At 35.8% G+C, this 115,343-nt stretch carries 97 protein-coding genes, 3 pseudogenes and 1 riboswitch (2 of these 101 only partly in view); of the genes and pseudogenes, 70 read left to right on the forward strand and 30 right to left on the reverse strand.

From position 1 onward, the window contains the following. The 5 genes from ZPR_RS09060 to ZPR_RS09080 all read left to right on the forward strand — a co-directional run. Positions 1 to 51, forward strand: partial view of a ribonuclease Z gene (locus tag ZPR_RS09060; protein ID WP_013071336.1) — the end only. It extends 855 nt beyond the left edge of the window; the window shows 51 of its 906 coding nt (coding positions 856–906); its start codon lies off the left edge, out of view; its stop codon occupies positions 49 to 51. Positions 52 to 321: 270 nt separating this feature from the next. Next, complete coding sequence (gene pdxH / locus ZPR_RS09065) at positions 322 to 966, forward strand: pyridoxamine 5'-phosphate oxidase (protein WP_013071337.1); 645 nt, start codon at positions 322 to 324, stop codon at positions 964 to 966. A 2-nt stretch (positions 967 to 968) separates the two neighbouring features. Further along, entirely contained in the window at positions 969 to 1,469 is a 501-nt protein-coding gene (locus ZPR_RS09070; RefSeq protein ID WP_013071338.1) for a SixA phosphatase family protein, read from the forward strand. Between the two features lie 3 nt (positions 1,470 to 1,472). Beyond that, a complete protein-coding gene (ppk1, locus tag ZPR_RS09075; protein ID WP_013071339.1) occupies positions 1,473 to 3,581 on the forward strand; it encodes a polyphosphate kinase 1 in 2,109 nt (702 codons plus the stop codon). Then, complete coding sequence (locus ZPR_RS09080; RefSeq protein WP_013071340.1) at positions 3,578 to 4,465, forward strand: Ppx/GppA phosphatase family protein; 888 nt, start codon at positions 3,578 to 3,580, stop codon at positions 4,463 to 4,465. The genes ppk1 and ZPR_RS09080 overlap by 4 nt, the downstream gene beginning before the upstream one ends. A 62-nt stretch (positions 4,466 to 4,527) precedes the next feature. On the opposite strand, the gene miaE is transcribed toward ZPR_RS09080, so the two are convergent. The 4 genes from miaE to ZPR_RS09100 form a co-directional block, all read right to left on the reverse strand. Further along, on the reverse strand, positions 4,528 to 5,109 hold the full coding sequence (gene miaE, locus ZPR_RS09085) for a MiaE family protein (protein WP_013071341.1): 582 nt from the start codon (positions 5,107 to 5,109) through the stop codon (positions 4,528 to 4,530). A 2-nt stretch (positions 5,110 to 5,111) separates the two neighbouring features. Beyond that, positions 5,112 to 6,983, reverse strand: coding sequence for a DNA polymerase III subunit gamma/tau (locus ZPR_RS09090; protein WP_013071342.1), 1,872 nt, complete (start codon positions 6,981 to 6,983; stop codon positions 5,112 to 5,114). A 383-nt stretch (positions 6,984 to 7,366) separates the two neighbouring features. After that, entirely contained in the window at positions 7,367 to 8,725 is a 1,359-nt protein-coding gene (hemN, locus tag ZPR_RS09095) for an oxygen-independent coproporphyrinogen III oxidase (RefSeq protein ID WP_013071343.1), read from the reverse strand. Between the two features lie 3 nt (positions 8,726 to 8,728). Then, complete coding sequence (locus ZPR_RS09100; protein WP_013071344.1) at positions 8,729 to 9,010, reverse strand: hypothetical protein; 282 nt, start codon at positions 9,008 to 9,010, stop codon at positions 8,729 to 8,731. Positions 9,011 to 9,331: 321 nt separating this feature from the next. On the opposite strand from ZPR_RS09100, the gene ZPR_RS09105 reads away from it, so the two are divergent. The 8 genes from ZPR_RS09105 to ZPR_RS09140 all read left to right on the forward strand — a co-directional run bounded on the left by ZPR_RS09105 (position 9,332) and on the right by ZPR_RS09140 (position 15,518). Further along, positions 9,332 to 10,000 (forward strand): response regulator transcription factor, encoded by a 669-nt coding sequence (locus ZPR_RS09105; RefSeq protein WP_013071345.1) that lies wholly within the window; start codon positions 9,332 to 9,334, stop codon positions 9,998 to 10,000. Continuing rightward, a complete protein-coding gene (locus ZPR_RS09110; RefSeq protein ID WP_013071346.1) occupies positions 9,997 to 11,376 on the forward strand; it encodes a sensor histidine kinase in 1,380 nt (459 codons plus the stop codon). Before ZPR_RS09105 ends, ZPR_RS09110 begins: the two co-directional genes overlap by 4 nt. A 142-nt stretch (positions 11,377 to 11,518) precedes the next feature. Beyond that, complete coding sequence (locus tag ZPR_RS09115; RefSeq protein ID WP_013071347.1) at positions 11,519 to 12,145, forward strand: HD domain-containing protein; 627 nt, start codon at positions 11,519 to 11,521, stop codon at positions 12,143 to 12,145. Between the two features lie 14 nt (positions 12,146 to 12,159). After that, positions 12,160 to 12,597: a thioredoxin family protein gene (locus ZPR_RS09120; RefSeq protein ID WP_013071348.1), complete on the forward strand. Its 438-nt coding sequence runs from the start codon at positions 12,160 to 12,162 to the stop codon at positions 12,595 to 12,597. Next, positions 12,594 to 13,583, forward strand: a complete 990-nt coding sequence (locus tag ZPR_RS09125; RefSeq protein WP_013071349.1) for an FAD:protein FMN transferase — start codon at positions 12,594 to 12,596, stop codon at positions 13,581 to 13,583. Before ZPR_RS09120 ends, ZPR_RS09125 begins: the two co-directional genes overlap by 4 nt. Further along, positions 13,580 to 13,792, forward strand: a complete 213-nt coding sequence (locus ZPR_RS09130; RefSeq protein WP_013071350.1) for a DUF4266 domain-containing protein — start codon at positions 13,580 to 13,582, stop codon at positions 13,790 to 13,792. The genes ZPR_RS09125 and ZPR_RS09130 overlap by 4 nt, the downstream gene beginning before the upstream one ends. Continuing rightward, positions 13,783 to 15,123, forward strand: coding sequence for a DUF3570 domain-containing protein (locus tag ZPR_RS09135; protein ID WP_013071351.1), 1,341 nt, complete (start codon positions 13,783 to 13,785; stop codon positions 15,121 to 15,123). The genes ZPR_RS09130 and ZPR_RS09135 overlap by 10 nt, the downstream gene beginning before the upstream one ends. 59 nt (positions 15,124 to 15,182) lie before the next feature. Then, a complete protein-coding gene (locus ZPR_RS09140; protein WP_083759753.1) occupies positions 15,183 to 15,518 on the forward strand; it encodes a heme-binding domain-containing protein in 336 nt (111 codons plus the stop codon). A gap of 9 nt (positions 15,519 to 15,527) precedes the next feature. Here ZPR_RS09140 and ZPR_RS09145 read toward each other — a convergent pair whose 3' ends face one another. Further along, positions 15,528 to 16,592, reverse strand: a complete 1,065-nt coding sequence (locus ZPR_RS09145; protein WP_233421384.1) for a TonB-dependent receptor — start codon at positions 16,590 to 16,592, stop codon at positions 15,528 to 15,530. 48 nt (positions 16,593 to 16,640) lie between these two features. Between ZPR_RS09145 and ZPR_RS09150 the strand changes: the two are divergent. Both ZPR_RS09150 and ZPR_RS23185 read left to right on the forward strand, forming a co-directional pair. After that, positions 16,641 to 17,022, forward strand: a pseudogene (locus tag ZPR_RS09150) (IS66 family transposase); the annotation flags it as partial. 74 nt (positions 17,023 to 17,096) lie between these two features. Continuing rightward, positions 17,097 to 17,264: pseudogene (locus ZPR_RS23185) on the forward strand (heme-binding domain-containing protein); the annotation flags it as partial. Between the two features lie 6 nt (positions 17,265 to 17,270). On the opposite strand, the pseudogene ZPR_RS09160 reads toward ZPR_RS23185, so the two are convergent. Continuing rightward, a pseudogene (locus tag ZPR_RS09160) lies at positions 17,271 to 18,780 on the reverse strand (efflux RND transporter permease subunit); the annotation flags it as partial. A gap of 223 nt (positions 18,781 to 19,003) precedes the next feature. Between ZPR_RS09160 and ZPR_RS09165 the strand changes: the two are divergent. Beyond that, on the forward strand, positions 19,004 to 20,152 hold the full coding sequence (locus ZPR_RS09165; protein WP_013071358.1) for an MFS transporter: 1,149 nt from the start codon (positions 19,004 to 19,006) through the stop codon (positions 20,150 to 20,152). Between the two features lie 172 nt (positions 20,153 to 20,324). Here the strand turns inward: ZPR_RS09165 and ZPR_RS23380 are convergent, their stop codons facing one another. Continuing rightward, positions 20,325 to 20,483, reverse strand: a complete 159-nt coding sequence (locus ZPR_RS23380; protein ID WP_013071360.1) for a hypothetical protein — start codon at positions 20,481 to 20,483, stop codon at positions 20,325 to 20,327. 104 nt (positions 20,484 to 20,587) lie between these two features. Further along, the gene (locus ZPR_RS09170; protein WP_041578805.1) at positions 20,588 to 22,864 is read right to left on the reverse strand and encodes a serine hydrolase domain-containing protein; all 2,277 of its coding nucleotides are present in this window, start codon (positions 22,862 to 22,864) and stop codon (positions 20,588 to 20,590) included. 217 nt (positions 22,865 to 23,081) lie between these two features. Here ZPR_RS09170 and ZPR_RS09175 point away from each other — a divergent pair, with 217 nt between their 5' ends. Then, positions 23,082 to 24,194, forward strand: a complete 1,113-nt coding sequence (locus ZPR_RS09175; protein ID WP_013071362.1) for a hypothetical protein — start codon at positions 23,082 to 23,084, stop codon at positions 24,192 to 24,194. A 2-nt stretch (positions 24,195 to 24,196) separates the two neighbouring features. On the opposite strand, the gene ZPR_RS09180 is transcribed toward ZPR_RS09175, so the two are convergent. Beyond that, entirely contained in the window at positions 24,197 to 26,743 is a 2,547-nt protein-coding gene (locus ZPR_RS09180; RefSeq protein WP_013071363.1) for an ABC transporter permease, read from the reverse strand. Beyond that, entirely contained in the window at positions 26,744 to 27,430 is a 687-nt protein-coding gene (locus ZPR_RS09185) for an ABC transporter ATP-binding protein (protein ID WP_013071364.1), read from the reverse strand. Positions 27,431 to 27,612: 182 nt separating this feature from the next. On the opposite strand from ZPR_RS09185, the gene ZPR_RS09190 reads away from it, so the two are divergent. Both ZPR_RS09190 and ZPR_RS09195 read left to right on the forward strand, forming a co-directional pair. Continuing rightward, positions 27,613 to 28,080 carry a GNAT family N-acetyltransferase gene (locus tag ZPR_RS09190; protein WP_013071365.1) on the forward strand — a complete coding sequence of 156 codons (468 nt, stop codon included), beginning with the start codon at positions 27,613 to 27,615 and terminating at the stop codon, positions 28,078 to 28,080. Then, positions 28,061 to 28,756 carry an arylesterase gene (locus tag ZPR_RS09195; RefSeq protein WP_013071366.1) on the forward strand — a complete coding sequence of 232 codons (696 nt, stop codon included), beginning with the start codon at positions 28,061 to 28,063 and terminating at the stop codon, positions 28,754 to 28,756. The genes ZPR_RS09190 and ZPR_RS09195 overlap by 20 nt, the downstream gene beginning before the upstream one ends. 491 nt (positions 28,757 to 29,247) lie before the next feature. Here the strand turns inward: ZPR_RS09195 and ZPR_RS09200 are convergent, their stop codons facing one another. Beyond that, positions 29,248 to 30,033, reverse strand: a complete 786-nt coding sequence (locus tag ZPR_RS09200) for a 3-keto-disaccharide hydrolase (protein WP_013071367.1) — start codon at positions 30,031 to 30,033, stop codon at positions 29,248 to 29,250. A gap of 290 nt (positions 30,034 to 30,323) precedes the next feature. On the opposite strand from ZPR_RS09200, the gene ZPR_RS09205 reads away from it, so the two are divergent. From ZPR_RS09205 to ZPR_RS09260, 12 genes are all read left to right on the forward strand, one after another. Continuing rightward, complete coding sequence (locus tag ZPR_RS09205; protein ID WP_013071368.1) at positions 30,324 to 30,788, forward strand: (2Fe-2S)-binding protein; 465 nt, start codon at positions 30,324 to 30,326, stop codon at positions 30,786 to 30,788. Between the two features lie 15 nt (positions 30,789 to 30,803). Then, positions 30,804 to 33,077 (forward strand): xanthine dehydrogenase family protein molybdopterin-binding subunit, encoded by a 2,274-nt coding sequence (locus tag ZPR_RS09210; protein WP_013071369.1) that lies wholly within the window; start codon positions 30,804 to 30,806, stop codon positions 33,075 to 33,077. Between the two features lie 218 nt (positions 33,078 to 33,295). Further along, a complete protein-coding gene (locus ZPR_RS09215; protein WP_013071370.1) occupies positions 33,296 to 33,898 on the forward strand; it encodes a YkgJ family cysteine cluster protein in 603 nt (200 codons plus the stop codon). A gap of 125 nt (positions 33,899 to 34,023) precedes the next feature. Then, positions 34,024 to 34,551 (forward strand): DUF4494 domain-containing protein, encoded by a 528-nt coding sequence (locus ZPR_RS09220; protein ID WP_041578806.1) that lies wholly within the window; start codon positions 34,024 to 34,026, stop codon positions 34,549 to 34,551. Between the two features lie 373 nt (positions 34,552 to 34,924). Next, positions 34,925 to 36,565, forward strand: a complete 1,641-nt coding sequence (locus ZPR_RS09225; RefSeq protein WP_013071372.1) for a TldD/PmbA family protein — start codon at positions 34,925 to 34,927, stop codon at positions 36,563 to 36,565. Positions 36,566 to 36,591: 26 nt separating this feature from the next. Next, positions 36,592 to 37,908 (forward strand): TldD/PmbA family protein, encoded by a 1,317-nt coding sequence (locus tag ZPR_RS09230; RefSeq protein ID WP_013071373.1) that lies wholly within the window; start codon positions 36,592 to 36,594, stop codon positions 37,906 to 37,908. Between the two features lie 98 nt (positions 37,909 to 38,006). After that, positions 38,007 to 38,627 carry a DUF4159 domain-containing protein gene (locus ZPR_RS09235; protein ID WP_013071374.1) on the forward strand — a complete coding sequence of 207 codons (621 nt, stop codon included), beginning with the start codon at positions 38,007 to 38,009 and terminating at the stop codon, positions 38,625 to 38,627. Positions 38,628 to 38,639: 12 nt separating this feature from the next. Then, complete coding sequence (locus ZPR_RS09240) at positions 38,640 to 39,635, forward strand: AAA family ATPase (protein WP_013071375.1); 996 nt, start codon at positions 38,640 to 38,642, stop codon at positions 39,633 to 39,635. After that, a complete protein-coding gene (locus ZPR_RS09245; protein WP_013071376.1) occupies positions 39,636 to 40,529 on the forward strand; it encodes a DUF58 domain-containing protein in 894 nt (297 codons plus the stop codon). It abuts the gene before it with no gap. Further along, positions 40,530 to 41,792 (forward strand): BatA domain-containing protein, encoded by a 1,263-nt coding sequence (locus ZPR_RS09250; protein WP_013071377.1) that lies wholly within the window; start codon positions 40,530 to 40,532, stop codon positions 41,790 to 41,792. Next, the gene (locus tag ZPR_RS09255) at positions 41,789 to 43,993 is read left to right on the forward strand and encodes a hypothetical protein (RefSeq protein ID WP_013071378.1); all 2,205 of its coding nucleotides are present in this window, start codon (positions 41,789 to 41,791) and stop codon (positions 43,991 to 43,993) included. The genes ZPR_RS09250 and ZPR_RS09255 overlap by 4 nt, the downstream gene beginning before the upstream one ends. Beyond that, complete coding sequence (locus tag ZPR_RS09260) at positions 43,983 to 45,722, forward strand: DUF4369 domain-containing protein (RefSeq protein ID WP_013071379.1); 1,740 nt, start codon at positions 43,983 to 43,985, stop codon at positions 45,720 to 45,722. The genes ZPR_RS09255 and ZPR_RS09260 overlap by 11 nt, the downstream gene beginning before the upstream one ends. 721 nt (positions 45,723 to 46,443) lie before the next feature. On the opposite strand, the gene ZPR_RS09265 is transcribed toward ZPR_RS09260, so the two are convergent. Next, on the reverse strand, positions 46,444 to 46,734 hold the full coding sequence (locus ZPR_RS09265) for a hypothetical protein (protein ID WP_013071381.1): 291 nt from the start codon (positions 46,732 to 46,734) through the stop codon (positions 46,444 to 46,446). A gap of 99 nt (positions 46,735 to 46,833) precedes the next feature. After that, on the reverse strand, positions 46,834 to 47,517 hold the full coding sequence (locus ZPR_RS09270; RefSeq protein ID WP_013071382.1) for a LytR/AlgR family response regulator transcription factor: 684 nt from the start codon (positions 47,515 to 47,517) through the stop codon (positions 46,834 to 46,836). Positions 47,518 to 47,780: 263 nt separating this feature from the next. On the opposite strand from ZPR_RS09270, the gene ZPR_RS09275 reads away from it, so the two are divergent. The 5 genes from ZPR_RS09275 (at position 47,781) to ZPR_RS09295 (ending at position 55,582) form a co-directional block, all read left to right on the forward strand. Next, positions 47,781 to 48,473: a hypothetical protein gene (locus ZPR_RS09275; RefSeq protein ID WP_013071383.1), complete on the forward strand. Its 693-nt coding sequence runs from the start codon at positions 47,781 to 47,783 to the stop codon at positions 48,471 to 48,473. A 585-nt stretch (positions 48,474 to 49,058) separates the two neighbouring features. Then, positions 49,059 to 49,496 (forward strand): hypothetical protein, encoded by a 438-nt coding sequence (locus tag ZPR_RS09280; RefSeq protein WP_013071385.1) that lies wholly within the window; start codon positions 49,059 to 49,061, stop codon positions 49,494 to 49,496. A gap of 156 nt (positions 49,497 to 49,652) precedes the next feature. Further along, positions 49,653 to 50,735, forward strand: coding sequence for an efflux RND transporter periplasmic adaptor subunit (locus tag ZPR_RS09285; protein WP_041578808.1), 1,083 nt, complete (start codon positions 49,653 to 49,655; stop codon positions 50,733 to 50,735). 208 nt (positions 50,736 to 50,943) lie between these two features. Continuing rightward, positions 50,944 to 54,108 carry an efflux RND transporter permease subunit gene (locus ZPR_RS09290; protein WP_041578809.1) on the forward strand — a complete coding sequence of 1,055 codons (3,165 nt, stop codon included), beginning with the start codon at positions 50,944 to 50,946 and terminating at the stop codon, positions 54,106 to 54,108. Further along, on the forward strand, positions 54,098 to 55,582 hold the full coding sequence (locus ZPR_RS09295) for a TolC family protein (protein WP_013071388.1): 1,485 nt from the start codon (positions 54,098 to 54,100) through the stop codon (positions 55,580 to 55,582). The genes ZPR_RS09290 and ZPR_RS09295 overlap by 11 nt, the downstream gene beginning before the upstream one ends. Positions 55,583 to 55,664: 82 nt before the next feature. On the opposite strand, the gene ZPR_RS09300 is transcribed toward ZPR_RS09295, so the two are convergent. Next, positions 55,665 to 56,201: a hypothetical protein gene (locus tag ZPR_RS09300; protein ID WP_148211696.1), complete on the reverse strand. Its 537-nt coding sequence runs from the start codon at positions 56,199 to 56,201 to the stop codon at positions 55,665 to 55,667. A gap of 733 nt (positions 56,202 to 56,934) precedes the next feature. Between ZPR_RS09300 and ZPR_RS09305 the strand changes: the two genes are divergently transcribed. The 4 genes from ZPR_RS09305 to ZPR_RS09320 all read left to right on the forward strand — a co-directional run bounded on the left by ZPR_RS09305 (position 56,935) and on the right by ZPR_RS09320 (position 64,733). After that, on the forward strand, positions 56,935 to 59,961 hold the full coding sequence (locus ZPR_RS09305; RefSeq protein WP_013071391.1) for a SusC/RagA family TonB-linked outer membrane protein: 3,027 nt from the start codon (positions 56,935 to 56,937) through the stop codon (positions 59,959 to 59,961). 18 nt (positions 59,962 to 59,979) lie between these two features. Continuing rightward, the gene (locus ZPR_RS09310) at positions 59,980 to 61,788 is read left to right on the forward strand and encodes a RagB/SusD family nutrient uptake outer membrane protein (protein WP_013071392.1); all 1,809 of its coding nucleotides are present in this window, start codon (positions 59,980 to 59,982) and stop codon (positions 61,786 to 61,788) included. Between the two features lie 70 nt (positions 61,789 to 61,858). Further along, the gene (locus tag ZPR_RS09315; RefSeq protein WP_013071393.1) at positions 61,859 to 62,974 is read left to right on the forward strand and encodes an alkaline phosphatase; all 1,116 of its coding nucleotides are present in this window, start codon (positions 61,859 to 61,861) and stop codon (positions 62,972 to 62,974) included. Further along, on the forward strand, positions 62,964 to 64,733 hold the full coding sequence (locus tag ZPR_RS09320) for an alkaline phosphatase (protein WP_083759755.1): 1,770 nt from the start codon (positions 62,964 to 62,966) through the stop codon (positions 64,731 to 64,733). Before ZPR_RS09315 ends, ZPR_RS09320 begins: the two co-directional genes overlap by 11 nt. Positions 64,734 to 65,137: 404 nt before the next feature. On the opposite strand, the gene ZPR_RS09325 is transcribed toward ZPR_RS09320, so the two are convergent. After that, positions 65,138 to 66,907 (reverse strand): metallophosphoesterase family protein, encoded by a 1,770-nt coding sequence (locus tag ZPR_RS09325; RefSeq protein ID WP_041578811.1) that lies wholly within the window; start codon positions 66,905 to 66,907, stop codon positions 65,138 to 65,140. Positions 66,908 to 66,981: 74 nt separating this feature from the next. Continuing rightward, entirely contained in the window at positions 66,982 to 68,058 is a 1,077-nt protein-coding gene (locus ZPR_RS09330; RefSeq protein ID WP_013071396.1) for a glycosyltransferase, read from the reverse strand. A 411-nt stretch (positions 68,059 to 68,469) separates the two neighbouring features. Between ZPR_RS09330 and ZPR_RS09335 the strand changes: the two genes are divergently transcribed. Together ZPR_RS09335 and ZPR_RS09340 are read left to right on the forward strand one after the other, a co-directional pair. After that, positions 68,470 to 69,492 (forward strand): helix-turn-helix transcriptional regulator, encoded by a 1,023-nt coding sequence (locus tag ZPR_RS09335; RefSeq protein WP_013071399.1) that lies wholly within the window; start codon positions 68,470 to 68,472, stop codon positions 69,490 to 69,492. A gap of 77 nt (positions 69,493 to 69,569) precedes the next feature. Next, a complete protein-coding gene (locus ZPR_RS09340) occupies positions 69,570 to 70,421 on the forward strand; it encodes a universal stress protein (RefSeq protein ID WP_013071400.1) in 852 nt (283 codons plus the stop codon). Here ZPR_RS09340 and tenA read toward each other — a convergent pair whose 3' ends face one another. From tenA to thiM, 4 genes are read right to left on the reverse strand one after another with little or no spacing between them, the layout of a single operon-like run. Further along, positions 70,422 to 71,069: a thiaminase II gene (tenA, locus tag ZPR_RS09345; RefSeq protein WP_013071401.1), complete on the reverse strand. Its 648-nt coding sequence runs from the start codon at positions 71,067 to 71,069 to the stop codon at positions 70,422 to 70,424. It abuts the gene before it with no gap. Beyond that, positions 71,056 to 71,889 (reverse strand): bifunctional hydroxymethylpyrimidine kinase/phosphomethylpyrimidine kinase, encoded by an 834-nt coding sequence (gene thiD, locus ZPR_RS09350; protein ID WP_013071402.1) that lies wholly within the window; start codon positions 71,887 to 71,889, stop codon positions 71,056 to 71,058. Before thiD ends, tenA begins: the two co-directional genes overlap by 14 nt. Further along, a complete protein-coding gene (gene thiE, locus ZPR_RS09355; protein ID WP_013071403.1) occupies positions 71,876 to 72,523 on the reverse strand; it encodes a thiamine phosphate synthase in 648 nt (215 codons plus the stop codon). Before thiE ends, thiD begins: the two co-directional genes overlap by 14 nt. Further along, positions 72,523 to 73,317, reverse strand: coding sequence for a hydroxyethylthiazole kinase (gene thiM / locus ZPR_RS09360; protein WP_013071404.1), 795 nt, complete (start codon positions 73,315 to 73,317; stop codon positions 72,523 to 72,525). The genes thiE and thiM overlap by 1 nt, the downstream gene beginning before the upstream one ends. Before the next feature lie 54 nt (positions 73,318 to 73,371). Next, positions 73,372 to 73,464: riboswitch (TPP riboswitch) on the reverse strand. A 206-nt stretch (positions 73,465 to 73,670) separates the two neighbouring features. Between thiM and ZPR_RS09370 the strand changes: the two genes are divergently transcribed. Further along, positions 73,671 to 74,555, forward strand: coding sequence for a sugar phosphate isomerase/epimerase family protein (locus ZPR_RS09370; RefSeq protein WP_013071405.1), 885 nt, complete (start codon positions 73,671 to 73,673; stop codon positions 74,553 to 74,555). A 112-nt stretch (positions 74,556 to 74,667) separates the two neighbouring features. Here the strand turns inward: ZPR_RS09370 and ZPR_RS09375 are convergent, their stop codons facing one another. Further along, positions 74,668 to 75,315 (reverse strand): DUF2652 domain-containing protein, encoded by a 648-nt coding sequence (locus ZPR_RS09375; protein ID WP_013071406.1) that lies wholly within the window; start codon positions 75,313 to 75,315, stop codon positions 74,668 to 74,670. A 130-nt stretch (positions 75,316 to 75,445) separates the two neighbouring features. Here ZPR_RS09375 and ZPR_RS09380 point away from each other — a divergent pair, with 130 nt between their 5' ends. The 9 genes from ZPR_RS09380 to ZPR_RS09420 all read left to right on the forward strand — a co-directional run bounded on the left by ZPR_RS09380 (position 75,446) and on the right by ZPR_RS09420 (position 86,510). Next, entirely contained in the window at positions 75,446 to 75,868 is a 423-nt protein-coding gene (locus ZPR_RS09380; protein ID WP_233421385.1) for a winged helix-turn-helix transcriptional regulator, read from the forward strand. A 625-nt stretch (positions 75,869 to 76,493) separates the two neighbouring features. Beyond that, a complete protein-coding gene (locus ZPR_RS09385) occupies positions 76,494 to 78,170 on the forward strand; it encodes an arylsulfatase (protein WP_013071408.1) in 1,677 nt (558 codons plus the stop codon). 107 nt (positions 78,171 to 78,277) lie between these two features. Continuing rightward, the gene (locus tag ZPR_RS09390) at positions 78,278 to 80,356 is read left to right on the forward strand and encodes a glycoside hydrolase domain-containing protein (RefSeq protein ID WP_041578814.1); all 2,079 of its coding nucleotides are present in this window, start codon (positions 78,278 to 78,280) and stop codon (positions 80,354 to 80,356) included. Between the two features lie 225 nt (positions 80,357 to 80,581). Continuing rightward, positions 80,582 to 81,211, forward strand: a complete 630-nt coding sequence (locus ZPR_RS09395) for an HD domain-containing protein (RefSeq protein WP_187288271.1) — start codon at positions 80,582 to 80,584, stop codon at positions 81,209 to 81,211. Positions 81,212 to 81,281: 70 nt separating this feature from the next. Further along, on the forward strand, positions 81,282 to 81,914 hold the full coding sequence (locus ZPR_RS09400) for a Crp/Fnr family transcriptional regulator (protein ID WP_013071411.1): 633 nt from the start codon (positions 81,282 to 81,284) through the stop codon (positions 81,912 to 81,914). Positions 81,915 to 82,004: 90 nt separating this feature from the next. Continuing rightward, positions 82,005 to 82,820, forward strand: a complete 816-nt coding sequence (locus ZPR_RS09405; protein ID WP_013071412.1) for a sulfite exporter TauE/SafE family protein — start codon at positions 82,005 to 82,007, stop codon at positions 82,818 to 82,820. Between the two features lie 209 nt (positions 82,821 to 83,029). Next, the gene (locus ZPR_RS09410) at positions 83,030 to 84,331 is read left to right on the forward strand and encodes a cytochrome ubiquinol oxidase subunit I (protein WP_013071413.1); all 1,302 of its coding nucleotides are present in this window, start codon (positions 83,030 to 83,032) and stop codon (positions 84,329 to 84,331) included. A 2-nt stretch (positions 84,332 to 84,333) separates the two neighbouring features. Next, on the forward strand, positions 84,334 to 85,374 hold the full coding sequence (locus ZPR_RS09415) for a cytochrome d ubiquinol oxidase subunit II (RefSeq protein ID WP_041578815.1): 1,041 nt from the start codon (positions 84,334 to 84,336) through the stop codon (positions 85,372 to 85,374). Positions 85,375 to 85,454: 80 nt separating this feature from the next. Continuing rightward, positions 85,455 to 86,510 (forward strand): glycoside hydrolase family 43 protein, encoded by a 1,056-nt coding sequence (locus ZPR_RS09420; protein WP_013071415.1) that lies wholly within the window; start codon positions 85,455 to 85,457, stop codon positions 86,508 to 86,510. A gap of 47 nt (positions 86,511 to 86,557) precedes the next feature. On the opposite strand, the gene ZPR_RS09425 is transcribed toward ZPR_RS09420, so the two are convergent. Then, a complete protein-coding gene (locus ZPR_RS09425) occupies positions 86,558 to 86,752 on the reverse strand; it encodes a helix-turn-helix transcriptional regulator (protein WP_013071416.1) in 195 nt (64 codons plus the stop codon). Further along, a complete protein-coding gene (locus ZPR_RS09430) occupies positions 86,749 to 87,162 on the reverse strand; it encodes a hypothetical protein (protein WP_013071417.1) in 414 nt (137 codons plus the stop codon). Before ZPR_RS09430 ends, ZPR_RS09425 begins: the two co-directional genes overlap by 4 nt. 174 nt (positions 87,163 to 87,336) lie before the next feature. Here ZPR_RS09430 and ZPR_RS09435 point away from each other — a divergent pair, with 174 nt between their 5' ends. Together ZPR_RS09435 and ZPR_RS09440 are read left to right on the forward strand one after the other, a co-directional pair. Beyond that, positions 87,337 to 88,368, forward strand: a complete 1,032-nt coding sequence (locus ZPR_RS09435) for an MBL fold metallo-hydrolase (protein WP_013071418.1) — start codon at positions 87,337 to 87,339, stop codon at positions 88,366 to 88,368. Positions 88,369 to 88,599: 231 nt separating this feature from the next. Further along, positions 88,600 to 89,145: a hypothetical protein gene (locus ZPR_RS09440; protein ID WP_013071419.1), complete on the forward strand. Its 546-nt coding sequence runs from the start codon at positions 88,600 to 88,602 to the stop codon at positions 89,143 to 89,145. A 178-nt stretch (positions 89,146 to 89,323) separates the two neighbouring features. Here ZPR_RS09440 and ZPR_RS09445 read toward each other — a convergent pair whose 3' ends face one another. After that, positions 89,324 to 90,886 carry a M1 family metallopeptidase gene (locus ZPR_RS09445; RefSeq protein ID WP_013071420.1) on the reverse strand — a complete coding sequence of 521 codons (1,563 nt, stop codon included), beginning with the start codon at positions 90,884 to 90,886 and terminating at the stop codon, positions 89,324 to 89,326. A gap of 443 nt (positions 90,887 to 91,329) precedes the next feature. Here ZPR_RS09445 and ZPR_RS09455 point away from each other — a divergent pair, with 443 nt between their 5' ends. Beyond that, positions 91,330 to 91,602 carry a hypothetical protein gene (locus tag ZPR_RS09455; RefSeq protein WP_013071421.1) on the forward strand — a complete coding sequence of 91 codons (273 nt, stop codon included), beginning with the start codon at positions 91,330 to 91,332 and terminating at the stop codon, positions 91,600 to 91,602. Positions 91,603 to 91,653: 51 nt separating this feature from the next. Here the strand turns inward: ZPR_RS09455 and ZPR_RS09460 are convergent, their stop codons facing one another. Continuing rightward, the gene (locus ZPR_RS09460; RefSeq protein WP_013071422.1) at positions 91,654 to 92,646 is read right to left on the reverse strand and encodes an aldo/keto reductase; all 993 of its coding nucleotides are present in this window, start codon (positions 92,644 to 92,646) and stop codon (positions 91,654 to 91,656) included. Positions 92,647 to 92,856: 210 nt separating this feature from the next. Between ZPR_RS09460 and ZPR_RS09465 the strand changes: the two genes are divergently transcribed. From ZPR_RS09465 to ZPR_RS09500, 8 genes are all read left to right on the forward strand, one after another. Further along, positions 92,857 to 93,726 (forward strand): sterol desaturase family protein, encoded by an 870-nt coding sequence (locus ZPR_RS09465; RefSeq protein WP_013071423.1) that lies wholly within the window; start codon positions 92,857 to 92,859, stop codon positions 93,724 to 93,726. Between the two features lie 30 nt (positions 93,727 to 93,756). Then, complete coding sequence (locus tag ZPR_RS09470) at positions 93,757 to 95,094, forward strand: MBL fold metallo-hydrolase (RefSeq protein WP_013071424.1); 1,338 nt, start codon at positions 93,757 to 93,759, stop codon at positions 95,092 to 95,094. Positions 95,095 to 95,296: 202 nt separating this feature from the next. Further along, positions 95,297 to 95,782 (forward strand): acyl-CoA carboxylase biotin carboxyl carrier protein subunit, encoded by a 486-nt coding sequence (locus ZPR_RS09475; protein ID WP_013071425.1) that lies wholly within the window; start codon positions 95,297 to 95,299, stop codon positions 95,780 to 95,782. A 27-nt stretch (positions 95,783 to 95,809) separates the two neighbouring features. Then, positions 95,810 to 97,264, forward strand: a complete 1,455-nt coding sequence (gene accC, locus ZPR_RS09480) for an acetyl-CoA carboxylase biotin carboxylase subunit (RefSeq protein ID WP_013071426.1) — start codon at positions 95,810 to 95,812, stop codon at positions 97,262 to 97,264. A 171-nt stretch (positions 97,265 to 97,435) separates the two neighbouring features. Next, positions 97,436 to 98,980, forward strand: coding sequence for an acyl-CoA carboxylase subunit beta (locus ZPR_RS09485; RefSeq protein WP_013071427.1), 1,545 nt, complete (start codon positions 97,436 to 97,438; stop codon positions 98,978 to 98,980). Between the two features lie 1,212 nt (positions 98,981 to 100,192). Further along, on the forward strand, positions 100,193 to 100,948 hold the full coding sequence (hisF, locus tag ZPR_RS09490; RefSeq protein ID WP_013071428.1) for an imidazole glycerol phosphate synthase subunit HisF: 756 nt from the start codon (positions 100,193 to 100,195) through the stop codon (positions 100,946 to 100,948). 10 nt (positions 100,949 to 100,958) lie between these two features. Continuing rightward, positions 100,959 to 101,576, forward strand: coding sequence for a bifunctional phosphoribosyl-AMP cyclohydrolase/phosphoribosyl-ATP diphosphatase HisIE (gene hisIE, locus ZPR_RS09495; RefSeq protein ID WP_013071429.1), 618 nt, complete (start codon positions 100,959 to 100,961; stop codon positions 101,574 to 101,576). Further along, positions 101,577 to 102,221 carry a thiamine diphosphokinase gene (locus ZPR_RS09500; RefSeq protein ID WP_013071430.1) on the forward strand — a complete coding sequence of 215 codons (645 nt, stop codon included), beginning with the start codon at positions 101,577 to 101,579 and terminating at the stop codon, positions 102,219 to 102,221. Between the two features lie 85 nt (positions 102,222 to 102,306). Here ZPR_RS09500 and ZPR_RS09505 read toward each other — a convergent pair whose 3' ends face one another. After that, positions 102,307 to 103,161, reverse strand: coding sequence for a pirin family protein (locus tag ZPR_RS09505; RefSeq protein ID WP_013071431.1), 855 nt, complete (start codon positions 103,159 to 103,161; stop codon positions 102,307 to 102,309). 81 nt (positions 103,162 to 103,242) lie between these two features. After that, positions 103,243 to 103,983, reverse strand: coding sequence for an NYN domain-containing protein (locus ZPR_RS09510; protein ID WP_013071432.1), 741 nt, complete (start codon positions 103,981 to 103,983; stop codon positions 103,243 to 103,245). Positions 103,984 to 104,353: 370 nt separating this feature from the next. On the opposite strand from ZPR_RS09510, the gene ZPR_RS09515 reads away from it, so the two are divergent. Continuing rightward, positions 104,354 to 104,761 carry a tautomerase family protein gene (locus ZPR_RS09515; RefSeq protein WP_041578817.1) on the forward strand — a complete coding sequence of 136 codons (408 nt, stop codon included), beginning with the start codon at positions 104,354 to 104,356 and terminating at the stop codon, positions 104,759 to 104,761. Positions 104,762 to 104,859: 98 nt separating this feature from the next. Here the strand turns inward: ZPR_RS09515 and ZPR_RS09520 are convergent, their stop codons facing one another. Beyond that, the gene (locus tag ZPR_RS09520; protein ID WP_041578818.1) at positions 104,860 to 105,747 is read right to left on the reverse strand and encodes a cation diffusion facilitator family transporter; all 888 of its coding nucleotides are present in this window, start codon (positions 105,745 to 105,747) and stop codon (positions 104,860 to 104,862) included. Positions 105,748 to 106,129: 382 nt separating this feature from the next. Then, positions 106,130 to 107,002 carry a DUF1853 family protein gene (locus tag ZPR_RS09525; protein ID WP_013071435.1) on the reverse strand — a complete coding sequence of 291 codons (873 nt, stop codon included), beginning with the start codon at positions 107,000 to 107,002 and terminating at the stop codon, positions 106,130 to 106,132. A 172-nt stretch (positions 107,003 to 107,174) separates the two neighbouring features. On the opposite strand from ZPR_RS09525, the gene truA reads away from it, so the two are divergent. Beyond that, positions 107,175 to 107,963: a tRNA pseudouridine(38-40) synthase TruA gene (truA, locus tag ZPR_RS09530; protein ID WP_013071436.1), complete on the forward strand. Its 789-nt coding sequence runs from the start codon at positions 107,175 to 107,177 to the stop codon at positions 107,961 to 107,963. A 2-nt stretch (positions 107,964 to 107,965) separates the two neighbouring features. On the opposite strand, the gene recQ is transcribed toward truA, so the two are convergent. Further along, complete coding sequence (gene recQ, locus ZPR_RS09535; RefSeq protein WP_013071437.1) at positions 107,966 to 110,074, reverse strand: DNA helicase RecQ; 2,109 nt, start codon at positions 110,072 to 110,074, stop codon at positions 107,966 to 107,968. A gap of 99 nt (positions 110,075 to 110,173) precedes the next feature. Here recQ and corA point away from each other — a divergent pair, with 99 nt between their 5' ends. The 5 genes from corA to ZPR_RS09560 all read left to right on the forward strand — a co-directional run. Further along, entirely contained in the window at positions 110,174 to 111,262 is a 1,089-nt protein-coding gene (gene corA / locus ZPR_RS09540) for a magnesium/cobalt transporter CorA (RefSeq protein WP_013071438.1), read from the forward strand. Positions 111,263 to 111,293: 31 nt separating this feature from the next. Next, on the forward strand, positions 111,294 to 112,469 hold the full coding sequence (locus ZPR_RS09545; protein WP_013071439.1) for a lactonase family protein: 1,176 nt from the start codon (positions 111,294 to 111,296) through the stop codon (positions 112,467 to 112,469). 9 nt (positions 112,470 to 112,478) lie between these two features. Continuing rightward, complete coding sequence (locus tag ZPR_RS23385) at positions 112,479 to 112,643, forward strand: hypothetical protein (RefSeq protein ID WP_013071440.1); 165 nt, start codon at positions 112,479 to 112,481, stop codon at positions 112,641 to 112,643. A 937-nt stretch (positions 112,644 to 113,580) separates the two neighbouring features. Continuing rightward, positions 113,581 to 114,018 (forward strand): cold-shock protein, encoded by a 438-nt coding sequence (locus ZPR_RS09555; protein WP_013071441.1) that lies wholly within the window; start codon positions 113,581 to 113,583, stop codon positions 114,016 to 114,018. Between the two features lie 162 nt (positions 114,019 to 114,180). Continuing rightward, positions 114,181 to 115,343, forward strand: the 5' portion of a protein-coding gene (locus ZPR_RS09560) for a PAS domain-containing sensor histidine kinase (RefSeq protein ID WP_041578819.1). 61 nt of this gene lie beyond the right edge of the window; 1,163 of the gene's 1,224 nt are visible here — the first part of the coding sequence; its start codon is at positions 114,181 to 114,183; the stop codon falls past the right edge of the window.

Genomic DNA, 115,343 nt, shown 5'->3' on the forward strand with positions numbered 1-115,343 from the left:
GTCTTTCCTAATGTTTTACTGGCTGAAGATGGTAAGACGCTGGAATTTTAATACGTAATTCAGAGAATTCAATTTTATTTAAAATTATAAGTGATTTACTGAATTTCTATCTGCTTATAGGTAATTAATAGTTTGTTCCAATCTTCCTTAAAAATTGATATAAACATGGTCAATTTTTTTCGGCTTTATTTTTAAAACTTGTAAATTGCAGTAGACAAGAAAAGCTTGTAAATTCTATAGAATATTACGTAAAAGCGCTCTGAACGAAATTTCGATTAAAGTTTAAAAAAACTTTTTTAGAAGAGTTAAAAATATATAACCATGAGTAGGAATCTGCAGGATTATAGACAATCTTATGAAAAAAGTGAATTGTTAGAAAACAATATTTCTGATAATCCATTCGAATTATTTGAACGATGGTTTAATGAGACCGAAGTGGAAGGCGGTGCAGGAGAAGTAAATGCAATGACGATTGCTACGATAGGCTTAAACGGTTTTCCGAAATCGAGGGTTGTTCTTTTAAAATCGTATGATTCTGAAGGCTTTATTTTCTACACTAATTTTAATTCAGAAAAAGGAAAAGCCATAGCTATTAATCCAAATGTTTGTTTATCATTTTTCTGGCCTTCTACAGAGCGACAGGTAATTATACAGGGAGTAGTGGAAAAGGTTGATGATGAAACGGCGACCGAATATTATCATTCCCGCCCAAGGGGGAGTCAGCTAGGCGCATGGGCATCTCCGCAAAGCTCTGAAATTGCTTCGCGAGAAGTGTTAGAAAATAACTTGGCGCAAGTTGAACTTAAGTATAAAGATCATGAAGTACCTAAACCAGAGAACTGGGGTGGATATATTGTAAAACCTGTAAATATAGAGTTTTGGCAGGGGCGCCAAAATAGATTACACGATCGTATTATTTTTAATAAAGAAGAAGCTCAATGGAACTCTAAACGTTTAGCTCCTTAATTATGAAACGATTAATTGTAGTAAGACATGGTAAATCTTCCTGGAAGCATCAAGTACCGGATGATGAAAGACCTTTGAAAAAGAGAGCACTAAAAGATGCCAAGGCAGTTTTAGGAATTTTTGATACTTTCTTTAAACAGAATATAGATTCCGATTCTGCTATGTTTTGGAGTAGTCCTGCTACAAGAGCCCACGAGACTGCGAAGATCTTCAAAAAAAAATTAGGAATTAAAGATGAAAATTTTCAGGTAAAAAAAGCATTATATACTTTTAATAGCAGGGAACTGAAAAACATTATTTGTTCAGCTCCAAATTCAATAGAAACGCTTGTCGTTTTTTCGCATAATCCCGGGATAACCAATTTGGTAAATGCTATGGGAGATCGCAAATTTGATAATATTCCAACGACCGGCTTGTGTGTTATAGATTTTGAAGATTCTAATTGGGATACTATAACTTCAGGCAAGACCTTACTAACCCTTTTTCCAAAGAATTTACGCTAAAGCATGCAGGAAAATAAATACATCAATCGAGAATTAAGCTGGCTTCAGTTTAACACCCGAGTTTTACAAGAGGCTGAAGATGAAACCGTACCCTTAATAGAAAGACTGCGATTTTTAGGGATTTTTAGTAATAATTTAGATGAGTTTTTTAAAGTTCGTTATGCTACGGTAAAGCGTATCGATCTTGCCGGGAAAGCAGGGAAAAGCGCGCTAGGTGGTATGAAGGCCAGCAAACTTTTGGAAGATATCACTAAGGTTGTTATTAAACAGCAGTCTGAAAGTTTAAAGATTTTAGATAAGATACAACAACGACTACGTGAGGAACATGGCATTTGTGTGATCAATGAAAAAGAAGTGTCTGAATCCCAGCAGAAATTTGTTAAAGATTATTTTCTTTCTCAGGTAAGTCCGGCATTGGTAACCATCGTACTTAACGATTTAGAAGAACTACCTAGTTTAAAAGATAGTGCTGCTTATCTGGCTGTAACGATGGAAATGAAAGCTTCTAAACCGGCAGGTAAAATTTCCAAACTGGTAAAAAGTACTACAAATGAGCGTAAATATGTGCTTATTGAAATTCCACGAAGTATAGAGCGATTTGTGGTTTTACCATCAGAAGATGAAAAAAAATATATTATCATTCTAGACGATTTAATTCGGTATAACTTAAATAGTATCTTCAATATTTTTGAATACGAGACTATTTCTGCCCATATGATTAAAATAACAAGAGATGCCGAATTAGATATTGATAGCGACCTTAGTAAAAGTTTTATCGAAAAGATTTCTGAAAGTGTAAAAGATCGAATTAAGGGGGATCCTGTTCGTTTTGTTTACGATAAAAATATCGATAAGGCAACGCTTAATTATCTTATGAATAAAATGGGCATAGATCATGCAGATAGTATTATTCCCGGCGGGCGTTACCATAATCGCCGTGATTATATGGGGTTTCCAAGATTGGGGAGCAAAGAATTACTTTATGATACTAAAGAAGCACTACCTATTCCCGGTCTGGCATTGCAAACAAGTTTGATACAGGGTACCGGTAAAAAAGATCATATGCTTTATGCACCTTACCAAAGTTTCTCTTATGTGGTTAAATTTTTACGTGAGGCTGCGCTAGATCCAAAAGTAAAAACCATAAAAATTACCATATATCGTTTAGCAAAAATTTCTCACATCGCAAGTTCATTGATTAATGCCGTAAAAAACGGTAAAAAGGTTTTGGTTCAAATAGAGCTTAGAGCACGTTTTGATGAAGCCGCAAACATTAAGTATGCTGAACAAATGCAACGGGAAGGGGTGAAGCTTATTTTTGGGGTACCTGGATTAAAAGTTCACTGTAAGACCTGTGTGATTGAACGTGAAGAAAACAACGGGAAATTAAAAAAATATGGGTTTATAAGTACCGGTAATTTCAATGAGTCCACCTCAAAAATTTATACCGATTATACACTTTTTACAGCAAATCAGGAGATTTTAAAAGAAGTAAATAAGGTTTTCGACTTTTTTGAAACCAATTATAAAGTGAGTAAATACAGGCATCTAATCGTTTCACCACATTATACTCGTGCAGTTTTAACAAAACTCATTCAAAATGAAATCGATAATCAGCTTGAAGGTAAACCTTCAGGGATTAAACTGAAGTTAAACAGTCTTTCAGATTATCCCATGATCGATAAATTATACCAGGCCAGTAGGGCAGGAGTAAAAATTAAATTGATTGTTAGAGGAATTAATTGTTTAATTCCCGGTGTACCAGGAATGAGCGAGAATATAGAAGCGATTAGCGTTGTAGATAAATTTTTGGAACATCCAAGAGTGTATATTTTTGAGAATGCAACGAATCCAAGGGTTTATATTTCTTCGGCCGATTTAATGTCCAGAAACCTGGATAACCGAGTAGAAATTGCTTGTCCTATATACGATAAAGATATAAAACAGGAAGTAATCGATGGCTTTGAAATTAGTTGGAGTGATAATGTAAAAGCGCGCGTTTTTTCAGAAAAACAAAATAATGCTTATCGCAAAAAAACAAAGCCAAGAGTGCGATCTCAGGAAGCGCTTTACGATTATTACTTAAATAAAAACGAAAATTACAGGAAGTGATAGTACAAAAGAATTTTGCAGCGATAGATATAGGATCTAATGCCATTAGATTATTGGTTTCTACCATTACCGAAAAGGAGGGCATGGAAACCAGTTTTAGGAAGACCTCTTTAGTACGCGTGCCCATAAGATTGGGAGCAGACGTTTTTTTAAAACAAAGTATTTCTGAAAATAACCGTGATCGTATGGTAGATGCCATGCATGCTTTTAGCCTGTTAATGAAAGCTCATGGTGTTGAAAAATATAAAGCTTGTGCTACTTCTGCAATGCGAGAGGCAAAAAATGCTGATGAGGTTACTGAAGTTATAAAAAAGAGAACGGGAATAGAAATTGAAATTATCGATGGCTCACATGAAGCTGCCATTATTGCCGCTACAGATTTACATGCATTAATTCAGGATGATCATAATTATCTATATGTAGATGTTGGTGGGGGAAGTACAGAGTATACACTTTATAGCAATGGAAAATCTATAGCTTCAAGATCTTTTAAAGTAGGTACTGTGCGATTATTAAACGATCTGGTAGAGAACAAAACCTGGCGCGAAATGGAGGCCTGGGTTCGTGAAACTACAAAAGGTTATCCAGATATTAGTCTTATAGGATCTGGAGGGAATATTAATAATATTTTTAAGACCAGCGGTAAAAAAGAAGGAAAGCCATTAAGTCTTGCTTATCTTAAGAAGTATGACGAATTGCTTAATAGTTATACTTATGAGGAAAGGATTATCGAGTTAGATTTAAAGAACGATCGTGCAGATGTAATTATACCTGCCTCAAGAATTTATCTGAATTCTATGAAATGGGCCAGGGCAAATCAAATATATGTGCCTAAAATTGGTTTGGCAGATGGAATAATTAAGTCCATGTACCAGTCTAACTAATATGAAATCAATGCTATAAAAAGAAAAAGCTGGTGAATTTACCAGCTTTTTTTGATAATTTTTTAACCGTGGATGGTTTCTTTATTTCCTAATCCCTGGATCATTTTACCTTCAAATTCTAAAAGATCGTTCCACTTTTTGTCAACTACTTCACGGTCTCCATATTTTCTGGCAAATTTTAAAAACATTGTATAATGATTTGCTTCGCTAATCATCAAGTTTTTATAAAATTCGGCCAGTTCTTTATCTTCTAGTTTTTCGCTTAATAATCTAAAACGTTCGCAGCTTCTTGCTTCGATTAGTCCGGCAATCAATAATCGGTGGATAAGCTGTGTCTTTCGGCTACCTCCTTTTGGGAAAAACTTTAAAAGCTGAACTACGTATTCGTCCTTACGGTCCCATCCCATCTCGATATTACGCGCTAAAATTTTATCATGAACCATTTTAAAATGTCCCATTTCTTCACGGGATAAGGCAATCATGGCGGTAACAAGTTCGGGGTATTCAGGGTAATTAACAATTAAAGAGATCGCGGTAGATGCTGCTTTTTGCTCACACCAGGCATGATCAATTAAAATTTCTTCAATATTTTTATTGGCAATATCTGCCCATCTGGGATCGGTAGGAAGTTTTAAACCAAGCATAATTATACGTCTAAATCAAAAGTTGTTCGTAATTTATCCAAAAGCGGATTTTTCTCTTTTAGCTTATTGTATTTTTCTATTGGTGTAAATACAAATTTTTTCGCCGTAGTTTCGTTAACATCAATAACCAGCGAGATGGTCGTATTTTTTAATCGGGTTTTTAGAAATCCCATTAATTTATGCTGACCTTTTTCCAGGTCGATTTTCATAGATTCTGCTGGTAATTCTAAATGAATTTCATTGTCATTTTTTAAAGTAGGAAGGTCGGTTTCTAAAATTGAAGCCAGGATTTTCTCTCCACGCTTCTTCAATCTATGAACATAATCGTCCCAGGCGGCCTGTAACTGTGTTTCAGTAAATTTTCCGGTCATTACCGTCTCACGCTCCGGGGCCTTATCCTTTACCTGAGCTTCGAGTTCTTTTTTCTTTCGAATACTAGCCAAAGACAGTCCGGATACCCGTTCTCTTTTTTCTGTTGTATTAGTAGCAGGATTTACTGATTTTGGTGTTTCGTCGCTCGATAATTCAGATTTATTTTGTTCCGGTATTTCTTTTTCTGCTTCTTCAATTTTTGGATCAGAAGTGTTGGGAACTTCATTACTAAAATATTGCTGATTGGCGGGTGTAGCTTCTGGAGCACAAGTATCGTTTTCTGTACGATTTTCGACAGAAGGTTGTTGCGCTTCTTTAGGGGGTGTTCCACTTTGCCCGTATTCATTATTTCTGATAATCGATTTTTCCTCTTTGGAGATCGATTTTGCAGGTTGTTCGAAATGAGAAGGGGGAACTATTTTAGGACTGCTGTTTTTTTTTTCTCCGTCGAAAGTGACAGAGGCTATTTGCATTAAGCAGAGTTCTACTAAGAGTCGTTGATTTCGACTGCTTTTATATTTTAAATCACATTCATTCGCCAGATCAATAGCCTGAAGCAAAAATTGCTGAGACGTTTTTTGGGACTGCTCAAAATATTTTGCTTTTGTTTGTTCACCTACTTCCAAAAGCTGGATGGTACGCTGATCTTTACACACCAATAAATCCCTAAAATGCGACGCTAAACCTGCAATAAAGTGATGTCCATCAAAGCCATTAGATAAAATGTCATTAAATAAAATCAGTAATTGCGGGATATTATTATCCAGTAACAAATCGGTTACCTGCATGTAAGTATCATAGTCCAGTACATTCAGGTTTTCAGTAACAGCTTGTCGGGTAAGGTTATTTCCGCTAAAACTTACTACCCGATCATAAATAGAAAGTGCATCACGCATTGCACCATCTGCTTTTTGAGCGATGATTTGCAAAGCATCTTCTTCGGCATTAACACCTTCCTGTTCGGCAATATATTTTAAATAATCTTTGGCATCGGTAACCGTAATTCTTTTGAAATCAAAAATTTGGCAACGCGATAGAATAGTGGGGATAATCTTATGCTTCTCGGTCGTAGCAAGGATAAAAATAGCATGTTTTGGCGGCTCTTCTAAGGTCTTAAGAAAAGCATTAAATGCCGAGGTAGATAACATATGAACCTCATCTATAATATATACTTTATAAGTGCCTACCTGTGGTGGTATTCTTACCTGATCGATAAGATTACGAATATCATCAACCGAGTTGTTAGAGGCGGCATCGAGTTCAAAAATATTAAAAGCAAAATCTTCATCTGGACTTTGAGTACCGTCCTGATTAATCATTTTGGCTAAAATACGGGCACAAGTTGTTTTTCCCACTCCACGTGGACCGGTAAATAAAAGTGCCTGCGCAAGATGATTGTGAGCAATAGCATTAGCCAAAGTATTGGTAATTGCCTGCTGCCCAACTACATCTTTAAAGGTTTGTGGCCTGTATTTACGCGCCGAAACTACAAAATGCTCCATCTAACAAGTTTGAACGACAAATATAAAAATAGCCTGCTTAACCACGAAGATGTTGACGAGTATTTATAAACAAATAGTGAACTTTATGAACGGCTTTATGAAACAAAATTTAGAAATAAGAAGATAGACTATAGAAATATGGGAATGAAGCTTATGTGGAATGCAAAGGGTTTTCTTGAAAATGAATAATCAATAAACAGACTTTAAACATTTGGCTTTCAAACTTTCCAACCTATAATTTACAACTTTCAGCTCTGAATCCACAACATAAAAAAAGAGGCTTCCCAAAACGATATCCCACCTTCCAATCAGAAAATCCCCGAAATCTTATGGTTAGGTTAGGAGCGTTAAAAGAAAGCCTCTGGTTTAAAGAAGACAGAATTTTAAATAGTCATGGAAAATAGTTTAGTATCTGGTTTTTTTCGTTGAAGCCTAAGATCGAATGCCATACAAACATTGCGAACAAAAGCTCTTCCTTTTTCTGTAATTTCAATTTTATTATGGAGGATTTTTAATAATCCGTCATCTTGCATCTCAGATAACTTTATAATTATATCCGGTAATTCTGGAAATTGCATGTTGTTGTCTTCCCAACTTGTCTCCAGTTTGCACATTAGGTTTAGAATATGCTTTCTGATAATTAAATCTTCCGGACTAAGAATATGTCCGCGATAAATAGGAAATATTCCACCCTCAATTAAATTATTGTATTCTTCTATGTTTTTAACATTTTGTCCAAAAGCATACCAGGAATCACCAATTGCTGAAACGCCCAAGCCAACCATCAACTGTGTAGTCGTTGTAGTATATCCCATAAAATTACGATGAATTGTTTTTTGCTTAAGACTTTGTGCTAATTCGTCTTGGGGAAGGGCAAAATGATCCATACCAATCTCTATATACCCCGATTCTAATAAGCGCTTTTTACCAAGTTCAAACTGGGCTCTTTTTTCTTCAGCAGTAGGGAGATCTTCATCCTTAAAACCACGTTGACCGTTACCTTTTATCCATGGCACGTGAGCATAACTATAAAAAGCAATACGCTCTGGCCTTAATTTTTTAGTAAGGTTTATAGTATTTTCTATATCAGCTGTAGTTTGAAAAGGTAATCCGAAAATGATATCGTGGCCTATAGAAGTATAACCCGCTTGTCTGGCAAGAGTGGTTACTTTTTGGACGTTTTCAAAAGGTTGTACGCGATTTATCGCTTTCTGAACTTTGAGATTATAATCCTGCACCCCATAACTAACCCTTGTAAAGCCAAGATTGGCTAATACATCAAGGTGTTTATGACTGGTATTGTTAGGATGGCCTTCAAAACTTAGCTTGGCATTAGCGCGATCCTTAGGATCTTTAAATAATCCTGCAATGAGCAGTTGTAAATTTTCCGAAGAAAAGAACGTAGGAGTACCGCCACCTATATGCAATTCTGAAATCTTTGGTGTTTCTTCAAATAAGGAAACATACAAATCCCATTCTATTAAAAGTGATTTGATATAAGGAATTTCAACAAGGTGATTTTTGGTAATCCTTTTATTGCAGCCGCAAAAGGTACACATACTTTCGCAATATGGGAGATGAATGTAGAGGCTTATACCGTTGTGCTTACTTTCTACATAACTTCTTTTTAAACATTCTTTCCACTCTTTTAATGAAAAAGAAGCATCATCCCAATATGGTACGGTTGGATAGCTTGTGTACCTTGGACCGGCTACATTATATTTATTTACCAGTATTTGCATGATTTATATGCTGTTTCCTATAATTAGTAAGGTGTTAATTAAAACACTTGCGGTAAATAAGTGAAAAACCACACTTGGTTTTTGTACAGTTAAAATCGATGCATTATGAGCGCTACAAATAGCAACACTAATAAAAACCATAAACATTTGTAATGCTGCATGGCCATGCATTAAAGTGGTCATTATTGCGATCCCTCCTAAACTTGTAGAAACGATCATGGCTAAAGCTGAATAGCCTAAGAAATTGTGACTAAATTCTTCGTTTAATTTTGCATAAAGTGTCATAATTCGAGGATTTTTAATTATACAACAAAATTATCCTAGAAGCTCGTCGTAAAATATGATAATTGTCAGTTTCGATTTTTTTTCTAAAATTTTTTAAAAGTCTTTTATTACTGAAGCTCTCTTTGAAATTCTAAGTCCTCTTATCTGCTGGTAAAAAGCATTAGGCTTTAGCTTTAAGCCACCTCACAATATAAAATGACTAAATCTTGAATATTGATTACCTTGTAACAGGTGAGTATTGAAATTTAAAAAACCTAAATTTTAAGCTAATCTTAAGGTAAGACTAAAGTCATTTTAAAGGATTAATAGCAAATTTGTACTATGAGAATTCTAATAGTAGAGGACGAAACAGGTATTTCTGGATTTCTAAAGCAGGGCTTAGAAGAAGAATCTTTTGCCGTAGATATTGCTGATAATGGCAAAAAAGGGCTAGAATTGGCGCTTACCGGAAAGTACGATCTCTTGCTGTTAGATTGGATGCTTCCTGGCTTAAGCGGTATAGAAATATGCCGGCAATTTAGAAAAGAAGATAAAGAAACCCCTGTACTTTTTTTGACGGCTAAGGACACCGTAGACGAAACCATATTTGGTTTACAAAGTGGAGCGAACGATTATATAAAAAAACCTTTCCATTTTGAAGAATTACTAGAAAGAATTAAGGTGCAACTGCGCCCTAAATCAGGAGAGCACGCTATCTTTTCTTTAGGACCGATAGAATTGAATACAGGTACTCATCAGGCATTTAAAAACGGAAAAGAAGTTAATCTTACCCTTAAGGAATTTGCATTGCTGGAATACTTAATTCGTAATAAAGAAAGGGTATGTACACGTACCAAGATTATAGAAAAAGTTTGGGATATCAATTTTAGCTATAACACTGGTGTAATAGATGTGTACATTAATGCATTACGTCGTAAACTAGATTTGGATCAAGATGAAAATTATATTCAAACAGTTAGGGGAGTTGGCTACATTGCTAAAGAATCATGAAGCTAAGTTTTAAAGATCGTATTGCTATTTATTATATGCTGGCTACTGCGCTTATTGTGGCTTTTGCTTTTTTAGTGGTTTTTATCCTGGTAAAGCAAACTGTTTACCAACAATTAGATAGTGATCTCCATTACGAAGCGACCATACACTTACAGGAAACCACTTTAGAAAATGGAAGGCCTGTTTTTTGGGATAAAGAAGAATGGGAAGAACGAGAGCATAGGGAGGTGCAAATAAATCCTGTTTTTGTTCAGGTGATGGATAGCACTGGCACAGTCGTAACCGATAAGTCACCAAATCTTAAAAAAGATCAATTATCATTTTTTCAAAATAAAGAAGATAATGAGCATTTTAATGCTTATTTAAAAAACGAACTTATTCGTCAAATCCAGGTGCCGGTAAAGATGAATGGTAAAGTTTATGGATATATCATTACAGCTATGTCTTTTGAAGCTTCTCAAGATGTAATTGTGCGGCTGGCCTGGATACTGATCTTATGTTACCCGCTTATTTTGATAGTTCTATTTTTTATATCAAGGTTCCTGGCAGGACGAAGTATTAAACCTATTCAGGAAATTACGCAAACAACCAATCGTATAAGTAGAGATCACCTTAATGAGCGTGTGAAATTTCCCGATAATAAGGATGAACTTTACGATTTATCCCTTTCGATAAATAGCCTATTAGATCGTGTAGAGCAGGCTATCGAAAGAGAACGCCAGTTTACCAGTGATGCTTCTCACGAATTAAGGACGCCCATTTCTTCAATTAGGGGAACTCTGGAAGTTTTGATAAGAAAAGAGCGCACTCGTGAAGACTATGAAGATAAGATTACTTATAGTCTTGGTGAAATTGATAGGATGAGCGTTATAATTGAGCAATTATTATTTTTAGCTAGAAATGACGATGGCCATCGCCTTCTTGATAATAGCAGGCAAACAGAAATCATATCTCTTATCGATGAGGTGATTAATGAATATACTGTAAAACTAAGGAGAAAGAATATTCAGCTTGTTTTTAATGCTGAAGGAATTAAAAATTTCCAGATACATGCCTATTATGGATACGCTATCTTAAATAATGTTTTAGAAAACGCTATTAAGTATGCCTATGCAGATTCTACCATAACCATCGATTTAAAGATGAAAAATTCCAGACCGGTTGTAAAGATAATTGATGAAGGAATTGGAATTAAAGAAGATGACATCAGTAAGATTTTTAATCCATTTTTTAGATCTGAAGGTTTAGAGCATAAACATATAAAAGGTACCGGTTTAGGACTTTCTATTGTACAAAAAGCAGCGCAGGCTATTGGCGCTAGAATAGAGGTAGATAGCATCAAATATAAAGGAACTACTTTCACTATCTATTTTTAAGCGAATCTTAAGAAAAGACTTAGTTTATCTTTAGGTATACCATTTACTTTTATACTAATTAAAAACCTTAGGCGGAAACGCTCCATAAAGGATTAGAATAAGAATTATGATATAGAATTACTTCAACTAATTTTTTTGATATATGTTGATTGATGAAGTAAAATCATATTGTGAAGAATTACTTTCTTCACAATCTTGTAAAGAAATGTCTTTTCATAATCTGGAACATACGCGAGACGTTGTGGCCAACATTAAAACCATTGGTAAATCAATGGGGCTTTCTGCATCGTTTATGGAGCCAGTAATCATTGCAGGATGGTTTCACGATACAGGATTTTTAAAATCATATAAAGAGCATGAAAAATATAGTGCGGTATTCGCTTACCAATTTCTGTCTGCTAAAGACTGGCCTATAGAAAAGATTAAAATAGTAACAAATTGTATTCAGTCTACTCATATGCCACAGGAACCATGCTGTTTGGAAGCCGAGGTGCTTTGTGATGCTGATATTTTTCATTTGGGAACTTCAAAATTTATTGGTCGTAATCAATTACTAAGAAAAGAGTGGGAGGAAAAGCTTCGGCAGCAATATGGTGAAGAAAGTTGGCTTCGGCTTAATATTCAATTTTTAAGTCAACAGCATTTTTTTACCCACTACGGTAGAACAATATTAGCACAGGGGAAATGCCAAAACATCAATTTCTTAAAAAACAAATTAATAAAAATCACAAAATCGGCATCAGCTAAAATGAAGTCCAATTGTGCATAACAACAAAATTAAAAATGAAAAAAATACTGCTTATCCTTATTTGCGTTTTTTCAACTCAATTTTTATTAGCTCAGGATTGGAAAACCGATTTTGCCGCAGCAAAAAAAGAAGCGGCTAAAGAAGATAAACCTATTATTCTTGTTTTTCAGGGATCGGATTGGTGTGCGCCTTGTATAAAGTTAGATAAAGAAATTTGGAGCACAGAAGAATTTAAAGACTATGCCCAGAAACACTACGTAATGTTAAAAGCCGATTTTCCGCGGAAAAATAAAAATGCGCTTTCACCAGAACAACAAGAAAAGAACAATAAACTAGCTGAAGTTTACAATTCTAATGGCTATTTCCCATTTGTAGTGGTTTTGGATAAATCTGGTAAAGTTTTGGGACAGGCAGGCTATCAAAAAATTGAAGTAAAACAATATATAGCCATGCTTGATAAGTTTGCGAAATGATGAAAAAAGCAGGATCTTTTTTAATGCTTTTAATATTGTTCGCTGTAGAGGTAAATGCGCAGCAAACCCTGAAGCGAACCCTAAAACTTATGGGCAGTCGCTTTGATATTACCGTGGTCGCTAAAGATAGCACAGCGGCGAACAGCGATATCAATATGGCCGTTGCTGAAATTACGCGTATAGAAAAGCGAATTTCATCCTGGGATCCAAATTCAGAGACTTCTTTAGTCAATACCAATGCAGGCATAAAACCCGTAAAAGTTAGTCAGGAGCTTTTTGATCTTATAAAAAGAGCGATAGGGATATCAAAACTTACCGATGGAGCTTTTGATATTACTTACGCATCCATGGATAAAATTTGGAAGTTTGATGGCAGTATGACTAGGATGCCTGCTGAAGAAGATATTAAAAGTTCAGTTTCAAAAGTAGGTTATCAAAATATTATTTTAAATGAAGCTGAACATACCGTATTTCTGAAATTACCCGGAATGAAAATTGGCTTTGGAGCAATTGGGAAAGGCTATGCAGCAGATAGAGCCAAAGATTTACTGCAAAGTAAAGGTGTAATTGCGGGTATTATTAATGCTTCGGGAGATATGAATACCTGGGGTAAACAGGTAAATGGTGAAGATTGGAAGGTTGCCATTACCAATCCTATGGATAAAAACAAAGCTTTTGCTTTGCTGCCTATTAAAAATGAAGCGGTAGTAACTTCTGGAGATTATGAGAAGTTTGTAGAGTTTAACGGAACTCGATATGCACATATTATCAATCCAAGAACCGGCTATCCGGCTACCGGAATTATTAGTGTGACGGTTTTTGCTCCTAAAGCCGAATTGGCCGATGCTCTGGCCACCTCGGTATTTGTAATGGGAAAAGAAGTAGGGTTAAATAGAATTAACCAGTTACCTAAAGTAGAATGTATAATTATTGATGTTGAAGGAAATATTCATACTTCAGATCATATTGAAATAGCGACTAAATGATTAAAAAAGTAGTAATACTGGCGTTAATAGCTTGCAGTACTGTTTCATGTTCGGCAATTAAGGAATATGAAAAAGTGTATATAAATGATCCCGATATGGTTTTGGGAGCAAAGAAAGTAGATCGGTTTCAAACAAATTTTCATTCGTACAGGGAAGCAGCTTCTGGTGCAAATGGAGGCAAAACTGGTGGAGGATGCGGATGCAATTAAAATATCAATATAGTATTGTAGCGATTTTGGGCATTTTAAATGTCAATTTTTTAATAGCTCAGCAAGAGCAATCTTCTTCTGGTGAGGTTGATGGCTACAAAAAAAGGGTTTTAGAAAATACCGAAATCGACTTTCTAAGCAGTTATTATTCTCAGGATGGAAATAATGCAGCCGTATCTGGTGGTACGGGAACAGAAGAGCTTACCGATTTTACGCCAACCATCGTGGTATCTATTCCGTTAAATGTAGATGATGTTTTGACGATAGATGCAGGTGTTTCAGCATATACTTCGGCGTCTTCCAGTAATATCAATCCTTTTGATGGTGCTGGGCAGGCAGATCCTTTCACAGCATCCTCTGGAGCGTCTCGTGGTGATACCTGGGCAAATATTAACGGTACCTATAGCCATAGTTCAGACGATCGTAATACGATCTGGACGGCAGATGCATCTTTGGCCAGTGAATATGATTATTTTTCAATAGGTTTTGGTGGAAGTTTTACAAAGTTATTTAATGAAAAAAATACGGAACTTACCCTACACACCAAAATCTATCTAGATACCTGGAAGCCTATTTATCCTATAGAATTAAGGCCTTTTGGAGAAAGCGGAGCTGGTTTAAATGATGGCTTATTTCAGCAAAATTCGATTACCGGCAATCCTAACTACAATCCTAAATTTACTGAATTTACTGATAAAGGGCGAAATTCGTATACTTTGGGATTAAATTTTTCCCAGATTCTTAGTGAGCGATTGCAAGGATCACTGGCGTTGGATGTGGTGAGCCAAAACGGACTTTTATCGACGCCTTTTCAGCGGGTATATTTTGCAGATGTTGCGGATTCATTTATTCAGAATTTTCAGTTGGCGGATGCTATAGAGCAATTACCCGATACAAGACTTAAAATTGCAGTTGGCGGTCGCTTAAATTATTATCTAAACGAAACTTTTGTACTGCGTGGTTATTATCGTTATTATAGTGATGATTGGGGAATACAATCGCATACGGCAAGTATAGAAATGCCCATAAAACTGGGTAGTAAATTTACACTTTACCCATCGTATAGATATTATACTCAAACTGCTGCAGATTATTTTGCCGGTTACGAGATGCATCGTTCTAACCAGCAATACTATACATCTGATTATGACCTTTCAAAATTCCATGCAAATCAGTTTGGGTTTGGTGTAAATTACACCGATATATTTACCAATTTCAATATCTGGAGTTTGCATTTAAAGAGTATCGATCTTAGATATCTTTATTACAAAAGGAATTCGGGGTTAAACTCAGGATTGGTATCTTTTGGAGTTAACTTTATAATTCCGTAGTATTTTTTAGAAAACTATCTCAAATTCAACTGTAATATGCTCACTAAAACCAATTAAAAATGTCTCGTAAAAAGAAATTTTCAAGTATACTTTTAATAACTATGGTACTGGTTGTCGTAGTACTTCAGTTTTTTAGACCGTCAAAAAATATTTCCGAAGAAATATCGAATAATGATATTTTAAAAGCTGAAGATTTACCAAGAGAGGTCTCCAGAATTTTGGTGACTTCCTGTTATGATTGCCATTCTAATAATACTAATTATCCCTGGTATAGTGAAATTACGCCTGTAAATTTCTTTTTAGATAATCATGTGAAGGATGGGAAAAGGCATCTCAATTTTTCGGAATGGGCCAAATTATGGATACGACGGATTTTATATGATATCTTTTCATAATGCTATTTTTTAAAGGTTAATTTCTATTCCGCCGGTGATGGTTCTTAAATTACCAAGTCCCAAGCCCGGGCGTTCTGGGTCTAATCCATCATAATCGGTGATGGTGATGAGGTTCTGGCCGTGTAGAAAAAGTTGCATTTGTTTGAGGCCTAGTTTTGTCACCAAGTTTTTAGGGAATTTAAAGGCAAGCGATAAGGTCTTTAAACGGAAGTACGAAGCATCCCTAATAGGAAAGCTGGTATTTAAAACGCGATTATAAGCAGTACTCGCCGCAACGGTTTGGGAGATTTGTTGATAGGGGCTATCATTACCTTCCAGACGTGATAATATCATCCGGTTAGCATTTCTAATAGCCCCTGCACTAAAAGAAGTGATGCGTCCTTCCTGCTTTACAAATTCCCATAAAAATTGCAGGGAAAAACCTTTATATGTGAGTTGATTACTTAATCCCCCGTAAAACGACCGGTTGTTATCTTGAATGCTATTTCGGTCTTGATAATCATAAGAACCGTCCCCATTGCTATCTTCCACGGTATAGAATCCGGTTTCCGGGTCTATACCGGTATAGTTATACAATAGGGAAATATTGAGGGGATGGCCTACCCGATATGTATTGGCGTAGGGAGATTGCTCGATGTCCGGATAGCTAAGCAGTTCATTCTTGGGAAGGCTGATATTAAATGACGTCTGCCAACGGAAATCCCTACCATTAAAATTTTGGCTGGTCCATTCTATTTCCCAACCTCGGTTTTCTACGGTAGCCGGTAAATTGGCCTGAACCGAGGTAAAACCTGTTAGATAAGGTAGAGGATAGCCCACCAACTGATTAGAAGAGCGGTTACGGTAGTAACTTATTCCTAACCGCAGGCGGTCTTTTAAAAAACCTAGCTCCATCCCGCCTTCCAGTTTTTTGTTAATCTCCCAAGAGTAGTTAGGGTTAGCTAGTCCGGTGGGATATAATCCACCGGCAGCAATGGTAGCTTCATAAGCATCCAGATACCCATAATCGCCAATTAGCTTTATTAAGTTCGAAAGCCAGGGCCCAGGGAAAACCACCCTTGATTCCCGAGCCACGAAAAAGCGCTTCGCCTGGATGAATCCCCTTAAAATTCCTCGAGGGGTTTTGGTAAATGGATTGGTAGATGAATTACAGAGGACCCACATCCTACCGAAAAGTCCGATAGCAAAAGCCATACATACCACCTTGGGTAAGTGGGACAAGCTACACACCTATTTATATGATGGAATCCTGGAGATTGATACGAACCTTACTGAGAATGCCCTTAGACCCCTTACAATCGGAAGAAAAAACTACTTGTTCGCCGGGTCTCATAATGCAGCACAGCGATCGGCGTGTATTTATTCCTTTATGGCTATCTGCAAAAAGCACGACGTGAATCCGCAGGAGTGGTTAAAGCATACCCTGGAGAATATTCTCACTATCAATCATAAAAACCTCCGGGATCTGTATCCACAGAATTATAAAAAACTAAAGAATACCTAATAGATCTTCACCGCTAAGTTCTGTTATAAGTATATTCAGATTAACTTCCTAGATGTACTTGGTGGGGTGCATACAAATTATCTGCTGAAAAAAAAGCGCATAAAGTTGAAGAAATAGGGGAAGAGATTGAAAATAATAAAATGCCATTAGATTCTTATGTTTGGTTGCATAAGGAGGCCAAGCTTACTGAAGCACAAAAACAACTTCTATTAGATTGGGTAAAAAATTACCAGCCTAAATAGCTAATAGAATAAAGATGCTGCAACAGGGACATAGGTTAAACATAAAATGATTGCCCCGATAATTGCGAAACTAAAGGCCAGGGCCATTGGTCTAAACATTTTACCTTCGACATTGGTAAGGGAAAGAATAGGCAGGAATACAATCAGAATAATTACTTGTCCAAAAATGGCAGACCCCATCATTTTAGAAGCGCTTACAAAAGTAGCCTGATCGTTTAGATTACGAATTTCTTCTTTATTTAGCTGGTTGTATTTTCTAAAGCGCTGTGTAATTTCGAAAGCACAATATTCTACGATAATTACGGCACCATCTATGATAATTCCAAAATCAATTGCGCCTAAACTCATGAGGTTAGCATCAATTTTAAAAATATACATCATAGTAAGTGTAAATAAAAGACAAAGTGGAATTACGGAGGCAACGATAATTCCAGAGCGAATATCTCCCAGAATTAGTACCACTACAAAAATCACGATGATAAATCCTAAAACCAGATTTTCGGTAATTTTAAACGTAGTTTTACTTATAAGTTCACTTCGATCTAAAAAAGGATTAATTTTAACCCCTTCGGGTAAATTAGATTGGATTTCTGCCACCCGTTCTTTAACCGAATTGATCACCTTTTGTGAGTTAGCGCCTTTTAACATCATTATTTGGCCCAATACTTTTTCGCCTTCATCATTCCCGGTAATTGCACCGTATCTGGGTGCATGCCCAAAGTCTACCTGTGCAATGTCCTTTATATAAATTGGCTTATCACCTTTAATGCTAACTACGGTATTTCTAATCTTATCTAAGGAATCGATTTTACCATCTCCACGAATAAATAAGACCTGATCGTTTTTCTCGATATATCCACCTCCAGAAATACTATTATCAGCCTGTAGGGCCGTTAGAATATCTGAAATTTTGATATTTAAAGCGCTAAGTTTGGCCGAATTTATAGCAACTTCATACTGCTTTAAATAACCACCCCAGGTATTAATTTCAACAACTCCGTCGATACCCGAAAGTTCTCTTTTTACAATCCAATCCTGAATGCTCCTTAATTGGGTAGCATCATATTGATCTTCATACCCGGGTTCGGTTTCTAACATATACTGATAAATTTTCACCAAGACCAGTCATTATAGGAGAGCCAATGTCTTTAGGAATACTTTCTTTAGCCGCATTAATTTTTTCTGAAATAAGTTGGCGTGGTAAGTAGGTGCCTAAAGATTCGTTGAAGACGATCGTAACAACTGAAAGTCCGAATTTAGAAACCGATCGAATTTCTTTCACTCCCGGCAAATTGGCTATTTCTAGCTCTATGGGATACGTGATATATCGCTCCATATCCTGTGTAGATAGATTTTGAGAAGTGGTGATAACCTGAACCTGATTATTGGTAATATCTGGCACTGCCCCAATAGGAATATTATTCAGTGAGTACATTCCCACCCCTATGAGAATTGCGGTAAATATTCCAACAAGAATCTTATTTTTTAAACTGAACCTAATAATCTTCTGAAGCATTTTCTAAATAAATTTAAGAGCAATTTGCATTTTTGCTCTTAGTAATCACTAAGGCAATACTTAATATTCGCTTAAAAAAATGTTCATTTTTAGGGAACTAGCTGTTTCAAAGCGACTTTATTAATCGATAATTCAAATAAGCTTCTTTTGTAAGCATTAAAGCCATTTTATGTGAAGTCTATGTTATAGTAATTCCTGATATTTGTTTTTTTTAGTTTTAATAATGGAAGCAAGACATCGACATCGTATCGCCTTAAGTATCTGTTTTTTTGTTAGTGGAATTTCATTTTCTACCTGGGCCTCCAGGATTCCATCTGTTAAAGAATTATACAATCTTAGTGAAGCCGAATTGGGAAGCTTGCTTTTAGTGATGCCTTTTGGTAATATCGTAGGTTTACCAATTTCGGGATGGCTGGTATCAAAATTCGATAGTCGTAGTCCGCTTTTTGCCGGGATCGTTCTTATTTCTATGTCTTTAGCCGGGATTGGCTGGTCTACCAATATTTATACTTTAATGCTGAGTATGTTCTTTTTTGCTTTTGCAATGCGAATAATGAATATCTCGATGAACACCCAATCGATAAGTTTACAAAAATCTTTTCTTCGGAAGATTATAGGTTCATTCCATGCAGCATGGAGTTGTGGTGGGATCATTGGTGTAGCGCTATCTACTTTTATGGTGAAATTTAATGTAGCAATGCCAATTCATCTTAGTATAGTCGCTGCCGTGAGTTTAGTTTGTATAGGTAGTAGTTTTAGTTTTTTACTTAGTGGAGATAAAACAACTGGTGGTAGTAAACTAAAATTAGGAAAACCAGATGGCTATATTTTTATTTTAGGATTAATGGTATTTTTTGCCTCTTTGTGTGAAGGCGGAATGTTTGATTGGAGCGGTGTTTATTTTAAAGAAGTGGTTGGTGAAGAGATCTTTACATTAGGCTATCTAACTTTTATGGTTTTTATGGCGATTTCTCGTTTCTGCTCAGATCTGGTGATAGAAAAAATAGGGATGCCAAAAACATATATTATCAGTTCTTTAATGGTTGTTTTTGGCGTTTTAACGGTGGTTTTATTTCCTTATTTCTGGCCGGCTTTAATTGGTTTTAGCGTAGTTGGTTTAGGGATTGCAGCAGTAATGCCAATGACGATGGGCCTTGCAGGAGAATCACCAAAATATAGCCCTGGGATGGCAATTTCTATCGTAACAACATATAGTGTAACGGGAATGCTACTTGGGCCGCCATTAGTTGGTTATTTAGCCGAATTACTCGGTTTGAAGATCGCTTTTTTGCTGTTTCTTATCGCCGGATTAATGCTTTATCCTATTTCAAGAAGATTTTTTAAAAGACAGGAAAAACTTCAAAATGGTTAATCATGGTTAACAATTTTAGCTTTGATAACGGCCGGAGTAATAGAAGTTTTTTCATGTAAAAAGCTTTTACGCTTTTCATCTTTAAAATTAAAAAACATAAGAAGCAGGTAGAGCAAAAGCAGAAAGCAAAGACTTAAAATTGAGATATTTTTTTTTAAGAAAGCCCTCATGCCTAGTCATTTGTTTCTATAAAATAAGCTTTACCGTCATTGTAACCTTCTATAAAAGCTTCTGAATTTTCATTCCAGTCTAATACGACGTTTAGCATGAAATAGCAGAAAAATCCGAACAATAGCAATTTAAGGTCTCTTTTGGTGATCTTTTGCATCATTGGTTGGTTATAGGTTGTTTAAATCAATAGGATTATAAATTTAAAGTATTTTTAACAACTTAAAAAAGGGGATTATTCCCCTTTTTTAGTTGTTAATCACTAATCTAGTATTCTTGTTTTTGCATTAGAAACTCTTCATTCATTTTATCGAATCGTACTCCGCTGGTTCTGCCATTATCCACTTCAAATCCTATAATTTTATCTTTACTGTTTCGTATAAATTTTATGGCCTGAACAGGAAAACCTGTGGCAAAGCTATCTTCGGTGGTATATTGTAATTTCAAATTTTCGGGAAATAGAAAGCTGGAAATTTCTAATTGATCGTTTTTTAAATTGATGTGGTAAATGGTTTCAATTTCGCTACTATAAAAACTTCCTGCGAAATTTTTTAGGTCTACATTTTCCGAAGTTTTTATTTTTTTCGCTTTATGCAATCCGTTTTGGATTAAGGTTAAAGAATCTGCCGTTCCATTATCATTTAGATGAAATTTAACCCGAGCATTAACTCCTTTTATTTTGAATAACGAGTCCGATTCGGCAATAAGATCTAATTCCGGTTGTCCCGTAGCCTGAGTATAAATTCGGTCTTCATCTTTCATAAAAGTCATTACGAAGGTTTTCATTTCTTCTAAAGCATATTTGCCCAAAAGTTTATCAAATTTTGAGGTTTCGTAGACAAAATCTTCTGAGTTTTTATCTGAAGAGATCTTGGTTGCGGTATGAATACCATTTTGCATCAACGTTAAACTATTAGCAGTACCATCTTCATTCAGGTTAAATTTTACACGTGCTTCTATACCTTTAATTTTAAAAACCGAATCAGATTCGGCAATAAGATCTATTTCAGGCTGTCCGGTAGCCTGGGTATAAATTCGGTCACCTTCCTTCATAAAACTCAGGATAAAATCGGGAGATTCATCTAGGGCATACTCACCTAATAGTTTTTCAAACTTTGCAATGTTATATTCACCTTCTTTTAAAGTCTTAGCATCATTAAACTCATTTTCAAAATAAATATCGGCTATTTTATTAGCTATTCCTGCACTGTTGAAAGATGCATTATTACTTTCAGTAATTACAGCAGCATCAAATTCTGGGAAATACATAAGCATAGACCGGTGCGCAGCATCAGCGCCACCGTGATGAATTCTGGTTTTGTTATGGTATTTATCGATGGAAAGTCCAAATCCATAATCCAATGTATCCCCATCTTTTAATACAAATGCTGTGGTCATGGTCTTATAAATTTCTTCACCCCCCAATTGATGAGACTTGAAATTTTGGATCCAATTTTTTAAGTCTGGTAGTGTGGTATAAATTCCGCCCGCACCACGAGAATATTGTAAATCTTCAACTTCTACATATTTACCAGAGTCTCCAATTTTATAACCAGCGGCTCGATTTGGAATAATTTCGTCATTAGAAGCTCTAACACGAGTATCCTTCATATTTAAAGGTTCAAAAATATTTTCTTTCATCCATTGTGGAAAAGGGGTATCGGTAACTCGCTCTACTACCAGGCTAAGTAAAATAAACCCGGTATTGTTATAATTGAATTTTGTTCCCGGTTCGTTTTGTAATTTTGGTTGATTTTGGATGCTTCTAATAATTTGTTCTTCACTAATAGGGAGGGTAAGATCACTCCCGGTAAGGCTAAAAAGATTTAAAAATTCACGATATCCGTTGGTATGGGTTAAGAAGTTACGCAGCGTCACTTTCTGTTCAAATTCGGGTAATTCAGGGATATATTTTCGAATATCATCATCAATATTTAATTTTCCCTGCTGCTGCAACAACATAATAGCCATGGCGGTAAATTGCTTAGAAGTAGATCCTATGTTTGTTGGCGTTGAGGTTTTAAACGGAATCTCATAGCTAAGATTCGACATCCCGTAGGCTTTTTCTAAAAGTGTTTTACCATCTTTCAATACCAAAACTTCGGCTCCCGGAATATCACCGGAATAGCCTATAAGTAATTGATCTACTTTTCCCTCTGGTGTTTTGGCCAGAGGCTCGGCTGTTAAGATCTCTATGCTAAAGGCACCAGAATCTTTTTTAAAAGGAGCTACTTCCAAACGATAATCGCCTTTTTTATTGGTGGTAAAACTGAAGAAGTCCGGGCCTTTTCCGGTTTCGTCAAATTCTTCTAACAATTTATTTTCTTCAGAATATAGTTTAATAATACCGTCAACACTGTTTTGGTCGATTTTACCGTAAACAAAGTAAGCAGAATCCAACGCTATCGTAAAGTATTTAGAATCTTCTGAAGTTTCTAATTGTGCTGAGATAGGTTGATTTAGCTTTAAATTTTGACTTTGGGCAGGTAGGAGTGTAGCTTTTAGTAAAATAAATGCAAAGCATAATAACTGTCGTTTTTTCATGATTGATGGTTTAAGTAAGACCGCATTGGCCATTTATTAATCCCTCGTTGATTGGGTAACTTATCGAGGTTTTTAAAGAGATGTATACCTATACGACGACCAATATTATAATTGGTTACAAAATAATTTTTTTCAATTATAACCGTTATATATTACGTTTTGCGATTTAAAGATTCTTAGACTCACCTTAAAGTAGATATAATCTAATTAAAATATAATGAAAAATAATTATTTCCTATTTGCAATTTTAGCGGTTTTCTTCTTTTCCTGTAGCGATGATGATCATGAGACGAGATTTTCTGAAGTTTCTGATAATTACTTTGTTAACGATCCAACCACTTCAGAGTATAACCTTGAAGAATGGCAGGATCTTATAGGTATTCCTTTTTATGTAAAAGCCGTGGCTTCTAATACCTATTTATCTACAAAAGGATCAGATAATAAGTTGACATTAACCGATTTTGATGAAGAAAATGAACAACTATTATTTGGCATTTCAGAAAAGGATGAGGTTTCAAGGTCACTTTCATTAATTTCGGTAATAGAAATGGAAAATATCGGAGTACAATCAATGAACTCTAAAGAAGAGTTATTAGTTCCTGTAATTTTCGATGCTGCTGAAAATAATACACTTCAGGATACTCAATATTGGCGTTTAATAGCTAGTGAAAACAATCATTATTCATTAATTGAAAATGCTACATTAGGTGAAAATGAGAAAAATTTTGTTTTAGAAACGGCAGAAAATTCGATTTATCTTTCTTCAAAAAAAGATACGCAAAATCAACAATTTGAAATTATTCCCAAAGGTGATTTTGAAATTGAAAATATACAATTTGATACTGAAGCCGGAAAAGTTATGAATAGTGAGTGGATAACATTTTCTAAGGATACGGTAACTAACCCTACCAATGAATTTAAGGAAGTAACTGTTTATGATGAATATCCTGATACGCTACATGCTTCTTTTATCGAAAATAACCAACAAGTTTTAATGCCTTTAAAAAATAATCAAATAGAAATACGATTGCCTGCTATTGAAGTCATTCACGATGAAATCAACGTTAGTCATGGCTGGGATAAAATGATAACATATGCTGAAAATAGTGAGTGGAAAAGAAATGTTGGGATCTCAGGTCAATCTGACCTCAAAATTCCACCACAAACAGAGTATGAGATCACTTGTAATATCAACATGTATACTATTGAAGTACCTTATGAAATTACCTATAAAGATCAATCATCTGGTGCAAGTTTCAGAAAAAAGGGTATTTGGACAACCGAATTTTATTATGAATCAGAAACTAAATTAAATGAAATTAATAAATAAGTTTATATACTTTCCCGCCGCAGTACCTGTAGCGGCGGGTTTTTTATTACACTACGGCTATTTGCCAATCCAATAATTAAAACCAGTAAAGTAATCCCCGGGAATAAAATTCCAAACGGAATCCAGGATGGAATAAAGGTGGTTTCAAAAGCCAACCAGGCTAATAATAAACTACTTATTAGTGATAATAAAATTCCACTTAAACTTCCCAAAACCCCCAAATAAATATATTCTAGGGCTGCAATCTTAAGAATCTGGTTACTTTTAGCACCTATTGTTCTAAGCAGGACACTCTCTTTAATGCGTTGATATTTACTGGTTCTAACCGCACCTAATAGAACAATAATTCCCGTAAGAATACTAAAAAAGGCCATAAAATTGATGATCCAACTTATTTTGTCCAGTAATCCTTCGATTATGCTCAATACCTGGCGTAAATCTAAAATCGAAATGTTTGGATAATTTTTGACTAATAATTGCTGAATTTCAGCCGACTTTTGTGCATCGGGGACCTTTGTCGTTATGACATGAAATTGTGGTGCCTGCTCCAAAACACCTTTTGGAAAAACAATAGAAAAGTTAGTCTGCATCCGTCCCCAATCGACCAGTCGGGTACTGGCAATTTTCGTTTTCATTAAAACACCCTGTACATTAAAAGTGACCTGATCGCCAACTTCAACCTGAGCATCTTCAGCAAAATTTGTACTTACCGATATCGGGATCATTTCAGGATTTTCAACTTCAGCAATCCACTCTCCATTTTCAATACTTTCCGAAGCAATTAAAGAGTCCCGGTAGGTCACACGAAACTCATGGCTTAAAATCCACCCGTTAATAGTAGAAATGCTGTCTTCTCGAATCTCATTTACCGATCTTCCCTTAATATTTTGCACGCGCATCGTAACGATTGGGATATCTTCGATTACAGGTAAATCCTGCGAAGCTATAGTTTTAGACACGTTTTTCGTCTGGCCTGTTTGTACATCCAGCAAAATCATATTGGCACTGGTGTCGTTATTATCTAAGGTAGCCTGTGCGAGTAATAAATCTTTACTAAAATAAAGTGTACTGATTAAAAAAGTACCAATGCCAATTGCCAAAATCAGGATCAAGGTCTGGTTTTGTGGTCTGAATAAATTCCGAAGGGATTGTCGTGAAACAAAACTCCAGGATTCAGGGAAAAATTTTCGGATAAGATTCATAAATACCTTAGCAATACCGGCTAAAATCGCAAAAGTGACTAATACACCAGTAATGAATGACAATGCATATTGCCAGTTTCTAAGGAGCCAAAATGAGAAGAGGAATAAAAATAAAATAATCAATATTGAAATTCCTAAAAGTGCTTTTCGTGATTTTGAACTCGTATTTTCCTGAACACGTAAAACCTGAAGCGGTGATACGTAAAGTGTACCTACAAGAGGGTACAATGCAAATAAAACAGACATTAAAATACCCAATACGATTCCGGCTAAAATTACTCTTGGTGAAATCGATAAAGCTATTTGTAGCGGGAGTAAACCTTCTAAAATTATCGGAAAAGCATATTGTAAAATTACGCCTAGAATACTTCCTAAAATTCCGCTTAAAAATCCTATAAAAGCAACCTGAATCAAGAAGATTAAAAAACTTTGTTTTCTAGAAGCCCCCAGGCATTTTAGCACCGCAACCGATTTTAATTTTTCCTTGATGTAAATATTAATTGCGCTGGCAATTCCCACACAGCCCAATAATAAAGCAATAAAAGCAACAAGATTTAGGAACTTTCCGAAGTTTTCATAACGTTTACCTAATCGCTCACTGGTTGATAGATGGGTGTCAAGATCGGCATCTTCTTGCTTTAATTGGGGGACAATTTTTTCATCTAAAAGTTTAAGATTGGTATTTTTATCGGCTAGAAAATAATAGTCGTAATTAATACGGCTTCCGGTTTGTATGAGTCCGGTTTGCTCTATAAATTTATACGGAATAATCACCGGTGGCGCTATCGCTCCAAAAAGTGAAGAACTACCGGGAGCCTGCTTTAATTCTCCTAAAATAGGGAATATGATGTCGCCAATTTTAATACTATCACCTACTGCAATGTCGAGCTGAAGCATCACAGTAGCATCTACTAAAGCGCCATTTTGATTTTGGTAGTCTGAAGCTGCAGATTTAGGTGTGGTTTCCAGTTCTCCATAAAAAGGAAACCCCTTATCAATACCACGAACGCTTACAAATTTTGTTCCTGTCTTGTTAGGAAAAGCAGCCATGGAGGCAAAACTAATTTCGCGTGAATCGATACCCAGAGAATCCATGATTTCAGTTACCCGCTCGCTTGGCGGATGATTCATATCTATGGTATAATCGGCACCCATCAGGGATTTAGATTGTAACGCAATATTATCCTGTAAATTTTCTCCAAAAGATTGAATAGAAACCACGGCGGCAATTCCCAAAACAATAGAAGCCATAAAAAGCAAAAGCTTGCGTTTACTGGCCTTTCCATCTCTCCAGGCCATTTTTAGCAGCCAGGAAAATCCTGGTTGTTGAGTCTTAATTTGCTGCATTTAAATCCCTGTTTTCTGGTCAGATACTATTTTCCCACCCTTAATTTCTAAAATATGCTGGGTCATTTTGGCCAATTCCATATCATGAGTTACAATCACCAAGGTGGTGCCTAGCTCGGCATTTAAATCAAATAATAACTGAATTACTTTTTTCCCGGTTTCAGCATCCAGATTTCCGGTAGGTTCATCAGCAAAAAGAATTTCAGGATCGTTAGAAAAAGCTCTGGCTAAAGCTACCCGTTGTTGCTCTCCGCCAGAAAGTTGTGAAGGATAATGATTCATTCTATGGTCTAAACCTACTTTCTTCAGTAATGCTTTAGCTTTTTCTGTAGCCTGTCTGTTTCCTTGTAATTCTAACGGAACCGCCACATTTTCTAATGCGGTAAGTGTGGGTAATAATTGAAAATTTTGAAAAACAAACCCCACTTTTTGATTCCGTAGCGAGGCCAGGTCATCTTCAGAAAGACTGCTTAATTTTATGCCACATAATTCGATTTCACCCTTGTCAATCTGGTCTAAACCTGCGCAAAGTCCCAATAAAGTCGTTTTTCCGCTACCCGATGGGCCAACGATCGCAAAGGTTTCTTTGGCTTCAACTTCGAAATTAATATCATGCAAAATCTGGAGTTTTTTACTTCCGCTGTCGTAGCTCTTCTCCAGGTTGGTAAGGTTTAATATCTTTGTCATTGTATGCTGTGGGGCTCTAAAAATTAGATGTTATGTTTTTATTGGCATCGCCAAAAGGATATAATAACCCAAGGTTCTTGATTCAGTATTTTTAAAAACAGAATATTCAAGAACGTACAAAATAAGAAATGATTTTAAGACCATTAAAGTTTATCGAATAAACTTACTAACCTGGCAACAGAATGATAGAGATATTTAAGGTTTCAAAAAGTGATTATCTGGAACTTTTAAAAATTTGGGAAGAATCAGTTAGGGCTACGCATCACTTTTTAAAAGAGGACGATATTGCGTATTTTAAACCCTTAATTTTGAATACGTATTTTGCTGCCGTACACTTGCGTTATACGAAAGCTGAAAATGGAAAAATCACCGGTTTTATAGGTTGTGCAGATAAAGGGATTGAAATGTTGTTTTTGGCTCCTGAATATCGTGGGCAGGGGATTGGTAAGGTTTTAGTTGAATTCTCCATAGCCGAATTTGATATCGAAAAGGTAGACGTAAACGAAGATAATGAGCAGGCACTGGGATTTTATACCAAAATGGGTTTTAAAGTCGTTGAACGCTCTGAAAAGGATGGATTGGGAAAACCTTATCCTATCTTGCATATGAAACTAAAAAATAAAATTGACCATGAAATTAGCCAATCTTAATAGCCTGATATTAGCGATTTTTTGCCTTATTTTTTTTAATTCCTGCAAAAACGAAGAAAAGCAGTCTGGGTCTTCTTCTGAAAAAGTTTCTACTCAAACGGCTTCTGAAGAAGATAAAGCTGAAGAAGCGCCAGTCGTGTTATTTTTTGGAACCAGTTTAACCGCAGGTTTAGGCTTGGATACTACAGAAGCATATCCGGCGCTGATTCAGAAAAAAATGGATTCACTGGGGATGGATTATAGCGTGGTGAATGCAGGATTAAGTGGTGAAACCACCGCAAGTGGATTAAACCGACTTGATTGGGTTTTTAAGCAAAATGTGGATGTTCTGGTGATTGAACTTGGGGCCAATGATGGTTTACGTGGTGTGTCGTTAAAGGAAACCAAGAGTAATTTAGAACAGATTATTAATACGGCAAGGGAGAAAAACCCTGAAGTAAAAATTATTCTGGCCGGAATGCAAATTCCCCCAAATATGGGAGAGGAATATACCTCTGAATTTAGATCACTTTTCCCTGATTTAGCAGAGCAATATAATTTAGAGCTTATTCCTTTTTTATTGGAAGGTGTTGCCGGAGATCCAAAATTAAATCAGGAAGATGGTATTCATCCCACAGCCGAAGGGCAACAAATTCTGGCGAATAATGTCTGGAAATTATTGAAAGAAGATCTATAATGAGCACTGAACAATAAGCAATAAACGATAAACAATGAGTAGAGTTGAGCGTTAGTTAGACCGCAATAAAACTTAGCCAATACATCTATTTTTATGTTGAGATCGATCTCTCTGCTTCTGGCACGATGGGATTGTGAGCTTATGGTCGATGTAGACAATTTACAATTAGCAAAAATCTGTCAACCGGGAATTGTATGTTATAAATCCTTAATTTGAAAATGTATTGATTTGATAATTGAGAATCAAGACACAGGATCCAGTAATCCGGATAAGGTATTGAATTATGAATTTTCGTTATTTTGACCAGATCGTAGCAGAATGGAGAAATCTTTTTTATGAATAAAACTGTGGCAATACGGTAATTTGAAAATCGATCTTTCTTTAAACCTTCAACTTTTCAACTTTCCACTTTAAAAACATCAACCTCAAGATCAAAAAAAATCCGACTATAAATTAGCCGGATCTCATTGTTCAAAAAATTAAACGTCAACTTATAATTTTCTCACCCAAATATTTCTAAATTGAACTTTGGTACCGTGATCTTGTAAAGCAATAACATCTTCTTCGTGCGCCTCAGGGTAATTATGTAAACCAATATAAAGGGTTAAGCCTTGTATAGTTGTGTTGTTTTGTACGACCACGCCATTATGGAGCACGGTAATTTTTGCCTTTTGGTCTATTTTGCCATCTTTAAAACGTGGAGCAGTGTAAATCACATCGTATACATTCCATTGATCTGGAGAACGCATGGCATTAACTAGTGGTGGCGCATCTTTATAAATACTTCCTGCCTGGCCATTGCTATAAGAGCGGTTATTGTAGGAATCTAAAATTTGTAACTCGTATCGGTTTTGAAGAAACAATCCGCTGTTTCCTCGTCCTTGTCCTGAATTTTCTACCTTATCGGGAGCACTCCATTCAATATGAATTTGTGCATCGCCAAACTTCATTTTCGTCTGGATGCCGCCGGAGCCTGGAACAACTTCAAAATAACCATCTTTTATAGCCCAGGGAGCTGCTTTTTCGGTATCAGCCTGACTTACCCATTGATCTAAATTTTCACCATCAAAAAGTATGATAGCATCTGAAGGTGCATCACCCGGTTTTTCACCCGGAGTAATTTTACTAACCTGGGGTTCCCAAATTTCAGTCATTTCTGGTTTCATGGGCATAGGAGATACTTCTGGCGGTGTATTAGGCGCATCAACCTGGGCAAAACCAATACCGTAACATCCTATACCAAATAATAATAGTGTGGTTATTTTAAGTTTTTTCATATTCTTAAAAAAAGAGTTTGATTAAATTTCTTCTGAAATATAAAGAATAAGTAATAAAAAGCCTTTAAAAATTATAGAATTATAAAAACAGAAATGAAAATAGTCTAATAAACAGAAATATAATCAACCCAATCTCATGAATATTTGAATGGAAAATATTAGAAGTTGGATTATAATAAAGCTCCTTAAAAATATATGAGAATGTCCTGTTTAATTTAAATCAATTCCAAATAGCTAATATTTAATAGCGTTTAAGAAAAATTTTAGTAATTTTTATAAAAAATTATGTCATGGCGAAATTCAATCTTAATATCAACGGTGAAGAGAAAACCGTAGATGTAGACCCTAATACCCCGCTATTATGGGTTTTGAGAGATCATTTACATTTAGTAGGAACTAAATATGGCTGCGGAATTGCCCAATGTGGCGCCTGTACGGTTCATTTTAATGGTGCTGCAGTACGTTCTTGCCAGCTACCGATTTCTTCTTTAGAAGGAAGTAAGATAAAAACTATCGAGGGTTTGTCTGAAAATGGAGATCATCCAGTACAACAGGCCTGGTTAGACATAGACGTTCCGCAATGCGGTTATTGCCAGGCCGGGCAAATTATGTCGGCTTCTGCATTGTTGGAAAGCAATCCAAATCCAACAGATGAAGAAATAGAAAATACCATGAATGGTAATATTTGTCGATGCGGCACTTATAGCCGAATTAAAGCGGCGATCAAAGCTGCTTCAAAATCTCAAATAGCCTAATTTAACCTCAGAGAAATGACAAAGAAAAGTACAACAGTTAATAGAAGGTCTTTTATAAAGAGTGTTGGTATTGCCGGTGGTGGTTTGCTTATTGGTTTTAACTGGCTGGCCTGTAAGCGCAGTGAAGAAGTTGCTGTGGGAGAAACGGCCTTAGAGATGCCCGATGAGTGGTTTGAACTTAACGGCTACTTAAAAATAGGCGATAATGGAGTGGTGACAATTTATTCTCCAAATCCTGAAATTGGTCAGAATGTAAAAACCTCGATGCCAATGATGGTGGCTGAAGAACTTGATGTAGACTGGAATAATGTGATCGTAGAACAAGCGCCTTTAAATACTGAATTATACTCAAGACAGCTTGCCGGTGGTAGTCAATCAATTCGCCAGGGTTGGGAACCGCTAAGAAGAGCAGGAGCAACAGCAAGATATATGCTATTGGAAGCTGCTGCGAAGCAACTGGAAGTTCCGGTGGAAGAACTAAGCGTGGAAGACGGAATTATTTCGCATTCGGGTAGCGATAAGAAAATTTCGTACGGAGAGATTGCCAAAGCTGCCGCTGAGATTGAAATTCCAGAGGAAGAGCAGGTTATTTTAAAGTCCAAAAACGATTTTAAAATTATAGGTTCTTCAAGAAAAAATGTAGATGCTAAAAAGATCGTAACCGGGCAACCGCTTTTTGGCTTAGATACTTATAAAGAAGGAATGCTAACGGCCATGATCGTTCATCCTCCAAAATTTGGAATGGAATTTAAATCGATGGATGCCGATAAAATTAAAGAAATGCCAGGCATTAAAGATGTCTTTACCATCGATACTTATCCAGAAGGGCTCCAAAAACAATGGAGTGATGTTTCTGCCTTCAGTAAGTTGGTTGTTGTTTTAGGAGAATCGACCTGGCAGGTCATGCAAGCCAAAAAAGCTTTAAAAGTAGAATGGGATTTAAATCCTGAGCTGACAAAAAAGATTGAAATTCTTGAAAAATCAGCAGGAATGGGAGAGGTAAGTGGTTTAGAGAGTTCAGCAATACATACTTCTTTAATGGCTGATGTTGGATCTAAAAAAGCGGAAACAATACGAAAAGACGGTGATCCGGAAACTGCTTTTAAAAAAGCAACAAGAATTATAGAACGCTCCTATACCTGTCCGTTTTTAGCGCATAACTGCATGGAACCCATGAACTTTTTTGCCAATGTCACCGAGGATAAAGCCGAATTATTAGGCCCTATTCAAACTCCCGAATATGCTGAGAAAACCATCCAGTCCCGCTTAGGTTTAGACCTTGAGAATATAGATATCCAAATGACAAGGATGGGTGGCGGTTTTGGGCGTCGTTTATATGGTAATTTTCTGGTAGAAGCGGCGGTAATATCTCAAAAAGCAGGCGCACCGGTTAAGTTGGTGTATTCCAGAGAAGATGACATGACAGATGGTGTTTATCGCCCGGCATATCACGTAACTTATAGAGCTGCTTTAGATGCTAATAATAAGATCACTGCATTTCATGTTAATGCAGGGGGAATAAAGGAAAGTCCGTTATTCGCCAATCGCTTTCCTGCCGGAGCAATTGAAAATTATTTAGCCGAAAGCTGGACCTTGGATAGTAATATTTCAATAGGAGCATTTAGAGCGCCAAGGTCTAATTTTATAGCCGGAGCCGAGCAATCATTTTTAGATGAGTTAGCGGAAGAAACCGGTCAGGATCCAATTCAGTTTAGGCTAGATCTATTGAAAAAAGCCAAGGAAAGTCCGGTAGGGGAAAACAATGATTATGATGCGACTCGTTTTGCCGGCGTGCTAGAAATGGTAAGAGATAAATCGGGTTGGGGAAGGCAAGACCAAAATAGTAATCGCGGAATTTCAGCTTACTATTGTCATAACTCGTATGTGGCTCAGATCTTAGATTTAAGAGTCCAAAATAACGAACCGATTATCGATAAAGTAGTTTGCGCGGTAGATTGCGGAATTGTAGTAAATCCTGATGCCGCTAAAAATATGGTAGAAGGCGGAACCATAGATGGTATTGGGCATGCATTATATAGTAAGATTAGTTTTGAAGACGGTATGCCGCAACAAAGTAATTACGATACTTATCGTTTAATACGACATAAGGAAGCACCAAAAAGTATCGAAGTATATTTTATCGAAAATGGAATCGATCCAACCGGATTGGGAGAACCACCATTTCCGCCGGTTATTGGAGCGCTGGCTAATGCTTTATATAAAGCTACCGGAAAACGTTTCTACGATCAGCCTTATATCGCCGGGCTTCAGGGCGAATTAAAAACATAAGCTTATAAATAACGCTGATTAGTTTACGATTTTTAGAGACTGTTTTTTCTATGCAGAAAAAGAAATATAACTCTATTAAACTAATCAGCGCTACTATTTTTATCCTTTGGGGTTTTATTCTAGTTAAATTATAAAATATCATCAATTTTGATATTTAACATTTTCCTCTTGAGATTTTATTAAAACAGATTCTATTTTCAACTAATTTCGCGATCAGAATGAAATTAGAAGAAAAAGTAAGGGCAGTCGAAAGTTTATTCGAAACCCTTTCAGAAGAGCTTGATACTTTTCAGGCTCAGGCTGGGTTTAGTTGCGCTACCGGATGCGGGAAATGTTGCGAAAAACCAGGTATTCAAGCATCACCACTAGAATTTTTACCATGGGCATTTCAGTGCTTTTTATCAGGAAAAGCTGAAGAAACTTTGGATCACCTAAATTTATCGACTGTCGAAATTTGTCATTTATATAAAACCTTGAGTTTGGAGAGTGGTTCTGGCAGATGTACAGCGTATCATGAGCGCGGTTTGGTTTGCAGGCTATTTGGCTATGCAGCGCAACGTGATAAACTGGGGAAACTTCAGTTGGTAAGTTGTAAATTATTAAAGCAGCAATCAGTGGCTTTTCAGAAAACATCGCAGGCGATTCAGGAAAATTTACCGGTACCGGTTTTTAGCGATTATTATTTACAATTGGCGCAAATCGATTTTAATTTAGGAAGAAAAATAATTCCTATTAACAAAGCGATGAAACTGGCTTTAGAAGAAGTTTTACAGTACTACTCCTACCGTCCCTTCCCAATCAATTGGAAAAGAATCGCTTAGGATTTTACCTAATATTGATTTAAAAGGATAGCTTTTTTTAAAATTTAAACTTGTGAATATCTAATCTTAGGATTGCTTTCCTAGCAAACTTTAAATTTTATTTTTGCGCTTTTAAAATTCAAGACATGAGCGTAATTTGGTATGAATGTAAGGTGAAATACAGAAAAACACACGAAACTGGCGAGCAGAAAGTGGTAACCGAAGTGTATCTGCTGGATGCAGTGTCTTATACTGAAGCTGAAACCAGAATTACTGAAGAAATGCAGAAGCTTACCAGTGAAGATTTTATGATTAAAAATATTAAAATCGCAAATTTCGCTGAGGTTCATCCTTTTGATAATTCAGATCGTTGGTTTAAATCTAAGGTTTCTTTAATCGCTATGGATGAAGAAAGCGGAAAAGAAAAAAAATCAAATAGTTATATACTGGTGCAGGCTAATGATGTAAAAGAGGCTTTTGAGAATACTACTAAGGCGATGGAAGAAACCATGGGTGATTATAGTATACCATCGATTGTAGAATCACCTATTTTAGATGTATTTCCGTATTTTACTGGAGAAGAAGAGCAGCTGGAAAAATATAATATGATGGATGCTGTAGAAAGCTTAAGCGAAGAAGCACAACAGGAAGAGGCAAAACAGGAAGAAGCGTAGGTAAGCACATCGTCCAAACATAAGCTTCCTAATTTATAAGCTTATTAGGAACAATATAAAAAAGGCCTTTCAATTTAATTATTGAAAGGTTTTTTTATGCAAAAAAAATAGAATTACAGGAGTTTGTTTTTTTAGAATTTTAAAGACTTAGCAAGAAAGATATGAAATAAGGCTATTTAAATGATGTAATTGTGTTAAATTTATATAATTTAAGAGAAAAATATAGGTTCATTTTGTATATAGTGTTAATATTATAACGGAGTTCTTAAGAATAGAAAACTAATAAAGAGATAAACAACTGTTTACGCTCTTTTCTTTTTTACCTGGGAAACCAATCATTAAAACGTTAGCCAACTCAAAACAAACTTAATTTATGAAAAGAAGAGACTTTGTCCAATTAACCGGAATGGGTTTAGGGGCCATGATGCTTCCTTTTTCTACTATGGGAAGTAATATTGCTGCTGAAGCCCTTTTGGAACCGGGATTAGATGTAGCTGCAAAAAAGATCCTTGCCGATGTAGCTTTAAATACTGCTAGAAATCTTGGAGCCAGTTATGCAGATGCTCGTATTGGGCGATATTTAAATCAATATGTTTTTACTCGTGAAGATAAAGTTCAGAATGTGGTGAATACCGAATCATTTGGTATAGGTATTCGGGTAATCGCTGATGGAACCTGGGGTTTTGCCTCTACCAATGACGTGACTGAAGACGGAATCAAGAAAGCGACCAGCCAGGCTGTTGCCATTGCAAAAGCGAATGCTAAAATTCAGAAAGAACCAGTGCAATTAGCACCGGTGGAGGCGTTTGGTGAAGTAAGCTGGAAAACTCCAATAAAAAAAGATTTTAAAGAAGTACCGGTGTCTCAAAAAGTAGAATTGCTCTTAGATGCGAATTCGGCCGCTATGAATAATGGAGCCAATTTTGTGAACTCCTCTTTGTTCATGGTGAACGAACAAAAATATTTTGCTTCTACAGATGGCTCTTATATCGATCAGGATATTCATAGAATTTGGCCTACTTTCGATGTAACCGCTATCGATCGTACAGCTGGAAAATTTAAATCTAGATCAGCTCTTAGTGCACCCATGGGAATGGGCTATGAATATTTAGATGGTTTAGAAAGCGAAAAATTAGTTGGTCCGGCCGGTTTAAAATTATATAGAAATAGCTACGATATTATAGAAGATGCCACTTTAGCGGCAAAACAGGCTAAAGAAATGCTTACAGCAGAATCTGTTCAGCCAGGAAAATATGATCTTGTTTTAGAACCTAACCATTTAGGACTTACTATACATGAATCTGTAGGACATCCGTTGGAGCTAGACCGGGTTCTTGGTTACGAAGCTAATTATGCGGGTACCAGTTTTGCTACTTTAGATAAATGGAAGTCTGGCGACTTTAAATATGGCAGTGATAAGGTAAATATCGTAGCAGATAAAACGCAACCTCATTCTTTAGGAGCTGTTGGTTACGACGACGAAGGAGTGAAAACCAAGAAATGGGATCTTATTAGAAATGGCATTTTAGTGAATTACGAAGCGATTAGAGATCAGGTTAAAATTATCGATCAAAACGAATCTCACGGTTGCTGTTATGCACAAAGCTGGAATGATGTTCAGTTCCAAAGAATGCCAAATGTTTCTTTAGAGCCGGGCAAAGAAAAATATTCGGTAGAAGAAATGATAAAAGATGTAGAAAAAGGGATTTATATCGCAGGTCGCGGCTCGTATTCTATCGATCAACAGCGATATAATTTCCAGTTTGGAGGTACCGTCTTTTACGAAATTAAGGACGGAAAAATCGTAGGGATGCTAAACGATGTTGCTTACCAGTCAAACACTCAGGAGTTCTGGAATTCCTGTGTGAAGATCTGTGACGAGAGCGATTATCGTTTATTTGGTTCGTTCTTCGATGGGAAAGGTCAGCCATCACAGGTTAGTGCCGTTTCTCATGGTAGTTCTACTTCACGATTTAAAGATGTAAATGTGATCAATACAGGAAGAAGCATCTAAGATTCTCTAACCTAACAAATAAAAAAATGGCAATATATACTGAACAAGAAGCTCGTGAAATTCTTGAAAAAGCAATGAGCTTTTCTAATGCAGATGCTTGCGTAATGTATCTAAGTGGAAGCGAAAGTGGCAATATTCGTTATGCGAGAAATACCGTTTCTACCGCAGGACATCAATCCAACCAATCCTTACAGGTAGTGGCGAACTTCGGAAAAAAATCCGGAACGGCAACCATCGATGAATTCGATGATGAATCTTTAAAAAGTGTGGTACAAAGGGCGGAAGAATTAGCACAGCTTTCTCCTGAAAATCCAGAGTTTATGGATCCTTTAGAACCGCAAACTTATGATAGGCCGGTAAATTATGTAGAGGCAACGGCGAACATTAAACCAGAATATCGGGCTGAAGTTGCTGCAAGTAGTATTCAACCGGCTTCAGAACAGGAAGTCACTGCAGCTGGATTTTTGGATGATGGCGTTTCCTTTAGAGCAATGCTTAATTCAAAGGACCTGTTTGCTTATGATAAATCGACCAACGTGGACTTTACAGTAACTATGCGAACTAATGATGGTACAGGTTCTGGTTGGGTAACCAGGGATTATAATGATATTTCTAAGTTCGATCCGGAAGAAGCTGCTGCAATCGCAATAGAAAAAGCGGTGCTTTCTAAAAAAGCAAGGGCAATAGAACCAGGGAGATATACCGTAATCTTAGAACCTGCCGCTGCCGGAGATCTATTACGAAATATGTACCGCTCTCTTGGCGCACGTACAGCAGATGAAGGTCGTAGTTTTATGTCTAAAGAAGGCGGAGGCACCAAGCTTGGTGAGAAAATAGTGGACGAACGTGTAAATATCTGGAGTGATCCTTTACATCCCGATGTTCCTACAGCAACATGGAATGGGGATGGTTTACCGCTTAAAAAAACATCCTGGTTAGAAAATGGAGTGGTTAAAAATCTTGCCTACGACAGATATTGGGCCTCAAAAAGTGGAGTAGATCCGGTGCCATTTCCACTAAATATGATTATGGAAGGTGGGGACATGTCTAGAGAAGAATTAATAAAAAGTACTAAACGCGGAATTTTAGTAACCCGATTTTGGTATATACGATCTGTAGATCCTCAAACCTTGCTCTATACTGGCCTTACGAGAGATGGAACTTTTTATATTGAAAATGGTGAAATTAAATATCCTGTAAAGAACTTCCGGTTTAATGAAAGTCCTATAATTATGTTGAACAACCTGGAAGCCTTAGGCGAGCAGGTGCGAGTAAACGGAAATTTGATTCCATACATGAAGATTAGAGACTTTACATTTACCAGTCTTTCAGATGCTGTTTAATGTTAAGCTAAAAAAGTAAAATCCATAATCTCGTAGAATTCTATGAGATTATGGATTTAGTATAACTAGAAGAAAATTCATAAACGAAGCCCCTTAATTTGAATAAGGATTTTTTCTTTACCAGGTTACAATACGAATCGGGAGATTGGGACGTAGATCAACGAATGCCTTCCAATCTACTAAATTCTTTGATCGAATACACTACACTGCCCGTGGATCCTCAGGAAAATATTATTTCGTTGGGAAGTGATGAAATTTTTAATTGTCCGTTTTGCTATTTATCGGGACATAAACTCGTCCAGTTTACAAAAGCCGAAAGTGATAATTTTAAAAAATACGTTGAAAATGGCGGTTTCGTATTTGTAGATGATTGCAATCATGATATCGACGGACTTTTCGCTAAATCTTTCGAGCGTCAAATGGAAGAAATTTTTGGCCCACTGGCTTTAAAAAAGATTTCGAACGATCACGAGATTTACTCCAGCTTTTTCGAGTTTGAGGACGGTCCACCAACAACTTCTCAAGAATTAAATGGTTGGGGAGACGATCTGGTACACGAATATCTTAAAGCCATCGAGATCCAGGGAAAGATAGGCGTCTTATATTCTAATAAAGATTATGGTTGTGAATGGGATTATGATTTTAGAAATAAAAGATTTTATCGAATAGACAATACTCGCTTTGGTGTAAACATCGTAATGTATGCACTTACGGCATAAGAGTTTTAAAATATGAATGAAGAATTACTAAATCTTGAAAAAGAAGTAAAAGACCTAACCACCAAAATTGACCTTCTAAAAACGGAGATCGGGAAAATTATTATTGGTCAGGAAGAAACCATAGAACAGTTATTGATCACTTTTCTAGCAGGAGGTCACGCTTTGCTTGAAGGTGTTCCAGGGTTAGCAAAAACCTTAATGATTAGAACCTTATCTGATGCGATAGCGCTAAAGTTTAAAAGGATTCAATTTACACCAGATCTTATGCCATCGGATATTATTGGTACTGAAATTTTAGAGGAAGATCATACGACCGGTAAAAAGTTTTTTGAGTTTAATAAAGGCCCTATTTTCTCGAATATTATTCTGGCTGATGAAATTAACAGAACGCCCCCTAAAACCCAGGCCGCTTTGTTGGAAGCTATGCAGGAGTTTGAAGTTACCTACTCAGGAAAAACCTATAAGCTGGACAAGCCATTTTTTATTCTGGCCACTCAAAACCCTATTGAACAATCGGGAACATTCCCCTTGCCGGAAGCCCAGCAGGACCGCTTTCTTTTATACATTAAAATTGGATATCCAAGCGAGCAGGAAGAAACCAGTATTTTAAAAAGTACAACGAGTTCCGTAAAAAAGAAGGTCAATCCGGTTATTAGCGGAGAAGAAATTTTGCGTTTGCAGGAATTGGTAAGAGAGCTGCCTATAAGCGATGATCTAATTGGTTACGTAAGTAAAATAGTAAGGGCAACACGCCCAGAAACAACGACCATTGATTTTGTAAAAGAGTGGGTAAGTTGGGGTGCGGGACCACGTGCAGGACAGGCAATGATTTTAACTGCAAAAGCCAGGGCATTATCCCAAAAAAGACTGGCAGTAACGAAGGAAGATATTAATGTGGTAGCTTACCCTGTGCTGCGACATCGGGTAATCGTAAATTTTAAAGCTGAAGCGGCAAGAATTACTTCAGATCATGTTACTAAAGATCTATTAAAGAATATCGCTTTTTAGATGGATACGTATCAGGAACTTTTAAAACCAGAGATCGTTCGGGAAATTTCAGGATTGAGCCTGATGTCCCGTGTGATCGTTGATAGTTATTTGCAAGGCCTGAATAAAAGTCGGCATCTTGGTGTCGGGATGGAATTTAGTCAATATCGCGGTTACGAAGCTGGTGACGACCTACGTTTGCTAGACTGGAAGATGCTGGCCAGATCTGGACGCTATTACATCAAACAATCGGAGATCGAATCTCAGATTAGTGTAAAATTTATTATGGATGCCAGCGCTTCGATGGGACACAGTGAGCATAAGATTACCAAAATGGATTTTTTGAGAATTATGGTGGCATCTATTTCATATTTGGCGTATGACCAGGGAGATGATGTTGGACTTTTTGCATTGAATCAGCATGAATTACGGGCTGTTTATCCCAGGGCCGTAAAAAAAGATTTTAACCGATTATTACACGAATTAATTGCTATCGACAATCGTGGAAAGTGGCCGGAAAGTTCGGCTTCTTTCAATCAAATTCATAGTCATCATCGCAAAGAGATCGTGTTTTTTATTACTGATATGCATCAGCATACATGCGAGTTGCAGGAATTTGCAAAAGCTCTAAAAACAGATCGAAATGAAGTTGTTGTACTCCAAATAATAGGGGAGCAGGAAATGGAATTTGAGTATAAGGGCACACTTACTTTTGAGGATATGGAAACTGGCGAAAAAGTAAAAATTACTGCCAAAGAAGCTAAAGCCCAATATTTAAAAGACCTGAAAAAGAGTATAAAGGATAACGAAGATTTCTTCCTTGGAAATGGGATCGATTATCAATTGTTTAAAATGAACGAACCATTAACGGAAACTCTAAAATTATACCTCAAAAAACGAATTAAATTAGCGTAAATGTCTTTTGTAAACCCCACTTATTTATGGAGTCTTTTAGGGCTTTTGGTTCCTATTGCTATTCATTTATGGAATAGGAGCGAGGGAAAAACCATAAAAGTAGGAAGCATAAGGCTAATTAAAGAAAGCCAGACGTCTAAGAGCAGTAGATTGCAGTTTAATGAATTTTTTTTATTGATTTTACGGCTAATTTTAATCAGTTTGGTCTGTTTTATTCTGGCATCTCCTGTATCGATTGCAAAACGTTCAAATCTTAAAATTGCATATGTGGTTGAACCATCGCTATTGAAGTTAAAAAGCTTAAGAGAAGCCTTGGATTCGATAATGGATAAAAATGAAGTGTATTTATTCGCTGAAAATTTTCCTGAATATGACAAAGAAAATTTAGTGTCTAATATTGGAGAAAGAGCATTTGAAAATCCCCAATATTGGCAATTGGCGCAGCAGTTTTTTAAGCTGCATAGCGATAGTCTTGTCGTTTTTAGTAAAGCTAGATTAAACGGAATTAATGGCAAAAGACCCGAAATTGCGCAAAAAGTAAACTGGATTGTTATCGATTCTACAGAAAGTACTAGTGAAATCATAGAAATGACTTCGTTTAAAGATTCGCTAGAGTTATTAGAATTCAATATTCAACAAAATTTAGGGCGATTTTCAAAAATAAGAATAGCTGCTATAGATAGCACTAATTATCATATTACTAAAAATGTATTGCGCCATGAATTAGATACGATACGTGTTCAGTTTTATGACGATTTGATGATTGAAGCTCAGGTTAAATATTTGAAAACTTCATTTACTGCACTGGGGAAATATCTAAAAAGACCGGTTGTTTTTAATGATTTTGAAATTGAAAATTCAGTTAGAAATCCTGGAATTTTGATATGGTTAAGTGCAAAGGAATTACCGGAATTTAGTAATACTATTTTAATTTTTAAGCCGGATGCCTACGCTGAAAAATTAATCGAAAAGACCGAAAAACCCAGTGTTTTTAAGCTTACAGATACACTACACAGAAAAAATATTTTAGAAGAGCATCTGGCTGAAAATCTTTTACCGCTTATTGGTTTACATCCTAAAATAGATTCTAAAATTACAGAGTTTGATATTCGAAATATAGACAAAGAACTTTTAGCGCCTGTTTTTAACTCCCAATCTAAAAAAAGCTATATAGTGCGATTGGATTTGACACCCTGGCTTTGGCTAGCCTTTTTATTGTTTTTTAGTATAGAACGAATCGTTTCAAAACATAGGGAGCAATGAGAAAGGGAGCAAAAGTTCTTTTAGATTTTAAAAAACGCTGGCAGCTTTATGCCTGGTTAAAAGTTATAGGGTTTGCCATGGCTCCATTAATTGTTTTATGTGGCCTAGAGATCAAATTTTGGATTTTGCCAATTGTTTTTATAGTGCTATTGATCGTTTCAATTTTGTTATTAAAACCATTTAAAATAGGGCTTACGCAGGTTGTAAAATTTATAGATACCCGTTTTATTGAGGCTGAATATAGTGCAGCTTTGCTTCTAAAAAAGGATGTTGAGTTATCCAATATTGGGCGATTACAGAAGGAGAAAATTGCACAGCGATTTCAGAAGCGGTCTCAAACACTTCAACCGCCGGTATCATTTAAAAGTCTTGTGATTCTATTGTTTTGTTGCCTGCTAATTGGTTTTGGCCTTCAGTATTTTGGAATTGGACTGCGTACTATGACTGAATTTCAACACAATCAGATAAAACCTTCAGTGAAGTTTACTGCAGTAGATTCAACTTCTGTAGAAAACGATACTCCGGCTATAGCAAATGCTGCTGTGGATATTCGGTATCCAAATTATACGGGAATCGGCAGCTTTCGCAGTGATAAAATGGATATTGAAGTCCTAGAAAATTCGCAGGTACACTGGACGGTGGATTTTGATCAAAAAATTGATTCGGTTATTCTAGAGTTTCAATCTCATTCTTATAAAATGAAGGGCGACAAACAGCGATTTGAAATCGGCAAGAAAATCAACGAACCTGTAGTTTATAATTTCCGGTATTTTGATTCGTTGGGTAACGAATATATTTCAGATCTTCATGGTATTAGCGTTTTTGAGGATGAAAACCCGGTGATCGAGATTGAAAATTTAGATCAATTTACATCATTTAATTTTTCCGATGAAAAAAAGCTTCAGTTTAGCTCGAGAATAAAAGATGATTTCGGAATTGACGAGGCATATATTATTGCTACGGTAAGCAAGGGTAGTGGGGAATCGGTGAAATTTAGGGAAGAAAGAATAGAATTTCAGCAATCGATTAATTCGGGTGCAAAAAGCCAGGAAATTTTTCAGGAGATAGATATGGATCGCCTGAACATGGAACCCGGAGATGAACTTTATTTTTATGTTGAAGCTTTAGATCTTAAGGAACCAATAGCCAATGTAACGCGAAGTGAAACCTATTTTGCGGAGATTAAAGACACTGTAAAAATGGATTATATGGAATCCAGTGGTATGGGGGTTGATTTGTTGCCGGATTATTTTAGGAGTCAACGTCAACTTATTATTGATACTGAAAAACTAATCAATGAAAAACCTGAGATTAGCCGAAAGGAATTTGAGAGCAGAAGCAATAATCTTGGTTTTGATCAAAAAACCTTGCGCTTAAAATACGGGCAGTTTATGGGAGATGAAGCCGAAGGAAGCCTGGCGTCTGAAAATGCTGAAAGTCTGGATGGCGAAGAGGATTTACTTGCGGCATATTCGCATAGACACGATAGTGATAATGAGCATAACTTGGTCGAAGAACATGAACATGGGCATAAAGAAGAGGAAGAAGATCCATTAGAAAAATATGTACATAATCACGAAGATCCAGAAGAATCTACTTTGTTTGCAAAATCATTAAAAACGCAGTTGCGGCAGGCGATAAACCAGATGTGGGATGCCGAATTACAGTTACGGATTTATGAGCCAAAAGCTTCACTCGAGTACCAATATCGCGCCTTAGAATTAATCCAGAATATTAAAAATAGTTCACGCATCTATGTACATCGCATAGGTTTTGATCCGCCACCATTGAAAGAAGATAAGCGTTTAACGGGTGAATTGAAAGATGTGGGGAGCTATCAAACAACGCAGGATTATGAGCAGGATTTAATATTTGAAGGAATTAGGAAAGCAATTGCTGAATTGGGCAAATTACAGGAAAGTAAATCTGATAAATTAAGCGAAAGGAGTAAAGAAATATTTAATGAAGCCGGTATAGAGCTGGCAAGAGAAGCCATTGAAAAGCCCGGACAATTTTTAGGTACTTTAAAAGCTTTAAAGAAGCTAAGTGGTGGCCAGCTTGAAGGTTTTAATCTACAGGAAATTCAGCATGCTTTGTGGGAAGCCTTACCAAAGCCAAAAGATAAAGCAATACCATCCAGATCATATCAAAACAATCTGGATCAATTAATGTTGGAAGAATTGGAGGCTTATGAACAGTGAAATTACATTTCTAAATGATCGGCTTTTAAGTTTTTACCTTTTAGGTGGGATGGTTTTGTTCATCGCTTTGGTCTATAAGGAATATGGTAATACTCGAAAAAGCGTTTTTTATCTAAGAGTTTCGATAGGTTTAATAGCTATTTTTTCGTTGCTGGCGATTGCATTAAGACCGGCTTATCCAAATAAGAAAAATAGTAACAAAGCTATTGTAATTACTGGTGGAGCCGATAAAACCCAATTAGATAGTTTAAAAAAAATATATCCAAAAATAACGACCGTCGATTATAAATCAGGAGATTTTATAAAGCCAAAATTAGAAGGGACGGCCAAGGTTTTTCTATTGGGTTATGGTATTGAAGAATACGACCTGTTTCAATTTGAAAATAAGGATGTAGTTTACCTACCTTCTAAATTGCCACCTGGAATTGATAAAATAAAATATTCAAAAACAGTTTTTCAAGGTGAAAATGTAAACATTCGGGCTCATTTTTATAAATCAAAACCTGGTAATAAAGTTTATTTAGAGGATTTTGGCGGCAATAAGCTTGATTCAGCCGTGATAAGAGATGGTGAATTTAAACTGAATGCGGTGACTAAACTTACAGGTGAATTTGTTTATCAATTAACAGTTATAGATTCGATAGGGGAGCAGGTAATACAGGAGCCCCTTCCCGTTAAGATTAATGCCCCCAAAAAATTGCGAATATTAATCCTCAATAATTTTCCAAATTTTGAAACCCGGTATCTCAAGAATTTCTTAGCAGAAGAGGGACATCAAATTACCCTTAGAACACAGTTAACAAGCAATCGCTTTAAATATGAATATTTGAATACTAAAACACAAGTTTTTTCCGGTATCACTGAGGATTCTCTTAAGGATTTTGATGTTTTAGTCCTCGATACACCTGGTTTTAGCCAGCTTTCTGTAAATGAAAAGCAGATTTTGGAATCGGCCGTTAAAAAAGATGGTTTAGGTATTTATGTCCAGCAAGTTGAAGATAATTTTAAGGAAAAAACATTTGTAAATTTTGTCACTCAATTTGATGGTTTGCCAGAAATGAAGTGGCATAATGAGTCGCAGATTGAGCTTTATAAATATCCATATATCTTTCAGAAAACAGCAAATACTTACTCTTTATTAGAGGTCGAAGATAATCTGGCAGTTTATCAGTATTTAGGTAGGGGGAAAGTGGGTAGCGGTGTTTTTCAGAATACGTATCAATTGCTTTTAAAGGGTAACAAACCGGTGTACAGGGAAATTTGGACAGGTATTTTTAAAGAGATCTCTAAGCCATCATGGGAAAGTGTAAACTGGCAATTAGTAACTGATATCGGTTTAGTTAATGTCCCAGTAGATATTCGTATTAAAACAGCTTTGGCAAGACCAGCACTAACCGATAATTTAGAACATCATATTGCATTACTCCAACATGCGGATATATCAGACGAGTATGTAGCAAGGATTTATCCTGAGAAAGAGGGCTGGAATCATTTAAAATTATCAGCTGATGATAGCATTTTAAATTTTAAATTTTATGTATTTAAGGATGATGATTGGAGTACAAAAAGGCGTAGTAATTTACTAAAAAATAGTCAATCGTACTTTAATAATGTTGCAGAAGCTCAAGAAAAGGAGCTGTTATTAAAGCCAATTAATGTATACTGGTTTTATTTTATTTTTATAGGATGCGTGAGCTTTTTATGGTTACATCCTAAGTTAAAAAAATGATATTTTAAAAATTAAGCAGTCGCTAATACAATAATTACTATTTCTGGTAGTTTAGGAATAAGAAGGTTTACAGAAGGGAATAAGAAATTTTAACTATTTTTATAGTTGATTTTAACACAAAGGACTTATTATATTTTATGTGAAACCGTATGTTTGTTGAACCTAATCATTGTTTCGTTAATTTGTATTAGCCTACAAACTGGAATAATATGGTAAAAGGGAGCACATTTGCTCCCTTTTTAGTTTTACCATTTTTGTAGAAATGATAAATTATGGAAATCCAGAGTTTGTAATGATATTTACTTAAAATTTCTCTCCTAAAATTTCGTTAATTTATAAGTATTATATGTAATTTTGAAATTCCGAAATTAATAATTGATGAGTACTATTGAAAAAATAACTTTGATTGTCGCCATTGTTGACGTGCTTGCGGTAGTTATTTTTTATATTCTTTTAAAAAGATCAAAAAATAAAAATTCTTGATGGATATCTATCCAGATTTCAAATTAAAAAAGCCTGAAAAATGATTTCAGGCTTTTTGCATTTCGGGGATCTCATTTTAGTTAATATAACTAATAACGAACTAACGATTGATATAAAAATAAAAACAAAACAAAATTTTAAAATCTAGTATTTTATACGTTGGTTTAAAATTTCCGGAAGCAGGAGTTATGGGATTTGTTTCCGCTTCCGGATCTTGATCTAACCAATGTAATCTCAACTATAATAATTTTTCTATCTTATAATTTTGTAACTTTTTAAGAGCATAACATTTTTCTTTATTGATATCGATAATTTTACCCATTTGTTTGGCTTTTTCTTTAAGAGAATAAAGTGTGAAAGCGGCTGGCAAATCTATTTCAGAGATACTATTAATATCTATGTTTAAAATATCTTTCGCCTTTTCTAAATGTGATTGTAACTCAGTCTCAATACTTTTAATGGAAGCATTCAACACACCAGATATTTTAATTAAGTGATTTTTCCCATTTGTAGCCATTCCTACGTACATTTCTTATCGTTAAATTACAAATCAATTCATCTTCTAAGATATTTATTATGCAGGCGGTTATATTTTTAGGATAAGCGGTAGGATTTTATATGTAAGTAGTTAAATCACATCAATGCTATTTAATACGTTTTTCCGAAATCTCCTACTAATAGGTATTACTTTATTCCCTATTAAGACACTATTATCTTCGATATCTTTTATTTTATTGATATTAATAATATAAGAGCGATGTGTTTGTACAAAATTTTCGCAGTCTAATTTTTCAATCAACTTTCTTAAGCTGCAGTAAGTAAAAATTTTTTGAGCTTCGAGATGAATAAAAACATAATTTCCACAAGCTTCAACATAATTAATGTCGTTAGGATTAATTTTTATTAGGCGCTTATCACTTTGTACATAGAATGATTTAGGGATGCTCATTTGTACTTTCCGTTTGCCAATAGCCTTATCGACTGCTTTTAAGAACCTGTTCTTTTTAATTGGTTTTAGAAGATAATCAAGAACATGATCAAAATCAAATGCTTCAATAGCATATTCTGTAGTCGATGATATTAAAATAACCTGAGGAGAATCTTTCAGTAGAGATAGCAATTCAAATCCACTAATATCAGGAAGCATTATGTCTAAAAATATTAAATCAATATTTTGATTCGACTTAATAAACTTCAATGCTTCAAGCGCACTCCCAAAAGTTCCTGCAAGCTTTAAATTGGTATGCTCCTGAATTAGCATTTTACATAAAGAAACCTGTAATTCTTCGTCATCAACAATTATACATCTCATTACTTCCAATTTGAGGAATAACTAATTAAGTGTTAATTTATTTAACAATATAACCAAAATATTGATTATATCTTTTGATTTGATATATTGTTAATAACTTTTTTAATTCATTAAAGACACTAATTTGTGTGTTTTTTTTCTCTTTTTTAATCAGTTTGATTAAAATTTTAACCGGATATTAAGTAAAGCTTGTGTTTTCTGAAAGAGTTTAAAGCGTAGTGATTAATTAGATTTGTAAAATAACCAGAAAAAATCTAACCAGCATGAACTCATTAGCAAATAACGGGAATATATCCTACCGCGAAACCTTACGAAAAATTAGGCAGAAACATCAAATTAAACCAAATGAGCGGCATTTTTTAAAAGAATTAAAACATGCTAATATTAGATGTTTGGCATTTACTACTGATGGTGGCTTTTGTGAAAAAGGCAATTTTTATAAAAATCTGGAAGCAGGGCTTGGTACCATTCGTATTAATTACCAGGATCAGTACACAGCAAAAGAAAAAGTGTTGATCCTAAATAAATTAGAGAAAGAAATAGAGGATATTCCTATCGATTTCCAGATCAATGCCTTATACCAAAAAATCGAAGATGCTTTTTGCTTTTATTCTCAGGCATTGGATGAATCAAACCGTTTATATTTTAAGACGCTATTTAAAAATCTTTGCTTTCATAAAAAAGCTTACATATCAGGATTAAAATCTCAGTATAAACTTGCCAATTACAGGAGAAAGCAAAATGGATTAAAATGTAAGGAATTAAGAAATAAGGGAAGGGACTTTGTCGTTAAAAGAGGCTTAGAATTACAATCTGAATTAGAATCCCTTTACCGTGATTTAATACCTAATATTTCTGATCAACAGGAGCGTCATACTTTAGAAAGTCATCTTAAATATGTACTGGAAGATAAACAATTGTTTTCCAGGTTAAAAAGTGACAAGTTTTTAATATAGTTTTGCTTGATAATCTAGATTAGGTGTTGCGGTTCCGTTCCAAACTATCGATATTTGGATCCATGAAAAATAACTTCTACTAAGTAGCTCATGTCAAGCTCATGAGTTACTTAGTAGAAGTATTTTATTGATATCGTTTAAGGATATAAAACCCACGGTTGCGATTTGCCGATTTGCCAATGTTATATTCGCTCTGCTGTTAGCAGTTAGAATGTAGAGAATAGAGTTTTGCACATAAAATTTTGAATTTTAAATGTTTGTGGTGAATACTTAAAGCTGAAGACCGACGGCTATATAACAAGCTAAGACCTTGAATCTAGAATTTTGAACTCTTGCACTTTAAACTTTCAAACTTTCAAACCTTCAACTTATTATACCATGTCAAGAAACTGGAAAAATTATGGAATTTTTTAAGTTATTGATGTTTTTTATTGAATTTTTGCTTAGAAACCCCTCTTTAAATCTTGTTTATTCTAAAAAAATACAACCTTATTTTACTGAATATTAAATAATTATTTGCTTTATGTAAAATAATGTAGAAGTTCTTGTAGGTAATCCAAAGATTCTATAGCTTTGGCGCTGCAAATGAAATCATTGTTTAAATACATATCGTTTTTTCTACTCCTCCTTAATGGTTATGGCCATCTTCATGCCAGTAATCTACAGGAGAATAATGATTTTATTGTAGACGACTTTTGTTTTCAGGATCAACTGGATTTAGGTTTTGATTATTTTGATGATAGTGATGCACTAATTCATGAAAAATCAAGATCCAATCCAGACAAAAAATTTTCTGAAACTGAAGAGATCGAAATTGAAGAAGCACAAAATGATTCGGATTCAGATACTGATGCTTCAAAAAAAAATATAGAGACTGGCGATTACGTTACCGGTCTTTTCTACATTGTACTTTCTGCTTATCACGATAACAGTCTTCGTGATTACGAACCTTATTTTTCAAAGCACCAAAAAATTTCATCTTACCCATCTATTTGTGTGAGATATTGCGTGTTTAGAATATGATTTTCTAAGTCTGGATTATTTATCTACAATCCAGCAAACTTCAATTTTTAAAAATAGTCTATTAAAGCATTTGTCTATCGGTTTATGTTTAGCGGTGATTTATAGACTTTCATAAGGTTTCCCCTAATTTTTATCACTTTTAAATTTGAAATTATGATGAGTAGAATTCTCATGATTGTTAGTCTGTGTGCTATGTTTTTAGGCATGGGCTGTGAATCCCACAAAGAAAAGAAAGAAGAAAAATCCAGGTATCTGGTAACAAGCCCGCTTCGTAAAGATACCCTGGTCGTCAATCAATACGTAGCGCAAATTCAATCTATAAGAAATATAGAAGTGCGGGCGCAGGAGAGAGGTTATCTTGAAGATATCTATGTAGATGAAGGACAGTTTGTGAAAAAAGGGCAGTTAATGTTTAAAATTATGCCTAAGCTTTACAAAGCCGAATTACAAAAGGCTGAGGCTGAAGCCCATTTTGCCGAAATAGAATACGAAAATACCAAACAATTAGCCGATAGTAATGTTGTTGCTCCTAACGAATTAGCAATGTCAAAAGCTAAGTTAGAAAAAGCAAAGGCTGAAAAGTCGCTAGCGCAGGTACATTTAGAATTCACTGAAATTAGAGCTCCCTTTGACGGAATTGTAGACAGACTTCATTTAAAGTTAGGAAGTTTGGTGGAAGAAGGAGAATTACTTACCAGTTTATCCGATAACAGCGATATGTGGGTTTATTATAATGTTCCTGAAGCCGAATATTTGGACTATCAGCAAGCCATTCACGAAGATGATACGGTAAAAGTAGAATTGCTGATGGCCAATAACCAGGTTTACAAGCATGATGGTTATGTACAAACTATCGAAGGAGAATTTAATAACGAAACCGGGAATATTGCTTTTAGAGCAAGTTTTCCGAACCCAGAAGGTCTTTTAAGACATGGTGAAACCGGTAGTGTTCTTACCAAAGTCCCCTTTAATAACTCATTACTAATTCCCCAAAAAGCCACATTCGAGGTGCTAAGTAAGCATTATGTATATGTTATAAACGAAGATGATAAAATCGAAGCAAGAGAAATTAGTCTTGCCGGTGAGCTTCCGCATATTTATGCCATAAGTGATGGAATTACTGAGGATGATAAAATTCTTTTAGAAGGACTTCGTAAAGTTAGAGAAGGAGATGAGATCGAGTACGAATTTGAAGATCCTCAGGAGGTTATAGGTCACCTTGAACTTTATGCCGAGTAATTTATTTTCATGAAAATTGGCAATTGGAAGGTTTTTTTAGAATTAAAATTTCAAGAACCTTTCAAATTCCTGACAGATTGAACATTATAGGTTAATCTGTATAGGCATTTATAAAAAATGTTTTGATGGTTTTTGTTTCGTTTCGAAATGAGGCATGTGTTAATAATCATCACTTAAATCTCGATACCGAGTAAAATTTAATAAGACTATGTTTAAACGATTTATACATAGACCCGTATTTGCAATTGTTATTTCTATTATAATTGTATTTATGGGGTCTTTAGCAATAAAACAACTGCCTATATCGCAGTTTCCCCAAATTGCGCCTACCACAGTAAATATATTTGTAGCCTATCCGGGCGCCAGTGCAGATGTATTGGTAAAATCTACCCTTATTACTTTGGAGAATTCAATAAATGGGGTGCAGGGAATGCGTTATCTGGCAACAGATGCAACCAGTGCCGGTGAGGCCACATTACGAGTGATCTTTGAACCTGGGACGGATCCTAATGATGCCGTGGTAAGGGTAAAAACACGGGTCGATCAGGTAATGCCTTTATTACCAGAGTTGGTACAAAGGGAAGGGGTAGTGATTACACCTATCCAGCCGAGTATGTTAATGTATGTAAACCTCTACTCGAAAAAGGAAAGTATGGATGAAAAATTTCTATACAATTACGCCAACGTAAAAATGATTCCTGAAATAAACAGGATTAAAGGGATCGCGAGATCTACTATTTTGGGTAGCCGTAAATATGCCATGCGTGTTTGGTTAAACCCAGATAGAATGCGTGCTTATAATGTTTCTGTAGATGAAGTTATGGAGGCAATGAAAGAGCAAAGTATCGTAGGTAGGCCAGGACGTTTAGGTAGAAGTTCAGGAATAAAGGCACAGTCTTTAGAATACGTACTTACCTACAAAGGTCGCTATAGCGAACCTGAAGAATACGAGAATATTATTGTTAGGGCAAACCCCGATGGGCAAAGTTTGCGATTAAAAGATATTGGTAGGGTAGAGTTAGGAAGTGAGTTTTTTGATATCTATTCTAATCTGGACGGTCATCCATCAGCGGCGATCGTATTAAAACAAAGTTATGGTAGTAATGCCAGTGATGTAATTGAAGAAGTTAAGGCCGAACTGGAGAAAATGAAAGAAGATTTCCCTCCTGGTATGGATTATAAGCTTAGCTATGATGTATCTCAATTTTTGGATGCCTCAATAGAACAGGTGGTTCACACCCTACGTGATGCTTTTATCCTGGTAGCTATTGTAGTGTTTATTTTCTTGGGAGACTGGCGTTCTACCTTAATTCCTATTTTGGCGGTTCCGGTGTCTTTGGTAGGGGCATTTTTCGTGATTCAATTCTTCGGAATTTCAATTAACCTGGTAACCTTGTTTGCTTTAGTACTTGCCATTGGTATCGTGGTAGATGATGCCATTGTGGTCGTCGAGGCCGTGCACGCAAAATTTGATGAATATCCGGATATTTCTCCTTATGTAGCCGTAAAACAGGTGCTTGGAGAAATAGGGGGTGCAATTATTGCTATTACGGCAGTAATGGTTTCGGTATTCCTGCCTATTTCATTTATGTCTGGACCAGTTGGTACATTCTACAGACAGTTTTCGATCACCATGGCCAGTTCCATTGTGATTTCAGCAATTATAGCACTTACCCTTACGCCGGTTTTATGTGCGATGCTGCTTAAAAATCACCATGGTAAAGAGCATAAACAAAATTTCCTTACTAAAGGATTAGATAAATTCAATTCAGGATTCGATAAGCTTACCGGTAAATACGTTGGTATATTAAAAAGAATGGTAAGTCGTAGATGGTTAACCTTCGGGATTTTAGTAGCCTTTTGTGCCGGTATTTATCTTGAAAGTCAGGTCTTACCTTCTGGTTTTGTGCCTAGTGAAGACCAGGGAACTATTTATGCCATTATTCAAACACCTCCGGGAGCAACCTTGGAGCGAACTAATGAAGTTTCCAGAAAGTTACAGAGTATTTGTGAAGAAGTAGAAGGAATAGAATCGGTATCCTCGTTGGCAGGTTATGAAATTATGACTGAAGGGCGTGGATCTAACGCAGGTACCTGTTTAATTAACCTTAAAAACTGGTCTGACCGTAAACATACAGTTACCGAAATTATGGAAGAGCTGGAGGAAAAATCCAAAGACCTAGGTGCGGTTATCGAATTCTTTGAGCCACCGGCAATTCCAGGTTTCGGTTCTTCTGGAGGCTTCTCTATGCGTCTATTAGATGAAAATACGGAAACCGATTATCAGGATTTCGATAAGATCAATCAGGAGTTTATGGAGAATTTAAGAAAACGTCCGGAGCTAAAAGGGCTGTTTACTTTCTTTGCCGCCAACTATCCACAGTACGAATTAGAGTTCAATAATGAACTGGCCATGCAAAAAGGAGTATCCATTGGCGATGCTATGGAAAACCTGAATATTTTAATTGGTAGTACTTACGAGCAGGGATTTATTAAATACAACCGTTTCTTTAAGGTGTATGTACAGTCAGACCCTCAGTTTAGACGTCTACCTTCAGATATTCTGGACATGTACGTGAAAAATGATCATGGTGAAATGGTCCCGTATTCTGCATTTATGAAACTGAAAAAACTACAGGGTCCAAATGAGGTAACTCGTTTTAATATGTACAATTCGGCTGCAATTCGTGGATTACCGGCTGAAGGATATACCACAGCAGACGCTATTGATGCTATTAAACAAGTTGCCAAAGAAACGCTTCCTAAAAACTACGACATCGCCTGGGAAGGATTATCGTATGATGAAGCGCGAAGAGGGAACGAATCGATTTACATTTTCTTAATCGTATTGGTCTTTGTGTATTTTGTGCTTGCTGCCCAGTACGAAAGTTTTATAATTCCGTTATCGGTAATATTTTCATTACCTGTAGGAGTGTTTGGTTCGTTTATGCTGTTAAAGTTAATGGGACTTCAAAACGATATCTATGCCCAAATTGGTTTAATCATGCTGGTAGGGCTTCTGGGTAAAAATGCTGTGTTAATCGTTGAATTTGCCGTTATGAAACATAGTGAAGGCCTTAGTGTATTAGAAGCGGCCATAGAAGGAGCTAAAGTGCGTTTTAGACCCATTTTAATGACGTCTTTCGCATTTATTGCCGGTTTAATTCCGTTGATCATTGCTACCGGAGCAGGAGCTGTAGGTAACAGAACCTTAGGAGCTTCGGCACTTGGAGGAATGCTCTTTGGAACCATATTCGGTGTAATTATCGTACCAGGACTATACTACATTTTCGGAAGTCTTGCTGAAGGAAAATCATTGATTAAATACGAAGACGAAAATCCATTAACAGAAGATTTTGATTATGATAAATAGATTTAAAAAATATAAGCGTTTCTCTTATTTAGGCGTTACAGCAGGAATTATGCTGAGTATTACGTCTTGTGTACCTTCATTATCAGAGAAAACCGCAAGTAAAGAGGTTCCCGGGAATTATCATAATTCCCAGGATTCTCTTGCTACTAAAAGTTTTAATTCCGCAGATACTACAAGCTCGGCTTCTATAGATTGGAAAACATTTTTTGATGATCCCAACCTGATAGCTTTAATTGATACCGCGCTTGAAAATAATCAGGAGTTAAATATTATGCTGCAGGAGCTAAAGGTCGCTCAAAGTGAAGTACAGGCTAGAAAAGGTGAATATTTACCATCAATTGGATTAAAAGCAGGTGCTGGAGTTGATAAAGTGGGTAAATATACACGCGATGGAGCAGTAGAAGAGAATTTGGAGATTAAAGAAGGAAAGGCCTTTCCGGATCCACTTCCTGATTACATGATAGGCTTAAATGCGCAGTGGGAAGTAGATATTTGGAACAAACTTCATAACGCTAAAAAATCTGCCGTGATGCGCTATTTATCCAGCGTAGAGGGAAGAAATTTTATGGTAACCAATTTGATAGCTGAAATTGCTAATTCTTATTACGAATTACTGGCTTTAGATAATCAGCTCCAGATTGTGAAAAATAATATCGAAATTCAGGAAAGAGCCTACAGGATTGTAAAATTACAGATGCAGGCCGCTCGTGTTACCCAGCTTGCGGTAAGTAAATTTAATGCAGAAGTCTTACATACCAAAAGCTTACAATATGATATTCAGCAAAGAATTACGGAAACAGAAAATAAGCTGAATTTCCTTGTTGGTCGTTATCCACAACCAATAGCGCGTAGTACTGAAGCATTTGCAACGATACTTCCAAAGCAAATCGATGCTGGTTTACCGGCGCAATTATTACAGAACAGGCCGGATATACGTCAGGCAGAATTTGAGCTTCAGGCATCAAAACTTGATATTAAAGTTGCAAAAGCCCGATTTTATCCTTCATTCGGGATTTCAGCGAATATCGGGTATCAGGCTTTTAATCCGGATTACCTGTTAAATACACCAGAATCCTTAATTTATTCTGTTGCAGGGGATCTGGTAGCACCTTTAGTGAACCGAAATGCCATAAAAGCAGCCTATAAAACTGCAAATGCCAAGCAAATTCAGGCGGCTTTCGATTACGAACAAACCGTTTTGAAAGCCTATATAGAAGTGGCCAATCAATTGTCTAAAATCGATAATCTTAAGAAGAGTTATGATTTAAGAGCTGCGGAAGTAGATGCCTTAACGGAGTCGATAAAGATCTCGAATAAATTGTTTAGAAATGCAAGAGCAGAATATATGGAGGTGTTAATGACCCAAAGGGATGCCCTGGAATCTAAATTTGATCTTGTAGAAACTAAAATGCAACAAATGACGGCTGTTGTGAATATGTATCAGGCGCTTGGTGGCGGCTGGAATAAAGATTAATTTTTTGTTTTATTGTTTGTTTATTTAAATTGCCGAAAAAGCTCTCAGAATTATATATCTGAGAGCTTTTTCTTTTTCAAGTTCAAAAACCAATTTTGAGTTTTGCACGTGTCATGTTTAAAGGAGTAGGATTAAAAATTGAAGTATCGTCATCTGGTAATAATGTTTTGTTGCCAATATCTAGGTTAATATTATTTTTGAGCTGAAAGTCTATGCCAAAACTTATTCCTGAAGTAGGAAAAAGCGGATCCATAGGTATCCTTGTATTTTCATAAATGCTACTAAAAGGATTTGAAATATATTGCCCAGAAATATATAGCAGGCTTTTTGAGGATAACTGGGCATTTAATTTAGCACCATAAGAGTATTTTAATAAACGATCGGCAGTCATAAAATCATAGTGTTCTAAAATTCCTACGAATACTTCAAGTTTTAAAAAATTTTGCTTCATAAATTCAAAATTATTTTTAAAATGCTTGTACTTCCCAACTCCATAGATCCGATCAGACAATTTGCTTTGGCTCAATCTAAGCGATGTTTCTTCTTTAAAAAAATTTTCTTGCTGTCCATATAAGCAAGGGAAACTCATTAAAAACAATACTATTAAAGAATATTTCAAACTTAATATTTTTAAACATATGAAAATAACGTTATGGTCTAAAAAATAGTATAAATAGCCGAATAATATTTATTGGTGTCGACAAAAAGAAATATAATATTCAGAGGTTTGTTTAGAAAGAGTAAGAATCTTTTAATTCCACTTCCACAAGCTTATTAATGATATATTGAAAACAGGAGTAGTGCTCAAATCAGTAGCATAATTAATATTCAGGATATAAATAATTCTGTGGCAGTTGATCTGTTAATCCTAATAGAAGTATAGGCACGAAAATATATAATTACTGCTTTAGTGGTTAGATATATAACATCCACGTAAAATTTACTTTTAATTTTAAGTTAACAGTGTTTTACTCCAATGTTAGCTTTGATTTAATCTATGTTAACCTTTTTAAATTTTTAAACAAAAAAACGAAATGTAATAATGTCCAACTTATTAGTGATGTGTTATTTTTTGGTGATTTAAATTTTTGATATAATAATTTTTAGTAATTATTTTTAGTGAAAATTCATCAATTTCTTTATTAAAACGTTTTTGCACTAATTAAACTATACATAATCTTCATTTAAAACAGCTTCTTTTCTTTCTTCATTAATTTGCATCGTGTTAATGATAACTTAAAAATCTTATGTGATTTTCATCCAAAGCAAACTCTAAAAAACACTAAACCGCAGAAGCTACCAACAACTGCGGTTATTAAAATTAAGCATTGTGCAACCAATTACTTAACTAAATGTATTTTAAAATTACACAATTAAAATCGAAAAAGGTATTATTTGGACTTTCAGTTTTACTTTTTTCGCAAGCTACTGAAGCTACTTCTTTAAGTATGCCTTCAAGAGACTTTACGATTACCAATAAATCCATTCAGCGCTCAATTAGTGGTGTGGTCACTGACGATCAGGGTGTGCCACTTCCTGGAGCAACCGTAATGGTTAAAGGTACCAGCAATGGGGTAACCACTAATTTTGATGGGGAATATACAATCGAAGTTCAGGAAGGAGATATTCTTCAGATATCTTTTGTAGGCTTTAAAACTTTCGAAAAAAGAGTAACCGGACAAACCAATTATGATATCCAGTTAGAAACAGATAGCGCTTCTTTAGACGAGGTTCTTGTCGTTGGATATGGTACTCAAAAAAAATCAGATTTAACCGGCGCTGTAAGTTCTGTAGGTGAAGAAGAATTCAATAAAGGTATCAATACGAACCCCGGTAATTTATTACAGGGTAAGGTTTCCGGATTAAATGTCACTAATGCCAGTGGTGAACCAGGCTCAGGTCAGGATATTGTGATTAGAGGTGTAGGGACACTTCGTTCCGGTACTTCTCCATTATATGTTATTGATGGTTTTGTACTGGATAATTCCTCTACGGGAATGCCTACAAATCCATTAAATTTTATTAATACGGAAGATATTGAATCGATTAACGTATTGAAAGATGCTTCAGCTGCAGCAATTTATGGTTCTCGTGCGGCAAATGGTGTGGTAGTAATCACCACTAAAAAAGGAAAGGCAGGAAGAACACAAATGAATGTATCTGCTTCTACCGCTATTTCTTCTATTGCCAATAAAATAGATGTATTTTCTGCAGATGAATTTAGAAGAGTAGTTCAGGAAATCGGAGGAAGTTTAAGTGATAATGGTGCTGATACCGATTGGCAGGATGAACTTACCAGAACCGCCATTACCAATGATGTCAATTTTTCGATGAGCGGGGGAACTTCTCAAACTTCTTATTTCGCATCCTTAGGTGCCAGAGATCAGGAAGGGATATTAAATAATAGTAATTTAAAACGTTATTCGGGTAGAGTAAATGTCACCCAAAAAGGATTAAATGATCGTTTAAAGGTAGATTTAAACTTATCTGCTACCAGAACCGAAAATGAACGCCCGGATATCCAGACTATGGTGAGTAATATGTTGTCATTAAACCCAACAACACCTGCGTATACTGATTGGGAGCCCACAATTTTCGGTACAGGAATCAATCCGTTGATTATCGAAGATATATATGGGGATTATGCTTTCAATAATAGAATGATTGCGAATATTTCTCCTTCTCTAGAGATCATTGATGGCTTAACTTACAAATTAAACTTAGGGGTGGATTATTCCAAAACAGATAGAGATGAACAATTAATACCATACTCTGCAGATCCGGATTATGCAGAGGGCTCTATAAGATCTTCGTTTACTACTAATCGAAATACCTTAGTTGAAAATACTTTAAATTATGAAACAGCTTTTGGGGATCATGATTTAGGTCTTTTAGCAGGACATTCTTATCAGAAGTTCTACGTTCATAATAAAAGCTTCTATTTTACAAATTTTCCTGATAATGGTATCGAGCCTAGATATCAACTTGGAGAAGCAAGAGGAGAAGATAATACTCAATCTTCAGATGCTGTCCAAAATGAGTTACAGTCTTTCTTTGGAAGGGTAAATTACGAGTATGCCGACAAATATTTGGTAACGGCAACAGTACGTTCTGATGGTTCTACCAAATTTGGTAAAAATAATGAGTATGCCGTATTTCCATCTTTCGCCTTAGGTTGGAATATCTACAAAGAAGATTTTATGGATGATTCAGTTTTCAGCAACTTAAAGCTAAGAGCAAGTTGGGGAAAATCAGGTAACCAGGAAATTCCTTCTAAGCAAACCAATTTGAGTTACGGCGAAAGTTTCCAGGACAATGATATTTACCCCATAAATGGAAACGAAACGACCAGAGAAGATTATCCTTATGGTTTAGTTTTCGCACGTACCGCAAATCCAGACCTACAATGGGAAGAAACTGCACAAACAAATATCGGGATCGATTTTGGACTTTTTGATCAAAAATTAACAGGAACAGTAGATTATTTCCTAAAGGAAACCACAGATGTTTTGCTTTATTTCTCTACGCAGGATCCTATCGATGAGGTTGGATATACCTGGCAAAATATTCCTAATATGAAAATTGAAAATTCAGGATTAGAATTTTCTTTAGATTACCAGAGCGATCAAACAAAAGATTTCTCTTATAATATAGGAGGGAATTTCTCTTATATCAAAAACGAAATTACCGATTCTCCATTTACGATTGTAACTACCGGTACTGCACAAGGCTCGGGGCAAACAGGCGCAACCATTAATGGGTATATGAACAATCAACCAATTGGTAACTTTTTTGTAAGACAGTTTGAAGGTATTGGCCCAGACGGCTTAAACCAGTTTAAAGATATTAATGGTGATGGTCAGATCGATGATAGTGATCGTGTATCTTCAGGAAGTGCCGTTCCAGATTTTCTTTATGCTTTCTACACGAAATTTAATTATAAAAATTTCTATTTAGGTTTAAATTTTAATGGTGTTAGCGGTAACAAAATTTATAACCATACCAGAATGAGTTTGTTTAATATGACGCAAATTTCAAACTCCCTTAATACAACAGATCAGGCGATCCAATTTCGTAATGAGGACGCCACAAACAGTAATACGGTGTCTACAAGGTATCTTGAAGATGGTAGCTTTTTACGTCTAAATAATGCTACTTTGGCTTACGATTTAGATCCAACTGCAGTTGGGCTGGGAGATTGGATAAAGAACTTCAGATTATCGGTAACCGGGCAGAACTTATTCGTAATTACCGATTATAGCGGATTTGATCCCGAATTAAATACAGGAAGTAGTAGTGATTCAAAATCTTATGGTATCGATTATTACACCTATCCTAAAGCCAGAACGGTTGTTTTTGGTTTAAATGTATCCTTTTAATTTTAAAAGTAGTAAAAAATGAAACATAGAATTCTAACTGTATTTGCAGGACTTAGCGTATTGGCATTTACAAATTGTACAGATTTAGAAGAAGAAATATTAGACGAATCATTAACAGGATCTGAAGACCTCGTACAACCAGTTTCGGGTTCGATGGCCGCAGCCTACGGAATTCTTCCACAAACCTTTAGACATACCCGTTATTTTGGTTTACAGGAAATCCCGTCAGACGAAGCAATTTTACCTCCCAGAACAGGTTTAGGCGGTACACAATGGGCAGATAACGATACCTATACCACAGCACACAGGCATCTAATGTCTTCAAGCAATAGTCTGGTAACCGAATCCTGGAGCTATTTAACTACTGCATTATTTAGAACGGTGGCTGCAATAGATGTAATAACTCCTCTTGCTGAAACCGGTGACGCTGAGGCGGTACAAGCTTTAGCTGAAATGAGAGCTTTAAGGGCCTATGAAAACTTGTTATTTTTAGATAGTTGGGGACTGGCTTTTAAAAAAGAAACAACTTCTGAAACCTCTGAAATTTTAAGGGGAGAAGAAGCAGTGGCTTATATCGAATCTGAATTTTTAACCGCACTTGCGAATATCAATAATGAACATGGTCCCGGTAGGATGACTGAAGATGCGATTTACGGATTTTTAGCGAAACTTTATCTAAATGCCGCGGTGTATAGAGATCCTTATGGAACGCCTAATTTTACTGATGCTGATATGCAAAAAGTGGTAGAATACACCGATAATATTATTAATAATGGCGGGTATTCATTATCCTCAGAATATTTTGATCTTTTTAATGATGAAAATCATGATAATTCAGAGTTAATTTTTGCTTTGGATTTACGCGGTGTTCTTAATAATGATCATAACCGTTGGGCATATTGGTCCATGTCTGGTTCGCTTTTTCCAAGACCTGGTGATTTTTACTTAAGTATGGATGGGACCGATGGTCCTGCAATGACCTCAGATTTTTATCAAACCTGGGTTGATGCTTATGGTAATGAGGATCCTGCAGATGCAGATGCAAGATTCTACAAAAAAAATGCGCAAGTACCAGCTGAGCTGGAAGATATTTCGGGATTAACACCTTATAAAAACGATACTTTAGGAAAGCTAAGTGATAAAGACCATTATTTTATAGCAGGAGCTGACTTTGAAATCGACCGCGGAATTATTCGTGGAACGATGTGGGCACCTAGAAAGCAAAATTTCAGATCGGGTAGTTTTATGACAGGAACCGATGCTAATGGAAATTCGGGTTATAGAATTTATCCTCTGGCTGAAGCTCGTGAAAATGGATCTGATCCTGAGGATATTACTTATTACGTCGATCATACTTTAAATATAAGCCTGGATGGTAGTGCTGGTTATGCAAGTGGTTATCGTTTTGCTAAATGGCAGTTTAGTAAAACTTCAGACGATGGTAACAACTACAGTAGTGTAGACCTTATATTATTACGTTTGGCCGATGTGTATTTAATGAGAGCTGAAGCGAAATTAAGAATGGGTAATAATGCTGGTGCTCTACAAGATGTAAATACGGTAAGAACTTCTCGTGATGCAAGGCCAGATCAAACTCCGGCTGCATTATCATCGATAGATCTTGAAACTTTATATAGAGAATTAGGGTTCGAATTCTATTGGGAAATGCACCGTCGTCAGGATCAAATTAGATTTGGAACGTATGAAGATTCGTGGACTTCAAAGTCAGATAGTGACCCACAACACAGACTTTTTCCAATTCCGCAGGAAGCGATCGATGGAGCTTCTAATGTAGAAGGCTACTTGGTACAGAATCCGGGATATTAATTTGAATGTAGTTTAATTTCTAAGCGGTAGGAGATGTAAGATCTTCTGCCGCTATTTTTATAAAAACAGTATGGAAAATTTAAAAAAGATTATCGCATTATCTGTAATTTCAGTAACAATGAGCTGCGGAAAAACTTCCGAAGAAAAGCAAAATAATACAACTGAAGTTACCGAAAAAGAACCGCTGAATATCATCTTTATGGTTGGGGACGGGATGGGAATTCCGCAAGTTTCCAGTGCTTTTTATTTTGGTGAACATACGCCCAATTTTAAGCAATTTGAAAGTATAGGTCTTAGCCGTACTTCTAGTACCAGTCATTTAATTACAGATTCTGCCGCCGGAGCTACGGCTTTTTCTACCGGAGAGAAAACCTATAAAAGAGCAATCGGAGTTTCCTCAGATACGATTGCGCTGCCAACCATTTTAGAGCAATTAAAAGAAAAAGGCTATCAAACAGGACTAATTAGTTTAACCTCTATTACCCATGCCACTCCCGCTGCTTATTATGCGCATGTAGAAGATCGCGATATGCACGAAGAAATTGCAAAACAACTGGTAGAAGCTGAGGTTGACTTTTTTGCCGGTGGTGGTAAAAAGTATTTTCAAAATAGGGAAGATGGGCTACATCTTTACGATAGCTTAAAGGCGAAAAATTATAAATTAGATACTTTAGAATTAAGTAAACCAGACACTGCACGTCGTAATGCATATTTATTAGCAGAGGAAGGTTTGCCCTCTAAAACCGAAGGTCGTGGAGATTTTCTTGCTGAAGCTGCCATAAATGGATTTAATTATTTTGAAGCCAATAAGAAACCATTTTTTATGATGATTGAAGGTTCTTATATTGATTGGGGTGGTCACGCCAAAGATGATGAGATGATGATTCAGGAAGTTCTGGATTTCGATAAAACCATTGGTGTGGTCCTCGATTTTGTAAAAAAACACCCAAACACATTGTTGGTCGTTACTGCAGATCATGAAACCGGAGGTGTTAGCATTGGTAAAGCCTATGACGAAAGTGGGAAAGAAATTCCGCAGCAGGTACAGGTATATTTTAATACCGATCAGCATAGTACAGAGCTGGTTCCTGTTTTTGCAAAAGGTCAGGGCGAAGAATTGTTTAGAGGCATTTACGAAAACAACGAAATTTATCACAAATTAATGCAGGCTATCAATGAAAATTAATTTTTATAGAACAATACAGGTTGTTTTAACCACTATTTTTTTCTGTGGAAACCTATTGGCGCAAAGCAATTATAAATTTCATTCGCATAATGATTATGCTCAGGATTTCCCATTTTGGAAGGCCTATATTCATGGTGCATCTTCAATAGAAGCCGACATTTTTCTAAAAAATGATGAATTATATGTTACGCATTCTGAAGATGAAATTCAAGCTGATTTTACACTGGAAAATCTTTATCTAAAACCATTAGCTGATTTGGCTAAAGCAGGGAAGCTTAGAAACCTCCAGTTGTTGATCGATTTAAAATCTGAATCGAAAACGAGTCTTAAAAAGCTGGTAGAAGTTTTAAATTCATATCCTGAATTAACCCAAAGTGATAAGATTTCTTTTGTCATTTCTGGGAATAGGCCAAGGCCCAATGAATATAAAGACTATCCCGGTTTTATCGAATTTGATCATCAGGACTTGTCGGATTTAGAGAAAACCGATTTAACTAAGGTCGCATTGATTAGTCAGAATTTTAGAGATTATTCGGTTTGGAATGGATTGGGAAGGATCACAGCACCAGAACTTAAAAAAGTGGAAACAGCAATTAAAAAGGCTCATGATGCCGGCAAGCCTTTTCGTTTTTGGGGAGCACCAGATACCAAGACAGCCTGGAGCCGATTTGCAGAAATGGGTGTGGATTTTATCAATACCGATAAACCGGACGAAGCTTCAAAGTATTTGGAAACTTTGCAAACCCGAAAATTTGAGTTGAAAACGCCAATTTCAGTATACCAACCAAAATTTGACTATGATAAAAGTACCAGTCCAAAAAATATTATTTTAATGATTGGTGATGGTAATGGTTTGAGTCAGATTTCTTCCGCAGTATTCGCAAATCGAGGTGAATTAACGCTTACGCAATTAAAAAATATTGGTTTGGTAAAAACCTCTAGTTTCGACGATCTGGTAACCGATTCTGCCGCCGGAGGGACGGCGATGGCAACGGGAACGAAGACAAATAATCGAGCTATAGGGACCGATAAAGATGGGAAAGATTTATCAAATCTAACCGAGATTCTTGCTAAAAAAGGTTTTTTAAACGGAATTATGACCACCGATTTTGTAACCGGAGCTACGCCTTCGTCATTTTTCGCACATGTAGTGGAACGTGATGATAGCGAGAGCATTTTAGAAGATTTAAATAAAAGCAAAATCGACTTTTTTATGGCAGCCGGAGCTAGAGATTTTGAAAAAATCAAGGATAATTTTATTCAAGAAGATTTTTCAGACTTTAATGATCTGGAAAATCGAACTGCCGTTTTTCTTTCTGAGAATATGCTAGCTGATGCATCGGTTCGTGGCGATCAATTTCCAAAGTATGTGAAGAAAGCACTTCAGAATTTAGAACGTCAGGATAAACCATATTTTTTGATGATCGAAGCAGCCAAAATTGATAAAAATGGGCATACCAATAATGCGAGCGGAATCATAGAGGAGATGCTGGACTTCGATAAAACCATTGCTGAAGTGCTAAAAGTCGCCGATAAGAATAAAAATACCCTGGTGGTAATTACGGCAGATCATGAAACCTCTGGATTTGGAATTATGCAGGGCGATCTTGAAAAAGGAAAAATAGAAGGCGGATTTTTAACCCATGATCATACCGGTGCTATGATTCCATTATTTTCCTATGGCCCAGGATCTGAATTGTTTAATGGCGTTTACGAAAATACAGCGGTTTTTCATAGAATTTTGAAAGCATTAGAGTAGAGTTTAGGTCGCTTCGCTGTTAGAAGTTAGAAGTCAGACTTGAGACTGCTTCGCTTTTAGATATTAGAATTTAAACATGCGAAATTATGATAAATGTTGAATGCTGAATTTTGAATGTTTAAAGGTATGTCATCTCGACCTTGCGGAGAGATCTCTTTTGAACTTATGATGAATCTTCAATTTGAGTGATTTTGACGTAGCGTTAGCGGAATTAAAATTGTATCGAGAACTATTGAATTTCAGATTGCTAATTAGAATTTAAAAAGACTTCTCGATACAACAAATTTCTCCGTTCCACTCCAAAATTTGCCACTCGAAGTGACACTTTATGTAAATAAATTGATAATTGTTTATTGATTCTTGCTCTCGCCCACTGCGACTGCCCACTGTCTATTGATAATTGTTTACTGTTTATTGTTTATTGAAAAGACTTCTCCTGTTTCAAGATCAATTCTGAAATGATTTGCGGGGAGACCATTTAAAAACTTATCGAAAATGCCTAAAAACTGACTCAGTTTTTGGGCATTTTTGTTTTGGGATTTTGATAATTGATGTTGTTTTTTAGCTTCGATAATCTTTTTATAATCCGATAACCGTTGTGAGGGAATATCCTGAAAAGCTAGTTTATCAGCATTTCTAATTTTATAAAAATCTAAAATCATATCCCGACCTTTCCATTCTGAAAATTCAGTTTCAGTTTGAGGGTTTTCGGCAACAATTTTATATAAATCACTAGCAGTGAGTCCCGATACATATGCTTCAAATTCTGGATCCCAATCATTTGGCAGGAATCTTAAGTCTACTAGGTTTTCAAGATGATATTGAGTAAAATCATGATAATTTTTACTGTTCAGAATATCGATATTCCAGGTTTTAAGATTCGATTTTTTTAGATAATCATGTTCTGTTTTATAAAGAGGAAACAATTCGTCAAACCTGGGAACTTCTTTGATAGCAACGGTTTCTACTTCTGCGGTGTTTTTGTCTAACTTCAGGATTTTATAACCGGGAATATAGGCGGCCAAAGAAGGCGTTTGGATATTTACCAGAAAATGGCCGTTTTTGTAATCTCGTTTTCCGGTATCATTAATATGCATGTGTCCAGCAAAATGCAATTTTATTCCGGCCTCGATTAGGATTTTGGCGATACGTTCTTCAGGAACCCGTTCTAATTGCCATTTCTTCTCTCCAAGGAAAATTTTAAGCTGTGGAGAGGCATCATCATTAAAATCTACAGCAGGATAATGACTAAAAGCAATCAGTTTTTTATTTAATTTTTGGGCATTTTGAGCAACTTTTTTTATCCAACTAAACAGATGCTTTTTATGATCGACCGTTTGATTATAGCCAATGCTTGCACTGCCAAAACCTCCATTTTTACGGGGTAAATATGAGTTTCCATCAATAGCCAAAAGCCACAAACCTTTTACGGGTTCTACTAAATACGAGGCATCGGGTATTTCTAGGCTGTCATTTATAGCATAGGTTCTATTTGCCAGTGTAGCTTCTTTTTCGGCTTTTCTGAAAGAATAATCCTGGTAACTATACGATGAAAATGGTGTTTCCCAGTAGCTGTATTTTTGTTTTGGGAAGAACCCAAATTCACTTAAACTATGCAGTATAAACTTATAGCCTGCTTTTTCTAGTTTAGGCTCTAAAAGCACATCACTTCGCTCTTCTAGCGGTAATGATAAAACATTACTGAAAATGGCTTGTTCTTTCCCATTTTTGCCTAAAAAATCAGGTTTACCGCCCGAAGTGTTATAGGGGGCAACAGGGTCATGATTGCCGGTGGTAATAAAAAATGAAATCCCGTATTGCTGTTCGTAGTTTTTTAGAATTTTTGCAAGGCCTTCTATATTTAGCGGTTGGCCGTCGTCGGTATAATCACCGGGAAATGCCACCAGTTTAATTCCGCGTTGCGCAATATCATCGAGCACAGCCTTTAGCACAAAGTAATTTTCATTAAATAAGCGTGTAGAATGTAATTGGGCCTGCATGGTCCTTATTTTAGCTTTTTGAGATTGCCCGGGCACCGGTAGCCCCTCAAAATTTTCATAATCGGCATAGATATCCAGTAAATGAATATCTGCCACAAAAGCTATTGTATGCGTATTGTTTTGTGCGATCATCAGGTTGCACATTAAAATCAATAGTAGCGAAATTCGCTTCATTTTAATTCAATTTTGATGCGAGTATACAACCAAAAGCCGAACATTCTATTACCTGAAAGTTAATTTGTGATGTATTAATAAACCTCTGTATTTTCTTCGATAAGACTTTCATAAAACTCAATATATTCAGCAATCATATTGTCGATATTACAGTGTTCTTCAGCATATTTTCTACAGGTTTTGCGATCAAATTTATCTATATTTTTTAGGGCATCGGCCATCGCATTGGTATCTATGGGATCACAAATCTGCCCCACCTTTTCGGTTAAAATTTCTGAAGCTACACCTTTATCCCAGCTCAAAACGGGCGTTCCTGAAGCCAGACTTTCAGAAATTGCCAATGCCGAAGGTTCGTCCCAAACACTGGTAAATAATAAAGCAGATGCATTACGTAACAATCGGTTTATTTGAGAACGGTCTTGCTCACCTACGTAAGAAACCAGCGGATTTTTTAACAGGGGTGCCACAAACCGTTCAAAATATTCGTTATTCTTACCACGGCCCGCAAGGATAATAGGCTTATTGGCTTTGATGGCAACTTCTATTGCAAGATGAGGAGCTTTTTCTTTGCACATAGAACCGTACCACATGCAATACTCGTTATCGGTTTCAAAATTGGGTTGCCAGTCGTTCAAGTCTATCGCGTTACGAATTACTTTTGGAAAGTTTAAAAACCGGGAATATTGATCTCTTAAGGATTCACTTACCACTATAAATTCCTGATTGGATTGTTTTTTGATATAATCTAAAGCAAATTTTATTTCAGGAAAAGCCATGGTATGTAAGGTGGTTACAAATCGTGTTTTTAGCCGATTTCCTAATATTATGGGCAGATAATGTAATGAGTGGTTATGAACGATATCGTATTCGTTACGTTCCAAATCCTGAAAAATTTCAGCATAAATAATTGAGTTCTTTATTGCTGTAGGATTATAATTTTCAGAATAGATACAGGAGAATGGATTGCCTTCTGAAAAGTGGTCGTCTAAATTATGTAGGTTATCACATTCAGATCCAGACTTGGCATAAACATCTACCTGAATCCCCTGTTCAGATAATTTCTGCACGATTTTATGGGTTACCATGGCAAGACCACCTGCATACGGTTTTTTTAGTGCATGGCGATGATCGGCAATAATAGCGATTTTCATAATTGGTAGGTTTTAATAATTATTAGTTGCTGCAATATTTATTGTAATGTTATAGTGATATCGCTTAGTTTATGGTTGGTAAACTTTATTTTTTTGATATCCCGAGGATTAGGCACGCTTAACAAATCAGTCATATTGGCCAGTTATATATAAGTACTACTTGGCAGATAGTTCTAAATCTCAATACTTAGATGAAATTTATTTCTTTAATTTAATTAAATTTAATGGAACATTCTCTGTACAAGTTGTAAAAAATAAAAAGTGAGAATGTGCTTTATTCGTAAGAGATTGGTAACTATTGATTTTTTTAATAAAGAATTAACAGTTTATTCGGAGCCTAAAAAGAAATATTTTAGAGCATCTAGAAAAAAATGATGTTTTTTAGTGCGTTTTTAAAAACCCATAATAACAATGAATACGTATCATTTAAGGTTGAATGATGTCGACGATTTTGTGCCGCAGTTTGCAGAGAAGCTGGGGATAGGATTTAAGAGTAATTTAGGAGAGTTTACGGTAAATATTCCTTCAGATATAGGAAGTGGAAAAGTAGCTTGTGTAAATTTTCCCAATGGTATTGGCTTATACACATTTAATTTTACATTTCACGACGATACCTGTCTAAGGATTTATCATCCCAGTGTAAATCCTATACGTTTTATCTATTGTGTAGAAGGAACGCTAAACGCATATTTTAAAGATGAGAAAAGTTGTGAGCTTAAAAACCATCAACACCTCATTGCGGCAACAACAGCAAATGGAACCCAGTGTTTTCAGTTTAATGCCGGGGAGAAAGTAAGGATTTGCTATTTAGAAGTTAACCGTAGAAAATTTCAAAGCTATCTTTCATTTGAACTTCATGAGATTGAAGAAAATTATTTTAGACTTTTCGCAGATATCGATGCAGAGAACGAGATCTTTCAAACAGGTAGTTATGGGCTAAGAACGATGGATACCATTCGCGAAATTGAAGATTGCGGTGTAGAAGGTTTTCCCCGAATTAATTACCTGGGAGGTAAATCTTTAGAGGTGTTGTCACACATGTTGCTGCAGTTTAGGGAAGGCCCAGAAATGCATGAGCCCAAATTAAAAAAACGTGATTTAAGGGCAATAGAAAGAGCGGTTACTCATATTAATCAAAACATAGCTAATACCGGTACCGTACAGGAACTAGCCAAAGTGAGCGGTATAAATGTGAATAAACTACAGGATGGCTTTCAGGAAGTATATGGTAAAACGGTGAATGCTTATATTAGGGATGTACGTTTAACCCATGCCATGAATATGCTCCTAAGCGGGGAGAAAGGAGTTGGGGAAGTGGTGTATGAATTGGGCTTATCCAGCCGAAGTTATTTCTCGAAAATATTTAAACGTCGATACGGCGTTTTACCTAAAGATGTTTTAAACAATAAGAATTTAACCGAAGCTTCGGAATAACTAAAATTCTTTAAAATCTTTTATCGGTTATTTATTTGAAATTCTTCTTTGTAAATTGGTCGTAAAATTGAGAAGCTATGGAAAAGCAAATTTTGGTGCCTACCAATTTTTCAAAACATGCATGGAATGCTTTAGTGTTTGGTTTAAAATTATATAAAAGCATTTCATGTAATTTTATTTTGTTGAATGTTTACGACGATGGTCGTGGCATTAGTGATCGCATTCCAGGGATCAAACCAGAGGAGGATATCGATGCTAAAAAAACCTCCAAAGAAGGCCTGGATAGAATAATGCAGGGTTTAAGTTTTAGAAAAGAGAATCAAAATCACGAATTTGAAACTTTATCTTTAGAAGGAGATCTTGAAGAGGTGGTACAGGAAATTGTAAATACCAGATCTATCGATCTTATCCTATTAGGCACTGAAGGAGCAAATGTAAATATTCATAGTTCTTACAAGTCGAAATTATCTAAACTGGCTGATGTTTTACAAAATTGCGCCATGTTGTTTATTCCAGAGGATTTTGAGCTTACCGATCAATCAGTCAACGAAATTGTATTTCCTTCCACCCTAAGATTTCCTTTTCAGGAAAAAGAACTGGATCCTTTAAAAGATCTGGCTTCAAATTCGGCTTCTCCCATCAGAGTGCTGTATATCGATAGTGATGGTAAAGGATTAAGCGAAGAGCAGGAGCGTTTAAAGGAAAATCTTGAGGAGCATTTTTCAGCAATAAAAAATACGTTTCACCGGCTTACCAAAACCACGGCTTCAACTGGTATTCATTTATTTATAGAAAGCAGACAAAGTACGATGCTGGCGTTATACAAAAGAAAACAGGGATTTTTCTCCAAACTTTTTTTGCAGTCTAAAGGTGATGGAATTGAATTTGACCCCAGTGTCCCTGTTTTGCTGTTAAAAGAACTAGATTAGTTACCAGCTTCTTAAGCTATAACCTGCATCCCAAAATTGATATTCCAAATGGGAAGCACTTACAAAAGCTTCGGTCATTTTCGTGCGTATTTGTGGAGTGGTGTTGATGGCATGATCATCACAAATCGAAATTGCTTTTTGTACCGCTTCGCCAAATTCTTCCCCGGCATAAGTATCAATCCAGGCCTGATAAGGATTATTTCCAGATTTTTGGTTTCTGTAAATATAGTCACCAACTTCTTTATAAATCCAAAAACAAGGAAGAACCGCAGCCATAGCAACTTCGAGATTCTCTAGTGCAGCCATACTTTTTAAAAAATGAATATAATGGTGACATGCCGGTTGAATAATGGCCTTTTCTGAAATACCAAATTCTTTAAAATAAGATTCGTGTAAGGCATTTTCAACAATAATAGCATTTTCTGCAAATTGAAGAAAAGCCAGTGTATTTTCAGTATCGTAAGCGCGTGCCGCAATTAGAGCTAATGCTCTCCCAAAATTTTCCAGATAAGCCGAATCCTGACTCATATAAAACTGAAATTTTTCTAATGCCAAATCACCGTCCATTAATTCGGTTATAAAAGGCATTTCAATAATTCGATTATAAATTGGCCGTATAGTTTGCCAGGTTTCTTTACTCCAACTCATTTTTTATTAATTTTAGTGGGTTAAAAAAGTGATTTAAAGGGCCATTTCCTTTTCCGGTTTTTACATTTTTTCCGTGATAGATAGCACTATGTGCAAATTCCTGTCCCAGTTTTACCGCTTCAATTAGGTTTTTACCTGTGGCTAGATAAGCAGCAATTGCAGAGGATAAGGTGCATCCAGAACCATGAGTGTTATTGGTGTTGAACTTCTCGAATTCATAATCGTAAACTTTCCCATCTGGTGTAAAGTAAAGCGAGGTTATTTTATCGCTCCTTAGATGTCCGCCTTTCATCAAAACAGATTTGCAGCCAAGATTCATTATTTTCTCACCTGCTTTTTTCATATCAGCCAAATTTTCGACTTTCATTTTAGCTAACACCGCAGCTTCATCCATGTTGGGAGTGATTACATCGGCTAATGGAAATAACTTTTCAATAATTGTTTCAATCGTTTGGTCTTCAATTAATTTATGCCCGCTTGTCGCAACCATTACCGGATCAAAAACCAAAGGTGTTTTTGGATATTTTTGTAGTGCCGAAACAATGCTTTCAACTAGTTCTGGCGTATGTACCATTCCTATTTTTACGGCATTAGGGAATATATCTTCAAAAATGCTGTCAATTTGTTCAGACACCGCCTGGTAAGGGATGGGGAAAATATTTTTTACTCCGGTCGTATTCTGGACGGGAAGTGCTGTTAAAACAGAAGTGGCATAACAGCCCAAAGCCGAAAAAGTTTTAATATCGGCCTGTATTCCGGCACCGCCACTACCATCAAAACCTGCGATGGTTAAAGCTGAAGCATACTTATATGTTTTCATTCCGATGTTTATGAATTTGAGTTTTAATATTTTTAGCTGTTTTTTCAGGGTATTTTGAAGCGCAAATCGCTGAAACTACGGCAATACAGTCGGCACCTGCTTTTATAATTTCACCGGCGTTACCGGCATCCATACGACCAATGGCAATTAGCGGTTTGGTGGTTAATGTGCGTATTTTTTTGATCCCTTCAATGCCCCATTCAGTTACCGTATCGGTTTTGGTGGCGGTGCTGTAAACTGGACTAATTCCCAGGTGATTGGCCACTTCCGTTTGCTCGTTTTTAAGTTGCTCCAAATATTCTATAGAGTAACCAATTGCTTTATGCTTATCCCATTGCTGCTTAATTTGGGTGGGAGGAATATCATTATTACCTACATGTATTCCAAAAGCATCTACCGCTTTTGCCACCTCAAGATTATCATTGATGATAAGCGGAATTTTATATTGATCCGTTAGTTGTTTAAGCGCTTCGGCTTTTTTTATAAATACCGAAGTACTTAAATTTTTCTCGCGTAGTTGTATAATGTCTACGCCGCCCTCAATAGCCATTTTAGCAACCTGAAGCAGCGGATAATGAACACAGCTTTCTTCTGCAATAACCAGATATAATTGATAGGGAAAATCTGGATGCATTATTCGCCTATTTTAAGATGAGAACGAAATTCCTCTTCGGTAATATTATATAATTTATCGAGTAAAGTTAGTTGCAGACTTCCCGGTCCTGAGGAACTTTTAGCAGCAATTTCACCACAAACACCTATTAAGGCCATAGCCGCCACAGTGGCTTCAAATTTATTTTCTAGTATTGCGGCAAAAGCAGCGGTAAGCGCCGAAGCCGAGCAACCCATACCGGTAACTTTAGCCATAAGAGCATTACCATTTTTAAGAGAAAGCTTTTGGTCCTTACCAATAATAATGTCGGTTTCACCCGAAATACAAATTACAGCACCAAACTCTTTCTGTAAAGAAGTAGCTGCTTCTATAGCTTCATCACTTTCGGCAGTACTATCTACACCTTTGGTAGCGATATTAGTAGCTTTGGCTAAAGCCATAATTTCAGAAGCATTGGCTCTGATAATCGTAGGTTTCAATTCCAGCAATTTAGCTATGATTTCATTGCGATAGGATGTTGCTCCTGCACCAACAGGATCTAAAACCCAGGGTTTGCTCAGTTCATTAGCTTTTTTAGCAGCATTGATCATACTTGTACTCCAGTATTCATCTAAAGTTCCGATATTAACCACAAGAGCCTGACAAATGTTTACCATATCTTCAATTTCAGACTGGGCATGGGCCATTATAGGAGAAGCACCTGCTGCCAATAAGGCATTAGCGGTATTATTCATCACCACATAATTGGTGATATTGTGAATTAAAGGGACTGATGTTTTTAAGCGCTGAATATGTGGCCACAGAATATTTTCCATATTAATTTAGTTTTTTGGCTTTGGAAAAATATTCAAATAAAAAGTATAGGAGTATGCACCCACAAAACTTTTCCCTACGACGGTCTAAACCGCATCAGGTTCAAAGGGACTCTCTCAATTCTTTTCAGAATACCCCCAAAGCGATATAAAAGTAATTTAAATTTTAGGGCTGATGAAATTTTTAAGGAAATAATGCCATTACCCCTCAAATTTTATTGATTATTGTTTCTCATTGAAACATTAATTATTGTATATTTAGCAAAAATTGAATCAAAATATTAAGAATGACGGAGTATTATTTAGCTATTCTTTAGATACTGTTAAATAGTCTCTGGTATTAATTTAGACAAGTAATGACAGGTTTAAAGAATTTATGTAAGGCAGGAGTGTTTTTTATAGTACTCACTTCATTTTCAATGTTTGGACAGCGCCAGTTTGGTGGAGCGACTTTGTACACGGTAAGAGATGAAATGGCTACAGCACCAGAAGAAACGATAGATGAGGTTTCTGAAATTGGTTATTTATATATCGAAGCTGCCGGATATAGCGATGGGAAGTTCTATGGAATGACTCCTAAAGAATTTAAAAAATTACTTTCTAAATACCATACAAAACCATTAAGTAGTCATCAGGGTGGGGTGACTATGGAAAATGTGGATCAAATGATTAAAGATGTAAAAAAGGCCGGCTTCAAATATTTTGTGATCCCAGTGCCACCCATGGGTAGATTTACTTTTGATCCTGAAACCCAAACTATGGGAATGGATGATGATCTGGATTTTTTAGTAGAAACTTTTAATACCATAGGTGAGAAATGTAAAAAAGCTGGATTAGCGCTTTTGTATCATAATCATGATTTTGAGTTTAAGGAAAATGAGAACGGGATTGTACCTATAGAATACTTCCTGGAAAATACAGATCCCGAATTGGTGAATTTTCAAATGGATTTGTTTTGGGTAACCAAAGCAGGTGCAGATCCTGTGACATATTTTAAAAAGTATCCTGGGCGCTTTAAATTATGGCATGTAAAGGATATGGATGAAGAAGGCAAATTTGCTCCGGTAGGAGAGGGAACTATAGATTTTGATAGAATCCTGAAAGAAAGAAAAGCATCCGGAATGAAATATTATATCGTTGAGCAGGATATGACTTTTGACCTGAAACCGCTTGAAGCTATTAAAATTAGTCACGATAACCTTAAAGATTTCGGTTTTGATAAAGTGAAATACAAAAAATAAACTTACGAAATATAAGCTTTTAACGTCTTCCAAGTTGTAATGGAAAACCCTCTAAAGTTTTGGCTAAAGAGGGTTTTTATGTATAAATAACTTTAAAACTTAAAATGCTTTCTTAAGCAAGGCATTTTTTACAGAGATCATTTTCAAAATCAAAAAATGTATAGCATATTTTTTTAATGCCATCGTAAACTTCACAAATGGTATTTTCAACAAATTTGTTGAGGTTTTTTAATTCAGCATTTACTTCAGCATCCAATAAAGCATCGGTGAGCAATACATAAGTATTACTTGCAACCGAATTTTTTAGTAAATGATGTGCTTCAATGACTGTTTGTCCATAAAGCTTTTCGAATTTACCAATATTATATTGCGCCAGGGCGCCATAATGCGCTATTAGTTTTAAGGAAAGATCAATATTTAGCTCAAATTCTTCTTCTAAAAAATTCACTTCCTGATTAAAAACCTCTTTCATTAAACAAAACTGGTGAAGAATATCTTTCGCCGATATTCTTTTTCCATATTTGAAAAACAATACCGCGTCACCTTCAATTTCTGAAATCTGAAGGTCTAATACATTACTCTTTATAATGGCATTGAGTAATTTAGATATAACCAGTTTGCCGGTAGCGACATCTGTAGTCTCTACAAATCGACTAAAACCACTAATATCGGGTATAATAATGGTACCTTCAACTACTTTGGATTCATATATATTTTGATTGATAAGGAAGGGAAGCTGTCTGGTAGTTGTTCTATTCATAGCAATTTTTATTAGATGATTATACCAGATAATCGTAACAAGAGCGATGTATCCAAGTAGCGTAATTTTAAGTTTTAGTCTTATTTAAAACCTTTTACTTACGCTGTTTTTTAATTTCTTTTTTAAAAATATGTATATTTGGTATACAAAAGTTAGTAATAAACTAAATGTAAGTGATATACAATTTGTTAGTCTTACAAGGATGAAAGAATTATTAGAAAAAAAAGCTTGTGAAAGTAAATTAGGGGCTATCGATGATGCGCTGTACGCCATAGGTGGAAAGTGGAAGCTTAAAATAATCATCGCCCTTAAAGAAGGAAATAAACGTTTCAACGAGCTGCAACGCGCTTTGGATATTTCGGCAAGAATGTTATCCAGGGAATTAAAAGACCTGGAACTTAATGGTTTTGTAGAACGCAAAGTCTATACCGATACTCCTGTAATTATAGAATACGAACTTACCGATTATAGTAATTCTTTATCTGATATTTTAGAAGCTTTAAGTTCCTGGGGTATTAAACATCGTAAAAAATTAATAGAAGAGCGATCTTAAAATTTTAGAAGCGACTTCGTAGCATGAAGCCTTTATTGGCACCGCCAAAGGGTTTAATACCCCGAGGCTTGCCTCGGAATTGAAATCTTGTATTTATCGAATGCCCCGTGGGCTTGCCCCGAGGTAGTTTACTAAACAAAAATTTTCATTTCCGGAAATCCCAACCCTGATAGCTATCAAAACTGGAGCATAGCATTTAATCCCGATTCACGGATAAAAAATACAATTTTAGAAAATAAAGTATATGGCTAAACGTTATAATTAGGACGAATCTTTTAAAAGAGATTTTCGTTATTTCGATAAAACTGCATTACACCTAACCTAATGCAATTTAAAAGCCTTTCTTAACGGAGAGGCTTTTTTTATTGGCGCCGCCAAAAAGGTATAATATTCCAAGTCTTGCTTTGAAATTCTAAAAGGTTAATCCTGTACATATTTGATGGGCGGACCCGTGGTTCTTAATTTAAAAAACACCTGGACATTCACTTATGGATATTGTTCTCGTTTTCAATATATTTCTTTTTTTATAATTAAGATTTTTTTCTATTTTTAACCCAATCCGAAAATTAGTTATCTAAATATGTATTATTTAAATTTTTTTACATCCAAAAAGCTAAATCGATTTATGTCGTTAGGGCTTTGTAGTGCGTTAGCTTTAAACTTCAGCTGTAAAAATTCAACTGAAAATGTCGAAAATCAGGAAGATGAACGTCCGAACATTGTGGTGATTATGGCTGACGATCTTGGCTTTTCAGATCTTGGTAGTTATGGTGGTGAGATTAATACGCCAAGTTTAGATCGTTTAGCAGAAAACGGACTTCGTTTTAACTCTTTTTATAATACATCACGCTGTTGCCCAAGTAGGGCGGCTTTGTTAACGGGACAATATCCACACCAGGCCGGGATCGGTAGAATGACAATGGATATGGGGAAACCCGGTTATCGTGGCACCTTAGATTCTAATACCGTTACGATTGCTGAAGCTTTAAAACAAGCCGGTTATCAAACCGCTATGACGGGAAAATGGCATGTTTCCGAAACCAATGCCTTAAATAACGAAGCGCAGTTAAAATGGCTTAGTCATCAGGAAGAACATGGGGCGTTTTCAGATACACTTAGTTATCCTACCTCAAGAGGTTTTGATAAATATTATGGAAATATTTGGGGGGTGGTAGATTATTTCGATCCGTTTAGTTTAGTGAACGGAACAGCGCAGGTTAAAGATGTTCCAGAAGATTTTTATTATACAGATGCCATTGGCGATACAGCTGTTGCGTATATAGAGGATTTTGTACAGAAAAAGGATCCATTCTTTCTGTATGTTGCTCATTGTGCACCACACTGGCCGCTTATGGCCCCAGAAGAAGAAATAGCCAAATATAAAGATACCTTCACTAAAGGTTGGCGTCAAACCCGTGAAGATCGATATAAAAGACTGGTAGAGAAAGGTATCTTAAAGGGAGATATCGCCAAATTATCAGAATTTATGTTTAAGGATCTTAACTGGGAAGAAAATCCAAACGAAAAATGGGACAGCCAGGCGATGGCGGTACATGCAGCAATGGTAGATCGTATGGATCAAAACATTGGTAAACTTATTGATAAATTAGAAGAAACAGGCGAGCTTGAAAATACGGTGATCTTCTTTATGTCTGATAACGGAGCAAGTTCAGAGCGACCTTCGCAGTACGGTCCCGGTTTTGATCGTGCCGGTCAAACCAGGGATGGTAGAGCAGTAGCATTTCCGGTAGATAAAAGTGAAGAAGCTCTACCAGGATCGCAGGTGGTACATGCGGGTATTGGTCCACAATGGGCAAATACGGCAAACACACCTTTTAGATATTGGAAAGCCAGAGTGTATGAAGGCGGAATAACTTCTCCGTTTATTGTGCACTGGCCCAAAGGAATTAAAGAGAGAGGTACTGTAAAATCTCAAACTGCTCATATTATCGATATGATGCCTACGATTTTAGATCTTGCCAGGGTGGATTATCCTGAAAAATATAAGGGAAGAAATATTACGCCTACTGAAGGAAAATCAATGCTCCCCGTAATTACAGGTGCTTCTGAGGAGGATGTGAATGATGTTCTTTTTTGGGAACATTTTGGATCCAGAGCGCTTAGAAAAGGGGATTGGAAAGCCGTAAAACTTGATGGGAATGCTGACTGGGAACTATATAATCTAGCGGAAGATCGTACAGAGCTTAATGATCTTGCCGAAACTCATCCTGATAAGTTGGAAGAATTAAAAACAGAATGGGATAAACTCGCACAAAAAACTGATGTTTTCCCTATGCCCTAGCTACATATTTGTATAGTTTTGATAATAGTTAATTTTTAGGAAACCTTGCTTTGCGAGGTTTCCTTTAATTTTATCCCCAATTTCGAAAAATTTAAATGACCCTAATTATGAAAAGAATGATTGCTGCAATTGCTGTAGCACTATGTGTGGCCTGCCAGCCTAAATCTCAAGAAAAAACATCGAAATCGGCCAATATTACGGATAAGGTAAATGTTTTTTTAGGATCTTCTGGTGATCATGGCCAAATGTCCCCATCAGCATCAACCCCTTTTAATATGATGAGCATCGGTCCACATACCAATCCACATAACCATACCGGTTACGAGCATTACGCTAAAGAGTTTGATGGTTTTACCCATACACATTTAGAAGGTGTGGGGTGTACTGGTAGTGGCGGTAATATCCTTATTAAACCCATTTTAAACGATAATAAGGAAACCGAATTACGCAAAGTAACAGAGCATGCAAAACCTGGGTTTTATGAAGTAAGTTTTGAAAATGGGATCGATGCTGCGATGAGTGTAACACACAATTTTGGGATCCATCAGTATAACTTTAATGGTGAAAAAGGTGGATTGTTTATTGATCTCTCATTTGCGCTTTCCAATAGATTTGTTTCAGAAGAACACGAAATTAAGGATAATAAAATAAGCGGGGTTATAGCTACCAAAACAACCTGTCACGCTGGTACCTATCGTTTTTATTATGAAATTCAGCTAAAAAATATGGCTGAGATAGCTCAAATTTCAGATCATGAGATAATGGCAAAAGCAGAAGATAATTCTAAAGAAGTAAAGGTGTTAATAGGCTTTTCTTCGGTTTCTAAAGAATATGCTTCTCAGAAAATTGAAAATATTTCTTATGAAAACCTAAAAAAAGAAGCCAGCGCAGCATGGGAAAAAGCTTTAAGCCGAATTAGTGTTGAAGGTGAAGAAGATCGGGAAGATCTTTTTTATTCATTATTATATCGCGGATTGCAATCTCCTTATATCGTTTCTGAGGAAGATGGAACATATCCTGCGATCGATGGTACTTTGCAAAAAACCGAAGGTACTATTTATAGTGGTTGGGCCATTTGGGATAATTACCGTGAGCAATTACCCATGCTTTCTATGGCTTATCCTGATCGTTATAGAGATATAGTAAAGTCCATAGAGAATTTATATGCCTTCGGAAAGAAGAATTGGGCAACAGATTACGAGCCTGCACCAACCGTTAGGACAGAGCATGCCATGGTGGTTTTACTGGATGCCTATAATAAGGGGTATGAAGTAGATATTAAAAGAATTAAAGATTCCCTGATTAAAGATGCTGAAAGTTTGGATTATAGAGCACCAGATAAGGCTTTAGAATCCTCTTATGATAATTGGGCCATGGCGCAGTTAATGAAGATTGATGGCGATACTACATTGTACAATAAATACATAACAAAATCACTAGATTATAAGGAATACTGGAACAAAGATTTTAAAGATATCACACGTAATGATGTAGATCGCATGCAGGCAAGAGGCTTATATCAGGGAACTATCTGGCAGTACCGCTGGTTTGTTCCTTTTGATTTGAACGGACTTAAACAGTTGGCCGGTGGGGAAGACCAGTTTTTGGAAGAATTGGATACTTTTTTCAGAAATCATAATTACAATCATGCAAATCAACCAGATTTGCAGGTTCCTGGAATGTATAATGCTACTAAAGAGCCATGGAAGTCTCAGGAATTGTATCGTAAAATATTGCTGGATACTATGGTACAGGCTTATTTCAATGATAATAGTAAAGGTATTGATCCTTATGTAGGCCGAATTTATCAGAATAAACCTAAAGCCTACCTAAGAACAATGGATGATGATGCAGGCACCATGTCTTCCTGGTTTGTTATGCGAAGTTTAGGGCTTTCCCCTGCCAATATAGGAGATCCTGTTTATTACCTAACCGCACCTATATTCAAAGAAATAAGTATAAATTATCCTAAAGGTAAAGCGTTTAAAATAAGTGTGACTAACTATAATAAAGATCATTATTACGTGGAAAGTGCGACATTAAATGGAAAACCTTTAAACCGAAACTGGCTAACACAGCAGGAAATTTTAGAAGGGGGGGAGCTGGTGATCAAAACATCAGATACCCCGAATAAAGAATGGGGTGTTAAGGAAGCTTGGGTTTCCTCAATAAGACAGTATCTATAATCTAAAAACGAAAAGCCTGATTATTTTATCAGGCTTTTTTTATGAATTTATCTTAAAGTATTCCTCAAATTTTTTATTTGTGTTTTGTTTTTTGGCAATTTTATTTAATTTAAGCCTCGAAATTGACTTTTAAGGTCTTTGCTACAATATCCTGGCAGAATACTTGTTATTAAGCAGAATACTTGTTATTAATAAGTCCCAAAAAGTGCGATGATGTTGCTAGAAATGCTAAATTATAGATATCAAGAACATACGTCTGTAATCAGATTGGCGATGGATCATTGCCATAGTTTACTAAATAATAGTAGGTGTGGTAAATTACCATATCATAATATACAGCATACCTTTGAGGTATATCAGTACGTACAGCGAATTGCAGATTACGAGAACCTAACTCCGCATGAAAAGGAAATAGTTGTTTTAGCCTCTCTTTTTCACGATACCGGAAATAGCAATACCTATAAAGGACATGAAAAAGTTAGTGCAGAAAATGCCTTTAGGTTTTTATCGAATATTGGTTACCCTCAGGATGATATAGAAAAAGTATGTTCCTGTATTGAGGCAACGCAAATGCCGCAAGCACCAAAAACTAAGCTTGAAGAAATTGTTTGTGATGCAGATTTGGCGCATTTAGGGACTAATGGTTTCAGGACAAAAAATAAATTACTAAGGTCAGAGTGGTTTAAGTGTCTTAATAAAAATTATACCGATAAAGAATGGTTAGAGAATAATATATGTTTTCTAGAATCTCATACCTACTTTACCAGGTATGGCCAAGATATCTTATTTCCTAAGAAACAAAAAAACCTACAGTTACTTAAACAGGCTTATCACAGACTTTTAGCAAAAGAATAGCTTATATTTTTCGAAAATCGAAGTTAAGTCGGTTGCTTTTTTTAATTTAGAAGCTTAATTCTTCATCCCCATGTTAGAAAAATTAAAAGAAGCCTATCATTTTATTTTTGAAGACGAACTTTTAAACGAAATTCACAAATCTGGACAGCTTAAAGAATTTAAAGCTGGCGAGATTATTATAGATTTTGGAGATTATGTAAAATCTATGCCGTTACTTTTAGAAGGTGCGATAAAAGTATTACGAGAAGATAGTGAAGGGGATGAATTACTACTTTATTTTCTGGAACGAGGAGATACCTGTGCCATGACCTTAAATTGTTGCATGGGGACGACAAAAAGTGAAATTAGAGCAGTCGCAGAGAGGGACACTCGTTTAATTATGATCCCCATCGAAAAAATGGAGGAGTGGACGGCGCAGTATAAAAGCTGGAGAAATTTTGTTTTTGAAAGTTATCATACGCGTTTAACCGAAATGTTGGATACCATCGATACGATTGCATTTTTGAACATGGACGAGCGCATAATGAAATATCTTCAGGATAAAGCAAAAATTAATCAGGATGAGTTTGTAAGCAGCACACACCAGCAAATCGCCTATGATTTGCATACCTCCAGGGTTGTGGTTTCCAGAATTCTTAAAAAGCTTGAAATCGAAGGAAAGATAAAATTGAACCGCAACCAGGTTGAAGTTTTAAATTTGTGATCAACTAAATTTAGTAGAAGAAAGCTTGTGTAACGAAAGTTACTGTCATATTTAATAAAGCCCGATATATTTGTTCCAGAAATTGTAAGAATGGAGATAACTCAGATTTTAGGATTTGTAGGTGCATTAATTATCGGTTTGGTACTAGGCTTAACCGGCGGTGGAGGATCGATTCTTACCGTTCCTGTTTTTGTATATATATTGCATATTAATCCGGTTACCGCTACTGCTTATTCGCTTTTTGTTGTTGGATCGAGTTCGGCTGTAGGGGCGATAGATAATTTTAACAAGGGAAGGATAGATTTTAAAAGTTCTTTAATTTTTGCCCTTCCGGCGGTTATTAGCATTTTTTCTACACGTAAATATTTATTACCGGCAATTCCGCATCATATTGCGAATTTTGGAAATTTTGAGCTTACCAAAGATCTAATGATTATGAGCTTTTTTGCTATTTTAATGCTGGTAGCATCGGCTTCAATGATTTTAAAAAAGAAAAAAGAATGTGTAGACTGTGAAAATGAACCTAACGAATCTAATAATGGATTAATGATCCTACTAGGTGCTTTAACTGGTTTGGTTACCGGGCTGGTTGGTGCTGGAGGCGGCTTTATCATTGTTCCCATACTGGTATTTTTGGCCGGCTTAAATATGAAGGAAGCGGTTGGGACGTCCCTTTTTATCATTGCAATAAACTCTATTATTGGTTTTTTAGGCGATCTTGGCCATCTTAATGTAGACTGGTTTTTCCTACTTCTTTTTACTATAATTTCTATAGTGGGAATTTTCTTTGGGATTTATTTGAGCCGGTTTATCAATTCACAGAAACTTAAGAAAGCTTTTGGTTGGATGGTATTGATCATGGGGATCTATATTTTGTATATGGAACTTTCAGGAAGTGGAATTTAATAGTTACGCACAGAGATTAGCTTTTTAACGAAAGATTCTCAATTATTCTTTAAGGAGAAGTAAAAAATCATATTTAACAAAAGTTAAGGTTAATTTTCCCGATTTTACTAAGCTCCAGACTTCATTATTGCTTAAATTTAAAGGTAATTATAACGTTTTTCCTCATAATGATAATACGCTTATAAACAGTGTGTTTCAAAACCAAATAAATGGAAAATTTAGATTACGCCCGCCTTCAAATGGCCTTTACATTAGGCTTTCATATTATTTTTGCCTGTATTGGTATGGTGATGCCATTTTTTATGGTGGTTTCTCACCATAAATGGTTAAAGACCAGAAACCCCGTTTACCTAAAACTTACAAAAGCCTGGCTTAAAGGAGTCGCCATTTTTTTCGTGACGGGTGCAGTTTCGGGTACCGCACTTTCTTTTGAATTAGGAATGCTATGGCCAGAATTTATGAAACATGCAGGTCCTATTATTGGAATGCCATTTTCGTTAGAAGGAGCAGCCTTTTTTGTGGAAGCGATAGCTTTAGGATTTTACCTCTATGGGTGGAATAAGCTTCCGGAGAAATTTCACTGGTTTACCGGAGTGATCATAGGAGTTTCTGGCGTTCTTTCGGGAATTTTAGTGGTCGCAGCAAATGGTTGGATGAATGCCCCCAGTGGTTTTGACTATGTTAACGGCCAATTTACTAATGTGGATCCTATACAGGCGCTACTCAACCCGGCCTGGTTTTCGCAAGCACTGCATATGACGCTGGCTGCTTTCGTAGCGACAAGTTTTGGTGTTGCCGGAATTCATGCTTTTCAGATCTTAAGGGGGAAAGCCGTAGCGGTTCATAAAAGTGCATTTAAGATCGCTATTTCTTTTGGAGCGATTGCTGCGCTCTTACAACCTATAAGTGGGGATATTTCTGCTAAAGATGTGGCTGAACGACAACCCGTAAAATTGGCCGCGATGGAAGCGCATTTTGAAACCGAAAAAGGAGCTCCATTATTTATAGGAGGAATAGTAGATGAAGAAAAAAAAGAAGTGAATTATAAAATCGAAATCCCGAAGGCACTTTCTTTTCTAGCTTTTGGTGATTTTGATGCTGAAGTAAAAGGATTAAATGAATTTCCAGAAGAGGAAATTCCGCCTGTAGCTATTGTACATTATGCATTTCAGGTGATGGTTGGGATTGGTACTTTACTTGCTTTAGCCGGAATCCTGTTTTTTATAAGCCTTAAAAAGAAATCCTGGATGGATAGTAAAAAATACTGGTGGTTTTTTATGTTATTGGCTCCGCTTGGTTTTCTGGCCCTGGAAGCCGGCTGGGTAGTGACCGAGGTTGGTCGCCAACCCTGGATCATCTATCAGATCATGAGAACCAGTGATGCGGTTACACCAATGCCGGGAATAAAATTTAGCTTCTTTATGTATGTTGGTGTTTATATCCTTTTAGCCCTTACGGTAACCTGGTTAATGCAGCGACAAATAAAAGCCCTAAACACCCAAAAAGATTAATTATGTTATACGTAGTGTTATTTTTCTTACTGTTTTCATTACTGCTTTACGTGCTTTTGGGTGGAGCTGATTTTGGTGCCGGCATAGTCGAATTGTTTTCATCCAGAGAAAATAAAAAAGTAAATCGCGATACCATTTATCGTGTGATGGGGCCAATTTGGGAAGCTAACCATATTTGGTTAATCATCCTGATCGTTATTTTATGGATCGCTTTTCCTGTATACTTTAATATCATAATTATTTATTTGCACGTGCCGCTAACTCTGGTACTTTTAGGAATAACTATGCGTGGGGTATCTTTTGTTTTTAGGCATTATGATGCCTTTCAGGATAAATCACAATTAGTGTACAATGGCTTATTTAGATTTTCCAGCTTTATCACCCCCATTTTTTTGGGAATGTGTTTTGCAGCTCTGGTTGGTGGAAAATTAGTGGTTACCGAAGATTACACCAATTACGGGTTTTACGATTTGTTTATGGCACCGTGGTTTAATGGATTTGGTATTCTAGTGGGATTATTTTATGCCTCCCTTTGTGCATTCTTAGCGTCTACCTTATTAATAGGGGAGAGTGAAGGTGATATTCGAAATATGTATATCCAAAAATCTAAGATTTCAACAGCGGTTTTAGTTGTACTTGGATTTGTATTAATCGCGTATGGATTTTTTAGTGAAATAGCATTTATCAGAGATTTCGTCACCAATCCTATTTCCATAATCTGCATTATTCTTTCAGGAATTCTTTTGATTCCACTTTGGAAGTTTATACGTGCCGGTCGCCGAATTTTAAGTCGGTATTTCGCTGGCTTGCAAGTAGTCTTAGTGCTTTTTGCAGCATTAGTTGCCCATTTTCCTTATGTAATTATAACCTCATCACAAGAAATTAGTCTTTTAGAAGATATTTCGCCAGATAGTGTAATTATGGTTTTGGGGATATCTTTAATTATTGGTGGCGGAATTATTTTACCTGGCTTATTCCACTTAATGAAGTCATTTAAAATGATAAAGATCTTTGATAGGGACGAGCAGCAATTTCAGAAATAATTTTAAGTGTAAATTTCGCACTTATCTTTTATTTTTTGTCAAAATGTTAGATATTAGACATCAAATTTATAATCTTTCAAATGACGACAAAATTCTATCGCTTAAAACACATTCTACTTTATGTAATGTCGATCGTAATTTTCAGTTGCAATACAGCTGAAAGTAACGACCGAGAAAAAGCTATTTCTGAAGAGCCATCTAAAGAAATCACTTATCATAATCCTATCGTAGCTCAGCGTGCCGATCCGTGGGTTTTTAAAGATGAAGATGGCACGTATTATTTTATTGCGACTGCGCCAGAATACGATCGCATAGAAATGCGTCAATCTAAAACAATAAATGGTCTTGGAACAGCCGAACCAAAAGTAATTTGGAATAAGCATGAAAACGGGTTGATGAGTCATCACATCTGGGCGCCTGAATTACACAAAATCGATGGAAAATGGTATGTTTATTTTGCTGCAGGACAAGCTGAAGATATTTGGAAAATAAGGATGTTCGTACTATCCAATGAAGCTGAAGATCCTATGACGGGAGAATGGAAGGAAGAAGGTCAAATTGAAACCAATAGAGATTCTTTTTCTTTAGATGCTACAACTTTTAAGCATAATGGCGAACAATATCTTGCCTGGGCGCAAGCGGTTCGGGAAGAGGGTGGAACTTCGATTTTATTATCTAAAATGGAAACGCCAACCAGTTTAAAAGGTGAAGAAATTGAGATTACACATCCAGAATACGACTGGGAACGTATAGGTTATTTTGTAAATGAAGGTCCGGCGGTGATTAAAAGAAATGATAAAATTTTTATGACCTATTCGGCTAGTGCTACCGATTCAAATTATGCGATGGGATTATTATGGGCAGATGAGGATTCCGATTTAATGAATCCGGAATCATGGCATAAATCTGAAAAACCAGTATTCGCTACTAATGCAGAATTGAGAAGATTTGGTCCCGGACATAACTCATTTACAATTGCGGAGGATGGAGAAACCGATGTTTTGATCTATCATGCTCGCGTTTACGAAAAAATAAGAGGCAACTCTCTTTATGACTTTAATCGCCACACAAGAGCAAAAACCTTTACTTGGGATGAAAAAGGTTTCCCGGATTTTGGTCAGGATATCGCCGATTAACCTGTAAAAATATTTTATCAATAAAAAAGCGCCAATCGGCGCTTTTTCTATTCTTCATCCTGAAAGATGTCTTCAATTTTCAGGTTAAATAACCTGGCAATCTTAAACGCCAAAGGTAAACTGGGATCAAATTTGCCTTTTTCGATAGCGTTTATCGTTTGCCTGGAAACTTCAACGCGATTGGCGAGTTCTGCCTGCGTGATGTTCTTTTCAGCTCGTAATACTTTAATCCTATTTTTCATTTGTAACGAGCATTTCCTATTAGCATTGCGATTAAATAGGTGATTCCCATAATGAAAACCAAATGTGAAATTTCTGCATTAAAAGTAATTAAATTAGTTATATCCAACATAGAATAACTAATTCCTAAAATTAATGTAATACCTAAAGTTATAGCCATAGCATCCATAGTTATTTTACGTTGCAAAGGATCCTGGCTGTTTAGATGTTTGCGATTAATTAAAATCATGCCTACCCCTACAAGTGTGTTTACAATGATCATCACTATTGTGATGATTTTATTATCATTCCAGATAAATTTTGGGCCAAATGCAACAAATGCTAATGTGAAAACCCACAAAAAAGTCCACATGGCCAGCGCTTTAGTATTCTTTTTTAGCTCGCTTTGCCAATTATTTTTCTCTGCTTTCATAAGTAAAATGTATTTAACTAAAAGTAAAGTTTATTTTACAAATATAATTATCTTTTTACAAATGTCAAGTTTTATTTACATTTTTATTTTTTACAAATAATTATTAACCCAATTAATCGTTAATAGATATATTTATAAATCAACATTTAAAAATGTTGTTATACCTCAACAATTATGATGAAACAATTTGGAAAAGCCCCATCTGGTAAACGATTAGAAAGAATTAAGCAGTGTGAAAATTATAAAGACGGAAGCTTTAAAAATATAGAAGAAACATCGGTAAACCCCAATAATGTATCGATGTTTAAGATGATGAAAGATATGCGTAATCGGCCAAAATCTGTAAATCCTTCAAAAAAAATACCCTTTGTAAAGACAAACCTTAATGGTATTGAAGTAGGAAAACCTGCTTTTGTATGGTTTGGACATTCTTCTTATTTCCTAAAAATAAATGACTATACTATTTTGGTAGATCCTGTATTTAGTGGATATGCTTCGCCGGTCTCTTTCTTTGGTAAAGCTTATGATGGTGCTAATGAATACGGTGTAGACGATATGCCTGAAATAGATATGTTGATACTTACCCACGACCATTATGATCACTTGGATTATCCAACCATTACAAAACTCAAAAACAAAGTAAAACGGATAGTTTGTTCTTTGGGGGTTGGTGCTCATTTAGAGTATTGGGGATATGCTGAAGCAATGATAACCGAGTTAAACTGGTGGGAATCGCTAGAAATCATGAACGATTTTAAAATAACCGCCACACCTGCAAGACATTTTTCGGGACGTTTGTTTAAACGAGGAAACACGCTTTGGTCTTCTTTTGTTTTAGAAGTTTTTGGTTACAAATTATACTTGGGTGGCGACTCTGGTTATAGTCCTCAATTTAAGGAGATTGGTGATACATTTGGACCATTTGATCTGGCGATTTTGGAATGCGGGCAATACGGTGAAAACTGGCCGCAAATTCATAATTTCCCCGAAGAAATGGTGAAAACTGCCAAGGATTTAAAAGCCAAAAGAGTAATCCCTGTTCACTGGGCAAAATTTACGTTAGCGATGCATCCCTGGAATCAACCTATAAAACGCTTTAAAAAAGCTGCCGACGAAGAAGGACTTCCTTATGTAAGCCCTAAGATTGGTGAGTTATATCAACTCAATCAGGAATTTAATCAGGAAGTTTGGTGGGATTTTGAATAAACAAAAATGTTTATGAACTGCTCTCAATAATTAGTGATATCTTGAAATTGTAAATTTTTTTTAAGTTCATACTTTATGGGTTTGTCCAAAAGGTCTTATTTAATATAATACGATCTTTAAGTAGCTAGTATTAATTACTTTTTTAATTTAAAAGATATTTATATTCGAAACTTGCTAAAAAAAAGACATTTTATTGGGTTTTTACTCCTGTTTGTTGGTTTTTTAATCAAGATGTTATTCACCCATTTGGTATATTACTATGCTTTTGTAAAAGGTATAAGTCTGCTTTTTATTTTCTTAGGCCTGTCTATTTTTCTTTTAGGGATCATCATTAGATCTGAAGAAGTAGACAAAGGCTCTTTTAAAAAAGATCCAATCACTTACATTTTGGTGAGTGTAATGCAGCTTATTCTGGTGGTTGGGATTACCGGTTTTGCCATTGTTTTAGAGCATTTTGCTGAAGGAGGAAATCACCAGTTAGCCAAAATTCTTATTCAAGATTCACATAAGGAAACAATCGCAGTGGTTAGTGAAGAACGTCGGGTAACACAGGTTTTTACCACTAATGGCTACGAAGATTTTGCAATTTTTCATTACCAGAATAATTACGGAACTTACGAAGAACAGGGGAAAAAGATTGATCCTTATTTTCGCGAAACATTATTGAGAAAATCGATTAATTATAAGGGCAGAAGAATAACGGTAAAACTCGATGGTCTACAATTTAAAATTCGATATTCTACCCGCTTTCCTTCAATGTTTATGATTGTGGACTAATAACCTGAGTTCGATCTGAGAAAATTTCGGAGACTGAGTGAAATCTTGGCAAAAGATTTTGTATCGAAGTTTCCATTTTGGTAGCATTTCGATACAAATTTTTCTTTAAAATTCACTCAATGAACCAAAATGCCTGCACAAACTTTTATATCGAAATCAGGTTAATATTGAACTTAGCTTATAAAGCTTCTTCGAACAATAGATTGGTATTTGGGTCTAAGTCTATGGAAATCGGTTTTTCTGAGGTTTCAATCTCAAAAGTTTCTTTCTTTTTTGTGATGTTAAAATCGATAATTTCAGCATCTTTTGTAGCATAATTTAACTGAAGTTCTATTGGGAATTCAAAATCATTTTTTTGAAGTTGTTGAACGGTGATTTTTAATTTTCCGTTTTTATAGGAATATTCTAGTTTTATCTTTGGCTGCCCATATTGTGTTAACCATTGCTTGAAAAACTGGTTTAAATTAATGCCTGAAACTGCTTCGAATTCAACTTTTAAATCTTCTGAAGTTGCATTGCTGAATTTATATTTTTGATAGTATTGCTGTATAGTCTTCCAGAAATTTTCATCCCCCACTTTTCTACGTAACATGTGCAAAATCCAGGCTCCCTTTTGATAGGAGTTAGGATTCAATAATTCCATTAAATTCGTACGAGAACTATCGATTACTGCTGTTTTAGTACTCTGGCTAAACCCAATTACCTGGCGACGCTCTTGTTGTAATTTTTCGTCTAGTTTTGATTTTCCATATTGATGCTCGGCATATAAATCGGTAAAATAAGTTGCAAAACCCTCACTTAACCAAAGATGTGACCAGTCATCTTCTGAAGCCGAATCTCCAAACCACTGATGTGCAATTTCGTGTGCCAATAGAAACTCAGAAGAGCGTTTACCATCAACCGAATTCTCAAAATAAAAAATATTTCCGGCATTTTCCATACCGCCATAACGCGTTGTGGATTGTACGTTGGCTAATTTTGTAAAAGGGAAAGGTGCTATTTTCTCAGAAAAAAACTGTAAAATTTCTTCAGCCTGTGCATAATCGTAAAAACCAGCTTCTTTATTTTCAGGATATACCCATGAAGATAGTGGAATTTTAGCAATCTCGCCTAAATGTTGAACGGCAAATTCAGCCACACCAATCACCATCACTTTAGTAGGTAATTCTAGCGGGGTTGCATACACATACAGAGAATTTTCATCATCAATATTGGTAATTTCCTGAAGTGTTCCTGTAGCCACTACCTGATATTTTGACGGCGCCGTAACGTAAAAAGAAACTTTCGCTTTATCTGAAGGGTGATCAATTAAGGGGAGCCAAAGGTGAGCACGATTAGGCCAGTTATCACCAAAGAAAGTACGATCTCCATATTTATTTTCACTAATGATGAGTCCATCTTCAGGAATTCCATGGTAAAAAATTGAAATTTCATCTTCGGAAGAGGTATTGATATTTAATTTTTCCTGTGAATGCTGAAACTTTAATTGTTTTCCATTTTGAAGAATACTGTCGATAATCATTCCTTTGCCGTTTTCTTCGGCAGCAAAATCAAGTTCTAAAACATCTGCATCTTCATTGTATTGAAAATCGATAATTGCATTTCCTTTAATCACATCGTTTTCATCATTTAGTTTAAGATGAAATTCATACTCCAGAATATCTACTTTTGGGTTTTGTGCCAATAATAAGACAGGAGCAAGAAAATTCAGTAAACAGAAAAGAGAAAAGTTGCGTTTCATACGATCGATTTTAGAACGTTAAAATTAAGGCTTTTGTGCCGTTGAAAAAACTTTGGTAAATTTAAAATGTTTTTAAATTTAATTTAAATTCTAAAGCGTTGATGTTGAGAGTATTTAAGTTTCGTGTGTTTTTTTGGTGATTTTTATATATTTAACTTCTTGCGGAACAAAATATAACTATAATTTCGATCGTGGAAAAGCAATCGATTTTTCTAAAGGAAAATGGATTTTAAATCAAAATTTTACGAATCTAGACTCTAAAGCACATGTTCAAAGCGTTACCAAAGATTGTTTTTTAGAAGTAATAGTAGATTCTTTGCTCTATGATTCCTTTTGTTTAAACTTAGAGAATAAACTTAAAACTAAAGATTTTCCATTACATCCCTTCTAAAAAAGAGTTAGCGCATATCAGGGAGTTTACTGAATGTGACTTTTTGATTAATGTGAGCACGTTAAAGCTTAAAGACGAAGCTGGATCTTTTACTTTTTCCAGAGATTATGGAACTAGTATAAAAAAGAATGAATCTGTTACTAAAATTTGGATTTACGATTTAAATACTTTAGAATTAATTTCTAAATCCCAGTCTACGGCTACCAATGAAGTTAAAGAAACTGAGGATTCAGGTTTTGGAATTGTAACTTCAAGCTATGGTTTAGCTTTTTCTTCTTTAAGAAGATTAATTAAGAAATATGATAAGTATAGAAAGGATAAATAAAAAGCCGCTTCTAATTAAAAAGCGGCCTTTTCAGTATAAATTTTTTATATCCTAGAATTGCGGAGTTTCACAACGTTCGTCGATTAATCCTTCGCTTTTAAGATCTACCCAAAAATCTTTTGGAATCTTTACATTAAGCGCTTTCTCATTCTCAATTGGTTGATAAGGTTTACTTGCACCTACTAAAACAGTATCGACAACTTTTGGCGCATAAGAGAATTGAATGGCGGCTTTAGCCAGATCTACCTTGTATTTATCGGCCACTTTGATGATTTTTTTATAGCGTGAATCCACATCTTCAGGCATTTCTCCCGCATAGTTGTAACGTTTTTGTCCGCTTAATAAACCAGCATTAAAAGGAGCAGCAACGATTAACCCAACACCGCTTTCTTCAACTTTTGGAAATAAGCGATCTAAAGAATCTTTATGGTCGATCATAGAATATTGAATTGCGGAGACAAACAAATCTGGATCGGCATAATCAATTGTCCTTATAATTGGTTCTACGGTATTTACACCAAGTCCCCAACCTTTAATAAGGCCTTCTTCTCGCATTTTGGTAAGTTCTGGCATCGCTCCTTTTTTAGCGATGTCAAAATGTTTTTCCCAGTCACCAAGATCAGCATTGTTATCTGGAGAAAGATCATGGATAAAAGCATAATCGATACTTTCTACACCAAGACGCTGCAAACTATCTTCTACAGATCTTCGAACCCCTGCTGCTGTATAATCATAACGATAATCAAACGGAGAAGGATCTACCCATTGCGTTTCAGGAATGTTTTTAGTGGGAGTAAACAATCGTCCCACTTTTGTTGATAGGATATACTCTTCTCTTTTTTTATTTTTAAGAAAATGACCCATTCTGCGCTCACTTAAGCCTAAACCATACCAGGGAGAAGTATCGTATTGTCTTATTCCGCATTCCCACGCCGCTTCTAAGGTTTCTTCAGATTGTTTATCATTTACTTTTTCGAAACCGGTACCTATGGCTACACCGCCAAATGCAAGTTTCTCTAATTTTAAATTTTTCTTACTACTCATATTTTTCTTTTTCTGAATTTTAGAATGAAAATAAAAAAGTATTGATAGATGATTAGGGTATTTAACGCCTTATAACATTCGTTTTAAACTAAAGGGTTGCAATTGTTAAAGGATATTTAGTTTTTAGTAAATATGTACATAGGAGGACTGTAACAAAAGTTACTGGTCTAACCATAGCTTTTGGTTACTTTTGTCCTGAACAAATTAGCAATGGAGAAATACCTAAAAATAATTCAGGATTCGTTTACCGGATATTTTAATTATCTGGTGCAGGAGATTACAACTCCTTCCTGGACCAATTATTTTTACTGGCTTATTGCCATTTCATTAGTTGTTTGGATTTTAGAGATTGCATTGCACTGGCGTAAAAGTCAGCCGATTTTTAGAAAAGGTTTTTGGCTTGATGGTTTTTATATTCTTTTCAATTTCTTCCTGTTTTCATTGATTGGCTACAATGCGTTATCGAATGTAGGCGTGGCGCTTTTCAATGATTTTTTGGGAGTTTTTGGAATCGAAAATTTGGTAGCCATAAACATACAGAACCTACCGGTGTGGACACAATTACTTATTATGTTTGTAATTGCCGATTTTATACAGTGGAATGTTCATCGACAATTACATAAACGCCCGTGGTTGTGGCAATTTCATAAAGTTCACCACAGCGTGAAAGAAATGGGTTTTGCTGCCCAGTTCAGATTTCATTTCATGGAAACCATAGTGTATAAAACCGCGCAGTATATACCACTTGCTATGATTGGTTTTGGCATTCAGGAGTTTTTTATCATACATATGTTTAGTGTGCTAGTGGGGCATCTTAACCATGCCAATGTGGGTTGGAATTATGGATTTTTAGGATATATTTTTAATAATCCTAAAATGCATATCTGGCATCATTCTAAAGAATTACCCGAAGCTTATCCCTACGGAATGAACTTTGGACTCAGTTTAAGTATTTGGGATTATATTTTTAAAACAGCCTATATTCCAAAGAGTGGAAAAAGCATCGAACTGGGGTTTGAGGGAGACGAAGATTTTCCGAAAAATTTTAAAGACCAGATGACTTTTCCGTTTAAAAAATAATAAAGAATCAAATTAATAAAAGATAGAGAAATGATCATAGAACAGTTTAATGACGAAGCTTTAGCTCATTATTCGTATGCTATTGTAAGTGAAGGCCAAATGGCAATTGTAGATCCATCAAGAAACCCAATGCCATACTATGTCTTTGCTGAAGCACATAACGCAAAGATAGTTGCGGTTTTCGAAACGCATCCACATGCCGATTTTATAAGTAGTCATTTACAAATTCATGAAGAGACTACAGCAACGATTTTTGTGAGCAAATTGGTGGGAGCAGATTATGATCATAAAAGTTTTGATGAAGGTGATAGCTTTCAATTAGGGAAAGTAAACTTCAGCGCTTTAAATACGCCGGGGCATAGTCCAGATAGTATAACCGTGGTGGCCAAAGAAGGAGAAGAAACCGCACTTTTTACCGGGGATACGTTATTTATTGGTAATGTTGGACGTCCCGATCTTCGAGAAAATGCAGGAAATATGAAAGCCAAACGTATCGAGCTCGCTAAAGATATGTACAATACGATGCAAACTAAATTTAATGATTTGCCGGATGATGCTTTAGTATATCCTGCACACGGAGCAGGTTCATTGTGTGGTAAAAATATGAGCAGTGATTCTTCAAGTACGCTAGGAAATGAGCGTATGGGAAACTGGGCTTTTAAAGAACAAAGTGAAGAAGAATTTGTAGAAGAGATTTTAAAAGATCAGCCGTTTATTCCTTCTTATTTTGGTTTTGATGTAGATGTGAATAAAACCGGAGCTTTAAACGTGCAAAAAGCAAAATATAATGTTCCGATTTTTCTAAATGTCGATGAAGTTGAAGAAGGATTAATGATTGTAGATACCAGGGGTGGGGACGATTTTAAAAAATCGCATTTACCTGGAAGTATCAACATAATGGCAACTTCACCCAAGCAAAAGTTTGAAACCTGGCTGGGAGCGATTATTCAGCCTGAAGAAGATTATTATTTAGTAGTTCCTTCCGTAGAAAATATCGATGCACTTTTAGAGCGTGTAGCTAAAATTGGTTACGAAAAGCAGCTAAAAGCAGTAATCACACTTGCTGAAAACCTGGAAGGATCTATGGAATTTCTAGAAGTAGAAGATTTTAAAGAGCATCCTTCAGAATACACCATTGTGGATATAAGAAATGCTTCAGAAGTTGCCGAAGGAAAGTTTTTCGAAAGTGCGATTGCGATTCCGTTAAACGAATTAAGAAATCGTACTGATGAAATTCCTACCGATAAACCAATTGTTGTGCATTGTGCCGGCGGATACCGTTCAGCAGCCGGAAGCAGTATCATCGATGAACAATTAAGCGTAGCTACTGTTTTTGATCTTAGTGATGCGGTAAAAGATTTTAAATAAGTCTTATCAAGATTTATTTTTTATATTTTTTGGAGAAATCCCAATTTCTAAAGGAAGTTGGGATTTTTCTTTTTACTGGAATTCGATCATTTTAAAATAAATTTTTAGAATATTAATAAATTATTAATCCTTCAGTAAAAGCCTTATTAATTTTCTATATTTACAAGGTTTGTTAGGGAAAACAGGTCAAAATTGCTCAAATATGGAGAAAATATTTAAGGTTAAAGTGAATGATACATCTGAATTTGAATTTTCCGAAAATCAAATTATGGAGTTGGATATTCAGACAAATGAAAATTCAAGTTTTCATATACTTCACCAGCATAAATCTTTTAAAGCTTCCGTAGAGAAAAGCGATTTTCTAAAAAGGCAATATTCGATAAAGATCAATTCAAATATGTATACTATCGATATTGCAAACGATTTAGATCTTTTGATCGAAAAAATGGGACTTTCTTTAGGTTCAGCACAACTTATAAATGATATTAAAGCTCCAATGCCGGGGCTCATTCTCGAGGTGAATGTAGAAAAAGGAAGCCAGGTGAAAGAAGGCGATTTTTTACTGGTTTTGGAAGCTATGAAGATGGAAAATACGATTACGGCGCCCCGAGAAGGCGTGGTAAAAAGTATTCAAATTAATAAAGGCGAAACCGTAGAGAAAAACCAGTTGCTTATCGAAATGGAATAATTCTTATTCCATAAAAAAGAACAAAAAATGAAAAAAATATTAGTGGCTAACCGTGGTGAGATTGCCCTGCGGATAATGAAAAGTATTCAGAAAATGGGTATCAAAACCGTTGCCATTTTTTCTGAAGCCGATAGGAATGCACCCCACGTAAAATTTGCTGATGAAGCGGTTTGCGTTGGACCGGCACCATCAAATCAATCTTATTTATTAGGTAATAAAATCATTGAAGTTTGCAAGCAATTAAATGTAGACGGAATTCATCCCGGATACGGATTTTTAAGTGAGAATGCCGATTTTGCCGAAGCGGTAGAAGAGGCCGGGATCTCGTTTATCGGTCCGCGTAGTAAAGCCATCCGAATTATGGGAAGCAAACTCGCTGCCAAAGATGCGGTGAAAAAATACGATATTCCTATGGTTCCCGGGATCGATGAAGCTATTACCGATACCAAAAAAGCTAAAAAGATCGCTGCAGAAATTGGCTATCCTATTTTGATAAAAGCTTCGGCTGGTGGTGGCGGAAAAGGAATGCGAGTGGTCGAGCAGGAAAAAGATCTGGAAGACCAAATGAAACGAGCAATAAGTGAAGCCAAATCTGCTTTTGGCGATGGTTCAGTTTTTATTGAAAAATATGTGGCTTCGCCGCGACATATCGAGATTCAGGTGTTGGCCGATACCCACGGAAATACATTGCATTTATTTGAACGGGAATGCTCGGTGCAGCGTCGTCATCAAAAAGTAATCGAGGAAGCACCATCAGTGGTTTTAGATGCTAAACTTAGAGAGGAAATGGGTAAAGCGGCAGTACGAGTTGCTGAAGCCTGTGATTATGTAGGAGCCGGAACGGTAGAGTTCTTGTTTGATGAAAACCGAAACTTTTATTTCTTAGAGATGAATACTCGACTTCAGGTAGAACATCCCGTAACCGAGTTTATCACTGGGGTCGATTTGGTAGAAGAGCAGATTAAAATTGCAAGGGGAGAGGTGCTTAGCATCAAACAAGAGGATTTAAAAATTAAAGGGCATGCGTTAGAATTAAGGGTATATGCCGAAGATGCTATGGATAATTTCCTGCCAAGCGTTGGGAAATTGGAGAAATATCAACTTCCGCACGGAGAGAAAATTCGGGTAGATAATGGATTTGAAGAAGGGATGGATGTGCCAATCTATTATGATCCTATGCTGGCAAAATTAATTACCTACGGAAAAAATCGAGAAGAAGCTATCCAGTTAATGATCAAAGCGATTAATGACTATCAGGTAGAAGGTGTTTCGACGACTTTAAGTTTTGGAAAGTTTGTGTTTGAACATGAAGCCTTTACTTCAGGGAAATTTGATACCCATTTTGTAAAGAACTATTATTCGCCTGAAAAACTTCAAAATGAAGTTGAAGAAGAATCGAAGCTAGCCGCATTGGTTGCCCTAAAGCAATATTTACAAGATCAAAAAAAGCTAAGATTACCAATTACTGAAGCCAGAGCATAGTTAGAGTGATCAATTATGAAATTTGATAATTTGAAAATGTGCTTTTTTCAGAAGCATGAAAAATGAGGCAAGAGGCAATACCGTTTTTAAACCTCGAGTTTTAAATTTTGAATGCTATAGCATTATCGCTAATAGCTGAGCGCTAACGGCTAAAAGCTTAAAATTATATCTATGAGTAAGAAAAATATAGAGCAACTACACCAAAAAATAAAACAGGCACATCTTGGAGGAGGTGAAAAGCGAATAGCAAAACAGCACGAAAAGAAGAAGCTTACGGCAAGGGAACGAATCGATTATTTACTTGATGAGGGCTCCTTTGAAGAAATCGGGATTTTAGTAACACATCGTACAACCGATTTTGGGATGCAGGAGCAAAAGTATTATGGTGATGGTGTGGTAACCGGGTACGGCACAATCAATGGCCGATTGGTTTATGTTTTTGCTCAGGATTTTACAGTTTTTGGTGGAGCGCTTTCTGAGACTCATGCCGAGAAGATTTGCAAAGTAATGGATCTTGCAGTAAAAACCGGTGCGCCAATGATAGGTTTAAATGATTCTGGTGGAGCCAGAATTCAGGAAGGAGTAAAGTCGCTTGGTGGTTATGCCGATATTTTCCATCGCAATGTAAAAGCATCCGGAGTGATTCCGCAGATATCAGCGATCATGGGGCCTTGTGCCGGTGGTGCCGTGTATTCTCCTGCTATGACCGATTTTACGATCATGGTAGAGGATACCAGCTATATGTTTGTTACCGGACCAAATGTGGTAAAAACCGTTACAAACGAAAATGTAACTTCTGAAGAATTGGGCGGGGCCAGTACGCATTCCACAAAATCTGGAGTCACCCATTTAACAGCAAATAGCGATATTACCTGCCTGGAGGACATTAAAAAGCTGATAAGCTATATGCCTCAAAACAATAAACAAAAAGTTGAGAAATTGCCATTTGAACTGAAGGATGAAATTCGTGAAAAATTAGACGAAATTATCCCCGACAGTTCTAATAAACCTTACGATATGCATTCGGTGATCGAAGGGATTATCGATGAAGGTTCTTTTCTTGAAATTCATAAGAATTACGCTGACAATATTATTGTGGGATTTGCAAGATTAGGCGGAAGAAGTATTGGAATTGTTGCTAATCAGCCTATGAGCTTAGCTGGAGTTTTAGACGTAGATAGTTCTAAAAAAGCAGCTCGTTTCACCCGTTTTTGCGATTGTTTTAATATTCCGCTATTAGTTTTAGTCGATGTGCCGGGATTCTTACCAGGAACCGATCAGGAATGGAATGGGATTATTCTAAATGGAGCTAAATTATTGTATGCGCTTAGTGAAGCGACGGTGCCGAAAGTCACCGTGATTACCCGAAAGGCTTATGGTGGCGCTTACGACGTGATGAATAGTAAGCATATTGGTGCCGATATGAATTTTGCCTGGCCAAGTGCTGAAATTGCCGTGATGGGAGCTAAAGGAGCGAGTGAAATTATTTTTAGAAAAGAAATAAAGGAGTCCGAAAATCCTGAACAAAAATTAGCCGAAAAGGAGGCTGAATATGCTGAAAAATTCGCGAATCCTTTTGAAGCCGCCCAACGCGGATTTATAGATGAGGTTATTATGCCAAAGGACACCCGAAGAAAACTTTTGAAAGCTTTTAGTATGCTGGAAAATAAAAGCGTTTTAAGGCCTGATCGTAAACATGGGAATATTCCGTTATAGTATGGAGTATTGAGAAGTTAGTAGTTAGAGAATAGAGAATGAACTTAAAGAACCAGGGATTAGGAAGGAGGCAATCAATTTTAAATGTTGAATTTTGAATTGCTTTAAACTTGTAAATCGTGAAGTGTATACTGAAAACAGATTTCTTGACACAATAACATTGAACCTTTGAACTTTTGAACCTTGAACTTTGAATGCTATTATCATTTCAACAATCCCGAAGTTATAGCGATAGAGCTTTTTTGAATATAGTAGTTAGTATTGAGTATTGAGTAGTTAGAGAATAGAAAATAGACTTAAAGAACAAAGGATTAGGAAGTAGGCAATCAATTTTAAATATTGAATTTTGAATGACTTTAAACTTGTAAATCGAGAAGTGTATACTGAAAACAGATTTCTCGACACACAACTTTTAAACCTTGAACCTTTGAACTTTTGAGCCTTGAACTTTTGAACCTTGAAATTTGAATGCTATTATCATTTCAACAATCCCGAAGTTATAGCGATAGAGCTTTTTTGAATGTAGTAGTTAGTATTGAGAACTTAGTAATTAGAGAATAGGAAATAGACTTAAAGAACCAGGGATTAGGAAGTAGGCAATCAATTTTAAATGTTAAATTTTGAATTGCTTTAAACTTGTAAATCGAGGAGTGTATACTGAAAACAGATTTCTTGACACAACAACTTTTGAACCTTGAACCTTGAACTTTGAATGCTATTATCATCTCGACAATCCCGATAGTTATAGCGATAGAGCTTTTTTGAATTTAGTAGTTAGAGAATAGAAAATAAACTTAAAGAACCAGGGATTAGGAAGTAGGCAATCAATTTTAACTGTCGAATTTTGAATTGTTGTAACTGTCAACTTCTCTTTTGAATCTTTTTAAGCGGATGGCTTTTTCTGTTGACTGTAAACTTTAAGCCGTATAGGTAATAATCGATAGTAAAGTAATTTTATTAGTTGCTTGATGATGGGCAGTCCCTCTAAAGTTGTTATTTTTGTTGATATATCCGGTTGTATGGTAAAAACAAATATAAATTAAGCCTAAAATTCCGCCTTTAAAATTATTATGGAAGTTGGTTGATTTGATGTGATGATATGACGAATGAATTTATGAATCAGGAACTAGGATTAATTTTGATTTGAAAACGTTTCACCTTCAGGATTAAGGGGATAAGCTATACCGTGCACTGTAAACTTAAAACAAAAGAATGCTAACAAAAAGAATTATTCCCTGTCTGGATATTAAAAACGGAAGAACCGTTAAGGGCGTGAATTTTGTAGACTTAAGAGATGCCGGCGATCCGGTAGAATTGGCTTCGAAATATGCAGAAACCGGAGCAGACGAACTGGTTTTTCTTGATATTTCAGCTACAGAAGAACGTCGTAAAACTTTGGCAAACCTTGTATTACGAGTAGCAGAAAAGGTAAATATACCTTTTACGGTAGGCGGTGGAATTTCTTCTATAGAAGATGTAGATATTTTACTTAAAAACGGTGCCGATAAGGTTTCAGTAAACTCCTCTGCAGTAAAAAATCCAGATTTAATTAACGAACTTTCCCAGAAGTTTGGCGCGCAATGTATCACTGTGGCGATTGATGCCAAGCAAATAAACGGGCAGTGGATTGTTCATCTGGTTGGTGGTAAAGTGCCCACAGAACTTGATTTATTTGAATGGGCCAAAGAAGTGGAACAGCGTGGCGCAGGAGAGATTTTGTTTACATCAATGAATAATGATGGTACTAAAGATGGTTTTGCTAATATTGCACTAAAGAAATTATCTGAAGATCTAAATATCCCAATTATCGCTTCGGGTGGTGCAGGGAATATTCAGCATTTTGTAGATACATTTAAAGAAGGAAAAGCCGATGCAGCTTTGGCAGCAAGCGTTTTTCATTTTAAAGAAATAGAAATTCCGGAACTTAAAAAAGAACTTAAAAAACAAGGAATTCCGGTAAGAATATAAAATTGAAAAGATGAATATCGATTTTGATAAAAATAACGATGGATTAGTACCCGCCATCATTCAGGATGCAACTACCAAGAAAGTCCTGATGTTGGGATATATGAATGAAGAAGCTTATCTAAAAACCAATGAGACTAAAAAAGTTACTTTTTTTAGTCGTACCAAGAACCGATTATGGACAAAGGGTGAAGAAAGCGGAAACTTTTTACATCTTGTCTCTATAAAAAATGATTGTGATAATGATACGCTTTTAGTAATGGTAAATCCACAGGGACCTACCTGTCATAAAGGAACCGGCACCTGTTGGGGAGAAGAAAATAAGGCTTCATTCGGATTTTTATCAGAATTAGAAGGAATTATCGCTCAGCGTAAAAAAATGAGTGAAGTAGCACCTGAATTACGCGAAGATAAAAACTCATATGTAGTGTCACTTTTTGATAAGGGTATTAATAAAATCGCTCAAAAAGTAGGGGAGGAAGCTGTTGAGGTAGTAATTGAAGCGAAAGACGATGATGAAAATCTTTTTCTTAATGAAAGTGCAGATCTACTTTTTCACTACCTGATTCTTTTAAGAGCCAAAGGCTACGGATTAAAGGATATTGCCAAAGTTTTAGAGGAAAGACACTAAATGAAGCTTTACCGGGAAACGCATAGGTTTGAACCCCAGGTTGTTTTATTTATTAACGGTCAATTTCCTAAAACCATGCCTTTGCTGGATGGTTTTAAGAAAATTTATTGTACCGATGGTGCGTATGCTAAGCTTTTAGAACATGGAATTCAGCCTGATCTGGTTTCAGGTGATTTTGATTCTTTAGCACTTTCTGAAATCAATGCCGAAACTAAAATTGTAGAAACGCCAGATCAAAACGCCACCGATTTTGAGAAAATTTTAAAGATTATTATCGAAGAAGGCTTTAAAAGTGTCGCTGTTTATGGATGTAGTGGTTTAGAACAGGATCATTTTTTAGGGAATCTGAATTCGATGCTGAAACATAAAAATGAAATCGAGATTCGCTGTTTCGATGATTTCGGTTTCTATTTTTTTGCTGAAAACAGTATGGAAATTACCGGTTTTAAGGATGAAATTATTTCACTCTTTCCATTCCCAGAGGCAAAAAGTGTTTTTTCAAAAGGAGTAAAATATCCATTAGATGACGAAGATTTAAGTATTACGACCAGAATTGGAACCCGAAATACTATTACCGGGAATACTGCTCACATTCGCTTTAAAAGCGGAAACTTATTAGTATTTGTGCAATCTACAAACCTCTAGGAATTTTTATTTTTTTATTTCAGGACGGGACAATAATAAAAGAAAAGCCGCTTTTTAAAAAGCGGCCTTTATCATTAAAATTTTATTACTCTGTCCATCTTCCCATTTTACCTGCCTGGAAATCCTGGTAAGCTTCTTCAATTTCCTGCATACTGTTCATTACAAAAGGACCTCGAGCGACTACAGGTTCTTCAAAAGGTGTCGCGAAACCGAATAAAAGAATACTCTCTTCTTTGGCTGAAATTTGAAGTTTTGGATCGTCATTTTGGAATTCAACCAAATGTCTTTCTGTAATAGCGCTTCCATTTACTTCCAGGTTTCCTTTAATTACATAAAAGAAAATATTCTGGGAAACAGGAATTTCAAGTTCTAAATTTGAATTCGCTTCAAAAAATAAAGTAGAAAGATTAATATCGGTAAAAGTTTCAAAAGCACCTTTTGTACCAAGAAATTCTCCGGAAACGACCTGAGCGCTAACTTTTTTATCTTCTGAAAAAGCCACGGGAATATCTTCTTTCTGTAAACCTATATATTTAGGAGTCTCCATTTTATGTTTGGCTGGAAGATTTACCCAAAGCTGAAGGATTTCGAGATCTCCGCCCTTCTTTTTAAATTCTTCCGAAGAAACCTCTGCATGAATTAGTCCGCTTCCTGCAGTCATCCATTGCACACCACCACTTTCTATTACGCTTTTATGTCCGCCAGAATCTTTATGCGCGATATCGCCATCCAGAATAAACGTAACGGTTTCCATACCTCGATGAGGATGAGGCCCAAATGGGAGTCCGTTATTATTTTCAGGATATACCTGTGGACCGTGGTGATTTAGAAAGATAAAAGGATCAATCATTTGCAAGCTTGCCGTAGGTATTGGTGAATAAGTGATCAAATCACCAATTGGTCGCCATTCTGCCTGATGTATTTTCTTAATGCTTCGCATATTATTTTTGCTCTAAATTAGAAAAAGCTCTGGATTTTTAAGCAATTTCGATTTTCAAATTAGCTAACATAAAAGTTAGCGCTACTCCTTATTACGAACAAAAATAAGTTTGAATTTGCTGTTATTGTTGTTTTCGCGGGATTCTATTTCAAACTGGTCTATAGAAGCAATCATAGGAGTAAGTTTTTGATAACCGTAGTTACGCGAATCAAAATTAGGTTGCTTTTTTTGCAATAAACTTCCTACATCACCCATAAAAGCCCATCCGTCATCATCAGCAACATCTGAAATGGTATTAGCGATAAAATTGATTACTCTAGGAGTTAAGCGATCTACGCTTTGTTTTTTATTGGGTTTGCCTTTAACTACTTCAGGCTGCTCTTCTTTGTCTTTGGTTTTTAGAATTTCAAGATAGATAAACCGGTCACAGGCAACAATAAATGGATCGGGTGTTTTCTTTTCACCAATGCCTATAACCCTTTTCCCGGCTTCTCTTAATCGCGTTGCCAATCTGGTAAAATCACTATCACTGCTTACCAGGCAAAAACCATCTACTTTATTAGAATATAGAATATCCATGGCATCGATAATCATAGCAGAATCTGTAGCATTTTTACCTTGCGTATAACCGTATTGTTGAATTGGGCTAATAGCATTTTCTAGTAATACAGACTTCCATTTAGAAAGATGGGGATTGGTCCAGTCACCATAAATTCTTTTAATGGTAGGATTGCCGTGTTTGGCGATTTCTTCCATCATTTCTTTTACGTATGCTGAAGGTATGTTGTCCCCGTCAATAAGGACAGCTAAATTATGATCCATGAAATAAATTTTAGGTAAAGATAAAGTTTTAAAAGAAAGGTAAATTTGATTTCAATATTACATGGATAATTTTAGAAACTTTTAACGGTAGGAGGTCTTAACATGGCAAGTTGAGTTAGGTTAATACTATACTTGTGATTAATTACTCAGTTTACGGTTTCTGAAATTACAATTTTTCAATTAAATACATTGTTTGAAGAAGCCATGATATTGCCGGTTTTATCAATTCAATTAAAGCTGAATTAAAAGTGTTTAACAAAAAATTACCTGTACATATTCAGTGTTTTGTTTTAATTCCTATTATTTTGCGTAGGTTATTTGGTTAAAATAGAAAATAGGCTTCAATATAGTAATTTAATACATAGTTAAAATGCCACTCATAAGAATAGACTTGACTGAAGGAAGATCAGACAAAGAGATTAAAAATATTATGGATACAGTTCAGGATTGTTCTGTTGAAGCTTTTAGTGTTCCGATCAGGGATCGATACCAAATAGTTACTGAGCATAAACCAGGAAGGATGATTTTGCTTGATACGGGTTTAGGTTTTGAACGTAGTGAAGAAGCTATCGTAATTCAGGTATTTACAAGTCCAAGGGCTACGATCAACAAAAATAAATTCTATAAATTATTATCGAAAAAATTACAAGAAAATTGCAATTTAGATCCTAAAGATCTTTTGATTTCAGTTATGACCAATACAGATGTAGATTGGAGTTTTGGCTTTGGAGAAACCCAATATTTGTCTGGAGAGTTACCCAAAGATGACAAGTCCTAATTGAAAATAGTTTAAATTATACTGTTCTATTATCAAATAGCTTTTTTTGAAGCATAATTTATGTACTGGAAAGTTGTAAAAAATTCCTACAAAAGATTTTAAAGGATTAGATTTGGATCCAGCGGTTCTACGTGAATCAATACATCTGCAATTTCAGGCAAGTCATGTAGCATTTGATCTTTCACCTGATGTGCTATATCATGGCCTTCTTTTACTGTTTTTGCTCCGTCTACGTTAATATGAAGGTCGACATGAAAGGTCATTCCTGTTTTACGTACAAAACATTTTTCAGTATCTAAAACTCCTTTTACACTATATGCCGATTTGCGAATGTCTTCTATAAGGTCGTCATACATATGTTCATCCATAATCTCACCCAGGGCGGGTCTTAAGATAAGATAGGCATTGAATAAAATAAATCCTGAAGCTAGCAAGGCTGCCCAATCGTCAGCACTTTCATAACCATCCCCCATAACTAAAGCGATGGAAATACCAACAAAAGCGGTAAAAGAAGTGATAGCATCGCTGCGATGATGCCAGGCATCTGCTTTTAAAGAAGAGCTATTGGTCTCATCACTTTTTTTAGAAACAAATCGGTAGAAAAACTCTTTAATACCAATAATAATTACCAGGACGATTAAAGTATAAGGCTCTGGAATCTGATGGGGAGTGCGTATATTTTCAATACTTTCGTAAGCGATTACTGTGGCCGAAACGATCAAAAACCCAACAACGGCAAAAGTGATAAGCGGTTCTACACGGCCATGACCGTAGGGATGATTTTCGTCTGCTGGTTTTGCAGCATATCGAAGTCCCACAAGTACCAGGAATGAAGAAAAAACATCTGCGGTAGATTCTATGGCATCAGCGATTAAGGCATAAGAATTACCAAAAAAACCAGCCAGAAATTTTCCTAAAGCAAGAAAACCATTACCGGCTATACTTAAATATGATGTTTTTATGGCCTCTTTTACTTTTTCGCGCATTTCTGAAAAATAGGATGGCAAAGTTACAAGCTAGCGGAAAAATTAATACGCTTTTTTTGATTTTTTTTCAGTGAGGAAGGGATTGCTAGTAATTGGAAAATGTATTCATTTAAAAATTAAATAATACAACTTTCTAACTTGAACTTTTAACTACCAATGGCTGAGTGCTTACGACAAAAAATAAATTTACCGAAGCTAGACTGAAGTTACAATATATAGAAGAGACTCTAGGTGCTAGAATCAATAAGCAGTAAGCGTAGAGCAAGAAGATAAAATGAATTGATTCAAAAATTGATTTCCCCTTTTCATCGAACCGTAAAATCTTAAATCTTAAATCTTGAACTTTCAAACTTTCAACTTTCAACTTTCAACACACAACTCTCTACCACCACACAATAAAAAACTTTTCATATTGTTCACCTGATTTCATCCACACCAGCGGAGATCTTTGTTGCTGGATAAAGGATTCGATTTGTGGAAATATTTTGGAATACGAAAACCAAAGCTCATTTTTGGAGGGATCTACCGGCCAAAACTGTTTGCCGGGACTATAAAATTGAGCCTGATCAAATTGTTTTGCCGTAAACTCTTCAAAATGAATCCAGAATCCAACAATGCAATCATTATTTATTGATAAGAAGTTTTTGTTTTTTAAATTTCTGGGAATAAATAAGCTGGCTTTATAACAAACCTGCTGTTCTATCGATGTTGTAGAAATATGATAACCATTTAAAATTTGCTGAGTAGCTTTTTTTTGAAGTAGGGGGAGTTGTTTAGTTTTAAGCCTATTTACTTTTTCAAGTAATGAATCTTTGCGATTAGGGCCAATCCATCTGGCCAATTCTTCTTTAAAACCAGGGTCATAAACATAGAATTTGTATACCAGTTCTATATGAATAAGTTGTCTGGTATTTTTTTCTTCCACAATAAAATCCAGTTCCCCCAGGGTTTGCTTATTTGCAATCACCTGTAGATTACTGATTTTTAAGTCATAATGCTCTGAATGCCGAATTTGGTACTCAAAAAACCGTTCTACCCGCTTACCCAGCACAAAAATATGCTCTAGATTTTCCTGAAGCAAGATCTCGTTTTTAATAATTTTGATCTTAGCCGGTAGCTCAAAAGCCTCCAAATCGAATAGTTTTTTTGACCACCATAAATTTGGCGTATTTAGGAATCCGGTTATTTCGTCTAATATTGTAATAGTACTACGATTTTTAGCTGAATTCTTAGAAAAGTTGAATACAGAAGACATAAAAAGTCCATGTTTCCCTAAAAATAGGAATAATTTAGTAAAGCTTGTGCGTAGCTGTAATCATACGCTTTAAATACTTTCCAGCCTGCAAAATAAGAGAATTGCTCGTTGTTTTAAAATCAATTCTTAGGCTAATCTGGTAAACTCTGCTATTTTTGGGCAAAATCAAAAAATGCAGAGAGTACGTTATTACTATCTTATAAAAGTTCAATATTTAGGTTATCGCTTACATGGTTGGCAAAAGCAGCCTAACTTTAAAACGGTTGAGGGGTTGATTACCAAAACCTTGCGCTATGTGATGCCAGAGACAAGGTATAAAGTTTTGGGTTGTAGCCGTACTGATGCCATGGTTTCTTCCAACGGATCTGCATTCGAACTTTTTGTAGATGAGCAGCCGTTAGAGAATCTTGAGGATTTTTTAGCGCTTTTTAATCTGAATTTACCACAGGATATACGGGTTACCGATATTGAAGAGGTGGGGGCAAATTTCAATATCATTCAGCATTCCAAAATTAAAGAATACGCCTATTTATTTTCTTTTGGAAGTAAAAACCATCCGTTTTGTGCGCCGTTTATGGCAAATTTTCAGTTCGATTTGGATATTGATAAGATGAAAAAAGGGGCACAGCTCTTTAACGGTACCCATAATTTCAGGAATTATTGCGTTCGTGTTTCAGAAAAAAGCACATTTGAACGTGAAATTTTAAAAGCTGAAATTGTAGAAAATAAACTGTATACCGCAAATTTCTTTCCGAAGAAATCATATATTTTTCATGTACATGGGAAAGGCTTTTTACGCCATCAGGTACGTTTAATGATGGGTGCAATGATTCAGCTAGGGCGTGGTGAATTTTCGTTAGGGGATATCGAGCAGAGCCTTAAAGAAGGGAATGAGCATCTGCAAATGGATTACAGTGCTCCCGCAAGCGGATTAATACTCAACGATATACATTTTGACTAAGATTACTGTTCATTTTCGATAATTTTAAGTGCAATTTTTATGGCGTTGTACGGAATCGCTTCTTCAAAATGCTCGAAATAAGGCTTTAATTTATCAGGATCACCGAGTGTTTTTTTAGCTTTCCTAACTGCGTCAAGATCGGCTTTTCCAATAAATTGATTTAAATCTATAGACTCCCCTTCATCATAGAGTTTTAGCAGGTGCGACATAATCGTTATTTCAGAAAGTTCCCGCTCTTTGGCAATTTCTTCGGGTGTTTTGCCTTTAGCATACATTTCGCCCGTAATTTTATAAGTTTTTCCTTTTTTCTGCTTTTTGCGGGTTCTTTTTTGCTTTGAAAATGCAATGATCTCCTTGATAAAGCGATAACCATATTCTTCCATTTTCTTTCGTCCCACTCCGTTAATCAGCATAAAATCATCATCGGTCATGGGGCGTGCGCGCTCCATCTCTTTTAGTGTAGCATCATTAAAAATAAGATAAGCCGGTATTTCTTCTTCCCTTGCGATATCGAGCCTAAGTTGCCTTAATTTTTCGAAAAGTGAATTTTCAACAGCAACCTTTTCTGAAGCGTTATTTTCGGCTGCTGCTTGCAATTTACGGTCGGGAACTTTAGCTAAATGTACCTTTTTTCCTTCAAAAAGTACGTCTTTAGCGTGTTTGGTTAATTTCAAGGCATTTCCCTGATGAAAAGCAATTTCAGCATATCCTAAATTAATAAGCTGTAGGATATATTGCTGCCAGTTATTCCAGGAGATATCCTTACCAATACCATAGGTTTTTAGACGGTTATAATTTTTGGACAGTGTTTGTTCATTCTGGCTACCGCGTAAAACATCTACGACGGTAGTGATGGGCTCTTTTCCTTTTAAGCGGTAGATGCAGGATAAGGCTTTTTGGGAGGCAACAGTACCATCGAAAAACTGAGGCGGATTTTTACAAATATCACAATTGCCACAATTCTCTTGTTTAATTTCACCAAAATAACTTAGTAAAATTTTTCGGCGGCAGGTAAGCGCCTCCGCATACTGTTTCATGCGGTCTAACTTGGCTACCTGAATGTCTTTATTTTTCGTGTTTTCGGCAAAGCGTTGCAATTGTACCACATCAGCATAACTATGAAATAGTAAGGTGTCTGAGGACAGCCCATCACGACCGGCACGGCCAATTTCCTGATAATAGCCCTCCAGGTTTTTTGGCATATTGTAATGAATAACCCAACGAATATTCGATTTATCAATACCCATCCCAAAGGCCACGGTTGCACAAATAATTTCGGTCTTATCGTTGATGAAATCGTCCTGTATGCTTTCCCGTTCTTCATGTTTTAGACCTGCATGATAGGCTTTTGCATCTAAACCTTTTTGCTGAAGTTTTTCGGCGAGTTCTTCAGTGTTTTTTCGGCTAAGGCAATAAATGATTCCACTTTCGCTAGGTCTGCTTTTTATGAATTTTATAATCTGTTCGAATCGTTTGATGCCCTGACGAACTTCGAGACTTAAATTTTTACGGTCGAAAGAAGAAATATGTTTTTTGGCATCAGGGATATTTAATTGCTGGCAAATATCGTGTCTGGTGGCTTTATCGGCCGTGGCGGTTAATGCTATTATGGGAGTATTAGAAAACCTTTTTTTTAAATACCCAAGTTGTGTATAGGCCGGTCTAAAATCGTGCCCCCAGCTAGAAATACAGTGAGCTTCGTCAATGGCTATTAAACTTATATTTTCTTCGGTTAAAAATCGATCTAAGATCTGTAAACTCTCAGGAGCCACATACAGTAATTTCAGTTCGTTTTTATCGATTTTCTGAAAAATACTTTCCTGATCTGCTACCTGCTGACTACTATTTAAAAATTCGGCTTTAATGCCATTAGCTTTTAATCCGTCTACCTGGTCTTTCATTAAAGCGATGAGCGGAGAGATAACAATCGTTAGTTTGGGCAAAAGGATTGCCGGTAATTGATAGCATATAGATTTACCGCCACCGGTTGGCATAATTACAAGATTGTCTTTCCCGTCGAAAATAGACTGGATAATCTTTTCCTGTAAAGGTCTAAAACTATCGTAACCAAAATATTCTTTAAGTGTATTAAGCAACTGCTGTTTCTCCATATTGCAAAGTTAAAAAAGAAAGCAGTCTGTAAAAGCTGAAAATGAAATTAAGCAAGGGTATTAAATGATTATTATTACATTTAACCTTAAAAACTTTTTATGGCTAAAACCAAAAGAAAACGACTTTCCCTGCGACGTCCTAAGTCTAACAAGGCGCTTAACCAAATCCCGGGAACCGTTACCTATATTGGTAATAAGGAGTCTACAGAAACTTTATTAGATGTTATCGATTATAACGCCGAACATTATGAGCGTTTTAAATCTAAAAATCCCCAGGATGCTTTAAAGTTTGAAGATGAATCCAAAGTTACCTGGATTAATATCGACGGGCTTAATAATACCGAAGAAATCGAAAAGCTTGGTAAATATTTTGATCTTCACCCGCTAATTTTGGAAGATATAGCCAATACTAACCAGCGGCCCAAAATCGATGAATATCAGGATTATTTTTTTATCGTTGCCAAAATGCTGTATTATAATGGCGACGGTACGTTACAAATAGAACATATAAGTTTGGTTGTTGGCGATGATTATATATTAACCTTTCAGGAAGCCGGCGGCGATGTTTTTGACGGGGTAAGGGAGCGAATTGAACATAAAAAAGGCCGAATCCGAAACCGAAAGGCAGATTATCTGATGTTTGCCTTATTGGATGCAATCATCGATAATTATTTTGTCGTAGTAGAGGAAATTAGCGAAAAGATTGAAGGTTTCGAAGATCAGATTTTCCTAAACGATCAGGACGAAGATCTGGTGAGAGAAATACAGGAATTAAAGCGAGCGATTGTAAGAATAAGACGTGCTGTTTTTCCGTTACGTGAAGTCTTAGGAAGGTTAGAAAAACTTAACCACCCCATAATCGAAGAAATTACCGGTAATTATTTAAGGGATCTTGTAGATCATATTATTCAGATTTCTGAAAATATCGATATCTATCGAGAGATGATATGGAGTTTAATGGATATGTATATGACGACAATAAGCAATAAGATGAATGAAGTAATGAAGGTTTTAACCATTATGGCTTCAATTTTTATCCCTCTTACTTTTATAGCGGGTATCTATGGAATGAATTTCGAATACATTCCAGAATTACAATGGAAATACAGCTATTTTGTGCTTTGGGGAGTGATGATTATCGTTTTCTTTGTCATGCTATATTATTTTAAACGTAAAAAATGGCTATAAGCCAAAATCTATAATCTAAATCAAACATAAAATGATCAATCGAAAATTGGCTGTAGCAATTGTAATTGCTGGTCTTTCGTTTACTAGTTGTAAAAATGAAAAGGACGAAAACGCTGAGGGGGATGCTTCAGAAAATACGGAAAATATACCAAATATGAATACCGCGTTTATAGGAACCTACACGAAGAAAGAAGGCCATGTTGATGGAAAAGCTAATGGAATTTTAACGATACAGCAGAATCCTGAAACCGGGAAAATTCGTTTAGGAAGAACAGTAGCAGAAGTGATTAATCCCTCATTTGTAAAACTTACCAGTGATGGTAAATATTTATATGCGGTAAGTGAATTAGGTGATAAAGATGCAGCATCTGGATTTATTCATAGTTTTCAGGTTAAAGAGAATGATAGTTTGGTAGAAGTAGACAAGGTATCTACAGAGGCTTTTGCTCCCTGTCATATCGAAATTGATAAGACGAATAAATTTGCTTTCGTATCTAATTACATGGGTGGAGTAGTCGTGATGTATCGCATACAACAGGATGGAAGTTTAGAAAAACACCAACAACTTGATATGCCAAATCCAAAGGAGTCGCATACCCATTCGGTTTCAATTTCTGCAGATAATAAACACGTTTATATTTGCGATCTGGGGGCAGATAAAATTTGGATTTATGATTTTGATGCTAAAGGAAAAACACTTGAGAAAAACCAGCAGGAATCGGTTTCTTTACCTGAAGGTTCCGGTCCAAGACATTTTACATTTAGTAAAGATCAGAAATTTGCATATAGTATGAATGAACTGAACAGTACGATAAGCATTTTTAAAGTAGAAGAAAATGGGGGACTAAATTTACAAAATTCCGTTTCCAGTATTCCTGAAGATTTTACAGAAAATAATAGTGGCGCTGATATTCATATTTCTCCTTCAGGAGATTATTTATATGCTTCCAACCGGGGTCACAATACTATTGCAATTTTCAAAATAGATAAGAAAAGTGGTGGGTTGGAAAACAAAGGCTATGCCAGTACCAATGGTAAAACACCACGTAATTTTGCAATTTCCGAAGACGGCAGATATATATATGCGGCAAACCAGGATTCAGGAAATATACAAGCTTATAAAGTAAATTCAGCAACCGGAGAGTTGGATGCTATTGGAAAACCCACCGCTGTACCCACCCCGGTATGTATTGAATTTTTAAAATAGTCCCTTACAATGAATAAAATTAGAATTGTTGGAGTTATTTTTTTAATTGTAGGACTGGTGCTTACCTTTTTTTTACGACATACTGAAGTCTATTTTTTCGCAGGAATTTTAATGGGAATAGGTTTGCTTTGGGCGATCACCGGTAAAACTAAGCGCACTAAAACAAGAGATTAAAATAAAACCGGCCAATTGCCGGTTTTTTTGTTCGATTTAGTCAAGTAATAAAGCATGATATGCCATAATCCAATCCTAACCCCAACCCGGTATGAGATCCGTATACATAGATCTTCTAAAAAGTTTTTTTTATTAAAAAATGGTATGGTATTGGCAATAAAATTTATAAAATGGAGTTATTTTAAAATTACTTTTATGCTGGATCTTTATAAAACTCATTGAAAAAATTAGGTTGATTTTATGGTCGCGATTAACCAAACCTTATAATTTCCAACTTAAAGCGACACAGAAAAAGCCTTAGCTAACCACTAAGGCTTTTTTGTTTTCCTTTCTATTTAATGCGATTTTTAATTTTATGTATTTAATAATTTAGAAATGAATTATTATTAATTTGTTAATATTGGATAGGTTATAAAATATAATTCATAAATTTATATTTGTCGTAAATAATTGATATGAAAAAGAGGGGGCAATTCTGAAATGATAGTCACACCCCCTTTTTAATTTTACCAAGAAAGAATTAGCCTGGGATGGAGTTGTAAGGAACTGCATCCTTTCTTTTTTATAACCCTATACCTAACTTTTTAATGGATATTACTTATCCGGATTATCATCCTCATAGTTAATAAAGATCCTCAAAAGACTGCTTTTCTCGATAATTTATCGTAAATTTGTACATATTTCGATGGTTTTTGCCCGATTTTTTCTAACCTATTTACTTTTATTTTAGCACAACGGGCAATTACAGATTAATCAATAATCAAGATTTTAAATCGATCACAGAAAGTTTCTTAGCGCTGTAAAGCCTTTGTTTATTATTATTTGCGACCGATTTTAATAGAATATGATCGAATGATTATTGATTAATAACTTCAGAAAGTTTTGCTGATGTTTTAATTATTTCAGCAGTAAAAAGAATAATAATCTAAATTAATATATGGCAGACACTTTTTCTAAAAGACAAAAAGAAAAAAAGAAATTATTAAAAAAGAAATTAAAAGCACAACGCAGAGAAGAGCGCAAACAGGAAAATGATAAGGGTAAAAGCTTTGAAGATATGATTGCGTATGTTGATGCGAATGGAAACCTTACGGATACGCCGCCGGACGAGCAGCACAAAGTTGAGGTTAGTGCAGAGGATATTGATCTGAATTATCAAAGAGAGACTAAAACAGATACAAGGGATACCGGAGTGGTAATCTCGTTTTTTGAAAATAAAGGCTTTGGTTTTATAAAGGATGATATTTCTGGGGATAATATTTTTGTACATCATCAGGATTCCGTTAAACCTTTATCAGAACGAATGAAAGTGAGTTATAGAAAAGAACGTTCTCCAAAGGGATTTCAGGCTACTTCAGTAGAAGTTTTAGACTAAAGTAGCATAAACATATAATTTTAAATGGCTTTGCGATTTTTCGTAAAGCCATTTTTTTTGGGTAATACTGAAGCAGGTTTTATTTCATCAAATTGATGCCTCTCTGCGCTGGTTTTATTAGTATATGCGAGTATTCTTCCTATGAAATACCTATTTTTGGGTATGAAGAATTTCGAAGCGATAAACAAGCAAACGTTTGGTGTTTTATTTAATGCGGTTTCCGAAGGGATTATAGTTGTAGATACCAATCAGATTATTGTGGCCTCCAATGAATCAGCTAATACTATTTTTGGTTATGATGAAGGAGAATTAAAAGGAAAACATCTTGACATTTTAATTCCAAAGAAAAAACATGCGATTCATCATGTACACATGGAGAAATTCTTGCAGCATGTGAGTCCGCGACAAATGGGGCAGGGTAGGGACCTTTTTGGAACAAGAAAAGATGGAACCAATTTTCCTGTAGAGGTAGGGCTTAATCCTTTTAAGTTAGAGGATGATCACTATGTAATGGCTATGGTAATTGATATTACACTTCGTAAAAATCAGGAACGTGAAATTTTAATGCTTAATACCCAGTTAGAGTCGAGGATTGAGCAGCGTACCAGCGAATTACAAAAAGCGGTAGAAGATTTAGAGGATGAAGTGATTAAAAGAAAGGCTGCCGAGAATAAGATAAAAGAATCCTTACGTAAAGAGCGGGAATTAAACGAATTAAAGACCAAATTCCTCTCGATGGTATCACATGAGTTTAAAACTCCTTTAACCGGGATATTAACCTCTACCACTCTTATTGGAAAATATACCGAGAGCGAGCAACAGCAGAAGAGAGAAAAGCATTTAAAAACCATCACAGGGAAAGTAAAGTACCTTAATAATATTTTAGATGATTTTTTATCTGTAGAGCGTTTGGAGACCGGAAAAGTATCCTATAAATATTCCTATTTTCCACTTACCAAAACCCTTAACGAAGTCATTTATGATGCTAATATGTTACTAAAGGAAGGGCAGGAAATCCTGTATCCAAAGCAAATTGATGATATCGTTTTATATTTTGATGAAAAGATTTTAGAGCTTATTTTAAGTAACCTTATCAATAACGCCATAAAATATTCACCAGAGCATTCCGTTATTGAAGTTGAAGCCTATGAGGAAGGTGAAATGGTTCACGTTTGTATAAAGGATCAGGGAATAGGGATTCCTGAAAACGAACAAAAATATATTTTTAATCGTTATTTTAGAGCAGAGAATGCGCTAACTAATCAAGGTACAGGTATTGGTTTAAACATCATCAAAAGTCATTTGGAAAACGTGGGAGGAAGCAT

It is taken from the genome of Zunongwangia profunda SM-A87 (assembly GCF_000023465.1).
Classification (GTDB): domain Bacteria; phylum Bacteroidota; class Bacteroidia; order Flavobacteriales; family Flavobacteriaceae; genus Zunongwangia; species Zunongwangia profunda.

What these genes read in the sequence shown, in the direction of transcription:
- ZPR_RS09390 (WP_041578814.1), top strand. Translation starts at nt 78,278, where the DNA reads ATGAAAAGAATGATTGCTGCAATTGCTGTAGCACTATGTGTGGCCTGC.
- ZPR_RS09260 (WP_013071379.1), top strand. Translation starts at nt 43,983, where the DNA reads ATGAACAGTGAAATTACATTTCTAAATGATCGGCTTTTAAGTTTTTAC.
- hisIE (WP_013071429.1), top strand. Translation starts at nt 100,959, where the DNA reads ATGAATATCGATTTTGATAAAAATAACGATGGATTAGTACCCGCCATC.
- ZPR_RS09305 (WP_013071391.1), top strand. Translation starts at nt 56,935, where the DNA reads ATGTATTTTAAAATTACACAATTAAAATCGAAAAAGGTATTATTTGGA.
- ZPR_RS09395 (WP_187288271.1), top strand. Translation starts at nt 80,582, where the DNA reads ATGCTAAATTATAGATATCAAGAACATACGTCTGTAATCAGATTGGCG.
- ZPR_RS09230 (WP_013071373.1), top strand. Translation starts at nt 36,592, where the DNA reads ATGGCAATATATACTGAACAAGAAGCTCGTGAAATTCTTGAAAAAGCA.
- ZPR_RS09205 (WP_013071368.1), top strand. Translation starts at nt 30,324, where the DNA reads ATGGCGAAATTCAATCTTAATATCAACGGTGAAGAGAAAACCGTAGAT.
- ZPR_RS09555 (WP_013071441.1), top strand. Translation starts at nt 113,581, where the DNA reads ATGGCAGACACTTTTTCTAAAAGACAAAAAGAAAAAAAGAAATTATTA.
- ZPR_RS09190 (WP_013071365.1), top strand. Translation starts at nt 27,613, where the DNA reads ATGATAGAGATATTTAAGGTTTCAAAAAGTGATTATCTGGAACTTTTA.
- ZPR_RS09170 (WP_041578805.1), bottom strand. Translation starts at nt 22,864, where the DNA reads ATGAAAAAACGACAGTTATTATGCTTTGCATTTATTTTACTAAAAGCT.
- corA (WP_013071438.1), top strand. Translation starts at nt 110,174, where the DNA reads ATGGCTAAAACCAAAAGAAAACGACTTTCCCTGCGACGTCCTAAGTCT.
- ZPR_RS09115 (WP_013071347.1), top strand. Translation starts at nt 11,519, where the DNA reads ATGTTGATTGATGAAGTAAAATCATATTGTGAAGAATTACTTTCTTCA.
- ZPR_RS09505 (WP_013071431.1), bottom strand. Translation starts at nt 103,161, where the DNA reads ATGCGAAGCATTAAGAAAATACATCAGGCAGAATGGCGACCAATTGGT.
- ZPR_RS09465 (WP_013071423.1), top strand. Translation starts at nt 92,857, where the DNA reads ATGGAGAAATACCTAAAAATAATTCAGGATTCGTTTACCGGATATTTT.
- tenA (WP_013071401.1), bottom strand. Translation starts at nt 71,069, where the DNA reads ATGAGTTGGAGTAAAGAAACCTGGCAAACTATACGGCCAATTTATAAT.
- ppk1 (WP_013071339.1), top strand. Translation starts at nt 1,473, where the DNA reads ATGCAGGAAAATAAATACATCAATCGAGAATTAAGCTGGCTTCAGTTT.
- thiD (WP_013071402.1), bottom strand. Translation starts at nt 71,889, where the DNA reads ATGAAAACATATAAGTATGCTTCAGCTTTAACCATCGCAGGTTTTGAT.
- thiE (WP_013071403.1), bottom strand. Translation starts at nt 72,523, where the DNA reads ATGCATCCAGATTTTCCCTATCAATTATATCTGGTTATTGCAGAAGAA.
- ZPR_RS09240 (WP_013071375.1), top strand. Translation starts at nt 38,640, where the DNA reads ATGAATGAAGAATTACTAAATCTTGAAAAAGAAGTAAAAGACCTAACC.
- ZPR_RS09100 (WP_013071344.1), bottom strand. Translation starts at nt 9,010, where the DNA reads ATGACACTTTATGCAAAATTAAACGAAGAATTTAGTCACAATTTCTTA.
- ZPR_RS09135 (WP_013071351.1), top strand. Translation starts at nt 13,783, where the DNA reads ATGCAATTAAAATATCAATATAGTATTGTAGCGATTTTGGGCATTTTA.
- ZPR_RS09510 (WP_013071432.1), bottom strand. Translation starts at nt 103,983, where the DNA reads ATGGATCATAATTTAGCTGTCCTTATTGACGGGGACAACATACCTTCA.
- ZPR_RS09325 (WP_041578811.1), bottom strand. Translation starts at nt 66,907, where the DNA reads ATGAAGCGAATTTCGCTACTATTGATTTTAATGTGCAACCTGATGATC.
- ZPR_RS09410 (WP_013071413.1), top strand. Translation starts at nt 83,030, where the DNA reads ATGGAAAATTTAGATTACGCCCGCCTTCAAATGGCCTTTACATTAGGC.
- ZPR_RS09220 (WP_041578806.1), top strand. Translation starts at nt 34,024, where the DNA reads ATGAGCGTAATTTGGTATGAATGTAAGGTGAAATACAGAAAAACACAC.
- ZPR_RS09250 (WP_013071377.1), top strand. Translation starts at nt 40,530, where the DNA reads ATGTCTTTTGTAAACCCCACTTATTTATGGAGTCTTTTAGGGCTTTTG.
- ZPR_RS09215 (WP_013071370.1), top strand. Translation starts at nt 33,296, where the DNA reads ATGAAATTAGAAGAAAAAGTAAGGGCAGTCGAAAGTTTATTCGAAACC.
- ZPR_RS09165 (WP_013071358.1), top strand. Translation starts at nt 19,004, where the DNA reads ATGGAAGCAAGACATCGACATCGTATCGCCTTAAGTATCTGTTTTTTT.
- ZPR_RS09485 (WP_013071427.1), top strand. Translation starts at nt 97,436, where the DNA reads ATGAGTAAGAAAAATATAGAGCAACTACACCAAAAAATAAAACAGGCA.
- ZPR_RS09515 (WP_041578817.1), top strand. Translation starts at nt 104,354, where the DNA reads ATGCCACTCATAAGAATAGACTTGACTGAAGGAAGATCAGACAAAGAG.
- ZPR_RS09195 (WP_013071366.1), top strand. Translation starts at nt 28,061, where the DNA reads ATGAAATTAGCCAATCTTAATAGCCTGATATTAGCGATTTTTTGCCTT.
- ZPR_RS09320 (WP_083759755.1), top strand. Translation starts at nt 62,964, where the DNA reads ATGAAAATTAATTTTTATAGAACAATACAGGTTGTTTTAACCACTATT.
- ZPR_RS09415 (WP_041578815.1), top strand. Translation starts at nt 84,334, where the DNA reads ATGTTATACGTAGTGTTATTTTTCTTACTGTTTTCATTACTGCTTTAC.
- ZPR_RS23385 (WP_013071440.1), top strand. Translation starts at nt 112,479, where the DNA reads ATGAATAAAATTAGAATTGTTGGAGTTATTTTTTTAATTGTAGGACTG.
- ZPR_RS09370 (WP_013071405.1), top strand. Translation starts at nt 73,671, where the DNA reads ATGACAGGTTTAAAGAATTTATGTAAGGCAGGAGTGTTTTTTATAGTA.
- ZPR_RS09255 (WP_013071378.1), top strand. Translation starts at nt 41,789, where the DNA reads ATGAGAAAGGGAGCAAAAGTTCTTTTAGATTTTAAAAAACGCTGGCAG.
- ZPR_RS09110 (WP_013071346.1), top strand. Translation starts at nt 9,997, where the DNA reads ATGAAGCTAAGTTTTAAAGATCGTATTGCTATTTATTATATGCTGGCT.
- ZPR_RS09340 (WP_013071400.1), top strand. Translation starts at nt 69,570, where the DNA reads ATGGAAAAGCAAATTTTGGTGCCTACCAATTTTTCAAAACATGCATGG.
- miaE (WP_013071341.1), bottom strand. Translation starts at nt 5,109, where the DNA reads ATGCTTGGTTTAAAACTTCCTACCGATCCCAGATGGGCAGATATTGCC.
- ZPR_RS09405 (WP_013071412.1), top strand. Translation starts at nt 82,005, where the DNA reads ATGGAGATAACTCAGATTTTAGGATTTGTAGGTGCATTAATTATCGGT.
- ZPR_RS09140 (WP_083759753.1), top strand. Translation starts at nt 15,183, where the DNA reads ATGTCTCGTAAAAAGAAATTTTCAAGTATACTTTTAATAACTATGGTA.
- ZPR_RS09310 (WP_013071392.1), top strand. Translation starts at nt 59,980, where the DNA reads ATGAAACATAGAATTCTAACTGTATTTGCAGGACTTAGCGTATTGGCA.
- ZPR_RS09545 (WP_013071439.1), top strand. Translation starts at nt 111,294, where the DNA reads ATGATCAATCGAAAATTGGCTGTAGCAATTGTAATTGCTGGTCTTTCG.
- truA (WP_013071436.1), top strand. Translation starts at nt 107,175, where the DNA reads ATGCAGAGAGTACGTTATTACTATCTTATAAAAGTTCAATATTTAGGT.
- hemN (WP_013071343.1), bottom strand. Translation starts at nt 8,725, where the DNA reads ATGCAAATACTGGTAAATAAATATAATGTAGCCGGTCCAAGGTACACA.
- ZPR_RS09245 (WP_013071376.1), top strand. Translation starts at nt 39,636, where the DNA reads ATGGATACGTATCAGGAACTTTTAAAACCAGAGATCGTTCGGGAAATT.
- ZPR_RS09175 (WP_013071362.1), top strand. Translation starts at nt 23,082, where the DNA reads ATGAAAAATAATTATTTCCTATTTGCAATTTTAGCGGTTTTCTTCTTT.
- ZPR_RS09500 (WP_013071430.1), top strand. Translation starts at nt 101,577, where the DNA reads ATGAAGCTTTACCGGGAAACGCATAGGTTTGAACCCCAGGTTGTTTTA.
- ZPR_RS09470 (WP_013071424.1), top strand. Translation starts at nt 93,757, where the DNA reads ATGATCATAGAACAGTTTAATGACGAAGCTTTAGCTCATTATTCGTAT.
- ZPR_RS09290 (WP_041578809.1), top strand. Translation starts at nt 50,944, where the DNA reads ATGTTTAAACGATTTATACATAGACCCGTATTTGCAATTGTTATTTCT.
- pdxH (WP_013071337.1), top strand. Translation starts at nt 322, where the DNA reads ATGAGTAGGAATCTGCAGGATTATAGACAATCTTATGAAAAAAGTGAA.
- ZPR_RS09285 (WP_041578808.1), top strand. Translation starts at nt 49,653, where the DNA reads ATGAGTAGAATTCTCATGATTGTTAGTCTGTGTGCTATGTTTTTAGGC.
- ZPR_RS09120 (WP_013071348.1), top strand. Translation starts at nt 12,160, where the DNA reads ATGAAAAAAATACTGCTTATCCTTATTTGCGTTTTTTCAACTCAATTT.
- ZPR_RS09270 (WP_013071382.1), bottom strand. Translation starts at nt 47,517, where the DNA reads ATGAGATGTATAATTGTTGATGACGAAGAATTACAGGTTTCTTTATGT.
- ZPR_RS09440 (WP_013071419.1), top strand. Translation starts at nt 88,600, where the DNA reads ATGTTATTCACCCATTTGGTATATTACTATGCTTTTGTAAAAGGTATA.
- ZPR_RS09435 (WP_013071418.1), top strand. Translation starts at nt 87,337, where the DNA reads ATGATGAAACAATTTGGAAAAGCCCCATCTGGTAAACGATTAGAAAGA.
- ZPR_RS09125 (WP_013071349.1), top strand. Translation starts at nt 12,594, where the DNA reads ATGATGAAAAAAGCAGGATCTTTTTTAATGCTTTTAATATTGTTCGCT.
- ZPR_RS09210 (WP_013071369.1), top strand. Translation starts at nt 30,804, where the DNA reads ATGACAAAGAAAAGTACAACAGTTAATAGAAGGTCTTTTATAAAGAGT.
- ZPR_RS09525 (WP_013071435.1), bottom strand. Translation starts at nt 107,002, where the DNA reads ATGTCTTCTGTATTCAACTTTTCTAAGAATTCAGCTAAAAATCGTAGT.
- ZPR_RS09375 (WP_013071406.1), bottom strand. Translation starts at nt 75,315, where the DNA reads ATGAATAGAACAACTACCAGACAGCTTCCCTTCCTTATCAATCAAAAT.
- ZPR_RS09520 (WP_041578818.1), bottom strand. Translation starts at nt 105,747, where the DNA reads ATGCGCGAAAAAGTAAAAGAGGCCATAAAAACATCATATTTAAGTATA.
- ZPR_RS09225 (WP_013071372.1), top strand. Translation starts at nt 34,925, where the DNA reads ATGAAAAGAAGAGACTTTGTCCAATTAACCGGAATGGGTTTAGGGGCC.
- ZPR_RS09385 (WP_013071408.1), top strand. Translation starts at nt 76,494, where the DNA reads ATGTCGTTAGGGCTTTGTAGTGCGTTAGCTTTAAACTTCAGCTGTAAA.
- ZPR_RS09315 (WP_013071393.1), top strand. Translation starts at nt 61,859, where the DNA reads ATGGAAAATTTAAAAAAGATTATCGCATTATCTGTAATTTCAGTAACA.
- thiM (WP_013071404.1), bottom strand. Translation starts at nt 73,317, where the DNA reads ATGGAAAATATTCTGTGGCCACATATTCAGCGCTTAAAAACATCAGTC.
- ZPR_RS23380 (WP_013071360.1), bottom strand. Translation starts at nt 20,483, where the DNA reads ATGATGCAAAAGATCACCAAAAGAGACCTTAAATTGCTATTGTTCGGA.
- ZPR_RS09400 (WP_013071411.1), top strand. Translation starts at nt 81,282, where the DNA reads ATGTTAGAAAAATTAAAAGAAGCCTATCATTTTATTTTTGAAGACGAA.
- hisF (WP_013071428.1), top strand. Translation starts at nt 100,193, where the DNA reads ATGCTAACAAAAAGAATTATTCCCTGTCTGGATATTAAAAACGGAAGA.
- ZPR_RS09330 (WP_013071396.1), bottom strand. Translation starts at nt 68,058, where the DNA reads ATGAAAATCGCTATTATTGCCGATCATCGCCATGCACTAAAAAAACCG.
- ZPR_RS09295 (WP_013071388.1), top strand. Translation starts at nt 54,098, where the DNA reads ATGATAAATAGATTTAAAAAATATAAGCGTTTCTCTTATTTAGGCGTT.
- ZPR_RS09460 (WP_013071422.1), bottom strand. Translation starts at nt 92,646, where the DNA reads ATGAGTAGTAAGAAAAATTTAAAATTAGAGAAACTTGCATTTGGCGGT.
- ZPR_RS09265 (WP_013071381.1), bottom strand. Translation starts at nt 46,734, where the DNA reads ATGTACGTAGGAATGGCTACAAATGGGAAAAATCACTTAATTAAAATA.
- ZPR_RS09475 (WP_013071425.1), top strand. Translation starts at nt 95,297, where the DNA reads ATGGAGAAAATATTTAAGGTTAAAGTGAATGATACATCTGAATTTGAA.
- ZPR_RS09420 (WP_013071415.1), top strand. Translation starts at nt 85,455, where the DNA reads ATGACGACAAAATTCTATCGCTTAAAACACATTCTACTTTATGTAATG.
- recQ (WP_013071437.1), bottom strand. Translation starts at nt 110,074, where the DNA reads ATGGAGAAACAGCAGTTGCTTAATACACTTAAAGAATATTTTGGTTAC.
- ZPR_RS09430 (WP_013071417.1), bottom strand. Translation starts at nt 87,162, where the DNA reads ATGAAAGCAGAGAAAAATAATTGGCAAAGCGAGCTAAAAAAGAATACT.
- ZPR_RS09445 (WP_013071420.1), bottom strand. Translation starts at nt 90,886, where the DNA reads ATGAAACGCAACTTTTCTCTTTTCTGTTTACTGAATTTTCTTGCTCCT.
- ZPR_RS09275 (WP_013071383.1), top strand. Translation starts at nt 47,781, where the DNA reads ATGAACTCATTAGCAAATAACGGGAATATATCCTACCGCGAAACCTTA.
- ZPR_RS09380 (WP_233421385.1), top strand. Translation starts at nt 75,446, where the DNA reads ATGTATATTTGGTATACAAAAGTTAGTAATAAACTAAATGTAAGTGAT.
- ZPR_RS09180 (WP_013071363.1), bottom strand. Translation starts at nt 26,743, where the DNA reads ATGCAGCAAATTAAGACTCAACAACCAGGATTTTCCTGGCTGCTAAAA.
- ZPR_RS09280 (WP_013071385.1), top strand. Translation starts at nt 49,059, where the DNA reads ATGAAATCATTGTTTAAATACATATCGTTTTTTCTACTCCTCCTTAAT.
- ZPR_RS09335 (WP_013071399.1), top strand. Translation starts at nt 68,470, where the DNA reads ATGAATACGTATCATTTAAGGTTGAATGATGTCGACGATTTTGTGCCG.
- ZPR_RS09130 (WP_013071350.1), top strand. Translation starts at nt 13,580, where the DNA reads ATGATTAAAAAAGTAGTAATACTGGCGTTAATAGCTTGCAGTACTGTT.
- ZPR_RS09105 (WP_013071345.1), top strand. Translation starts at nt 9,332, where the DNA reads ATGAGAATTCTAATAGTAGAGGACGAAACAGGTATTTCTGGATTTCTA.
- accC (WP_013071426.1), top strand. Translation starts at nt 95,810, where the DNA reads ATGAAAAAAATATTAGTGGCTAACCGTGGTGAGATTGCCCTGCGGATA.
- ZPR_RS09185 (WP_013071364.1), bottom strand. Translation starts at nt 27,430, where the DNA reads ATGACAAAGATATTAAACCTTACCAACCTGGAGAAGAGCTACGACAGC.
- ZPR_RS09200 (WP_013071367.1), bottom strand. Translation starts at nt 30,033, where the DNA reads ATGAAAAAACTTAAAATAACCACACTATTATTATTTGGTATAGGATGT.
- ZPR_RS09090 (WP_013071342.1), bottom strand. Translation starts at nt 6,983, where the DNA reads ATGGAGCATTTTGTAGTTTCGGCGCGTAAATACAGGCCACAAACCTTT.
- ZPR_RS09070 (WP_013071338.1), top strand. Translation starts at nt 969, where the DNA reads ATGAAACGATTAATTGTAGTAAGACATGGTAAATCTTCCTGGAAGCAT.
- ZPR_RS09425 (WP_013071416.1), bottom strand. Translation starts at nt 86,752, where the DNA reads ATGAAAAATAGGATTAAAGTATTACGAGCTGAAAAGAACATCACGCAG.